Source organism: Ruegeria sp. CE12, assembly GCF_056537525.1.
The window spans coordinates 456,517-571,316 of the sequence record NZ_JBQFRS010000002.1 but is presented as its reverse complement, the minus strand read 5'-3'; the positions used below and the strand labels follow the sequence as shown (position 1 = coordinate 571,316).

The window sequence follows — 114,800 nt, the reverse complement described above, 5'->3', positions numbered from 1 at the left end:
CGTCAATCGTCGAATCATACGCAGGCGACGTTTCGGCGAAGGCGCGCGTGGCTCCATTTTTCGGGAAAGATCCGCATCCAGTGTCGTCAGTGAGATTCCAACTCGCGCCAACCCCTGACTTGCCATTGGGGCCAGAATATCCAGATCCCGCTCGATCAGCGCTCCCTTAGTGACAATAGCGATCGGGTGTTGAAAATCCTGCAATACGCTCAGGCAGTCCCTTGTGATTCCGCGCATCTTCTCAATTGGTTGGTACGGATCTGTATTTGTACCCAAGGCAATAGGAGCGACTTTGTACGAACGCGCAGAAAGCTCGCGACGCAGAACACCAGCCGCGTTCGGTCGTGCAATCAATCTTGTTTCGAAATCCAATCCGGCAGACAGGCCAAGATAGGCGTGTGTAGGTCGTGCAAAGCAATATACGCACCCGTGTTCGCAGCCCCGGTAGGGATTGATCGATCGATCGAATGGAAGATCAGGAGAGCGATTGTAGGTGATAAAAGTTCTGGCCATCTCATCACGTACTTCGGTGCACAGCGGGGGCAACTCCTCCTCAATTTCCCAGCCGTCATCTGTAGCTTCGCTGGCATATTGCTCGAACCTACCTGCAGAATTGGACACGGCCCCCCTACCCACAACATTTGTCTGATTGAGCATATGTTCCACCTTTGTTCTCATCAACAGGTGTAAACCCATTAAGGTCCTTCAGCAATAGGAACAGCCATCTGTAGAATGGGGATGTGAGACGCCCGTTCACATTGGCACCGAGAGCGAACGTGAAGCGAATGCAGAATGATCTTGCAAATAATTCTGTCGAGATGCGACAGATTTTGCCTTAAAGGTCGGTCCCAGAACGACCTTGGTCGCAATCGTCACAGTCTAGATGCGGCGAAATGGCCAAAACGGAAAAAATTGCCACCTACGGGCCAAGGGCCCATTTAGCTCAGGGAAATGACCCATGTCCGATGAAGAAGACATCGTCCTGTCCGAACTGAACGACGATGAACTCGTCGAACAGATGTTTGACGACCTTTACGACGGTCTGAAAGAAGAGATCGAAGAAGGCGTGAACATCCTGCTCGAACGTGGTTGGGCGCCGTATGACATCCTGACCAAGGCATTGGTTGGCGGCATGACCATCGTTGGACACGATTTCCGCGACGGCATCCTGTTTGTTCCCGAGGTTCTTCTGGCGGCGAACGCCATGAAGGGCGGTATGACGATCCTCAAGCCCCTGCTGGCTGAAACTGGCGCACCGCGCGTCGGCAAGATGGTCATCGGTACCGTGAAAGGTGACATCCACGACATCGGCAAAAACCTTGTTTCGATGATGATGGAAGGCGCAGGTTTCGAAGTTGTCGACATCGGCATCAACAACCCGGTCGAAAACTATCTCGAAGCTTTGGAAACCGAAGAACCCGACATCCTGGGCATGTCCGCTCTGCTGACCACCACTATGCCTTACATGAAAGTCGTCATCGATACACTGGTCGAGCAAGGCGTTCGTGACGACTATATCGTTCTGGTTGGCGGCGCACCTCTGAACGAGGAATTCGGCAAAGCCATCGGTGCCGACGCATATTGCCGTGATGCGGCAGTCGCCGTTGAAACCGCCAAGGACTTTGTATCGCGCAAGCACAATCAGCTGGCAGGCTGATTAAGCAACAGCGAAAATTCCAAAGGCCGCCCGTTCAGGGCGGCCTTTTCAATTTCCCGAGAGTAAAGATTTCCCCTTAAAAAACATCTTTACAAAATTTCAGGAGATTATTTAGTACAAGACGTTACTTTAGTTTCGAGGTTACCGTGCCCACTACATTTACAGCTATCTCGCTTGGTGTTCTTGCAGATATTGATACCGTTGAAGGCAATAATATTGCCGAAAACGCGTCAGCCTTGGTCGGTCAGACATTTGGTGGACCTGGCAATGCCCTTCTGAATAATGCTGTGACATGGAGCCCAGTCAGCCTCTCTGGGACCGTCTATGAAATGGATAACTCTCCACCGGAGCAGTTTTCGATCGACGGCGGGCCGGCCCAGACCTTTGATGGCACATCGATCTACAATGCAACGATCACCTACATCGATGGGACTACGGCAAACATAACTGCTGTTGTGGCTCAAGATATCAATGGCAATACGTATCTGATGCCTGAATTCTCGGACAATGCCGATCAGGCAACGCTCGAAGCTGGCGGGATCAGATCAATTACCTTCAATAGCCTGAATGGAAACAACTTTTCGGGTCTGACTGGCAGCCGTGAAAGCTGGGACCTGGTGACCTGTTTCACGCTGGGAACCCTGATCGAAACCAATCAGGGGGAAATTCCGGTTCAGAAGTTGCAGGTTGGAGACATGGTCCAGACGCTCGATCATGGCATGCAACCCATACGTTGGATCGGCCGTCGTACCGTACGTGCCAAAGGATCATTCTCTCCTGTTTTGATCAAGAAAGGAACGATGGGTAACCGACGCGATTTGCTGGTATCGCAACAACACCGAATGCTCATCAGCGATTGGCGTGTGGAACTGAACACCGGTTATTCCGAAGCTTTGGCGCCTGCAAAACAGCTGATTGATGGAGAGTCCATCATCCTCAAATCGGGTGGCTTGGTCACTTACTATCACCTCATGTTTGACCAGCATGAAATTGTTTGGGCAGAAGGCTGCCCAAGCGAGAGCTTCCATCCGGGTGTTATGAGTTGGAACAGTCTGGAAAATGACGCTCGACAAGAGATATTGTCTCTATTTCCTGAACTTTCGACACGTGGGCTTGCCTCTTATGGTCCGTCGGCTCGACCATCCCTGAGCGCGTTTGAAACGCGCGCGTCGGTGGCCTGACGCGAGATGTCGGAACGGGGCTTGCCCTAAATCGCCAAAGATCGTCTTCTGGTATAGCCTCGACCGGGAAACGGACCATGCAATCGACCGACCTGCCAGATGATGAGAGCCTGACGACACAAGGCTATGTCAGCGAAGATACGCAGCAGCGTATTTTGCTGATCGCCTGCGGTGCGCTTGCGCGCGAGATTCTTGATCTAAAAGAACGCAATGGTTGGGAACATATAGCGCTGACCTGTTTACCTGCCATTCTGCACGTTTACCCAGAGCGCATTACCCAAGCCGTCGAAGATGCGGTCGCCAAGCACCGGGATGACTATGACAAGATTTTTGTCGTCTATGCGGACTGTGGCACCGGCGGTCTACTGCAGCAGGCTTGCGAACGGCTTGGTGTCGAGATGGTTCAGGGACCTCATTGCTATTCCTTCTTCGAGGGAAATCAGGCGTTTGCGGAGCGTGGCGATGATGAAACCACGGCGTTCTACCTAACTGACTTTCTGGCCCGACAATTCGATGCCTTCGTTTGGAAACCTCTGGGTCTGGATCGGCACCCGGAACTACGCGAAATGTATTTTGGCAATTACACCAAGCTGATCTACCAAGCTCAGGTGGATGACCCGGTGTTAACGCAACGAGCTCAGAAATGTGCTGAACGCATGGGGCTTGAGTTCGAGCATCGCTTTACCGGTTATGGGGATCTGGAAACAACGCTTACAGGCTGGGCCAAGGGCACACGTCCCTCAAGCTGACCCAAAGCGCCCTACGCTCATGGTAGTCAGGCGTTTTCGCGTGCCACGTCCCGGATACGATCAACCATCGCACGCACCCCATTTGATCGTTGCGCAGACAGGTGTTCGTTCAAACCCAGCCGAGCAAGCTCCGCACCTGCATCGACTTTCGGCACGTCTGCCACGGGAAGATCATTATAAAGAGCACGAAGAACCGCTATCAGGCCACGCACGATCAAGGCGTCACTATCGCCATCGAAACGAAATATACCCGCATTAATCATCGGATGCAGCCAGACCTGACTGGCACACCCGTTGACCTTGGTCGCAGGAACTTTCAGCGCATCGTCCAGAGGCTCCATGGCTTTACCCTGCTCGATGACATGGCGGTACCGGTCTTCCCAGTCCTCCAAAAATTCGAAATCATCGACGATTTCTTCAAAGGCAGGCGTTGCCATACTGCGGCACTCCTTAGGTTTTGATCACAGTTCGTGACCTATGTCGCTGATACGCTGCTGTCCAGCCCCAAGCGTGGCTTTTCAAGCCATCGATTTTGCGCTAACCCAATGCACGTAATATTGCTCAAAGCTCTGGGGCCATGCAAAAAACTCTTTCCGTTCTTCTGGTTGCCACGTTAACCCTGTCCGCCTGCAACAGCTGGCGCAACTCGAGGGTAAACCCCACTAACTGGTTTGGCAGCAGCACACCTGCCCCCGTCAACACATCACCTGATGCAGCGGACGCCCTTGTGCCAAAGCAAAGCAGTGGTACTGGACTCTTTGCGAAGAAAGAGGATGAAGATACCAGCATTCTCATCGCAACCATCGATGAACTGCGGATTGATCCGACGCCAACCGGTGCGATCATCTACTCTACTGGAACCGCTGTTCGACAGGGCGCTTATAATGCGCATCTTCGTCTGGTGGATTCTGAAGAGAACCGTAAGAACGGAATTCTCGAATTTATGTTCCGCGTGAATTACCCAAAATACTCGACCCAACAAGGTACGGTGCAATCCCGCATGGTCTCGGATGCAGCCACCGTAAGCCTTCAGGATCTCGAAGGGATTCGCCTCGTCCGTGTTGTCGGCCAGCAGAACGCCTTGGAATCACGACGCCGCTAATTGCGGCGTCACAGCGCCACGACGCGCACGACCTGACCTTTGGCCGCCAGCGCGATTTTGCCTTCGCAAAGTTTCAGGGCGTCTTCACCAAATACCTCAAAGCGCCAACCCGACATCGCCGGGACGTCTCGCTCACCAGCTGCGATCTGATCGAGGTCAGAGCTTGTTGCAATCAGTTTTGCAGCCACGCCTGAGCTTTCGGTTTTGGATTTCAGCAATACGCGCAGCAAATCGGCAAGTGCCGGATTAACCTTCAACTTGTCCCGACTGTTATCCAGCTTAGGCAATTGATCGGCCGGGCACTGGACGCCCTGCTTTACGGCCTTCAGAATACCCTCAGCAATCGCGCCCTTGCGCGCTTCTCGCAGAAGCAATCGGGAACCACCTAAATCAGAAGGCGACTTGGGTTTGGTTGATGCCAGTTCAATCAGAGCATCGTCTTTAAAAACCCTGCTGCGTGGGACATTGTTTTGCTGGGCATAGGCCTCACGAAACTCAGCAAGCTCTTTAACGACAGCCAGAAATTTCGCAGAGTTTGTGCGTGTCTTGACCCGACGCCAGGCTTCCTCGGGGCGCACATCGTAAGTGGCCGAATCCGTCAGAATACAAAGTTCTTCAGCCACCCAATGGTTACGATTGGTTTTTTGCAACTCGGCGGCCAGAAATTCATAGATCCGGCGCAGATGTGTCACGTCTGCCAGCGCATAGGTTTTTTGAGCATCGCTCAGAGGACGGCGCGACCAATCGGTAAAGCGGGAGGTTTTATCCAACCCCTGCTTGCAGATTTTCCGGACCAGTGTCTCGTAACCAACCTGTTCACCAAAGCCGCACACCATTGCGGCAACCTGTGTGTCAAACAGCGGTTTGGGAAACACCCGGGCTTCGACCCAGAATATCTCAAGGTCCTGACGCGCAGCGTGAAAAACCTTTACGACGTTTTCATTTCTGAACAACTTATATAGCGGTTCCAGCGACATATCCTCGGCCAGAGGGTCGACCAGAACTGCGCTATCTTCGTCTTCAGATGGAACCGCAAGCTGAACCAGGCAGAGCTTTGAATAATAGGTGCGTTCGCGCAGGAACTCAGTATCTACTGTGATATAGGGATATTCAGCAGCGGACTTGCAGAATTCAGCCAGCTCTGTCGTCGTCGTCAGGGTTTTCATGCGCCGTACTATTCTTGCTCTTGTTCTTGTATATGCCCGTTAAAATATACTCGTCCCGAGCGATACGGGCGACAATAGGCCGAATAACGGGCGAGTGTAAATCACCCAGAACTTCTTAAGGCAGCAGAACAGGTGTCTTGTCGCCACACACAAAGCGCCGCAAGACAGCAGGATAGAGTTGATGCTCGTAGCCCAGCACTCGGCCAGCCAGGGTTTCAGGTGTATCGCCAACCTCAATTGGCACTCGCGCCTGCCCCAATATCGGGCCATCATCCAGTGCAGCCGTCACCTCATGCACGGTGCATCCGTGTTCGGCATCGCCCGCTTCAATTGCACGCGCGTGGGTGTTCAAACCCTTGTATTTAGGCAACAGCGACGGGTGGATGTTCAGCATCCGCCCCTGAAACTGTGAAACGAAATCGCCGGTAAGAACACGCATGAAACCCGCAAGGCAGACTACATCCGGTTGTACATCAAGGATAGGTTTCAGCAATTCAGCTTCGAATGCGGCGCGGTCTCCTTTGAACGGGCGATGATCCACGATGGCGGTCTGGACACCTCGATCCGCTGCCTTCTGCAATCCGCCCGCGGCCGCATCATTTGCCAGAACCAAACAAGGACGCGCCGGGTGATCACCGATCATGCTGTCGACCAGCGACACCATGTTGGAACCACCCCCTGAAATCAGGATTGCAACGCGCTTGTGGCTCACAACAGCTGGCCCGAATACGCAACGCCTGCTGTTTCTGTTACCGTACCAATTCGGGAAACCGCTTCACCAGCGTCAGACAGCAATGCTGCCAGATCATCGGCCTTATCTGCAGCGCAGACGACGATCATGCCGATGCCGCAGTTGAAGGTCTTGAGCATTTCCGCTTCGACGATTCCGCCAGTTTCGGCCATCCATTTGAAGACCGGCGGCAAATCCCATGCGTTCAGATCAATCTCTGCACCCAGCCCCTCGGGCAGGACACGAGGCAGGTTTTCCGTCAAACCGCCCCCGGTGATATGGGCCAGCGCGTGCACGCCCCCTGCCCGGAACGCTGCAAGCGCAGGTTTGACGTAAAGACGCGTTGGGGTCAGCAGAGCTTCGCCGAGTGATCCGCCACTGAACGGCGAATCTGCGTCCCAGCCAAGACCCGACAGTTCGACCAGTTTGCGGACAAGAGAATACCCGTTCGAATGCACTCCGTTTGAGGCTAGTCCCAGTAGAACATCGCCCGGCTCGACGCCATCTGGGAGAACCGCCCCACGCTCCATCGCGCCAACAGAGAATCCGGCCAGATCGAAGTCACCATCAGGATACATACCGGGCATTTCGGCGGTTTCGCCACCGATCAGAGCACAGCCAGATTGCGCACAGCCTTCGGCGATACCTTCGATGATCCGTGCCGCGGTATCTGTGTCGAGTTTGCCTGTCGCAAAATAGTCCAGAAAGAACAGAGGCTCGGCACCCTGACAAATCAGGTCGTTGACGCACATTGCGACCAGATCAATTCCAACGCCGTCGACGACACCTGTATCGATGGCAATTCGCAGCTTGGTGCCGACGCCATCCGTAGCGCCAACCAGAATCGGATCTTCATATCCTGCAGCTTTGAGATCGAACAGCGCTCCGAAACCGCCCAGCCCGCTCATCACGCCAGGACGGTTCGTCCTCTTTGCCGCAGGCTTGATCCGGTCGACCAAAGCGTTTCCTGCATCGATATCGACGCCCGCATCGGCATATGTGATGCCGTTCTTGCCCGCTGTCATGGCATTTCCCTCATGAGTGCTTTTGCGCGGGTTAGTCGATTGTGCGCTCTGTTGCAACGGTCAGGCTTGACGCGGGCATTCATCGTGGTACCCAAGGCGCTCAGGCGGGCCTGTAGCTCAATTGGTTAGAGCAGAGCGCTCATAACGCTTTGGTTGGGGGTTCGAGTCCCTCCGGGCCTACCAAATCACCGCCCAATGATGATATCTGCACACAATCCGCCCATACGCTCGCTTTTTGCCAAGCGGAGCGTTCCGCCATGTGCACGGGCAATATCTGCAACGATTGCCAGCCCGAGCCCAACGCCGGTTCCCTGATTCTGATTCCGGGCCGGATCAAGGCGTGAAAACGGTTTAACCGCCTCTGTACGCTGCTCAGGCGGGATACCGGGCCCATCGTCTTCCACACGGATTCGCAATGACTTTGGCGTCAGGGACAGGCTAACCTCTGCCCGGTTGCCGTAGCGCACCGCGTTTCCGATCAGATTCTCAAGAGCGCGACGAATCGAAACCGGGCGCAACATTGAAAGCCCCTGCCCTTCGGTCGACACCAGTTCGACATCATAGCCCGCGCGGTTGGCATCACGCACGATCTGAGACACAAGCACTTCGGCATCGACTTCTTCGGGCTCACTCTCAGACGCCCCGCGTGAAAAATCCAGAAATGCATCCAGCAACGACTGCATCTCATTCACGTCTCGCAGCAACGGCGCAGCTTCCTCTTCGGGCATCATCGCCAGTCCCAGCTTTAGCCGCGTCAGTGGCGTTCGCAGATCGTGACTGACCCCGGAAAGCATCCGGGTACGCTGTTCGATCTGTCGTTCAATTCGCGCCCGCATATCCAGAAACGCGCTTCCGGCTGCTCTGACCTCGACTGCTCCGCTAGGTGAATAGGGAACGATCCGCCCACGCCCGAATGCTTGCGCCGCTTTGGCCAGCCGCGTGATCGGCCGAAGCTGGTTTCGCATATAGAGAAATGAGATCGAGGTCATCAGGATCGCAAAAAACAACATCGTAACGATCAACTGATGCGGTGCTGCAGGAGACAGCCTGCGTCGATCAAATGTCAGCTCTAGAACTCCGAGATGAGTCGCAATGAAAAGTTTGGCATCCTGACTGTTGGGCAGAGCTACAGCTTGAATGCCCGGAACCAGTTCATCCAACTCCTTTTCGATCTGAGGTGCGATGAAATCGTACCAGCGGCCATAGCCACTAATCGGCTGCTCATTTGGGCCAAGAAATTGAGCCCTCATTTGCAGGGCCGACAAATCGGGGCGCGCCGCGGCGATTGCTTGCTGCTGACTTTCGGTTCCCCGCATCACATCAAGAATCAAATTCACTTCACGAGAGGCGGTTCGCACCATCTGCCCGGTCACGTCCTCCAGATGTTTTTGCAGAAAGGCAATCGCGACGACCAGTAGGACGACGATCACTGGCAGAGCCAGAATCAGCGCGGCCCGGGCATACAGGCTGCGCGGCATATAGGGTTTGAGCCATCGTGCGGACATGCGCTAAACCTAGCGGGCTGCTCCGGCAAGAGGAAGAGTACAGAATGCAATTGCCCAATGATTTCAATCCGCCTCATGGCCTTGCAGTCGAGTTGCAACCGGGTCTCAGACGTATTGTCGCCCCCAACCCGTCGCCCATGACATTTCGCGGTACCAATACCTACTTGTTGGGTGAACAGGACATCGCGGTCATTGATCCCGGCCCACTGGACGACACGCACATGGACGCGATTCTCAACGCGTTGCAGCCAGGGCAGAAGATAAGCCATATCCTTGTGACCCACAGCCATCTGGACCATTCACCACTTGCAGCTCCTCTGGCTGCTCGTACCGGCGCACCGGTTCTGGCTTTCGGCGGGCCACAAGCAGGTCGTAGCGAAGTCATGACGATACTGGCCGAACAAGGTCTCGCCGGAGGTGGCGAAGGCATTGATACGGACTTTCGGCCTGATATTGAGCTTGCTGACGGAGAAACCGTTGAAGACAACGGTTGGAGACTGGAGGTGATTCACACACCGGGCCATCTGGGCAACCACATCGCGTTAGCTTGGGGTGACACCTGCTTTACCGCCGATCACGTCATGGGGTGGGCAAGTTCTCTGGTTTCACCTCCCGATGGAGATCTGACAGATTTCATGAATGCCTGTCACAGGCTGCGTGCACGCAAATGGTCGGTTTTCCACGCCGGCCACGGAGCTCCCATCTCCGACCCTTCCGGTCGGTTGGATTGGTTGATTCAACACCGGCTTGGTCGTGAAGCACAAATTCTGGAAGCCTTGGGCCAAGCTCAGGGAACTGCACGACAACTGGCCGAGCGGATATATACCGATACGCCTGCTGCACTGCTTCCTGCCGCCGAACGAAATGTATTTGCCCATCTCGTTGATTTGACAGGCAGATCCTTGGTGAGTCCAATTGGAACACTGGCCTCTGACGCGGTTTTCAAACGACTGGCGTGAAGTGGACAAAAAATTTTCAAATCTGCGCGCTTCTCCTCTGGACGCCGAAAATTCGGGTTGTTATATGCCCCCTCAGTTCCGGCGTAGCTCAGCGGTAGAGCAGTTGACTGTTAATCAATTGGTCGTAGGTTCGATCCCTACCGCCGGAGCCAATCTCTGCATATGAAAACACCTTAGTGTTAGCAGCGGCATATCCTGCAAACCGGATGCCTCTAAATTGGGGAACCGTGCTCTGTTTTAGGGCTCAACTTATGTCGAGGCACCGCCTACGAGTACATACGTTGCGTGCCCGCACATCAAGATCAGATCGCGCGTAACATAACGTAGCGTTGGTAGGGATCTTTCAGAGAGCGATCGACCGAAACCACCTCCCACCCAGACACATTGTTGGCTAGCCATTCCATCGAAATCGAAGTGTCGCCATAATTCGGACTCGCCACCTGGTCAGTACAATAATAGGCAAAGCCATTTTCGCGATGATCTTTGATGCACCGCTTCATTTTCTTCGGATCAGAGGTGAGATGGGTATGTCCTGCGATCGCAATGTCCCAGAATTCGATCGGTCGCAGAGTAAGCATGAACAAGGCGTCATCTGCAGCAACGGCCCGTAGCGCCTTCAAACACGCGTGAGTGCTCGATTCGCTGAGATGGGTAAATACCGAAAATGCGAAAATGAACTCAAACGGTCCATCGAACGGAAGGTCATCGGGGACTGCCTCCGAAAGCTTAACCCTGTCGCCAAAGCCCGCAGCCTGGCATTGCTCGATAGACTTATCCCACGGATCCACACCATAGACTTCGTCTGAGAAGTAGGAAAACAACCTGAGAAATCGACCGTATCCGCAGCCAAAATCCAGAATCTTCTGGCCCGCTAAGCCTCGGTTCTGCGCGCTCGCATAGCTTGCGGCACAGGCTCGCACGAAACTCAGACTTTGCTCCAGCAAACGAAAGCCGGATGCACCGGTCCATAAGTTCTGAACATCTTCGGTCGCCATCGTCGGCAGGGCCTCAGAGAGTTTTGGAAATTTCTGATCCGGCATGGCCCAGAGAATTGCCCCAAAATCCTCAAGTCCAAGAGGTCTGATAGCGTCGAAAGCAGCAGGAAGTGAACTCAGATCCCCCGAGTTCTCAACGTTTTGCATATGAGTAGACAAATGTTCAAATGACGAATGTATCTGCATATCTTCTTTCATTCTTGCTAATTTGGGCTTGATAAATGAAGGTTTAATGGACCGCAGTTTCCGGACCTGCTTTTGGAAATGATATCGTGATCGAAAGTATGATGACCGGGAAACCTTATGCCGAGATACTGCGGACACTCCTTTGTTTAGTGCCGAGAGGTTCGATTCTCCGCCAATTGCATCCCGAACGTATCGCAGTCTATTCGCAGCACCAAACATGCGCGAAATTTTCACTCAAAAAACTCGATCCCCCTCTGGACGTGTCAGAACCAGATTGCTATACGGCGCGAACCGTTCCGGCGTAGCTCAGCGGTAGAGCAGTTGACTGTTAATCAATTGGTCGTAGGTTCGATCCCTACCGCCGGAGCCATTCTTCCATATCTCACAGATCAGGATGTCAGAGCATCCGCAAAATCTGCCCGTAGGGTGCGTTTCAGCACCTTCCCCGTTGCGTTCAAAGGTAAGGCATCCACGAAAACCACCTTGTCCGGAACCTGCCATTTGGCAATCTTTCCATCAAAGAATTCAAGCAGTTCCTCTGGCGTTGGATCTTCCCCATCGGCTTTGACTGCAACCAGCAAAGGCCGCTCATCCCATTTTGGATGCGGCACCCCGATGACTGCAGCGGTGGCAAGTTTGGGATGCGCCACGGCAATGTTCTCAAGCTCTACCGAGCTGATCCATTCGCCCCCGGATTTGATGATGTCCTTTGAACGATCCCTGATCGTCATGTAGCCATCCGAATCCAGCGTCGCGACATCCCCGGTGGCAAACCAACCGTCCTGCAGCAGACTCTGATCTTGCAAATGGAAATAGCTGTCCAGCACCCAATGCCCGCGCACCATCAGGTCGCCCTGCGTGACACCGTCATTGGGCAGGTCATTCCCATCATCGTCCACAATCTTCAATTCAACACCAAACGGGGGACGTCCCTGATTCTCACGCAGCCGATGCTGTTCTTCCAACGGAAGATCCCGATGCTTGGCCAAGGGATAGTTTGTTGTACCCAGAGGGCTCATCTCACTCATGCCCCAGGCATGAACGGTATCAACGCCATAAGTCTCGCGGAATGTTTCAATCATCGAAGGTGGGCAAGCCGCGCCACCAATCACCGTACGCTCCAGACTGGCCAGCTTCGTTCCGGATGTGGCGGCATGAGCCAGCAGGCCCTGCCAGATCGTCGGAACGCCCATCGCGAGCGTCACACCATAAGTGTCGATCAGATTGACCAATGCCTCACCGTGCAATCCGGGACCGGGAAGAACCATTCGCGAGCCAGACATGGCGCAGCCATAAGGTGACCCCCATGCGTTGACATGGAACATCGGAACCACCGGCATAACGACATCCATCGCCGAATACCCAATCACGTCTCGTGTATTCGAGGCAAAGCTGTGCAGAACCGTGGACCGATGCGAATACAAAACACCCTTTGGATGCCCTGTGGTGCCCGAAGTGTAACAAAGGCTGGACGCAGTATTTTCATCAAAGCTGGGCCAAACGAAATCAACCTCTCCCGTCTCGATCAGCTCATCATAGAACTGAAGTCCGGGAATTTGCGCAAGCGCCGCTTCGTTGCGCGGCCCCATCAGAACGAAGTGGCGAACCTCGGTAAGTTGATCCGCAATTCCTGCTACCAGCGGAATGAACGTCTCATCAAAGAACAAAACCCGGTCTTCGGCGTGGTTGATGATGTAAACCAATTGCTCAGGGAACAGGCGCGGGTTGATCGTATGACAAACAAAACCGGCGCCTGAAGTGGCAAAGTAAATCTCCAGATGCCGGCGATTGTTCCATGCTAACGTTCCCACCCTGTCCTGAGGCTCCAGGCCCAGCTTGCCGAGCGCTGACGCCATCCGGCGCGCATTTACAGCGATGGTTGCCCAGTTGGTTTGCGTGATGGCCCCATCTGTTTCGACCGAGATAATTTCAGTCTGGCCGTGATATCGTTCGGCATGATCCACCAATGACGAAATCAACATGGGTTGCGTCATCATCTGTCCCAGCATGGGCATCCTCCCTTTGTCAGCACAGCCCCAGACAGGCAGCACCAGTTTATGCCCTAGACCCGCCGCCAAAGGGCGCAGTCTTAACAGGCGTCTCCCACGGACAAGCCTGCCAAGCATTTAATTGTCTGACAATAAGAGAATGCAGCTTGCCGCAAAGGCAAGTTGCAACATTTTGTGGAATTCAACCCCGATGACGCAATGCGTAATCGATCAGGGCAGCCGTCGAACCATCCTTGTCTGCTGCGCTTTCTTCGCCATCTACAATCGGCCCCAGAGACGTCGCCAACTCTTTGCCCAGTTCGACACCCCATTGATCGAATGAGTTGATGCCCAGCAAGACACCTTCGACAAACACCCGATGTTCATAGAGTGCAATAATCTGTCCCAGAACAAACGGTGCGAGTTTTGGATAGATCAACGTGGTTGAAGGTCGGTTGCCCGGAAATACGCGGTGCCGTGCCTGCCGCTCCAACTCGTCACCTTGCAGGCCCTTCTCAGCCATCCGAGCACGCGCTTCATCCAGCGATCGACCACACATCAGGGCCTCGGATTGTGCCAGGCAGTTGGCCAGCAGAAGACGATGGTGGTGGGCCAGTTCGGGTTCGTGCCCTTCGGCTGCCACCATGAATTCGCACGGCACGATATCTGTTCCCTGATGGATCAGCTGATAAAACGCATGCTGCCCGTTTGTACCTGGCTCACCCCATACCACCGGACCCGAAGGCACTGTCAGGTCAGAACCATCCATCGCCACAGACTTGCCGTTCGATTCCATTTCCAATTGCTGGAAATAAGCAGGTAAGCGCAGCAATCGTTGGTCATAAGGCAATACTGCGCGGCTTGCGTGCCCCTGAACCTGACGATGCCATATTCCAGCCAGCGCCAGCATAACCGGCATGTTTTCAATCCAGTCGGCCGAACGGAAGTGCAGATCCATCGCCTGAGCGCCACGCAGGAACGCATCAAAGGCGTTCGATCCAACTGCAATCATCACAGGCAAGCCAACCGGTCCCCAGACCGAGTATCTACCCCCAACCCAGTCGGCGAAGCCAAACACACGGTCTTCCGGAATGCCAAAGGCATGAGTTTTGTCCAGCGCGCTTGATACCGCTGCAAACTGCTTTGCAGGATCGCCGCCACCATCCTGCATCCAGGCGCGTGCCGTGCGGGCATTGGTCATGGTCTCGATGGTTGTGAATGTCTTGGACGCGACGATGATCAACGTCCGCTTTGGATCAAGCTGGCGCAGCGTGTCGGCGATATGCGCGCCGTCTACGTTCGATACATAATGCAGCCGCGGACCATCGTGATAGGGTGCAAGCGCATGGGTCGCCATGACCGGCCCCAAATCAGATCCGCCGATCCCGATATTGACCACGTCAGTGAAGCTGCCCCCTTCCCCTTTGATTGCACCTCCACGTACCTCTTCGGCGAAGACGCGCATTCGTTGCAACGTATTCAACACGCCCGGCATGACGTCCTGACCATCAACTTCGATCGGACCGCCATCAAGATTGCGTAGAGCAGTGTGCAGTACAGCGCGGTTTTCGGTCTCGTTAATTTTGACCCCGGTAAACATCGCCTCGCGGCGCGCTGCTAATCCAGCCGCATCGCAAAGATTGATCAAAGCAGACCGCACTTCCTGATCAATCTGTGTCTTTGAGTAATCGAACAGCAAATCCCCTGTGGACGCGGAAAATTTCTGAGCCCGGTCCGGGTCAGCCGCAAACAGCTCAAGAATGCGTTGATCAGTGGCCGCAAGAGATTTGAGTTTGTCTAGCTGCACGCGCCTTACTCCGCCCAATGTACGGTCATGCCGCTCAGGACGGCTGCTATGGGTGCTTCTTCGGGCGGCAACGACATGGCACGATCGAGCGCATCACGTTTCGCTGCGCCATATATGATCAGATGCTTAGAAAGCGCGCCATCCAGAACCGGAGCCGTAAGCGTAATGCGCGCTTCGGGCTGTGTTTCGGTCCGCGCCACAGCAAGCGTCGGGGCATGGCTGTCCAGCGCCGCGGCCAACCCATCCATTCCAGGGAACAGTGAGGCCGTGTGCATGTCTTCACCCATCCCCAGAACAAGAACCGACAGCGGCAGTACCGGCGCAATCAGTGACTCGATCTGAGGCATTGCCTCTTCGGGGTCCTTCCCAGCCACATAAAGCGGCACATACTCCGCAACCGAGGCACGGCTGGTCAACAAACGCTCGCGGATCAGACGCTCATTCGATCGTTCGTGATTGCCCGGCACGCACCGTTCGTCGGTTGGCAGAACACGTACCCGATCCCATTCGAGATCAGCCGCACACAGACTGTCAAACACCGGACCGGGTGTAGTGCCACCGGGAACCGCAAAGGCTACCTTGTCGTGATGCAGCAACGCTGACTCCAGATCTCCTGCCAGTTCGTTCGCCACGTCGATGGCCAGCATGTCCCGGTCAGCATATTCCTGAATATTCATGGCTTGATCCCTTGCCAGTGGCGACCGTCGCGTTTCATCAGCAGCTCGGCGTCGCCGGGTCCGGTGCTACCGCTTTCATATGGTTTCGGCACATCGCCGCGCGCCTGCCATCCCGCGATGATCGGGTCAGTCCACGCCCACGCAGCCTCAACTTCATCACCCCGCATAAAGAGGGTCTGATTACCTCGGATTACATCCATCACCAGCCGTTCATAGGCGTCCGGCGGATTGTGGTTCTCTGGCCCCAGGGCTTCGGCGAAACTCATGTCCAGCGGGACATCTACCAGTCGCATGCCACCCTGTCCCGGCTCTTTGATCGTCACTTTCAGGGTGATACCTTCGTTAGGCTGCAGGCGGATGGATAACGTATTGGCGTGCCGCCCAGCCTCTTCCCCGAAGATAGAATGCGGTGCGTCCTTGAACATGACATTGATCACCGAAGACCGTGCAACAAGCCGCTTTCCGGTTCGCAAATAGAACGGCGTACCAGCCCACCGCCAGTTGCTGACATGCGCTCGCAGGGCAATATAGCTTTCGGTGGTTGAGCGCGGGTTGCCTACCACATCCCGATATCCCGGCCCATCTGGCCCTGCTGTGAACTGTCCCCTGACAATGTGGTGCGGTTTGACCGGATCGAGGGCGCGAATAACTTTCAGTTTCTCATCACGCACCGCGTCCGGATCAAATTTCGCCGGTGGCTCCATGGCGATCAGGCACAACAGCTGCATCAGGTGGTTCTGCACCATGTCGCGCATGGCACCTGCCCGCTCATAGTATTCTTCGCGGCCATCGATCCCGACGGTTTCTGCCACGGTGATCTGAATATGGTCGACATACTGGCTGTTCCAGAGCGGCTCAAACAGCATGTTGCCGAACCGAACGGCCATTAGGTTCTGAACCGTCTCTTTTCCAAGATAATGGTCAATCCGATAGATTTGACCTTCCCTAAAGTGCGCAGCCAGAGTCTCGTTCAACTCGCGTGCACTTCCCAGATCGTGACCGAATGGCTTCTCGACCACGATGCGCGTGCGAGCCGATGCCATACCATTAGATTTGATGCGTTCGGCCAACGGACCGAACAAACGTGGCCCCACCGAGAAATAGAATGCCCGAATGCGGTCCTCACCCAGCTTTCCGGCAAGTTGCGCCCAACCCTCATCTGACAACGCATCCAAAGGCACATAGTCAACGCGTCTTAAGAATCCATTCAGTTGTTCCGGATTCTCTGCCTGTCGCGACGCATGAGCCTTTAGCGAATCGGAAACCATTGATCGGAATTCAGACTGATCATGCTGTCCGCGCGCTGCCCCAATGATCTGCACCTCTTCGGGCCATTGGCCAGCACAATACCTGCGAAACAGCGCCGGCAGGATCTTGCGTTGCGCCAGATCGCCGGTCCCGCCGAATATGACCAGATCAAAGGGGTCAACCGGTATGACGCGAGAAACCATGTGTTGTCCTTACCTTGCAACCAGAAGCATGTCCAATGTTAGCGCCACCATTCAAAAGGTTTTCCTTCATCAAAACTCTGTCAGATCACTTTCATCCGCCTTAACTATCCCCAGACAACAAGCTACATCAGGCAGATACAGCCAACGAACCGGAAGCGGAATGAAAGACAACGCCCCACAGATCGCCAATATCGGCAAGTTTCAGAACAAATTGGTGACAGCGGACGGCCAGACACGCGCTTCGGTCGAATTCAGCAATCCTGAAACGCTATGGTTCAATACCGGCACCTTGTGCAACATCGAATGTGTGAACTGCTACATCGCAAGCAGCCCAACCAACGATGCGCTGGTCTACATTACTGCGGCTGAAGTGTCAGACTATCTGGATCAGATAGAAGAGCGTGAATGGCCCATTCGCGAAATCGGTTTTACCGGTGGCGAGCCATTCATGAATCCGGAAATGATCGAAATGACCCGCGCAGCATTAAATCGCGGCTATGAAGTGCTGATCCTTACCAATGCTATGCAACCCATGATGCGCCGCAAGATGCGTGAAGGGTTGCTGGAACTGCAAAAAGAGTTTGGTGACAAACTCACCCTGCGCATCTCAGTCGATCATTATAAACCCGAGCTTCATGACGAAGAACGCGGCAAAGGCAGTTTTGCAAAGACCGTTGCGGGTATGGAGTGGCTGCGTGACAACGGGTTCAAAATGGCGATCGCCGGGCGCACGGTCTGGGGTGAAAGCGACGCTGAAAGCCGCGCTGGATATGGGGCATTTTTCGACCAAAACAGATTTGATATCGACGCACAGAACCCAGGGATGACGGTTCTTTTCCCCGAGATGGACGAAAGCGTTGAAGTACCCGAAATTACGACCGCCTGCTGGGGAATTCTGGATAAATCCCCGAATGCCGTTATGTGTGCCAGCGCCAGAATGATCGTGAAACGCAAAGGCGCCGAGAAGCCAGCCGTTCTGGCGTGTACCCTGCTACCCTATTCACCTGAGTTTGAAATGGGACATACGCTTGCCGAGGCAGAGGCTGACGTTCATCTGAACCATCCACATTGCGCCAAATTCTGTGTACTTGGCGGTGCCAGCTGTTCGGGCTGAGGATCAGTTCACCCTGAACTCACCCACCATGTTACGCCATTCTCCCGGCGCGATCATCTTGCGATGCGTAAACCGGACCGAGTGTAACGGCCCATCGATTTCTCTTTGCCAGAAATCAATGAAATCGAACAGTTTCGGATGATCGGGCGCCAGGTCGTATTCCTGCCAGATGAACGTGTTCAGAACGTGTATGTAGTCGGGCATGTGATAGTAGAATTCTGCCGTCGTCAGCCCGTACCCCTTAAGCATTAACTCTGTTTCGCTTTGCTCCATGCAGACCTCCAATTTCATGCAAGGTCTCTTCATGGTAGCACGAAAACCCCCTAACCCTTAGTTAACAATATGTTACTCAGGCGTTACGGTTGTTTTTCGCATGCAAAATCGTTGCTTGCTTGCACCTTATGTGCTGGGTCTGATAAGGTACATCCACAAGATATAGACCCTGCACAAAGAACGGGCAGTTTACGTGAGCGATACGCCAGAAATTCCTGAAAACATGGATGAAACCCCACCGGAGCGCCCTGTTTACGACGGTCCGACGGTCTCAATCGAATCCGAGATGCGCACTTCGTATCTCGATTACGCGATGTCGGTCATCGTGTCCCGCGCGATCCCTGATCTGCGCGACGGGCTGAAACCTGTACACCGCCGCATCCTCTATGCGATGCACGAAACGGGAAATACGCACGACAAGGCCTATCGCAAATCGGCCCGTCCGGTTGGCGATGTGATGGGTAAATATCACCCGCACGGCGACAGCGCGATCTATGATGCGCTGGTCCGGATGGCGCAGGACTTCTCGATGTCGCTGCCGCTGCTGGACGGTCAGGGCAACTTTGGCTCGATGGACGGCGATAACCCGGCGGCCATGCGTTATACCGAAGTTCGCATGGACAAACCCGCTGCGTCTCTGCTGGCCGATATTGAAAAAGAAACGGTCGATTTTCAGGACAACTACGACGGCAAGGACAAAGAGCCGACGGTCCTGCCCGCCCGTTTCCCGAACATGCTGGTCAATGGCGCCGGTGGTATCGCCGTGGGTATGGCGACGAACATCCCGCCGCACAATCTGGGCGAAGTGGTCGACGCGACCTTGGCACTTATCGACGACCCGGATCTGACATCCGAGCAGTTGATCGAATACGTCCCCGGCCCCGACTTCCCGACCGGCGGTGTCATGCTGGGTCGCTCTGGCGCGCGCAAAGCCTATCTGGAAGGCCGTGGCAGTGTCATCATTCGCGCCAAGACCCGCGTGGAAGAGCTGCGCAAAGATCGCTATGCCATCGTCGTGGATGAGATCCCCTATCAGGTGAACAAAGCTTCGATGATCGAAAAGATCGCAGAAGCTGTGCGTGAGAAGCGTATCGAAGGCGTCAGCCATGTGCAGGACGAATCCGACCGCAATGGCGTACGAGTTGTTGTGGAACTGAAGCGTGACGCGACACCCGAAGTGGTTCTGAACCAGCTTTATCGTTTCTCGCCGATGCAAACCTCGTTTGGCTGCAACATGCTGGCTCTGAACGGTGGTCGACCTGAACAACTGACTCTGCGTCGGTTCCTGACCAGCTTCATTGATTTCCGTGAAGATGTTGTCGCCCGCCGCACTGCCTATGACCTGCGCAAGGCGCGGGAACGCAGCCATATCCTGTGTGGTCTGGCTGTGGCTGTATCCAACGTTGATGAAGTCGTCGCGACGATCCGCTCGTCTGCCGACGCCGCCGAAGCGCGCGAAAAGCTGATGACTCGTCGTTGGCCTGCAGCAGAGATCGAAAGCTATCTGCGTCTGATCGACGATCCTCTGTCCAAGATGAACGACGACGGCACCTATAACCTGACAGAGGTTCAGGCCCGTGCAATCCTGGATCTTCGCCTGCAACGACTGACCCAACTGGGCGTCAAAGAGGTCACGGACGAGCTGGAAGAACTGGCCGCCAAGATCAAGGAATACCTTGATATTCTGTCCTCGCGCGAGCGGATCATGTCGATCATCGGCGATGAGCTGCGCAGTGTACGCGATCAATTCGCAGTGCCGCGTCGCACCCAAATCGTCGACTGGTCCGGCGACATGGAAGACGAAGACCTGATCGAACGCGAAGATATGGTCGTGACAGTCACCTCGGGCGGTTACATCAAGCGTACACCGCTGGCTGACTTCCGCGCCCAGAAACGCGGCGGCAAGGGCTTGTCCGGAATGCAGACCAAGGAAGAGGACGTGGTTACCACCCTCTTCGTGGCGAACACTCATACGCAGCTTTTGTTCTTCACCACCGACGGAATGGTCTACAAGCTCAAGACCTGGCGCCTGCCGCAATCGGGACGCACCGGTAAAGGCAAGGCGATCGTCAATATCCTGCCCATCCCGACAGGCGTTTCCATCGCGGCGATCATGCCGGTGGATGTTCCTGATGAAGAATGGGAGAACCTGCAGATCGTCTTCGCAACCAGCGCAGGCGACGTACGTCGCAATGCGCTGAGCGACTTCACCAACGTCAAACGTAACGGCAAGATCGCTATGGACCTGCCGGAAGACGTGGAACTGGTAAACGCGCGTATCTGTTCGGAAGACGATGACGTGATGCTGGTCACCAACTCAGGCCGCGCAATCCGTTTCCAGACGACGGATGTCCGCGTCTTCAAGGGCCGTAAATCCACCGGGGTACGTGGTATCAAGCTGTCTAACGGCGACAGGGTCGTATCGATGTCGGTGATCCGCCATTTTGACGCAACCTCTGACGAACGCGCTGCATATCTGAAGATGCGCCGCGCGGTCGCCGGCCTGACTGACGACGCCGAAGCTTCGGACGAAGAGGTCAACGATATGGCCACGATCAGTCAGGAACGCTATGCGGAAATGTCTGCGGCCGAAAACCTGATCCTGACCATCACCGCTGGCGGTTCCGGCAAGCTCAGCTCGTCTCATGACTACCCGGTTCGTGGCCGCGGTGGCATGGGGGTCGCTGCCATGGACAAAGCCATGCGAGGTGGTGAGCTTGTGGCGTCGTTCCCTGTTGAAATCGACGATCAGATCATGCTGGCCACGTCCAAGGGACAGTCGATCCGAGTGCCGGTCGAAGGCATTTCCTTCCGGTCGCGGTCGGCAGGTGGTGTTAAGGTGTTCAATACCGGCAAGGGCGAAGAGGTCGTCAGCGTTGCCTGGATCGCCGATCAAGGCGAGGAAGGCGGCGAGGAATAGGCTCGCCAGCAGCTAAGCAAAAGGGACCAATGTGACTGCTCACATTGGTCTTTTCTTTTCCATCTAAGGCTTGCTCGGCCTTAGACTGTCAAACCATGCCATCACCTCGACGGGCCACCATTTGGGCACCCGATGGCCCCCTTGGAATCCTAGGACCGAGATCGAGCTATCGCCCGGGCAACCGGCCCACGCCCGCTGATCGAAATCCTCTTTCCGTAAAACATCCGCTGTCTCGCAACCAACCAGTGCCGCCAGACTGTCGACAACTTCCACCGCCCCCATATACCCGGACCACCCCGGCTTGGGGGTGGAACCCCCGAACGGAATGACGGAATCGTCATAGCCGTGCGTGTGCAGCATATCAAAGTCGAAACCTGAATGAGCGCACGGACCTAGCTGATCACGCAGGGGTGTGCCGTTAATCGGGGCAAATGCGCGAAAACGCGGATCGCGTTCAGCGCAGGCCAGATACCACGCGAACGATCCCCCTCGTGAGTGACCGGCAACCACTATTCGATCAGGATCAAGAGGAAACCGCTCCACCGCATCCGTGATCACATCCGAGCTAAAGCCGAAATCGTCCCGCTCATCCGGACCCAAGGCCCAGACCCAGCCGGTACCCGGCCCGTTATAATAGGAAATCTCAAGCGCTGTCGGCGCGATGAAAGCATAGCCGTGCTCGAGAAAGGGCTGAACCAGATCGATGTCCTGAATCGAACCCTGGCCGGTGCCTCCGGAGCCGTGAAAGTAAAGTACTGCGGGAAATGGCCCCTCGCCCCGGGGAAACAGCGCGCTGTATTGACGTTCCCCAACTTTACAAGGCGCGCCAGTGCCGCCGCATTCATACGACTGATACAGGAGCCGAAAGCGGATCTCAGGATAGTAATCGCCCACAGTTATCGAAACGGCTAGCACCGCAACGAGAGCTGCAACTAATCGTAGGATGACGACTCTTTTTCCTAACCTCACAATTTGTATAGGCCCGAAAACTTCTCCTCAAGATAGCTCAGCAGCGGTTCAGGTCCGGGTTCAACACCACTAGCACGGCGAATGATGTCCCGCGGCGCATAAAGGCCACCGTATTGCTGCACATTCTCGCGCAGCCATCCTGTTGCACCAGAAGTGTCGCCCTTGGCCAGTTGCGCATCCAGATCCGGTACAGCGGCGCGCAGCGGCTGATACAGGCATCCGGCATAAACATTGCCCAGAGAGTAAGTCGGGAAGTATCCGAACAATCCTACTGACCAGTGAACATCCTGCAGGCATCCGTTTGACGGCTTGTCCACCGCATAGCCGAAATCGGCGTTGAAACGATCATTCCATGCTGCCTCGAGATCACCGACAGACAGATCGCCCGACATCAATGCCCGCTCAAGATCGAAACGGAGCATGATGTGTAGGTTGTACTGCACCTCATCCGCCTCGGTCCGGATGTAGCCATTATGAACCCGGTTGACCGTTGCGTAGAACGCATCTGCATCTGCTATTCCAAAATCACCGAATACTTCGGTCATTTGCCCGAACAACCAGCCGGTAAATGCGCGTGAGCGGCCCAGCTGGTTCTCGTAAATCCGGCTTTGGCTTTCGTGCACACCCATCGAAACACCACGACCCAGCGGTGTCAGAGCGTAGTCCGGGTTGATCCCCTGCTCATAGGCTGCATGGCCAACCTCGTGAATGGTGGAGTAAAAACAGTTGAACGGATCGGTCGCGCTGGTCCGCGTTGTGATCCGCACATCCGACCCGCTGCCAGAACTGAACGGGTGCACGGCTTTATCAACGCGGCCCTTGTTCAGGTCATACCCGAACGCCACAGCCAGTTTCTGAGACAGACGCATCTGGTCCAGCTCATCGAATGTACCAGACAAAGCCTGAGGTTCGGGTTGGTCCAGGACAGCAGCACGCAGCTCGACCAACCGAGGACGCATTTGGTCAAAGATCGCGGCGATCTGATCGCCCGTTGTATAAGGCTCGTAATCTTCAACCATGGCGTCATAGATATTTCCGCCTTGCGCCAGCGCGGCACCTTCCTCGCGCTTCAATGCGACAACCTCTTCCAGAACTGGTAAAAAGGCTGCAACATCTTCGTCGGCTCGCGCTTGTGCCCACTTTCCCTGCGCGGCGGAAGTCACGCGCGCAATAGCCTTCGCCAGATCAGCAGGAACTTTGATTGTACGCTCGTAAGAGCGCCGGATTTCCCGCAACTGGGCTTGTCCCGCTTCGCAACTGGTTTCTGCCTTGTCCAGCCAATCGGCGACGCGCGGGTCGGACCGACGCGCATGCAACACAGCCTCGATCGCCGCCATTTCTTCGGCACGTTGCGGGGCAGCTCCGCGTGGCATCACCGTCTCCTGGTCCCAGCCAAGCCGACCGGCAATCTGTCCAAGGGCCGAGGTTTCACGCTGATAAGCCATCAGATCGTCAAATGCAGTCATTTAAGTCATGCTCCACGAAGCGAGGTTGCAATAGGATAAGCGGTCAGGAAACGCGCCCGCAGGATCAGTGTCCAGACCACTACCGCAAGGAACTGGTGGAAAATGGCGATCTGCCACGGCGCGCCGTAAACGACCGTCAGAATGCCAATCACCACCTGTAGCGCTAGGGCCGCAAATGCGGCGTTGAACGCAAATCGGGTCTGAGGATGAGCACTGGTGCTGCCGCGACGCCAGACGACAATAGCAAAGGCAAACAACAGGTAACCCGCGCAGCGGTGAATGAACTGCACCAGCCCGGGGCTCTCGAAGAAATTGCGCCACATCGGCTCCAACATCGCCGCATCTGGCGGCAGCAACTGCCCCCCGATCAACGGCCAGTCAGTGTATGAGCGACCGGCATCGATACCGGCGACCAAGGCCCCGATGAGTATCTGCAAAAAGGCAAAGTGCATCAGGCCGGTCGACAGGGAGAACAGTTTTTCCTCTTTCGCACGCCGGGCCTGCATCAGATCGCGTTCCTCGCGACCCAACATAAAGATGTACCAGGCAAGATACCCAAGGATCACAAAGGCCAGTCCCAGATGGATCGCCAGCCGATAGCTGGCAACAGCGATCATGCCTTCGCCTTGGGTCACGCCCGAGGCCACCATCCACCAACCGACAGCACCCTGAACACCGCCCAGAATACCAGGGACCAGCAATCGTCCGGTCCACCCGGCCGGAATCTTGCGCGCCACTAGGAAACCAAAGAACCCGATGGCCCAGATAAGGCCAATCACACGCCCCAGCTGACGGTGACCCCATTCCCACCAGTAGATGAATTTGAAATCACTCAGCTCCATCCACTGGTTCTGAATGCGCCACTGGTCGATCTGTTTGTACTTGTCGAACTCGGCCTGCCAGTCGGCCTCATTCATCGGAGGGATCGCACCGGTGATCGGGCGCCATTCAGTGATCGAAAGGCCACTATCGGTCAAACGGGTCAGGCCACCCACCGCGATCATTACGACAACCAGCGCAAACAGGATCATTAACCAGATCCGAATTGCCATGCGGGCACCACCGCGTCCGCGGTCGATCATACCCGGTTGTACAGATTGTTGTTTTTCGTTGTCTGAGACTTCTTCGAAGATGCTGCGCTTACCGCTCATGCTGTCCTCATGTCCTGGATTTCATCGCAAGCTAGGGCCAAGGGGTGGCAAGGTCCAGCCTCAGCCCTTGTCCTTCCAGCGGACCATCTGACGCATGATCCCGTGCAGCATCTGCACATCCGCCCGCGTCATGCGCATCCGTGACCACAGATTGCGCAAATTGGTCTTCATACCCTCGGCCTTTTCAGGAGGATAAAAGAACCCCGCCTCTTCCAGCCGGTCTTCATAATGTTCAACCAGCTTCTCGACTTCGATCCCGGTGGCCCAGTCACCTTTGCCCAGATCAGTGGCCTCATGCACCACATCGCCGGTCTGCCGCATCCACTCATAGGCAGTCAGCAATACACATTGCCCAAGATTAAGCGATGCATACTCCGGGTTCACCGGGACCGAGATAATCGCGTTCGCTTTAGCGATATCCTCATTCTCAAGCCCTGCCCGTTCCGGCCCGAAAAGAACCGAGACCTTCTCGCCCGCTGCGACCTTTTCAGCAGCGACCTGCATCGCACGTTCCGGACTGTATACCGGCTTCGTCAGTCCGCGCTGACGTGCTGTTGTTGCGAAGACAAAGGTGCTGTCAGCCAATGCTCCGGCAAGATCGTCAAATAGCTGTGCTTCATCCAGCAGTCGCCCCGCGCCACTGGACATCGCAACCGCCTTGGGGTTCGGCCATCCGTCGCGGGGCGCCACGATCCGCATCCGGTCCAGCCCGAAATTCCACATCGCGCGCGCGGCTGCGCCGATGTTCTCACCCATCTGGGGGCGCACGAGCACAAATGAAGGCTGAGATCTGTCGCTTGGCATGGCTTTCTCCGAAAACTCCGCCTGCTCTAATCCTCGTACCGACGCAGGGCAAGGCTCTGCGACAAGCATTTAACCCTGCCAGAGGTATAAAAGTTTGCTTCCCCGTCGCAATCCGCTAAACCCCGCCAAAGACCAAAGCGAAGGATGCGCCAATGGACACCCCCGAGCAGCCACAGATTTACCTGATTACCCCTCCGTCGATCGAGCTGAGCCGTTTTCCCGATCGGCTGGCCCGGGTTCTGGATGGGGCCGAGATTGCCTGCATCCGTATGGCGCTTGCCGGAAGCGACGAAGACGCCATTGCACGCGCAGCCGATGCCTGCCGCGAAGTGGCCCACGCGCGGGATGTGGCGCTGGTCATTTCCAACCATGTTCTGTTGGCACAGCGCTTGGGTTTGGATGGGGTGCATCTGGACGACGCGGCCCGATCGGTACGTGCAGCGCGCAAGGAACTGGGCGCTGATGCAATTGTTGGTAGTTTTTGCGGCAACTCCAGCCATGATGGCATGACCGCTGGGGAAGCGGGTGCAGATTACGTCGCCTTCGGACCTGTTGGCAGCACATCACTGGGCGATGGGACCCTTGCTGAACGTGATCTGTTCCAGTGGTGGTCTGAAATGATCGAAGTGCCGGTTGTGGCCGAAGGTGGTCTGACCCCAGAGATCGTGCGCAGCCTGACACCCTGCACCGATTTCTTTGGCATCGGAGAAGAGATCTGGTCCGAAGACGATCCTCTCGCCGCGCTGAACACTCTGATCACAGCGATGGCTTAGATCGGCAGATACGGCCCCAGGCTCAAATATACCCCGATCAACGCGATCATCATCGAGGCCAGGATGGATATCCGGCCTCGGTAGCGATGTGATCCACGCGAAAGTAAAAGCGTCACGAAATATGCGCTGATCATAATGGCCAGCATCGCAAGCAAGGCCCCAGACAAGTAACCCAGCAGCGCTGGTGGGACTCTGTCAGGTGGAATTCCAACTTTGGACAAGGAATCCGACAGCGCGATCCCATGTGGTAACGCTGCGAGAAAAACGAGAAATACGCGCAGAAAGCCCAGACGCCTTGCAAACAGGTTCCACACCGCGACGACGACGATCGTAATCGGCAGGAGTTGCGAAGACGCCGCCTCGGAAACCCCAATCATCTGATAGGTCCCCAAGGTCGCTGTTGTCGTCATCCCCAAGACCATAATCAAATATTGGATCAAAGCTGGCCGCGCTCTGACGGACAGAAACAGCATTGCCAGAACAAATATAATCTGTTCGGGCCCATGTGGCAGAACACGGCTGATCCCTTTTGGAAAATATGTCTCAAGTGTCTGTCTGGCATCCAGTCCGGCTCCACCTTGGAGTGGTATCAGCGGACTGGTCTCTCCCCCATCCAGATAACCGGTGTACGGAGCGTCAACACCCTGTTGTTTGAGCACCATTGGTCCGCTGTCAGCGGGCCAGGTCAGACGCAGAGCACTTGCGCCTGTTGGCAGTTCCCCGGTCAACAAAACCCGGGAAATTCGAACTAAATCCGGATTACCCACGACAGGGATCCGCGAACCCTCATAGGATAAATCAATCGGCCCGTTAGCATCGACTTGCAGAGTTTCTTTCCACGAGTTGATGAACTCGTGAAGTTCAGATTCCAGTTCCGTCGATACCAAACGCCGAAGTTCTCTGTAGCGCGCAGACTGCAAAGCCTCGGAAGGATCACCACCGACCAATGCGGCTTCGGCATTCAAACTGATATCCAGAAACAATCTATCCCCATCAATGCGAAAATCGACAACCGTTGGGGAAGCAGGTTGCGCTGTGACTTGCTGTGACCAAGTAAGCAAAGCTGTAAAAAACAGTATGATAATCAGGCAGAAACGAAGAATAATTGTCAGATCGACAATGCTTCTCATGCGCAATGAACCATCAAAGAAACGAACTCAACTCTCATTACAGATGATTGTTGAACCGATTGCATTTGATGGCAAGCCCAAACGTGAATTCCTGTTGGCGGTAACGATCTGACTTGCACGTCCATCAGGCCTGCGGCATGACAGCGACATGACACAGACCAGTGAAATCCTTTGCATCGGTTCCGTCCTTTGGGATGTTATCGGCAGATCAGCCAGTCACATGCGGCAGGGATCGGACGTGCCCGGTCGCATAACGCGCCTTCCAGGCGGTGTTGCCATGAATATCGCGATGACACTGGTTCGATTTGGCATGACCCCTACTCTCCTCACCGCAATCGGGCGCGATCCCGAAGGGGATGAGCTGGTGCATGCCTGCTCCCGCCTGGGAATGATCACAGACCACATCTACCGTTCTCAGGATTTGCCTACCGATCGCTATATGGCTGTCGAAGGTGCAAATGGTTTGATCGCAGCCATTGCGGATGCTCATTCATTGGAAGCAGCTGGCGCCAAGATCCTGCGTCCCTTGATGCATGGGCCACTGGGGTATGAAAACACTCCATTTGAGGGGCCAATTGCCTTGGATGGCAACCTGACGCTGGACCTGTTGGAAGAGATCGCCCAAAGCCCGGCATTCGCCAAAGCTGACCTGCGCGTGGCACCTGCCTCTCCCGGCAAAGCAGAACGCCTTCTGCCGTTTTTGAAACATGCCCGTGCAACACTCTACGTGAACCTCGAAGAAGCCGGACTGCTGTGCCAACGCGAGTTTTCCGATTCTGAAAGTGCCGCCAATGGATTGCTGGAACGCGGCGCTCTGCGGGTTCTGGTGACTGATGGCGGCAATTCAGCGACTGTCGGCACAGCATCGGGCGTCCTTACCCAAACACCCCCATCCGTTCTTGTTACGCGCGTAACAGGTGCGGGCGATACATTCATGGCAGCTCATATAGCTGCCGAAGCCAATGGCGCTGCCAGCGACGAGGCCCTGACCCGCGCTCTGCACGCTGCCGCAACTTACGTTTCCGGAGAAACCCCACTGTGATCGACATTCAATATTCTGCCGAGGTTCGCGCTGCAAAAGATGCGGGCAAACCAATCGTTGCGCTGGAAAGCACCATCATAACACACGGCATGCCCTACCCTCAGAACATCGAGGTTGCTGCGCAAGTCGAACAGGATATCCGCGACGCTGGTGCGGTTCCCGCCACCATGGCCGTGATCAAAGGCAAACTGCATGTTGGGCTGGAAGCGGACCAGCTGCAGGATCTGGGAAAGGCTCAGGGCGTTGCCAAAATTTCGCGCGCCGACATGGCCGCCTGCATCTCCTCTGGTGGAACCGGCGCCACCACGGTTGCCGCGACCATGATCGCTGCGCACTATGCCGGTATCGAGGTCTTTGCGACAGGTGGCATTGGTGGCGTTCATCAGGGCGCCGAAACTTCGTTCGACATATCGGCTGACCTGCATGAGCTTGCACAGACACCAGTCACCGTGGTGGCCGCGGGTGCCAAGGCAATCCTCGATCTGGCTAAGACTCTGGAAGTACTGGAAACACTGGGCGTTCCCGTCATCGCCCACGGTCAGAACGAATTCCCCGCCTTCTGGTCCTCAAAATCACCCTATGCAGCCCCATTGCGCATGGACAGCGCTGAGGAGATTGCCCGAGCGCATGCCACGCGCCGAGCGCTAGGCCTGCCAGGTGGACAGCTTATCGCCAACCCGATTCCGGCGGCAGATCAGATCCCGACCGAAGAGCTTGCCCCTATCATTGCCTCCGCACAGGCCGACGCCGACACACACCGGATTACGGGCAAGGCAGTTACGCCCTACCTGCTGCAGCGGATTTTTGAACAGACCGAGGGCCGCTCGCTGGTCGCGAACATCGCGTTGGTGCGGAACAATGCGCGTCTGGCGGCAGGTATCGCCCGAGCTTTGGCAGAACAGACCGAGTAGCTAACCGGGATTTAAGCTATTGTACCAACGCCCCGGACTACTTAACTAATTCCGCAAACCGCTCGGATCCGTAATGAACACACCGTTTGACGAAGAACCTCAACGCCGCCCCGGCCTGTTTTCCCGGCTTCGCGGGTCCTTTCTGACGGGTATCGTCGTCATTGCTCCGGTTTGGCTGACGGTCTGGTTGATCTGGTCGGTGGTCGGATGGATCGATAGCGCAGTGCTGCCGCTGGTTCCACAGCGTTTCCAGCCCGAGGAATATGTCGGGATCAACCTGCGTGGCGTTGGCGTCGTCATCTTCCTGATCTTCACCATCATCGTCGGATGGATCGCCAAAGGCATACTTGGCCGCTCGCTGATCCATTTTGCCGAAAGCCTGGTCGACCGTATGCCTGTCATTCGTTCGGTCTATTCGGGGATCAAACAGATTTCCGAAACGGTATTTGCGCAGACTGAACGGTCTTTCGAAAAGGCCTGCCTCATCCAATATCCGCGTCGCGGTATCTGGGCGATCGGATTTGTCTCGACCACGGCGAAGGGCGAAGTCAGCGATCGCGCCGAGACCGGAGGCGAACTGCTGAGTGTGTTTGTACCAACAACGCCAAACCCGACATCAGGATTTCTGCTATTTTTCCCAGCCGAGGACGTCATCCTTTTGGATATGTCTATCGAAGAGGCAGCAAAACTGGTGATTTCGGCCGGCCTTGTCTATCCGAATGACAAGGACCCAACACAGCCACCCGAGTAGTCAGCCGAACATTGCGGGCAGATCCACCGTACTGCGTTCGCCCAAATCTTCCTTATGCTCACTCAGAAAACGATCCGCAGCCTCGCGACCCGCTTTCTTGAGTTTGTGAAGGATGACCGGGTTTGGAACGGTTTTGGTGGCGACAGACAGGCTGTTCATCAACTCGTTATCCGCGATCATATGAACCAGTACCCGGCTCATCTCGCCTGCTTTAAGCTTGCCGTCCTTCAGCAGCCGTTGAACGAAGTTGATTGCTCGCAGTTCGCGGAACAATGAAGAGTTAAAGCTAATCTCGTTGATCCGGTTCTGGATTTGCTGCGGGGTCTTGGGCACTTCATCCCGCTCCAGCGGATTGATGTTCACAACGACGACATCATCGGGCAAATCGTCATTGAACAACGGATAAAGCGCCGGATTACCGGTATAGCCGCCGTCCCAATATGCTTCGGTGCGTTCTGTCTCGGGATCGAAGATCTCAACCGCCTGAAACAGGTTCGGCAGACAGGCAGACGCCAGGATCGCATCGGTCGAAACTTCATGGCCCGTGAAAACCCGTATCTTGCCACTACGCACACAAGTGGCGCAAACGAACAATTGCGGGCCTTCGTCGGCGCAAATCTCATCAAAGTTGAAACGGTCAACCACCGAAGTCAGTGGATTCTGATAAAACGGCCCATAAGCATAGGGTGAAACCATTCGTGACCAGGTGTCTGCCACAGAAAACGGTAGCGAGTATTCCATGGCTTGAGCGATCTGCGCAGGCTCCATCCCGCTAATCCAGTTCGCGATGCGCATATCGCCAACTGCACCCATACGCTTCCACAGACCATTCAAACACTCCCGCGCTCCGTCGCGGCCCGCATGGACCATCCCGGATTTGAAGGCCGCCCCGTTTAGCGCCCCGGCTGAGGTGCCCGTGATGGCCGCAACCTCAAGGTCTTCCTCGTCCAGCAGACGATCCAGCACACCCCAGGTAAACGCGCCATGTGCACCCCCGCCCTGCAATGCCAGATTGATCTGTTTCACCTTGCACCTCCCTCACTCGTTCTTGGTAGCAACTTCTAGTGCTTGGTCAAATTCGTCTCTCGAGATTTCAATGGTGTACCCACCATCCCATTCCTCTTCAAATTCATCCAGAGGCTCAAACGCGATAGATAAATTTCCATAAAGGCATGAAGCGTTGACTTCTTGAATCTTCGGGAGCCTGTCCGACGCTTCAGAGACAGGGGAGTAGTAGCTAATGCAGTTCAACATTCGCCCGTCATCCGAAAACCGAAAGTACTGTAAGCACGGAGTATCTTGCGCTTTTGGTTCGACAAGTTTGAAGTAGCGATAAACGGTCTTCTCCATCTGCTTGCAAACCCTCTTTGTGATCAGACGGCAAGCGTCACAACGCCGTCCAGCCACCATCCACAGAAATCGTCGTGCCGGTGATCTGTGCAGCGGCGTCCGAGCACAGGAAAACTGTAGTTCCGCCCAGCTGCTCGACGGTGGCAAACTCTTTCGATGGCTGCCGTTCCAACATGACGTTCTTGATCACGTCTTCGCGGCTCATGTCGTATTCTTTCATCGTGTCGGGGATCTGCGCCTCGACCAAAGGAGTCAGCACATAACCCGGACAGATGGCATTGCAGGTGATCGGCTCCTGCGCGGTTTCAAGCGCAACGGTTTTGGTCATGCCGACCACGCCGTGCTTGGCGGCCACATATGCGGCCTTGTAAGGCGAAGCCGTCAGACCATGCGCTGACGCGATATTAACGACACGCCCCCAGCCAGCTTTTCGCATCATCGGCAGGGCCGCTGCCATGGTGTGGAAAGTCGAGTTCATGTTGATCGCGATAATCGCATCCCATTTCTCGACCGGAAACTGATCGATTGGTGAGACGTGTTGGATACCTGCGTTGTTGACCAGAATATCGCAGGCGCCTGCCTGTTCGATCAGCGCTCGGCACTCCTCACCTTTGGACATATCGGCCTTGATGTATCGGGCGTTGGTTCCGGTTTCCTGGCCAATCTCAGCAGCCAGCGCATGATCTTCGTCGCGATCCGTGAATGAGTTCAGGACGACATCCGCTCCGGCCTTGGCCAGTTCCCGCGCGACACCCAAACCAATGCCAGAGTTTGATCCGGTGATGATTGCTGTTTTTCCCGACAGGCTCATGAGGGCTCTCCAAATGACTCAGATTTGCCGACACAGTGCCATGCTGCACTTGCAAAGAAAACGGGGAAACATCACTCTTTCCGGATCACATCATCGCGCATTGCCATCATGCAAATCAGGAAAACCCGACCATAAAAAAACGCCCGCACGAAGCGGGCGTTAAGTTATTGAGGCAGGTTTCATACAGGCAAGAAACCTATCGAGCAGTGCATCCTTTATAAGCAATTCCTTGCATTCATCCAAGCTAAAAGTTTGATAATATGAAAAATCATCGGTACGGTGAATCCCAACAAAATAAGGCCAGAGCAGGATTGTTTCCAAAATGAGCCAGGATTTTCTACACCCGTTTCGCTCTCTGATCACGGGAATCGCCACCATTTTCGCCGCATCGATGGCACATGCAGAATCGGCGCATGGCATAGCTATGTATGGGGACCCTGCTCTACCACCGGATTTTGTGTCTCTGCCCTATGCCAACCCTGACGCACCCAAAGGCGGCAAGGTCGTGTTTGGAAATACCGGTGGCTATGACAGCCTCAACCCGTTCGTACAAAAAGGCACCTCTCCGTGGCAGCTTCGGTTCTGGACACACGAAGGTCTGATGGGCCGCTCCTGGGACGAACCTTTCACCCTTTACGGGCTGTTAGCCGAATCGGTTGAGACAGCCCCGGACCGTTCATGGGTCGAGTTTACACTGCGAGAAAACGCGCGATTCTCGGACGACAGTCCCGTCACGGTGGATGATGTCATCTGGTCCTACCAGACATTGGGAACCGAGGGACATCTGCGCTATCGCGGCTTGTGGTCCAAAATCGATAGTATCGAGCAGACGGGCCCAAGATCTGTTCGGATCACGTTCAATGAACCTGACCGCGAACTTGCGATGCTCGCCGGTTTGCGCCCGATCCTGAAGAAAGACCAATGGGAAGGTAAGGATTTCGCCAGCGCCCAGTTGCACGACGTCCCGATTGGAACCGGCCCCTATGTGATCGATGACTATGAGGCCGGGCGCTATGTCAATCTGCGCCGAAATCCAAATTATTGGGGCGAAGATATTCCATTTCGTCGCGGTACCATGAACCTCGATGATATCCGGATTGAGTTTTACGGCGACCAGACCGTTCTGCTCGAGGCATTCAAGGCCGGAGAATTGTCAGCCGTTCGCGAATTCAACGCCGACAAATGGAATACGCAGTACAACTTTCCTGCCGTCCAACGTGGGGACGTGATCAAAACCGAAATCCCACACGGCAAACCATCAGGAATGACCGGCTTCGTGATAAACACGCGTAAGCCCCCCTTTGATGACTGGCGCGTGCGTGAGGCCCTCTTGCTGGCCTTCAACTTTGAATTCATCAACGACACCATCACCGGCAGCGCACAACCCCGGATCACTTCCTACTTCTCGGGTTCCGACCTGGCGATGCAGCCCGGGCCTGCAACCGGACGCGTGGCTGAATTGTTGGAGCCTTATGCAGATGACCTTCTGCCCGGTACGATCGAAGGGTATGAACTGCCTCAGGGTGATGGATCTGCACGCAATCGTTCAAACATCCGTAAAGCGGCCAAACTACTGGAGGAAGCTGGCTGGACCATTCAGGACGGTGTCTTGCGAAATCAGAATGGCGACACCTTTTCGATGACAGTCCTGCTGCAGCAGGGCGATAGCGACATGCAGACCGCTGTAGACATCTACTCACGCGCGCTTGAACGCCTGGGCATTCAGGTTCAGACCGAGACCGTCGACAACGCTCAATACACTGGTCGTGTCGCAGAACTTGATTTCGACATTACCCCATTCCGTCGTGCGCTCTCACTTTCGCCCGGCAACGAGCAACGTCTCTATTGGGGCAGCGAAGGTGCGGAAACGCCCGGAACCCGAAATCTGATGGGCGTAGCTTCACCTGCCGTAGACGGCATGATCGACGCCATGCTCGCCTCAGAAAGCCACGAGGACTTTGTTGCCGCGACGCGTGCGCTCGACCGTGTGCTGACCGCCGGTCGCTATGTTATTCCGATCTGGAGCTTTGATGTCGGCCGGATAGCTCATGCTAAAGAGCTGAAACAGCCAGAGAAGCTTCCGATTTACGGCGACGGTCCTGAATATATGCCACAGGTCTGGTGGTACGAGGATTGACGACCATGCTCTATTTCCATATTTCATGAAATATGGAAATAGAGATTCACGATAAGCTGGGCGCATTGGCGCATCCGAAACGACTGGACCTGTTTCGGCTGTTAATGCGCAGATACCCGGATTCTGTTCCAGCCGGTCAAATTGCTGAGGCGCTGGACCTTAAGCCCAATACCACGTCTACCTATCTCAACGCCCTCAAGGCGGCTGACCTGATCGAACAGAGCCGTCATGGCACCTCGCTGCAGTATACAGCCAAGCTTCCGGCTGTTCGCGAGCTGTTTGGCGGTCTGTTGGGCGAGTGCTGCCAGAACCGACCCGATTTGTGCATCACCAGATCCGGAGATCCCCTCATGACCAGCCCTGACCGCGTTCTGAACGCCCTGTTCATCTGTACCGGGAACTCGGCCCGCTCAATCATGGCAGAGGCCATTCTGAACCAAGAAAGTAACGGCACCATTAGGGCTTTCTCAGCTGGAACGGCACCTTCGGGATCGCCGAATGCAAATGTTTTGGAACTGCTTCGACAAAAAGGATACGACACCGCTGATCTACGTTCGAAATCCGTGGAAGAGTTTGCGGCAAAGGGTGCGCCGCAGATGGATTTTGTCTTCACAGTCTGCGACCACGCCGCAAACGAGGCCTGCCCCGCTTGGCCCGGCCAACCGATGAGTGCGCATTGGGGACTTGCCGACCCGGTCAAAGCCCAGGGAACGGACGCGCAGAAGAACCTCGCGTTTCAACAGGCGTACGGCCTGCTGAGAAACCGCATTACAGCATTTACCAGCCTACCCTTCGAAACGCTCGACCGCATTTCGCTTCAACACAAGGTGGATGACATCGGCCGCATCACCGAGTGATCCACAAATCCACATACAGCCCAAGGATACCCCTTCATGAACATACTGGTTCTGTGTACCGGGAACTCTGCCCGGTCGATTTTGCTGGAATCGATCTTTAATCATACCGGCGATGGGCGGGTAAGAGCCTTTTCCGCTGGCTCGAACCCCACCGGCAGAGTGCATCCGCAATCTCTGACCCTACTGAGCGCGCAGGGACATGACATCTCGGATGCTCGCTCCAAAAGTTGGGACGAATTTGCAATCGAAGGCGCTCCGGAAATGGACATGGTCATCACGGTCTGCGGGTCCGCAGCCGTAGAAACCTGTCCGGTCTGGCCCGGCGCGCCGGTACGCGCGCATTGGGGCGTGGAAGATCCCGCCGCCGCTGATGAGCTTGATTGGGATCAGGCATTTCGTACTGCCTATGACATCCTGGGCCGACGGGCCGCAGCTTTGCTTGAATTGCCGGTAGAAACGATGGAGAGCGGCGAACTTTCTGCTCAGCTCAAGCGTATCGGAGGCATTCAATGAACGCGCGCAAGTACTTTGCTGAATTCCTCGGCACAGCTTTCCTGCTGATCGGTGTGGTTGGTTCGGGGATCATGGCACAGACACTTTCGGACGGAAACATCGCTCTGGCGTTGCTGGCAAACGCGATCGCCACGGGATGCATGCTTTATGCCATCATCACGACCCTGGGGCCGGTGTCTGGTGCGCATTTCAATCCTGCCGTGACCTTGGCCTTTGCCCTGCGCGGCGAACACCCCTGGAGCGCGGTTGCCCCCTACATGGTGGTTCAGATCGCGGGCGGGATCGTCGGCGTCTGGGCCTCACACTACATGTTTGATCTGCCGATTCTTCAGACCTCTGAAACTCTGCACCGCACCGGTTCTCACCAGTGGTTTTCCGAAATCATCGCAACGCTGGGCCTGCTGTTCGTGATTTTCGGCGGAATTCGGCACAAACCGGACACTGTACCAGCGCTTGTGGGCCTCTATATCACCGGCGCCTACTGGTACACATCATCCACAAGTTTTGCGAACCCGGCGGTCACAATAGCAAGGGGGTTTACGGATACCTTTGCGGGCATATACCCTGCGCACATACCGATGTTCATCGTGATGCAAATTATTGCTGTGTTTATCGGGCACATAGTTCTGAATTGGCTGTTTCAGCCCGAAGAATAACGGACCGGCCGCCACTCACTTTCAAGCAGGTCCGAACGCCCGTTGCGGGATGTCCGCAGCGGGCAATTTTTTGCCACTTTGTTACGTTGCGTCAAGGTGCGACATTTTGTCATGTCATCTGCAACACCACCCCGTCCTTACCCTGTCTGGGGGAGAGCAGTCCTGAAACACGTACAAAGGAAAGCTCGCAGATGCTGAACTGGACTGATCTGACGCAAGACTGGAGTGCATCTTACGCGCGTGCCAAACGCCGTTTTCCGAACTTGCGCGACCGCGATATGGCGCGTGTCAAGAAGGACCGAAAACGGTTCGAAGCTTATTTGGCGGAGCGCCACCATCTGACTGTGAACGAAGCCCACGAAGAGGTAGAGGACTTTCTGTTCACGGAAGGACTGAACCGCGAACTGGCCAGCCGTTAGGCCAGAGATGTCACCCAAAGGATCGTAGCATCCTCGTCACTGACAGAAATCACATTGTGTCCCATGCTGCCGTCGTAATAGGCGCTGTCGCCTCGGCGCATCTCAACGGGTTCGTAGAACTCGGTGTAAAGGCGCACAACGCCCGTCAGGACATACAGGAATTCTTCGCCGTCATGGCGCACCCACCCATCGAACTCTTCCATTGAACGGGCGCGAACGCGGGCGCGATATGGCAACATCTGCTTTTTCGTCAGCGCTTCAGCAAGCAATTCATGCTCGTAAGTTGCGGTCGCGTGTGCCGTCCCCGCCCCCATTTTGGTCACTGCCATACGACCGATAACCTGATCACGCTCGGGCGGGGTGAAAAGCTGAGGCACCGAAATCTCAAGACCCGTCGCAAGCTTTTTCAGCGCGTCGTATGTCGGAGACATCTGACCATTTTCGATCTTGCTGAGCGTCGAGCGTGCAAGACCCGCCTGACTGGCTGCCTGCTCCAGCGTCCATTTGCGCGCCTTTCGCAGCTCGCGCACGCGGGCGCCAAGGTCTACGGGCTCAGGCTCGGTGCGGATACCGTTGTCACGTGCAATACGGACGATGGATTTGTGATCGCGGCTGGTCATGTCCACGTCTATAGGGCCAGCGACCAGCGCTTGCAACGCGCGTTGCACAGCGATAGCCAGATCGCATGTTGTCGATATTCGATCATGGCGCACCGCCGCCCTGCCCTGCACCATTCAATCTGGCCGCGCATGTTCTGCGCCATGCAGATGCAACCCCGGATAAGATAGCTTTGTCCGTATTGCGCGCAGACGGGGTCCAGAACTGGACCTACCGGGCATTGCAACGCGCTGTTCTGGCGACAGGCACCGGTCTGCTACAGGCAGACCTGAACCCCGGCGAAATTGTCCTGATGCGTTTGGGGAATACGGTGGATTTCCCGATCGCCTATCTCGGCGCAATCTCAGTTGGTCTTGTTCCAGTCCCAACCTCATCCCAACTGACCGAACCGGAAACTGCCAAGATTATAGAAGAGCTGGCCCCGGCTGCCGTTCTACGCGATCCCGGCGTTGCCTGTGCAGCTCATGAGCGCGAGATCAGCCTGCAAGAGCTAGTCCAGATGCGCGAGCTGTCTGCTGCATCTTACCAAATGGGTGATCCTGAAAGGTTAGCTTACGTTGTCTACACCTCTGGAACATCAGGTAAACCGCGTGCCGTAGCCCATGCCCATCGGGCTATCTGGGCGCGACAGGTGATGGTGGATGGCTGGTATGGCTTGCGCCCCACCGACCGGCTGTGTCACGCGGGCGCTTTCAATTGGACCTACACGCTCGGTACCGGATTGATGGACCCCTGGACTATCGGAGCGACTGCCCTGATCCCCGAACCCGGTACCGATACATCAGCACTGTCTGATATGCTGCGAAAGCACAAGGCAACAATCTTTGCCGCCGCACCGGGCGTTTTCCGTAAAATGCTACAAAGCCACGAGAAAATGTCTCTACCCAATCTGCGGCATGGTTTATGTGCGGGGGAAAAACTGTCCCGCCATCTACATGAAAAATGGACCCATATCACGGGAACCGAGCTGTACGAGGCATATGGCATGTCCGAATGCTCGACCTTTATTTCCGCCAGCCCGACACATCCCGCCCGGGGTGACAGCCTTGGCCAACCCCAGCCGGGCCGCCGCGTGGCGATCATGGGGCCGGACGGGCCGGTACAGTTGGGTGAGGAAGGGACCATTGCGGTTCACCAATCAGACCCCGGATTGATGCTGACCTACCTCAACGCCCCTGACGAGGCGCGCGCCAGAATGCAGGGCGAGTGGTTCCTGACCGGGGATCAGGGATCCATGGATGGCGATGGGCAGATCACCTATCTTGGTCGCGACGACGACATGATGAACGCAGGCGGCTATCGCGTTTCCCCGGTTGAGGTCGAAGCAGTGCTGTCCCGCTATCCCGGCATATCGCAGGTCGGAGCTGCGGCTGTGGAGGTCAAACAGGACACATTCGTGATAGCAGCTTTCTATACCGGCCCAGAAAAGCTGGACGAGACGGCCTTGCGATCCTATGTCGAGGCAAATCTGGCGCGGTACAAGCAACCCCGTGCTTTTGTATATCTCCCGGCCCTGCCCAGCGGTGGCAACGGTAAACTCTTGCGCCGCGCATTGCCGGCCCATTTCAAGGCGTCTTCCGAATGACCCAGACTGTCAAACTCGACATCCTGTCCGATCCGATCTGCCCGTGGTGTTATATCGGTAAGACGCATCTGGACAAGGCGCTGGCCGAAATGCCGAACCACCCCTTCGTGATTGAATGGCACCCCTTTCAATTGAACCCTGACATGCCCGACATGGGTATGGATCGCCGCGAATATCTTGAACGCAAGTTCGGCGGCAAGGAAGGTGCGGTACGCGCCTACGCTCCGGTTGTTGAACACGCGGAAAACGCCGGGCTGAAGATCGATTTTGAGGGTATGCAACGCACCCCCAATACACTGGATGCCCACCGATTGATCCACTGGGCCGGGATCGAAGGCAAACAGAACGAAATCGTCGACGCCTTGTTTGATGCCTACTTCGTGCAGGCCCGCGACATCGGGGATCACGAAGTTCTGGCCGACATCGCAGATAGTGTCGGGATGGATGCCGCGGTGGTACTGAAACTGCTGCAATCAGATGCTGATCGCGAGGATATCCGCAAGCGTGACAGCCATTCACGCGAAATGGGTGTCAGTTCGGTCCCCACATACATCGTCGCCAATCAACACGCGGTTCCAGGTGCGCAACCACCTGAAATGTGGGGAAAAGTGATCGGCGAGATAATGTCTCAAATTGAGGCTTCCTCTGCAGAATAGCACATAGATCTGTGCATTTTCCCACCTAGTCCCACCCGTTCAGCCATGATAGCGCGAACGGGTAAGGAGTCTTTTATGGCCGACCGCATGTCCAAGGCGGAATTCATTGCGCTTATCGCAATGATGTTCGCCACCATCGCATTTTCGATTGATTCAATGCTGCCCGCCCTTCCCGAGATCGGCGCGCAGCTAAGCCCAGATGACGTCAACCGGGCGCAGTTGATCCTGACCTCATTCGTGCTGGGAATGGGGATCGGCACATTCTTCACAGGCCCGATTTCGGATGCGGTCGGACGCAAGCCCGTGATCTATGCTGGTGCCGTCCTTTACATTATCGCGTCCGCCGTAGCCTGGGCCAGTTCGTCGTTGGAAATGGTACTGGCTGCACGTGTGGTTCAGGGATTGGGCGCAGCTGGTCCGCGCGTTGTTGCTATGGCTGTCATCCGTGATCTTTACTCGGGTCGCGAAATGGCGCGGATCATCTCGATTGCGATGATGATCTTTACACTGATTCCTGCTGCTGCCCCGATGCTGGGGGCTGGTGTCATTGCTATCGCAGGATGGCGCAGCATCTTTGTCTCCTTCATCCTGTTTGCTCTGATCGTCATACTCTGGATGGGCATTCGCCTGCCCGAGTCGCTGGCGCGCGAAAACCGCCGCCCGTTTCGTCTGCCGCTGATGGTATCCGCCGTGAAAGAGATGTTCGCGCATCCCACAGTGCGCCTGTCCATTCTGGTTCAGACCCTGTGTATGGGGGTACTGTTCACCATGCTGACCATGGTGCAGCCGGTTTATGACATCATCCACGACCGGGCCGATAGCTTTCCGTTTTGGTTCGGCTTTATCGCGCTTGTCTCTGGGTCTGCCAGCCTGCTGAACGCTGCCTTGGTCGTGCGTGTTGGTATGCGGCGGATGGTGACCTGGGCCTTGGGAGGCCAGATATTGATCACATCGGCCGTCATCTCTGTAAGCATGATGAACCTGTCACCCGAAGCTGATTTTGCCCTGTTTGTCTTCTGGCAGACCACCGTGTTCTTCATGGCCGGTGTGACGATGGGCAACCTTAATGCCATTGCAATGGAACCCATGGGCCATATCGCAGGAATGGCAGCTTCGGTAATCGGATCGATTGCAACGGTTCTGGCTGCAGTCATCGCTGCGCCAGTGGGCCTGTTGTTCGACGGATCGTTGACACCACTGACCACCGGAATTCTAACCATGTGCGTGATCGGTTTTGGCCTGATGGTCCATATGGGCCGGATTGAAAACAGACTGCCCGCCTGATCTGTGCAGCGGCTGTGAAACGCGCTAACCTTCCTTTAATTGGTGGGGAGTTTTTGATGAGCGACTACTACGATCTGGGCACACATACCTGCCCGGTCACGACATCTTCGTCAGAAGCACAAACATGGTTCGATCGCGGTCTGGTCTGGACATACGGATTTAACCATGACGAGGCGGTTGCCTGCTTTCAACGCGCGCTGGAACATGACCCCGAATGCGCAATGGCCCACTGGGGCATCGCTTACGCGGCTGGTCCCAACTACAATCTGCCCTGGGATCTGCGCGACGAGCGTGGACAGATCAAAGCCCTGAACTGCGCATATGATGCCACCCAAAAGGCACTGGCATTGATGGATGGCTGTACTGCGGCTGAAAAGGCCCTGATCCGCGCCCTGCCCGCACGATATCCGCAGCGTGACCCGGTCGAAGACATGCACATCTGGGATCACAACTTCGCTGATGCGATGCGGGTGGCCTTTACCGAGCAACCTGATCATTTAGATCTGCGCTCGGTTTACGTTGAGGCGCTGATGAACCTGACGCCATGGCAGATGTGGGACCTGAAAACCGGGCAGCCTGCTGAAGGGGCCGCAACACTCGAGGCGCAGGAAGCACTGGAATGGGCGATGGCGAACAATCCGGCCACGATGACCCATCCCGGATTGCTGCACCTCTATGTCCATCTGATGGAAATGTCGCCCACGCCCGAAAAGGCCCTGAAAGCTGGTGATATTCTACGGACTCTCGTGCCCGATGCTGGCCATCTGGTTCATATGCCAACGCATATTGACGTACTTTGCGGACACTACCACAACGTCGTGTATTGGAATGAAAAAGCCTCCGAAGCCGATCTGAAGTATTACGAGCGTGAAGGTGCCTTCAACATCTACACGGGATACCGCCAGCACGATTATCACTTTGCCATCTACGGAGCTTTGTTCCTTGGTCAGATGGAACCCGCTTTGCGCGCCAACAAGGGTTTGTGGGCTACAACACCCGAAGAGATGCTGCGCATCGAGAGCCCCCCTATGGCGGACTATTTTGAGAGCTACATGTCCATGGGTCCTCATATCCTGATCCGGTTTGGGCGCTGGGATGAGGCAAAGGCGTTGGAACTGCCTTCCGATCCTGATCTGTATCTTACTCTGGCCGCAACAACACACTACGCTCGTGCAATTGCACATGCGGCGACCAATCAGGTCGCTGAGGCCGAAGCGGAAGAGCAAAAGTTTCTCGCAGCCAAAGATCGCGTTCCGGAAACCCGCCTGATGCACAATAACCGTGTCGTTGATCTGCTTGAAATTGCAAGGGAAATGCTGCGTGGTGAGATTGAATATCGCAAAGGCAATTATGAAGCGGCCTATGCCCATCTGCGTCGCTCGGTCGTGTTGGACGATACCCTGCCATATGACGAACCTTGGGGTTGGATGCAGCCGACCCGACACGCGCTGGGGGCGCTGCTGTTCGAACAAGGGCATGTGGATGAGGCCGAAGCGGTATATCGTGAAGATCTTGGCCTTGGTGGTTCACTCAGCCGTGCGTCAATCCACCCCGACAATGTCTGGAGCCTCAAGGGCCTGCATGATTGCCTGAAGGCTCGCGGAGAAACTCTTGAAATCAAACAGATCAGGCAGCGACTTGACCTTGCTCTGGCTCGTGCCGACCGAGCAGTTGGCGCCTCCTGTTTCTGTGCACAAGCTGCGATGAAGGCCGCCGAATGAAACTTACACCATTGTTAATCGCCGCTCTGCTTGCAACTCCGGCACTGGCAAACCGACAGACCTTTCCCCCTGTCGACGAGGCCGAGCAAGATCCCTCCCTTCAGGCTTTCAGAACCGAGCTATTGGCCAATGTCGCGGCCCGGGATATCAACCGTGTCGTCGGGTCTAGCTGCCCAGATATCTACCTCAGTCACGGCGGTTCAGGTGGTCCTGAAGAATTTCAAGCAAACCTGACACTGGATCCTGAAACGCTGGACGAAAGCCTGCGCGATCATGCGGATGAAATCCGAGACGCCTATTGGGCTGCCCTCGAAGACACCCTGTCTCAGCCAGGGTATTTTGATGATCAGGGCGAGTTCTGGATGCCGTATCAGTGGAAACTGACACTCCCCGCCTCACTCGATCCTTTCGTCGCCTATTACGTCACAGGTGAGAACGTCACATTGCGTCAGGGCCCATCCCGTTCGGACAGCGTGCTTGGCCAGATCAGCCACGAGGTCGTCATCATCTCGGACTATCAGGAGGGCGCGGACTATCAGCTGGTGCGCCTGACAGATGGCACACCCGGGTACATGCACAGCGATTTTCTCTGGTCCATGGTCGGCTACCGAGCCGCATTGGTGAAAGCCGAAAACGGAGACTGGCAGCTTTGCACCTTTGTGACGGGTGACTAGGCGCTGGCCTTCTTCTTTTCGGCCACCACCTTCTCCGCCAGATCACGAGCGATAGCAAAGGCGCCCTTGATCTTGTCGCTGTCCTTTTTCCAGTCACGGCGCACAACGATCTTGTTGTCCTTGACCTTGGCCAAACCGCGTTGGTTCTGGATGAACTCGACCAGCCCCTGAGGCGAGGCAAATTTGTCGTTGTGGAACTGAATTGTCGCGCCCTTCGGCCCACCGTCCAGCTTCGCGATCCCGGCCCGTTTGCACATGGCCTTGATGCGGACGACCAGCATCAGCGTATTCACCTCTTTCGGCAGAGTACCAAAACGGTCGATCAATTCGGCTGCAAACCCTTCCAGTTCCACCTTGGTCGAAAGCGATGACAGGCGTCGATAGAGGCCCAGACGGACATCCAGATCGGGCACATAATCCTCGGGGATCAGGACAGGCACACCCAGATTGATCTGCGGGGCCCATTGATCGTCAGCATCCGATAACCCTTCCATCTCGCCCGCTTTGATTTTGGCAATCGCCTCTTCCAGCATCGACTGATAGAGTTCATAGCCGACGTCGCGCATCTGGCCGGATTGCTCTTCGCCCAGCAGGTTGCCCGCGCCACGAATATCGAGATCCTGCGAGGCTAGCGTGAACCCGGCGCCCAGCGTATCCAGTGAGCCCAGAACACGCAGGCGTTTTTCGGCCGTTGCCGTGAGTTTCTGACGCGGTTTAGTGGTCAAATAGGCGTATGCGCGTGTTTTCGAACGCCCTACTCGGCCACGAATTTGATAAAGCTGCGCAAGCCCGAACATATCAGCCCGGTGCACGACCATCGTGTTCGCCGTCGGAATGTCCAGCCCGCTTTCCACAATCGTGGTGGCCAGCAGCACATCGTATTTTCCGTCATAGAAGGCGTTCATCCTGTCATCAAGCTCGCCCGCAGCCATCTGGCCATGCGCCACGACGTAGGTGAGTTCAGGCAGTTGTTCTTTCAGAAATTCCTCGATCTCAGGCAGGTCCGAGATGCGCGGCACCACATAGAAACTCTGCCCGCCGCGATAATGTTCGCGTAACAGTGCCTCGCGGATCGTGACCGCGTCGAATTCACTGACATAGGTGCGGATCGCCAGCCGATCGATGGGTGGGGTTCCAATGATCGACAGATCACGCACTCCGGTCAGACTGAGTTGCAGGGTGCGCGGAATGGGTGTCGCTGTCAGCGTCAGCACGTGAATATCGGAACGCAGTTGTTTCAGGCGCTCCTTATGCGCCACGCCAAAATGCTGTTCTTCGTCAATGATCAGCAGACCGAGGTTGTTGAAGCGTATCCCCTTCGCCAGCAAAGCGTGCGTACCAACAACAATATCAACAGTTCCACGCGCGAGCCCATCGCGCGTTTGCTGCGCTTCTTTTCCAGATACAAAGCGGGAAAGCTGCCGAACCTCCAGCGGGAAACCCCGGAAGCGTTCCTTGAAACTGGCTGCATGTTGTCGGGCCAGCAGTGTTGTCGGCGCGACGACCGCCACCTGGACACCGGACATCGCTGCTACAAAGGCTGCCCGCATTGCAACCTCGGTTTTGCCAAAGCCTACGTCACCGCAGATCAGGCGATCCATCGGCGCGCCTGAATGTATGTCCTCCATCACCTCGGCGATCGCACGCAGCTGATCGTCGGTTTCCTGATAAGGGAACCGGGCGCTGAACTCCTCCCACGCATGCGGCGGCGGATCCATCACGGGCGCCTTGCGCAATGCACGTTCGGCAGCGATACGGATCAGCTTGTCCGCCATCTCGCGAATGCGCTCTTTCAGTTTCGCTTTCTTGGCCTGCCATGCACCGCCGCCAAGTCTGTCCAACAATCCTTCTTCGTGACCGTATTTCGACAGCAGCTCGATATTCTCGACAGGCAGGTACAGTTTGGACTGCTCGGCATATTCCAACAGCAAGCATTCATGTGCCGCGCCCGCTGCAGTCACGACCTCCATGCCCATGTAACGACCAATACCGTGATCGACATGCACCACCAGATCACCGGGACTGAGCGATTGGGTCTCGGTCAGGAAATTCTCGGCCTTCCGGCGTTTCTTGGGCTGCCGGATCAGGCGATCGCCCAGAACATCTTGCTCGGCGATGACCGTAAGATCAGGTGTCTCGAACCCATGCTCCAGTGCCCAGACCGCCAGATGTAACCCACGCTTGCCAATCCGCTCGCCGCCTGCGACGGGGATCGCTTCGGCCAGTCCCTCATCCTCGATTAGACCGGTTAAACGCTCGCGTGCACCCTCGGAGTAGGAGGCGATCAGAACCGGCCCCTTGTCCAGCTTGTCTTTTATATGTCCGGCCAGCGCACCAAACAGGCTGATGCTCTCTTGCTGACGTTCGGGGGCAAAGTTGCGCCCGATCCGCCCGCCAGCATCGATCACACCGGGACCGCTGACTTGGGGCAGCGGGCTGAACTGCATGACACGACGCTCTCCGACTGCCGTCTCCCATGCGGCGTCATCAAGATACAGCAAACCCGGAGGAGTTGGTTTGTAAACCGTATCCATCCGCGACCGGCTCTCGAGCGCAAGACGCCGCGTTTGGTATTGGTCCTCAATGCTCTCCCAACGTGCCAGCCGCGCCGGGGTGACCTGATCATCCAGAGAAATCGTGGCACCGGGCAGATAGTCGAACAGTGTTTCGAGCTTTTCGTGAAAGAAGGGCAGCCAGTGTTCCATGCCTTGATGCTTGCGACCGGCACTTACCGCCTCGTACAGCGGGTCATCTGTCCCCGCTGCACCGAACTCAATTCGATAGTTCTGACGGAACCTTGTAATCGCAGCATCGTCCAGAATGACCTCGGATACCGGGGCAAGCTCTACGATCTCGAGTTTTTCGGTCGTGCGCTGAGACACCGGATCAAATCGGCGGGCCCCATCCAGAACGTCGCCAAACAGATCCAACCGCACCGGACCGGTTTCGCCGGGCGGGAATATGTCGATGATCCCACCCCGTACGGCATAATCGCCGGGCTCCATCACCGTCGGGCTTTGTGTGAACCCCATCCGTACCAGGAACTTCCGCAGCGCATCTTCATCTACGCGTTGGTTTACGCGAGCGGTAAATGCCGCCTCGCGCAGAACATCGCGTGCTGGGATTCGCTGGGTTGCAGCGTTGAGTGTTGTCAGCAGAACGAACTGCTGCGGCATCTGGTGCACCAGCGCGGCCAGAGTCGCCACACGCGCCGCCGCAATATCCGGATTCGGTGAGACCCGGTCGTATGGCAGGCAATCCCACCCCGGGAACACGAACACAGGCATATCCGGCGCAAAGAAGGTCAATGCAGCCCGCATTGCTTCCATCCGCTTGTCATCGCGTGCGACATGACAGACCGGGCCACCGGAACGAGAGACCTCGTTCAGGACAAGCTGTGCGTCATACCCTTCAGGCGCGCCGCCAACTGCTACGTGGTTCGGAGCCTTCATCGCCTCGCCTTTCCGGTTTTACCAACCCAGAACACCTATGGAAAAGTTCTGATACATGCCCCAGAGCGAAGTGACCAGTATGGCAAACATGCCAATGATCTGTGTGTACAGTCTGCTGCGCGTCAGCGCCTTGGAAACGATCTCCAGCGTCATCTCCTGTTGCTGCAGGCGACGCGCCATGGAAACGTTGATCAATGCCACGATCGTCATCGGAAACAACAACAGAAAAACGGCCTGTGCAAACTCCACGTGATAGTAAAACCCCATCACGGCAAGGCCTGAGAAAACAAAGCTGGTCAAAGCAAAGATAACCGCGCCCGAGATATCCACGATATAGAGTATTCGATTGGCATTGATCCGGACGATGTCCAATAGGTCGATTTCGGCTTGCCCGCCGATCCGGCGCGCGCGCACAAGCAGATCATAAGGCACCCCCATAACCCAGTGGCTGGCCGAAGACCAAACGACAGCAAGTACAATCCAGAACCACAGATTCGAGAAACTGCGCATGTCGATGATCTCGAAAATCGTAGCGTACCAGTCCAAACCAAGTCCTTTATTCAAAATCCTCAGTGGGTTCTATCGGACTGGCGCGTCCATTGGTACCCTTGAGACCACGGCAAATTCATGCCACCCAATGCGCGATTGTTCAAGGAGAACGCGCCATGAAACCGACTAACGCCCCCTATCCTTTTGCCCGTTTTCGTCGCGCACGTAAGTCCGAGGCGATCCGGGGCCTGGTTCGTGAAAACACGCTGACAGTGGATGATCTGATCTGGCCGGTGTTTGTGCGTGATGGCGAGGATGTGGAAGAGCCCGTCCCATCAATGCCCGGAGTGATGCGCCGCTCGGTTGACCTGATCGCAAAGGCCGCTGTCGAGGCTCAGGCGCTGGGCATTCCCGCAATCTGCATTTTTCCTTACACCGACGCGTCGCTGAAAACCGAAGATTGCGCGGAGGCATGGAATCCCGAAAACCTGTCGAACCGCGCCATCCGCGCCATCAAAGAAGCGGCCCCCGACATCGCTGTTATGACAGATGTTGCGCTCGATCCGTACAACATCAACGGTCATGATGGATATGTTGTTGATGGAGAGATCGTTAACGATCAGACGGTCGAAGCGCTGGTGAAGATGACACTGGCGCAAGCCGAGGCCGGAGCCGATATTATTGGCCCTTCGGACATGATGGATGGCCGTATCGGCGAAATGCGTCGGGCGCTTGAGGCTGCAGGCCACCAGAATGTGATGATCCTCAGCTATGCAGCCAAATATGCCAGCGCCTTTTATGGACCTTTCCGTGATGCTGTGGGGGCTTCGGGCGCGCTGACCGGGGATAAGAAGACCTACCAGATGGACCCGGCCAACTCGAACGAAGCACTCCGCCTGATCGAACGCGATCTCACCGAAGGTGCCGATATGGTCATGATTAAACCCGGCATGCCGTATCTGGACATCTGCCGGCGAGTCAAAGACACGTTCGGTGCCCCGACATATGCCTATCAGGTTTCCGGTGAATTCGCGATGATCCGGGCTGCGGCACAGAACGGCTGGATCGACGGAGAAAAGGTCATGTTGGAAAGCCTGCTTGCATTCAAACGCGCTGGCTGTGACGGCATCCTAACCTATTTCGCCCCCGAGGTTGCCAAGATCCTTCAGAGGTAAAACCCCAAACTATCGCAATTTTTCGCCGATTGCCCCAGCTTGCCGGGCAGCTTTCCCGTGACATGGAAAGGCAATCGGCGTATTCTTGCACACAAGATCGGGATCACCCGACAAATCAGGCACTCTACAGAGACAGGAAACATGAGCAGTTCCCAATCCCCACGACTGAGCCGTCGCGGCTTTGCTTTTGGCATGGCCGGTCTAACCGTAACCGCAGCTTGCGGAAATGGCGTCGGAAACTCGAACGCAGCCACGATTGACGCTCGCGTCGATGCCACGCTGAATGAAATGTACAGCAAGTACCCCAACACGGTCGAAATCGCCAACAAGGCGAACGGCATGCTGGTCATGCCGCTGATCACCGAGGCTGGTTTTATTTTTGGTGGCGGCTTCGGCCAAGGCGCACTGCGTATTCAGGGCGCAACGGTCGACTATTATTCGGCGGTGAAAGGCACAGCCGGCCTGCAGATCGGCGCGCAGCAATACGCGCATGTTCTGTTCTTCATGACCGAAGATGCGCTTAACGAATTCCGCCGCTCCAGTGGTTGGACCGCGGGCGCTGATATTGGTTATGTCGTTGATGCAACGGGCAGCACACTCTCGACCACCACCACCACGCTGCGTACGCCGGTTGTGGCGGCCATATTTGGTCAGGCCGGATTGCTGTTCGGCGCCACCGTCGAAGGCACCAAATACACACGCATCATCCCCTAAACACGAAACGAGCACCCCCGTGCAGACCTCGTCACACGCAGTTCGGCAGTGGCGAGGTCTTTTTGTTTTCTACCAAGATTCTCGGGCTGTTCCTCTTTCGGTCATGCGCGCCATGATTTAACCTCAGCGCGATCTGAAATGAACGATTTGGTAAGGTGCCGATGGGTCTCGTCTTTCGCTGGCTGATGCGTATTGCCTCGGGTCTTATCCTGTTGTCTCTGGCCGCTATCGGGCTGGCCTATTTTTTGGCCAATCAATCCCTGCCGGATTACAATCAAACTCTTGAGGTTAAAGGGCTTAACGCACCGATTGAAATCGTGCGCGACACCGCCAATGTCCCACATATCCTGGGTGAGAGTGATCCCGATGTGTTCTTTGGCCTCGGCTATGCCCATGCGCAGGATCGCCTTTGGCAAATGACAGTTTTGCGCCGCACGGCGCAGGGCCGCCTGTCAGAGGTTTTTGGTCAGCGAACAGTCCATATCGACAAGCTGTTGCGACGTCTGGACTTGTATGGCCTGGCCCACAGATCAGTCGAGGTTCAGGACGACTACACCAAAGCCGCGCTTCGGGCTTATTCGGCAGGGGTCAACGCACGTCTTGACGAAATAAACGAGATGGCGCTGGGCCGAGGCGCGCCCGAGATGTTCCTTTTCAACGCTCCGGTTTCGCCCTGGCAGCCCGGTGACAGCATTGCCGTGATCAAATTGATGGGGCTGCAATTATCGGGCCATCTTGAGGACGAAGTGCTGCGCGCCAGAACTTCGTTGATGCTGAATGATCCGGCTCGACTGGCAGATATCCTTCCAAATGTTCCCGGCCCCGGAATTGCAGCACTACCCGAATATGCTTCGTTGTTTCCGGGCTTGCCGCAATACGCGGCTGGAACCTCCATGCCCGACACGCCGCTGTCGCCCTTTCCCAAACGCGGTTTGGCGGGCGCTTCCAACGCGTGGACGGCGGCACCCTCCAGATCGGCCAGCGGCGGAACACTTCTGGCCAACGACCCGCATCTGGGCTTTACAGCACCCGGCGTCTGGTATCTTGCAAGGCTCGAGCTGGCCAAAGGCGGTGTAATCGGTGCGACGATCCCCGGCATACCCGCCGTTATGACTGGTCGCAGCGACCGTCTGGGATGGGGGCTGACATCGTCCTATCTGGATGACCAGGACGTTCACATCGAAAAGCTGAACCCTGAGAATCCGGAAGAATACCTCACACCGGAAGGGTTCAAGAAATTCAGAACACGTCCTTCGATCATCGATATCAAAGGTACCGCCCCGATCACGTTGACCTTGCGGTGGACCGAGAATGGCCCGGTTCTGCCCGGCAGCCACTATAACCTTGAAACGATTACACCTCCGGGTCATGTGGCCTCTTTGTCCTGGACTGCACTCAGCCCGCGCGACACTTCGATGACCGCATCCATGGCTTTGATGAATGCCGATAATGTCCGTCAGGCAATCTCTGTGGCTGAGGATTTCATCGCACCTTCGCAGAACCTGTCTCTGGTCGATACGGACACCATTGCGATGAAACTGATCGGCGCGATGCCTAAGCGCGATCTCAACAATCAAAGTCGCGGCCGCATTCCAACACCCGGTTGGCTGGCCGAAAATCGTTGGCAGGGCCGCCTGCCTTATGCAGACAACCCGGAATTTGTCGCACCGACCGGCGGTGTTCTGGGAAACACCAACAACAAGATCATCGACCGCCCCTTCCCTGATCATGTGTCCTATGAATGGGGCGATACACAACGTGTGCATCGTTGGGAGCGTCTGATGCAATCCCGCGAAGTTCACACGCGCGACAGCTTTATCGAAGCGCAGCTTGATACCGTCAGCTTCACTGCTCGCTCTTTGTTGCCGCTCATCGGTGCAGACCTTTGGTTCACCGGTGCTTCCGCGCCCGAAGGCACGATCGAACGGCAACGTCAGGTCGCATTGGGGCTTCTGGCGGAATGGAACGGCGAGATGAATGAACATCTGCCGGAACCTTTGATCTATGCTGCGTGGTTGCGAGCCCTGCAAATACGATTGATCTCGGACGAGCTCGGTCCGCTGGCCAACGAATACAAACATGTTGAACCTTTGTTCATCGAGCGTGTTTATCGGGATATCGACGGGGCCTCGGTCTGGTGTGACGTTCGACAAAGCGCGCCAGTGGAAACCTGCACCGATATGGCGCGACTGGCGCTGGACGATGCCCTGATCTGGATTTCCGAACGCTACGGTGGTTCGCTTGAATCTCTGCGCTGGGGCGATGCTCATCAGGCGACGCATGATCATCCGGTACTTGGTTCTGTTCCTGTCCTTCGGTACTTCGTGAACATCCGCCAATCGACCAGCGGAGGTGACAACACCCTGTTGCGCGGCCGGACATCCGGTACCGGACCGGACCCGTTCCAGAACGTACACGGCGCAGGATATCGCGGCGTTTACGATTTTGCAGACCCGGACAGTTCGGTATTCATCACGGCAACCGGGCAATCCGGCCACTTCCTGTCCCGTTACTACGACGATCAGGCTCAGCTTTGGCGACGTGGTGAGTACATTCCGATGTCGCTCGATCTTGATCTTGCGCGCGCTGCCGCAGTGGGTGTCACCGTCCTCAATCCGCGATAATCCGCGACATGTCGGCAATTCCCCGCCCCCAATCCTGGGCGGCGTGGACGAGTACCCGCGTTTTCGAATAGCATCGACAGCGCTGACGCACCGACATCAAGGGGGAAATTCGTGGGCAGCGTTCGTGATACCCTGAACAATCTGGCACGTGACTATGCTATTGCATGGAGTTCCGGTGACCCTGACGCCGTAGCCGCGTTCTTTGCACCCGATGGCGAGATCACCATCAATCGGGGTGAACCGCTGCAGGGACGCGCGGCAATCGCCGAGATGGCGCGGGGCTTTCATTCAGATTTCCCTGATCTTGAAGTGCGGTGTGACATGCTGCGTTGGGCTGGCAGTCATGCCATCTTTGTCTGGACCCTTGAGGGGCACCATGCCGAAACCGGAAATCGCGTTGTGACTCGTGGCTGGGAGGAATGGGAGCTTGGCCCGGACCATAAAATCCTGTCATCGCTGGGATGGTTCGATGCCGAGGACTATCAACGCCAAATTGACGGGCAGTGACTAACTTGAAAACCTTATTCAGCTATCAGTATCTCCGCTCGTGATCGAGTATTCCCGAGGGATACCTTCTGTAACCTTAAACCAATCAGACGCTTTGGTACGGTTCTGATGTTCCTCGAAAGCCTCCTGGCTTTCAAAGATCTCTGACACGTTGAAGCGACCAGTGTGTGCCGCATCCTCGACAACCTCAAATGAGATGCAGCCCCTCTCAGCACGGGTTAAAGAGACATGCTCCGGCAGCGCAGCCCGCACCTGCTCCAACCTGTCGCGCGGCACATCCAGAAACCCGGTCAGAAATACCTTGGCAGTTTCATCACCCGTCACCGTTCATACCTCCACGCGTCGTCGCAGTCGTTGTTCCGTTACAAACCGGTCAAAGCCCGCGGAACTGAGCCGCCTGTTTGTCGGTCCATAAAACGGTGATCTCGAATCCGTTTTCCGTTTGCTCTTCCGACCGCACAACATCCTGACGGAACAGCCAGGCACGTTTGTCGCCCTGAGAGAAGTCCAGTGTCAGCTTCTCTTCATGCCGCACGCCCTGCAGCTTGGTCGCAATCTCTGCCAGTAAAGGCTCGACACCTTCGCCGGTCACGGCGGATATCGAGAAAATTTCCGGATCACGGTCAGAACGGGCCAGCGCGCCGGCGCGATCCTCATCCGAGAGCAAATCGATCTTGTTCCAGACCTCCAACCGCGCACGCGTGTCATCCACGCCGAGAGAGGTCAGGATGGTTTCAACATCCCTCGCCTGCTCTTCGGTTTCCTCATGACTGATATCACGCACATGTATGATCAGGTCAGCGCCAAGCACCTCTTCCAAGGTAGCCCGGAAAGCCGCCACCAGCTCGGTCGGCAAGTTAGAAATGAAACCCACCGTATCGGACAGGATAACCTCGGGACCATCGGGCAACTCAACCCTGCGCATGGTCGGATCGAGCGTGGCAAACAACATGTCCTTGGCCATGACTTCGGCACCGGTCAGGCGGTTGAACAAGGTGGATTTTCCGGCGTTCGTGTATCCGACAAGCGCCACGATTGGATAAGGTACCTTTGCCCGCGCAGCGCGATGCAATGTCCGCGTTTTGACCACCTTCTGCAGCTGGCGCCGGAGGCGGACCAGTTGTTCATCGATTGCGCGGCGGTCGGCTTCGATCTGCGTTTCACCCGGACCACCCACAAATCCTAGTCCGCCCCGCTGTCGTTCCAAGTGGGTCCAGGCGCGCACCAGTCGCGTTCTCTGGTAGCTCAAGGCTGCCATCTCGACCTGCAGCACACCTTCACGTGTACGCGCGCGATCCGAGAAAATCTCCAAGATCAATCCAGTCCGGTCGAGAATTTTGACCTTCCAGGCCTTTTCCAGATTGCGCTGCTGAACTGGTGTTACGGGGCCATCAATCAGAACCAGTTCAATCTCATTCTCATGAAACCGTTCACCCAGTTCCTCGATCTTGCCGCTGCCGAACAAAAGACCCGGTTGCGCGCGTTGCAGGCGCACGATCTCTGACCCGATCACATCCAGATCGGGCAACGCGGCAGCCAGCGCCACCGCTTCTTCCAGCGCCGGTTCAGGGACACGGCGCTGTTCATCTGATTTGATTTCGGGATGCAGCACCCAAGCCCGGGTGCGCGCCCTATCGTGTTCCATCAAGAGGCGTCTTCGCCCTCATACAGGCTGATCGGCTGCGATGGCATGATTGTCGAAATCGCGTGCTTGTAGACCAACTGCGACTGTCCGTCGCGGCGCAACAATACGCAGAAATTGTCGAACCAGGTGATCACACCCTGCAATTTGACGCCATTGATCAGGAAAATGGTGACCGGGACCTTTGCTTTCCGTACATTATTCAGGAACGCATCCTGAAGATTCTGTCTGTCCGAAGCCATATTTTATTATCTCGCCGTTGTTCTTGCTACGCGCTGCGGACCAACGCGCTCCCTCTGCGTGAGTATGGAGTGGTGCGCAAAGATATTCCAGATGAAAAATCAGGCACTAGGATAAGCCGGTGCAAGCAGATCACCCTCGCCAAAGTGCCGGTGTAATCAACGCGATGATCGCCAATGTTTCTAAACGCCCAATAACCATCGCCGCGCACAGCGTGAGTTTGGCCCCCGCAGACAGATCAATTAGGCGGATCGGTACATCAGTCGCCAACTCGATCAGGGGTCCGGTTGTACTGAGTGCTGCCACGCTCAAGACCATCGCCTGTTCGAATCCCACGCCCATTGCTGCCAGCAGAACATCAAACAGACCCAGCGTGATCGCGAACATCATCAGGAAGATCCATGCGATGAAGGCACCATCGCTCTGAATCCGACGATTGCCACCCCCTGCACCGCTAACGGATGAGGGATAGATCAGACGGTCAATCTCACGCGCGCCATTCAGATACAACGCATAGACACGCAACAACTTGACCCCGCCAGCAGTGGTCGCCACCCCGCCACCGATCAGCGCAAGGCCCATCAGCACCAAGCCGGGCGTTCCCAGCCCCGAAAGTTGCTGGGCATCATTCCAGTTTGCACTTTCAAAGCCAGCAGTGGTGAGGAACGACATGACGGTAAACACCATCCCCCAGATCACAAACAGGGCCTGCCCGGCATCCATCTGGCCACCAATCTCGCTCACCCCGGCCAGAACCCGGAAAAACAAAAGCAGCGCGACAGCGATAACAATCATCAGACCAATTCGAAACTCGGGGTCTTTATCAAGTCTTGAATAGCCCGATGCAGCGGTGTCGGTGGAAAACGTCAGGCGCGACAAGGCGAAGAACAGGAACAGAAACAGGATTGCCTCACCAGTGAACCCGGCAGTCGATCCCTCAAGCCCGCCGACCGGAGAAATTCCCGATGTCGCCATGACCGACATCGCATGACAAATTGCTGTAAGCCCCTGCTCTCCTGCGACCAGCAGCAGGATCCAGATCACCGACGTCAGGCCTGCGTAGACAGGTGTTAATGTGCGGGTCACACGGATCAGGCGACCGCGCGGATCAACCTTTTCGCTCTGAGCCACGCCCGAGACCGGTCGCCCCGGCTGACCCCGCGCGGTAATCTCGAATCCACCCAATGAAAGCGGCGCAAGTATAGCTGCAGCGGATATCCACATCAGCAATCCGCCCAGCCAACCAACCAGTGCTCGCCATAAATGCAGGGGCGCAGTTAGTCGCGTCGGATCAGGGAACATGTCAGCGCCAGTCGTGGTCAGCGCACTGACCATGTCAAAATAGGCATTCAGATATTTCGTGTTGCCCAATGCATCATGCAGCGGCACTGCCAAAAACAGAGGCAGAACCGTAAAAGATGCAAACAGCACGGCCAACTGTCCCAGCGTACCGCGCCTTGGTTCTCGGTTTGACATCGCCAATCCGATGACCGTGACAAAGAACAGTCCGACAATCCCGGAATAGAAGAACGAGCGTGAGGTGGGATGATCATCCAGGGCCAGCGCGTAAATCGCAGGAATCCACATCGCCAGAGACGCAAATCCCCAGATCAACAGAAACAACGGCAATCGCCGCATCAATCCGAGCTGCTGTTTGCGCACGGTCACCATCAGAAGAAATCAATCGAAACCTGCATAAGCCGCTCGACCTCAGGCACGTCCTTGGCCATGGCAAAGATTGCGACGACATCCTTTTCATCAATGCGCAAACTACCTGTCGGCCTCAGAACTTCGTCGCCTTTACGCACAGCGCCCACCAGAACACCTTCGGGGAAGTCAATGTCGCGTAGTTTCTGCCCAGCCATAGGTGATGTCGAAAGTACTTCTGCCTCGATCACTTCGGCTTCGGCATCCCCGATGGAATAGACCTGACGCACGCGTCCATGACGGATGTGACGCAGAATCGAACTGACAGTAGTAGCACGTGGATTGATATAAGCATCGATTCCAAGCGGTCCCATCAACGCCACCATGCTGGGATCGTTGATCAGTGCAATCGCCAGAGCGCATCCTTCCGCCTTGGCGCGAACAGCTGCCAGCATATTGGTCCGGTCGTCATCCGTGACAGCCAACATCGCATCGGCCCGTTCTATACCCGCTTCGCTCAGCAGCGCAGCGTCCAACCCGTCACCATTCAGAACAATCGTTCGTTCCAACGCCTCAGCGGCCACTTCAGCACATTTACGGTCGCGTTCGACCACTTTGGCCCGGACCCGGCTTTCGCGTTCTTCCAAAGTGCGGGCAACTTCGAGCCCCACATTACCGCCGCCGACGATTACAACGCGGTCCTGTTTCTTTTGCGCCTTACCAAAGACCTCCATCGTTCGGTCGACATCTTTGACGTTGGTGAAGACATAACATTCATCGCCAACGAACAGCTGATCTTCGGATTCAGGGGCAAACAATGACCCTTCACGACGCACACCCACCACAATCGAACTGAGTGTCGAGAACAGATCTGTCAGCTGCCTCAGCGGTGTATTCACAATCGGGCAGTCTTCGTCCACGCGAATGCCTAGCAACTGCGCTTTGCCGTCCATGAAAATTTCGGTATCGAACGCTGATGGCGCGGACAGGCGACGCATCGCGGCAGCCGCAACCTCGCGCTCAGGGCTGATCACCACATCAATCGGCAGATGATCCCGGCGATAAAGATCCGAGTGAATCGCTTCGAGGTAAGATTTGGACCGCAAACGCGCAATCTTACGCTGGATGGAAAACACCGAATGCGCCATCTGGCAGGTGACCATATTCACCTCGTCCGAATGGGTTGCGGCGATGATCATGTCCGCATCGCGCGCACCTGCCTTGTCCAGCACGTCCGGATAGCTGGCGAAGCCTGCGATTCCCTGCACATCCAGCGTTTCCGTCGCGCGACGCACCAGATCGGGATTGTTGTCCACAACCGTTACGTCATTCAACTCGCCCGAAAGGTGCCGTGCAATCTGCCAGCCAACCTGACCAGCACCGCAAATGATGACCTTCATGTTTTTGGCCCTTCTGCCTGAATTCTTTGAATGACAGATGCCCCCAAAACGGTCAATTGAATTGTCATGGACAGACAGGTGAGGCAAGATAAGCATATGAAAACAGTGCTTCGTTTGCTTATCCCCCTGATGGTTCTCGCCTCGTGCGGCCCGCTTTCGCTGTATTATCGCGAAGGTGAATCCGTATCTCGTATGCAAACGGAAACCACGCAATGTCAGGTGCAGGCACTCAAGGACGCGCCGGTTGCAAACCAGATCAGGCAGAATCCACCGGTCTATTGGCCCGGCAGAACCTATTGCGATGGAAGAGGCTATTGCTATCGAACACCGGGTTGGTGGCAACCCGGCAATGTTTACACAGTCGACGTCAATCAGGATTTGCGAAACACGGTCGAAGCGCAATGTATGGCACAGAAAGGCTATCGCCCTGTCAGCCTGCCGCCCTGTAAATCTGGGGTGAAATCCAAGGTTGCGCCGGTTCGCACTACCAAGCTACCGCCACTCAGCAGCGCCTCATGTTTCGTGAAATTCGACGACGGCTCTTTCCAGATCATCACGCCCGGACAAGCCGGATAGGTTTCCCGGAGTGGTCACTTAGCCCAAAGCGGCCAATGCACGCTTGCGTCGCTGCGCCAGTATGATGTGCAAAATGACTGCAGCTGCATAGAACCCAGCGACCGCAATAAACATTCCCGCCGCATCCACGCGCCAAAGCACCGCCAATAGGACCGGAGTGCCAAGCAGATTGCCCGCATTTCCCATCTGGGCCATCGCGCCATAGCTCAACGCCTGATCCTCGGCGGCTTCATTCAGCTCGGGAACGGCTGCAAAACTGCCGCCCTGCACCAGCCCAAGTACTGCGAACAACGCGATACAGACCAGTGCCAGCGGTGCCCCCATAAACAAGGAAAGGATGGCCACTATGCCCAGTCCAAAACCCAAATTGACCACGGTTACGCAAGAGAAAACTGTCAACAGGATCGGCACCAGCAACCATGACAAAACGATCCCGGCCAGCGGCATCAAGGTAGCGACTGACGCCCCCTGCTCTTCTGGCAATCGCCCGGGCAGGATCGCCAGGAGTGATACGAAGGTCAGCGTGTAGAAAAACCATCCAAGTGCCGGGGCTGAGATAAATGGAGAGCGATAGGTCCGCAGATGAGCATCGACAAACGCTGATAGCCCCCAACTCACGCCTTCCGACGATCCAATGCTTACCTTGAGGCGACATAGGCCAATCAATCCGGCCATCACCAACATGAGAGCGCCGTGTAGAGCAAAGTAAGCGGGTAAACCGAACTGATCTACAAATGGCAGCCCGAACCATGCATTCATCGCAAACGCCACGCCAAAGAATGTGCTCCATAACACCATGGCTACGTTTCGTGCTTTGCCTTGCGTGATCTGGGCGATCAGAGTTGGTGCGGCAACGACAATGGCCAGATGAGACAATCCCTCGACAACTCGGCTAGCCAACATCAACTGAAAACCGGGAAGCGTGGCCTGAACCAATGAGATCGCACCACCGAGCACGAGACCGGCAATCAACAGACGCACGGGCCCGACCCAACCGGTGATAGCCCCCGAAGTTGCACCCAGCACAGCACCCATCAGGCTGATTATCGACAACAGCCAGCCAATTGCATCTGCATGTGCGGGATAAAGCAGGCCGACATCAGCAAATGGCACCGCGATCTTGGCGAACTGGGTAGCAGCACCCAGTCCCGCGCACCAAAGCAGAATGACCTGCAGGAATATTCGTAGCGATGGATTCATGTGGCAGGTCTACAGCGTCCATCCGGCTGCAGGAACGCATAAATTATGCGCCGCTGATCCGAGCCCCGCTGACCAGCCGAACGGGCGTGCCATCCGATAGGTAAAGGCGCTCCCAAATGATCTGCCCGGCGCTGATCCTGATTTCATCATGCAGCGCTTCGGACGTCAGAAACGCCTTTGGCGCTGGCGTTTGCAGATCCCACCAACCCTCATCTTTCAACTCCGCCTCAGCTTGCTGAATTTCGTCTGTAGCGAACTGCCAAAGAGATACCCCTAGCAACGCACGCTGGCTGGTTTTCCAATCATTGGCGCGACTAGCCGAATATGCGAGGCAGATGTGGCTGGCTTCCTCCACCAGATGGATACAGTCCGAGGAATTCATGACCAGTCGCTTGAGGGCAGCATCTTCCGATCTTGTCGGCCCCAGTGCCGTGAAAACCGCCTGCTGAACATGAGGGGTCGGCGTCTGTTGACCATTTTCCCATCTCGAAATCGTGGTCTGGTCGACCTCAAGCAAGTCGGCAAGCGCCGATTGTTTCAGCCCGATTGATCGGCGAAGCCGTTTGATACGGCTTCCAAATGCGGGGTAACCCACCGTTTTGGCCATCCCGGTCTCTGCCATATTTGCAATCATTGGTACCAAGCCTTTCGAAACGATGCAGGTGGGTGCAGCCATCAATCGGGTTGCACCAGACCTGATCGCGTAAAAGCCCGCCCAGTTACTCAGCCGGTTCGGGCTCATCCATATGCGCGACCCGCGCACCGGATTTGTTCGACGTGACAACACCCAGCGACTTTAGTTTGCGGTGCAGCGCACTGCGCTCCATGCCGACAAAGCTTGCGGTGCGGCTGATATTACCACCAAACCGGTTGATCTGGGTCAGCAGATACTCACGTTCAAATGCCTCGCGGGCCTCACGCAATGGCAACGTGGCCAATGCACCGGACAGGACAACGCGACCCGAGTCTTCGGCTTTTTCCTCTTCATTCGGCAATTCGCGTGCCTCAATCGGGCCAGTACCGTCACCGAGGATCAGAACACGCTCGATCAGGTTTTTCAGCTGCCGCACGTTTCCAGGCCACGTCATTGTCTGCAACAGGGCCACTGCCTCGTCGGACAACTCACGGATGGGCAAGCCTTGGGTTTCATTGCACATTTCGATGAAATGCTGCGCCAGAACCGGAATATCCTCGCGCCGTTCTTCCAGCGAAGGCACGGCTACCGGTACCACATTCAGACGATGGTACAGTTCTTCCCGGAACCGTTCGGCTGCAATCTCGTCATCAAGATCCCGGTTTGTTGACGAGATGACCCGCAGGTCTACCCGCACCTTGTCGGTTCCACCTACCCGCTGGAACTGCTGATCCACCAATACCCGTAGAATCTTCGATTGCGTTCCCAGCGGCATATCGGCCACTTCGTCAAAGTAGACGACACCGCCATGCGCCTCTTCCAGCAACCCGGATTCTACCCCGCGCTCGGAGGATTCGCGTCCAAACAGAACTTCTTCCATCCGTTCTGGCTCAACACCCGCACAATTCACAGTGACGAACGGAGCATTTGCCCGATTGGAATGCGCATGGATGTATCGCGCAGCAATTTCCTTGCCCGAACCGGCTGGACCGCTCAGCATCACGCGACCATTGGACTTCGTGACTTTGTCCAGCTGGCCCTGCATTGCACGGAACGAGGCCGATTTGCCGATCATGTCCGAGCTGCTGACCTCTTTCCGCTTGAGCGACGCGTTTTCACGACGCAGGCGCGAGGTTTCCATCGCGCGGCGGATGACCACCATGAGCTGGTCGATATTAAAAGGCTTTTCGATGAAATCGTAAGCGCCCTGCTTGATTGCAGCGACGGCAATTTCAATGTTGCCATGCCCCGATATGATCACCACCGGCACATCCGGGTTGTCGCGCTTAACTGCCTTGAGAATATCGATCCCGTCCATACGGCTGTCCTTCAGCCAGATATCAAGGATCAGGAGCCCTGGTGGCTCGGAGTTGATGGCGGCCATGCACTCGTCCGAGTTGCCAGCCAGCCGGGTGGAATAGCCTTCGTCCTCCAGAATGTCGGACACCAGTTCGCGAATATCGCGTTCGTCATCTACGATCAGAATGTCGCTCATCTTTGGCCTGCTTTCAGCTTGTTTATATGAATTGCCTGCTTCTGTGGCGCGACGGCGGGGGAAATACTGGCCCCCGGCAAACGGATCACGGCCATCGCGCCAAAATGGTCCTGTCCGTCAAATACGGGCGCATCTTCCAACGTCAGCGCACCGCCATGTTCTTCGATAATTTTCTTCACGATGGGCAGGCCCAAACCGGTCCCCTCATCGCGTGTTGTCACATAGGGTTCGAACAACCGAGCCCTGTCTTCAGGTAAACCTATTCCGTTGTCTGCTATGGTGATTATGGTTCCAGCCTCATCGCTGGATACGACGACCTTGATTTGCGGCGCCAGATTATCGGGCGCTCCTTTTTCTTTCAGTGTTCCAATGGCTTCACCGGCATTCTTGATCAGATTCGTCAGCGCCTGATTCAGCATCGTCGCATCGACATCGGCAAGAATGGGCTCTTCAGGCAGATCCGCATCAATCTGAACATCCGGCTGCCCTGCCTGCTGCAATAGAACGGCCTCACGAACCAGATCAACCACATTCGCCTCGTGCCGGTCCGGCTCGGGCATCCGTGCGAATTTCGAGAATTCGTCCACGATCCGGCGCAGATCATTGGTCTGTCGAACGATGACATCGGTCATCGACTCGAGACTTTCGCAATCCTCCTCATCAAGCTTGCGAGAGAACTTGCGCTTGATCCTTTCTGCACTCAACTGGATCGGTGTCAGCGGGTTCTTGATCTCATGCGCGATGCGACGGGCAACATCCCCCCACGCAGCCATCCGCTGGGCGCTGACCAGATCGGTCACATCATCAAAGGCCACAACATAGCCTTCCAATCCCCCGTCTTCTCCACGACGTGTTGCCATACGGACCAGTAGATTTTCCAGCTGACCTTTGCGGGTTACTTTCACCTCGCCCTGAACAGCTTCCTGTCCGCCTTCAAGCAGAGATTCAAACAGCGGCAAAAATTCCGGGACGGCAATCCCGATCGCGAGATGCTGCTCACCCCCTGACCAATCCAGCAAACGTTCAGCCGAACGGTTCACAAACGTAACACAGCCGTCGGGATCGACCCCTACAACACCAGATGTCACCGAGCTGAGCACCGAGTCAAACAGGCGCCTACGGCGTTCAATCTGTCGCGTATTTTCAAGCAGTGTATCCCGCTGGCCCTTCAACTGGCGGGTCATCTGGTTGAAGTAGCGGCCAAGCATGGCGATCTCGTCGTCATTGGCCTCTTCGATCACCTGAACACTCAGATCGCCTGCCCCCACGCGCTGAGCCGCTGTGGTCAGACGTCCAACGGGGCGCGACAGACGTTCGGCAAACCACATGCCCAGCGACATGGCCGCAAGGATCAGGATCAACGCAAACCCAAGATACAAAAGACCGAATTCGAACAGCACCCTGCCCCGTTCACTCTCAAGTTGCTGGTAGAACTGTGCAGTTTCTTTGGTGTCGTCCAGCAAGGTCAGCAGCTGGCCGTCCACATCGCGGCTAACATAAAGGTACCGGTCGAGGTAAGCTTTCAAAGGAACCAGTGCGCGAAATTCGTTGTTCGACCAGTCCGCGATAATTAGCAGGCCTTTGTCGTCTGCCTCTACTATCTGTTCAGGCGTCGGGGGTTCGAAATTGAACAGATAGGAACGGTCCCCACGAGACCGAATCTCGCCACTACCGTCGATGACATAAGCCTCACGCAAACCACGCTGGATTTGCGCCTGCCCCTGCGCCAGCACCTCGCGCAGTTCTGCATCTGAAATATAGAAGTCCAGCGTTCGTGCATTGTCGAGGAATCGAGCGAGCACCGTCGCGTCCTGCGTCAAACCCTGTCGGTGCTCCAGTTCATAAGCCTCGGCAGCCGTCAGTGACGAGCCCACCACTTGCCTGACGCGGTCTGAAAACCAGCCTTCAAGGCCAATGTTCACCGTCAGCCCGGCAAATATTGCCACTGTTACCGTCGGCACCAGCGCAAGCAGCGTAAATGCACCGATAAGACGCAGGTGAAGCCTTGATCCCGCTGATTTTGCGCGCCGCGCGGCGATAAGACTGCCCAATTGCCCTAGAACCAGCGCAGCGACCACCAGCACGTAAACGAGGTCGGCAAGGAGAATCAGACGCAATGTCGGCGCAGTCGCGCCCAGATCGAACGGTCCGATTACGAGGTACGTGGCCAATGCAAGCGCAGGTCCAAGAACCACAAGGCCCAAGGTGCCGAAATTGCGCATCTTTCGGGACTTACGCCACCGATTAATCGATAGAATTGGCCGGTTCTGTGCCCGGGTTGCCACCGTCTGCCCTCATCCTGATGTGCCGCTCTCGCGGCTTACCGCCATATATCGTGGTCCTTGCCGGGTACGAACCCGGATGCCACGGTTTGTGTGGCGATATTACATCAGTTTGCGTCGGCGTGTCACCTGAATATCGAGATCTGTAATCTTTTTGCGCAGCGTATTTCTGTTGATCCCCAGCAAATCGGCACATTTCGCCTGATTTCCGCCAGTTGCCTCAAGTGCAATTTCGATCAGAGGGGCCTCAACCTCGCGCAAAATGCGTTGGTACAAGCCCGGCGGGGGAAGAATATTGCCGTGAAGGTCGAAGTAACGACGCAGATGACGCGCCACCGAGGATGACAGTTTTTCCCGCTCGCCATCTCCCAGAACCGGTTCAGCTTCGGGTTGGCTGCCCAATACCATTTCCACCTCGGCCTGCGAGATTTCGTCAGCGCGGCTGGTCAGGCTGAGCCTGCGAATGGCGTTTTCCAACTGGCGTACATTTCCAGGCCACGAATAGCGCCGCACCAATTCCACTGCCTCGGGACTGAGCCAACGTTTTGTGCCGCTTTCACGCTCTTCCCGTGACAGGAAGTGCTCAGCCAGAAGCGTGATGTCATCCACGCGCTCCCGCAGGGATGGAACATGAACCGTTGCCCCACACAGGCGATAGTACAGGTCCTGGCGCACCCGACCGCTTTCCATCGCTTCGGTCAAATCGGTCTGGCTGGTTGCCATAAAACGCGGAACATGATCGCCGGGCGTATCCATCATTCGCACGATACGCGCCTGCACTTCGTCATCGATATCAGCGATCTCATCAATCAACAGCGTCCCGCCACGAACCCGCGCCATCACGCGCGCCGGTCCTTCCAGATCCCTCAGATCAGCTGCCGTAGCAGTTACAAACGGCAATGTACGCCTGTCAGAAAAATCGTGAATAGCACGCGCAATCAGTGATTTACCCGTCCCACTTTCACCAGAAATCATGACTGACAGATCTGTATTCATCACCCGTGCGACCAGACGATACAGCGCCTGCATGACCGGCGTTCGACCTACCAATGGCAGTTCATCAGGGCTGTCTGCGCGATCATCGGCTGCTTCGGGATGGGCGCGCTGCTTCTGCTCAAGCGCACGCGCTGTTCGTTTCATCAAATCGGGCAAATCAAACGGCTTGGGCAAATAGTCATACGCATCTGCCTCAGCCGCCTGGATCGCCGTCATGATCGTGTTTTGGGCCGAGATCACGATAACCGGCAACCCGGGTCGATCCTGAGAGATTTTTGGCAACATCTCCAAACCGTTACCATCTGGCATGACAACGTCCGAGATTACGACATCCCCTTTGCCCTCACCTACCCAACGCATCAGTGTGGTCAGCGAAGATGTTGCATGCACTTTGCACCCGGCCCGCGTCAGGGCCTGTGTCAGAACGGTGCGGATCGTGCGATCATCATCTGCAACCAATACTGTACCATCCATCAGGTGCTCTCCTTTGTTTGCCGGTTACGGCTCTATTGTTCGTGACGCGGTGCCCGCCGCAGTGACAGTTTGAAAACGGTTCGGCCCGGAATGGATTCCGCTGAAATCCAACCATCGTGGTCGGAGATGATCTTGCTAACCAAAGCGAGACCCAAACCGGTGCCATTTTCTTTGCCTGAAACAAACGGGTCAAAAATATCGCTGATGATATCTTCGGACACGCCCGGTCCATCATCTATGATCTCAATCTGCAATGGCAGCGAGTGCCCCGACCCATCGCTGCGCCGCAAACGGAACGAATGTTCGAAATAGGTGCGCAGGCGGATGGTACCACCGCCGGCACCCGCGGCTTCTGAAGCGTTCTTCAGAAGGTTCAGCACAACTTGCAGAAACTGATCCGGATCACCGTAGGCCAATGGCAACGAGGGATCATAATCCTCGATGATCGTCATATCAGCGCCAAAACCCAGCAAAGCAGAACGGCGTGCGCGGTCCAGAACGTCATGAATGTTAACTGGCTTGAAGTCTGGCCGGGACAGGTTTCCAAATTGCTCAACCTGCTCCAGAAGCTTCACGATCCTGCGGCTTTCTTCGACGATAAGATCTGTAAGTTCAAGGTCTTGGGGCGCAATATTCATGCTCAACAACTGAGCCGCGCCGGTGATCCCGGCCAAGGGATTCTTGATCTCATGCGCCAGCATCTCGGCCATTCCAATCGCCGATTGCGCCGCAGATTTAACGGTGTTTCCCCGCGTCATCCGCCCGGCCAGTTCCCGAGGAGAAATGATCATGATCATCGAACCGGGATGCCCAACCATCGGTGCGATCTGCAAAGCACATTGCAAAGGCGCGCGATTGCCCGATCCCACATCCACATCATTGACGAAAAGCGGCGTGCCCTGCTCTCGTGCCCTCAGGAACGCCTCCTCCAATGGGGCATCCACTGCGATCTGATCCCAAACGGGATGCCCGACGACAGATTTGCGGGATGCGTTCAGAAAGCCCTCAGCTGACGAGTTCACATCCGCAATGCGGTCGTCGCCATCGATGATAAAAGCCGGAACCGGCAGAGAGGCCCAGATTTCCTGATCCGACGTCATGCCGCCACCTCTGCTTTGCAAGACAACGCGTCGCCGAGCAGGTGCAATACCTCGTCAGTGTCTCGTGAGGTCAATACAGATCGGCGTAACGCGGGTGGTGTTCCGGCCTCATCCATGTACCAGCCAAGATGCTTACGTGCGACGCGTAGGCCCAGATCGGTTCCGTAGAACTCCAGCATCGCCTGATAATGCGCACGGACCATCTCGATCAGATCCTCACCCGATGGAATCTCTGGCGCAGGGCGACCGTAAAGATCGTGACAGATTTGCGCCAAGAGCCATGGCTTTCCTTGTGCGCCACGGCCGACCATCACACCGTCTGCGCCAGAATGGGCCAACGCGGTGCGAGCCCCTTTGGTATCAATGATGTCTCCATTGGCAATTACCGGGATTGAAACTGCGTCTTTCACCGCTCGGATTGCCTGCCAATCTGCGCGCCCCTTGTAGAACTGACATCTGGTGCGACCATGAATCGTGACCATGCGGATGCCTGCATCCTGCGCCCGGCGCGCCACATCCGGGGCGTTCAGCAGATTGTCATCCCAACCCAGCCGTGTTTTCAGCGTGACCGGCACATCCACGGCATCAACGACTGCCTCAATCAGAGTCAACGCGTGATCCGGCGTTTTCAACAAGGCAGAGCCTGAATACCCATTGGTGACCTTCTTGGCCGGACAACCCATGTTAATGTCGATCACCCGCGCACCCCGATCAACAACCTGGCGCGCAGCCTCAGCCATCCAGTGAGCCTCTCGCCCCGCCAGTTGTACAGCCGTGTTTTCCACGTCTGCCGACAGCTCAGCCCGCTCACGCACACCGGGTTTAGCCTGTACCATTTCCTGGCTGGCGACCATTTCGCTTACGACCATCCCTGCGCCAAAGCACATAACGAGATCACGAAATGGCCGATCCGTGATTCCGGCCATCGGCGCCAGCAGGACCGGCGGGTTCAGATCTTTGTCAGCGAGTTGCAGGGTCAACGTGCTTAATCCTTGGGCAGTTGCAGATTTGATATCGAATTCTGCGCATATGAACAACAAAACGGCGACCCGCAAGCCCGCAAAATCATCATATGCCTAATATTTAGGCAGGTTTACGCAGGTGATTGCCTCTGCATTCAACGCCCCCTAAACAAAGCGCATCAAGCAGGAGAGTTTTCGCACATGACCACCGCCGCCATAATCGTCGCCGCGGGACGCGGACAGCGCGTAGGAGGCGGCACGCCCAAGCAATGGCGAGCTTTGGCCGGGAAAAGGGTGGCCGATTGGACCTTGAGCCGGTTCAAAGGATTGGTGGATCATATTGTTCTTGTTCTCTCGCCCGACGATACCGAAGCATGGGAAGAATTCCGGGACAGCAATCTATTGCTGGCCTCCGGCGGTCATGATCGTGCGGTTTCCGTACGTAATGGATTGCAGGCACTGGCGGGCAAGAGCGTCTCAAAGGTTTTGGTTCACGATGTTGCTCGCCCTTGCGTCAGCGAGGAAACCATCCGCAACGTTCTGGTGGCGCTGGATACTCACGCCGCTGCCGCACCCGGCCTTGCCGTAACGGATGCGCTTTGGACGGGTGACGAGAACATGGTGACAGGAACGCAGGATCGCTCAGGCTTGTTTGCAGCCCAGACACCGCAAGGCTTCCGATATGATGCGATCGTCGCAGCTCACTCCGCACATCCGGGCGGAGCGGCAGACGATGTGGAAGTCGCACGTGCGGCAGGTATCGAGGTGGTTATCGTGCCGGGTGACGCAGACAATCTAAAAATCACAAGGCCCGAGGATTTTGCCCGGGCAGAACGCATAATGGGAACGGATATGGATGTAAGGTTGGGCAACGGGTATGACGTGCATCGTTTTGGCGATGGTGATCACGTGGTCCTGTGCGGCGTGAAGGTCCCGCATGATCGGGGTCTGCAGGGTCATTCAGACGCCGATGTTGGTATGCATGCGGTAACGGACGCAATCTACGGCGCTTTGGCGCAGGGCGATATCGGTCAGCACTTCCCGCCATCCGATCCACAATGGAAAGGCGCCGCCAGCGAGATCTTTCTGCGTCACGCGGTCGAGCTTGCCGAGCAAATGGGATATCGTATTTCCAACGTGGATTGCACGCTGGTCTGCGAATACCCCAAGATCGGCCCCCACGCGCAAGAAATGCGTGAAGAAATGTCCAGAATCATGGCGTTACACGCCGATCAGGTGTCGGTGAAGGCAACAACATCCGAACGCCTAGGCTTTACCGGCCGCAGTGAGGGCATCGCATCCGTGGCCACTGCCTGTTTGGTGAAATCATGAACGCGGCGCGCCTGATCGGAACTGTCGGCGGCGTCGGATATCTGCGCCCGGCACCGGGAACTTGGGGGTCACTTGCCGCACTGCCTATGGTCTGGGTACTGCACACGATCGGAGGGTTTCCTCTACTGGCTCTGGCAACTATCGCCGTTATAGTCGGCGGCATCTGGGCGACCGGGGTCATGACAGCAGGACAAGAGGATCATGACCCCTCGGAAATCGTGATTGACGAGGTCGCTGGCCAGTTCATCGCGCTTTGGGCAATTTCCTACCCGTCCTGGGCACATGGGATCGACATCACCGCCCTTTGGCCCGGTTGGGTTGCCGGTTTCATCCTCTTCCGCCTGTTCGATATCACTAAACCCGGTCCGATTGGATGGGCCGACCGGCGCGGCGACCCATTGGGTGTCATGTTGGATGATGTCATCGCCGGGATCTTCGCTGCGATTGGTGTCATGATCCTTGCAGCCATCGCACATGGAGTATTGGGCCTGTGACCGTAGCGGATCTGTTGGAACGCGCCAAAGCGTTGAAAGTCATGATCTCGACAGCGGAAAGCTGCACGGGTGGCATGGTTGCCGCAGCCCTGACAGACATCCCAGGCAGTTCCGCTGTCGTTGAACGCGGCTTCGTGACCTACACCAACACCGCTAAACAAGAGATGTTGGGGGTCAGCGCCGAGACGCTCGCCGACCATGGTGCCGTGTCCGAAGAAGTCGCCAGAGAAATGGCAGATGGCGCACTGACGCACTCGCAGGCACAGCTTTCGGTTTCGATCACCGGTATTGCCGGACCGGGCGGATCAGAGTTCAAACCCGAAGGCCGCGTTTGTTTCGGACTAGCCGTTCAAGGGCGCCCAACCAGGACAGAAACCGTCGAGTATGGCGCGCTCGGCCGGGACAACGTGCGCAGGGCTGCGCGCGACCACGCACTTGATCTGATCTACAAGGGCCTTTCTGACATCGCTTAAAATTAAGGCGACCGCCACAATATTGCGCGGAAATTATCGCCACTTAAAAAAAGGACGTCAAAACAGGCGCGTTTTAAGCTGCTCGCCTCTTTTTTCCTCGTCTCCTGTTCGCTTCAACGCTTCGCACCACCACTCACTTAGCGCCGGTTCGTGAATAAACGTCATGAACCGGCGCACCTGAAGCGAAAGAGGAGAGCGGCCCATGAACGGAGCCGATACAGCCTGGATCATCGTCGCAACCGCGCTGGTCCTGTTCATGACATTGCCGGGATTGGCGCTGTTTTACGGCGGGCTCGTCCGGGCACGCAACGTGCTCAGCGTGTTCATGCACTGTTTTTCGATTGCCTGCCTGATGAGCATCTTGTGGCTGGTCGCCGGATACTCCATCGCATTTGGCGATGCCCCATCCGGAGTGTGGGGCGGCCTCGACAAGGCTTTCCTCAATGGCGTCGACGCAGACAGCCTGGCGGGAACCCTGCCCGAGGTTCTGTTCTTTGCCTTCCAGATGACGTTTGCCATCATCACCCCTGCCCTGATCGTCGGAGCGTATGTAGAACGCGTGGGCTTTGGGTTTGTCCTGACCTTCTCGGGTCTTTGGATGCTGCTGTGCTATGCCCCCGTCGTTCATTGGATCTGGGGCGGAGGCATGTTGTCTGATGGCGGCATATTGGGGGAGATCGGTGTTCGCGACTTTGCCGGCGGTATCGTCGTCCATGAAACCGCTGGTCTGGCAGCCCTGATCATAGCTGTAATTCTCGGCCCGCGTCGCAACCGCACCACCCCGCCGCACAACCCCGGCTATGTCATGATCGGCGCGGCAATGCTGTGGGTGGGCTGGTTCGGCTTCAATGGCGGCTCGCAACTGGCCGCCGATGGTGGTGCTGCCATGGCAATGACCGTTACACACCTGTCAGCCGCCACTGCATCCCTGAGCTGGGCGCTGTGGGAGCGTATCAGGTTCGGTAAGGCCTCGATGGTCGGCCTCGTCACCGGCACGATCGCTGGTTTGGCGTCGATCACTCCGGCCTCAGGTTTTGTCGGACCGGTTCAGGCACTGATCATCGGCGCAGTGGCCGGTATCCTGTGTCAGGAAGCCGTCTATGTCATGCGCAACATGCTCAAGATCGACGATACTCTGGACGTCTTTGCAGTACATGGCGTTGGCGGGATCTTCGGTACAATCATGATCGCTCTATTCGGTCTGGGAACCTGGACTGCACAGTTGGGCGGGCTGGTTATCGTGGGTGCCTTTACGGCAGTTGTCACGATTGTGTTGGTCAAGGTGGTTGCACTGATCACCCCACTTCGCGTAGACGCGGAGACCGAAACAAACGGGCTCGACCTCGCGGTACATGGGGAACGCGCCTACGATATGAGCAGCTAAGCCCACCTTGGCGTGCTCTGCTGCCCGCAAGGGCACAAGCGGGTCTCTTGGGAGGCCCGCTTTTCTTTTGCGCCGAACCCTCTCGACACCACCTGCAAGGACAGGCTATCAGCCCGCAACGCCATTCAGCCCAGAGGTCTTGCCATGATCACCAGTTCATTTCCCGATAGCACCGAAATCGCCCGCCTGACCGCGCGGATGTTGCTGGAGATCAAGGCCGTACATTTCAATTCGCGTGAACCGTTCACGCTGGCCTCGGGCCTGCCAAGCCCAACCTACATTGATTGCCGCAAACTGATCTCGTTCCCGCGCATTCGCTCAACGCTGATGGATTTTCTAACCGTCACGGTCGTGCGTGATGCTGGGTTTGAGGCTTTCGATAACGTTGCAGGCGGTGAAACCGCAGGCATTCCTTTTGGCGCGCTGGTTGCAGAACGCATGGCACTACCGATGACCTACGTGCGTAAAAAACCCAAAGGTTATGGCCGCAACGCACGGATCGAGGGCGAGATGAGCGAAGGTCAGCGTGTCCTGCTGGTCGAGGACCTGACCACCGATGGCGGCTCGAAATTGTCCTTTGTTGATGCGATCCGCGAAACCGGCGCGACCTGCGGCCATACCGCAGTGATCTTTTACTACGGCATCTTCCCGGAAACCGAAAAAACCTTGGGCGATCACGGGGTGAAATTGCACCACCTTTGCACATGGTGGGACGTACTGGCCGAGGCAAAAGCACAAGGCGCCTTCGATCAGGAAACGCTGGATGGCGTCGAGGCGTTCCTGAACGATCCGCGTGGCTGGCAGGAAGCACACAAGGGCTGACGTTGCGAAAACTGTTTACCGATCGGAAACACTGATCTTTAAAACAGACTTTAGCATACAATATGTTGACGCCCCGCCCCGTCATACTTCAATATGATGGGGCAGCGAGATATGCACAGCATATCCCCAGAAAACATACAATTTGCCCCGACTCGCGGGGCCGGGCTATGGACTCTGTCCCAAGGGGATGGTGAGAGCAGCAATGAACGAGATCAGCAGTATCGAGCAGGCGGCAGCTCAGATTCAGAATGCCGAAACCATGCCGCATTCCATTGAGGCCGAGCAGCAGCTTCTGGGTGCGATCCTTACCAATAACGATCTGTATGACCGTGTCGCGTCGATCATCGGTTCCGAGCATTTCTATGACCCGGTGCATGCGCGCATTTATGAAGTCGCAGCTAACCGGATTGCAAAAAACGCTCTCGCCTCGCCCGTGACACTCAAGTCATTCATGGCCGAGGATGAAGGCCTGAAAGAACTCGGCGGTCCGGCCTATCTGGTTAAACTGGCAGGCGCCTCAATCAGCGCCTTTGCAGTGCACGACTACGCCCAGATGATCTATGACCTTGCGATCCGGCGTGAGCTGATCCGCCTTGGTCGGGACATCTCGGACAAGGCGGCGCGGGTTGATGTATCGAGCGAGCCAAAAGAACAGATCGTCGAGGCTGAACAGCAGCTTTATCAACTGTCCGAACAAGGGCAGACCGAACAAGGTTTTCAATCCTTCCTCAAAGCGGTCACAGAAGCCGTCAACGTAACCAATGAGGCTTATCAGCGTGGGGGCGGGATGGCCGGAATCTCGACCGGTCTGGCCGATCTGGACAAGCAACTGGGTGGGTTGCATCCATCGGACCTGATCATCCTGGCCGGCCGTCCCTCTATGGGTAAAACCTCGCTTGCGACCAACGTGGCTTTTAACGTGGCCAAAGCTTACAAGCGAGGTCAAAAATCCGACGGCAGCGAAGGCGCAATCGATGGCGGTGTCGTGGGCTTCTTCTCGTTGGAGATGAGCGCGGAACAGCTTGCGGGTCGTGTTCTGGCCGAAGCCTCCGAAATCTCCTCTCACAAAATCCGTCAGGGTGACATGACCGAGGCCGAGTTCCGCCGGTTCGTGGACGCCGCTAAAGAGCTTGAGGCATGCCCTCTGTTCATCGACGACACCCCTGCACTGCCCATCTCGCAGCTTGCCGCACGAGCGCGGCGGTTGAAAAGGACGCATGGGCTGGATCTTCTGGTGATCGACTATCTGCAGCTTTGCCGCGGTATGTCCGACAACCGGGTCAACGAGATCGCCGAAATTTCGATGGGTATGAAAGCCATCGCAAAGGAGCTGAACATTCCCGTCATCGCCCTGTCTCAGCTCAGCCGTCAGGTTGAAAGCCGCGATGATAAACGCCCACAACTGTCTGACCTGCGGGAATCAGGCTCGATCGAACAGGACGCCGACGTCGTGATGTTCGTGTTCCGCGAGGAATACTACAAGGAACGCGAAAAGCCCGGCGATCACGAGTTGGAAAAGATGGAAGAGTGGAAGCAGGCCATGGAACGGCTACATGGCAAGGCCGAGGTCATCGTGGGCAAACAGCGTCATGGTCCCATCGGTACGGTTGAGCTTTCCTTCGAGGCCCAGTTCACGCGCTTTGGCAATCTGGTCAAACCCTGGCAGCAAGAAGGTCAGATCGAAGGATACTGACGAGGCAAGCTTGACCTGCCCCCAGCGTAAACGATGCGTCACAGGGGGCAGGTTTGATCCTTGAACCAACACAATCAAATGCCTGCAGATTTTCTCCGCACTCGCGGACGAATTCCCTGCTTTACTTGCCGGTTTTTCAGCAAATTCAGCCATATGTCGCTTATACCGCAGGTGATCCACGCAAGTTTCAGGTTATTCCCCCTTGACCTCGTCCTTCCCGATGTCATGAACAGTGCCATGAGTACTGCACGTTTGACGATCAATCTTCAGGCGCTTGCCAGCAACTGGCGGGCGCTCGACGCAAAAACGGATGTCGAAACCGGCGCCGTGGTCAAGGCCGATGCCTATGGTCTGGGCGCAGGCCCTGTTGCTAATGCGCTGGCCGAAGAAGGCGTTCGGAAGTTCTTTGTTGCTGCGGCCGAAGAAGGTGCCGATGTGCGCGAGGCCGTGGGCCCGGGACCGACAATCTGCGTCTTTTCCGGTCATATGGAAGGCGACACCGATCTGCTGCGTGCACATGACCTGACTCCACTGATCAATTCGCCCGAACAGTTCCAGCGACATGTCGAGGCACTGCCAGATCACGCTTTGGGCATTCAGCTCGACAGCGGTATGAACCGGTTGGGGCTCGAGCCCGCCGATTGGGCGGAACTGCGCCCAAGGGCCGAGGCGCTGAACCCCGTGGTCGTGATGTCTCATCTGGCCTGCTCCGACGAACCGGATCACCCGATGAACCATCAACAGCTCGAGACTTTCCGCGGGATGACCGAAGGTGTCACTGCACCCAGATCGCTTGCTGCCACCGGGGGAACCCTGTTGGGGTCTGAGTTCCACTTTGAATTCTGCAGACCCGGGATCGGGTTGTATGGCGGTATGCCGTTCGCCGGTGCCAAGCCGGTCGTGACCGTCGATCTTCCGGTCATTCAGGTGCGTGATGTCGAAGTGGGTGAAACCGTTGGTTACGGCAACAGCTGGACTGCCCGACGCACGTCTCGCATTGCGACCGTTTCTGCAGGCTATGCTGACGGCCTGCACCGCGCCATAGGCGGTGGCATCGATACCTTTTCGGGCGATCAGCCCTGCCCGGTCGTCGGTCGCATTTCGATGGACCTGATCACTGTCGATGTCACTGACCTGCCCCACACGCCAGAACGCCTGCGTATTTTGAACGGCCATCAGACCATCGATGATCTGGCCGAAGCAGCCGGTACGATCGGTTATGAAATCCTGACTTCGATGGGCAGCCGTTATTCCCGGGGCTACGTGGAATGAACCCTCTGAGCTTGCTTGGAGGTCTGGGACGAGCAGTGCTCAATATGCTCGCCGCCTTTGGCAGAGTGGCCCTGTTCGCACTGGATGCGATCTCACATATCTTTCGTCCCCCATTTTATCCACGCGAGTTCGGCATCGCACTGCTGAACATCGGCTGGCTGTCCCTCCCGGTCGTCGGACTGACCGCTATCTTCACCGGCGGCGCACTGGCGCTGCAGATCTATGCGGGCGGCGCTCGTTTTAACGCCGAGGCCGTTGTGCCCCAGATCGTGGCTATTGGCATGGTGCGCGAACTAGGCCCTGTGTTGGTTGGCCTCATGATTGCTGCGCGCGTGACATCTTCTATCGCGGCCGAAATCGCGACAATGAAAGTGACCGAGCAGATTGATGCGCTTGTCACGCTTTCAACCCATCCGATGAAATACCTGACCGCCCCGCGTGTTCTGGCAGCCCTGATTACTGTCCCGGCACTGGTTGCCGTAGGTGACGTGATCGGAATCGCAGGTGGCTATGTGGTTGCGACCCAAAATCTTGGCTTCAATCCTGCGACCTACCTGCAGAATACCGTGAATTTTCTAGAGACTCGCGACATTGTCTCATCACTGGTCAAAGGCGCAGCATTCGGCCTGATCGCCGCGATCATGGGCTGCTACTACGGCATGACATCAGGCCGTGGCGCACAAGGTGTTGGCCGTGCCACCAAAGGCTCGGTCGAGGCAGCCGCTGTTCTGATCCTGGCCGCCAACTTCGTTCTCACAGGGGTATTCTTCTCGCTATGATCCGGATGGAGAACGTACATAAAGCCTTTGGCGACAACCATGTCCTGCAGGGCATGAACCTTGAGATCCCCAAAGGTACCTCGATGGTTATCATCGGCGGTTCCGGCACCGGGAAATCAGTGGCTCTGAAATGTATCCTCGGGCTAATTAAGCCTGACAGTGGCATGATCTATGTCGATGGCAAAGACGCCACCAAAGGCGACCGCGACGCGTTTCTGGCCCGGTTTGGAATGCTGTTTCAAGGCGGTGCATTGTTCGATTCCCTGCCCGTCTGGCAAAACGTCGCCTTCCGGCTGCTGCGCGGACCTATGAAACAGCCCGCCGAGTACGCGCGTGAGATCGCCATCGATAAACTGCGTCGCGTCGGCCTGCGGGCCAAGGTCGCCGATCTCTACCCCTCTGAGCTGTCAGGCGGCATGCAGAAACGCGTTGGCCTCGCCCGAGCAATCGCTGCCGAGCCTGAGATCATCTTTTTTGATGAACCAACCACGGGCCTCGACCCGATCATGTCCGGTGTCATCAATGACTTGATCCGAGAGATCGTGACCGAGATGGGGGCCACGGCCATGACTATCACCCACGACATGAGCTCGGTCCGCGCAATTGCCGACAACGTCGCGATGCTACATGACGGCGTGATCCAGTGGACTGGTCCAGTCGGACAGATGGATGCGTCAGGTGATCCCTATCTGGAACAATTCATCAGTGGGAGTGCCGAAGGGCCGATTGAAGCCGTGCGGTGAAGAAGTAACAAGCACCATGCCTAGGCCGGTGCTTTTCGCGCTCATTACTGTCTTGCCATTTCTGTATTACTTGCTCCAAGTCTTCGATGGCCCCTACGCTACTTAGAATTTCGGGCTGTGAACAGGAGAAACAATCGTTTGAAGACCTTACTTCGACTCACAAAGGAGTTTTGTGTCTACAACTCTGCTCCTCTCAGATTACTAGCCTGTGCAATGCCAGTTGTGGTCTGGAAGTTTGCGTATCCCGAGAGTTACTACGAATCTCACTATTCGAAATCAGCAGATATCGCTATTTGGGTTATGTTGCCCTTTGGTGTTGTCGCGATGCTCTGGGAGTTTGCTAAACACAAACGTAAGAAACGGACTAAAAAATGCACAGGAACAGATGTCTAAGGTCTGATTTTCAATCAACGACGCTCTTATAATTGTTGTCTGAATAGATCAGCCAATTTTCCTTTCATAGACATAGTTGTAAGATAGATGTTCATCCATATTGATCAGCTTCGATGACCCTCCGCCTCGCTACACTCTCGCTCTTGGTCCTATACCCCATCGCGTGGTTCGCCCCGCTGATGCGCGCAGGGCTGCTCCCGATCTTCGGCCTCAGTGAGATCAGCGTGATCACCGGCCTGCAGTCCCTCTGGCACTCGGATGTGTTCCTCGCGCTCGTCGTGACTGCCTTCGCTCTCTTTGCGCCTTATCTCAAAACCATCGGTACAGCGCTGATCCAGTGGAACCTGTTGGACCCGCGCGTACAGCCCGCATTGCACATCCTTGGCAAACTCGCGATGGCCGATATTTTCCTTATTGCTCTGTACATTACGCTGGCCAAAGGCATCTCGTATGCGACCATCGAAACCGCGTGGGGTTTGTATCTGTTTACAGGTTGCATTCTGGCCTCGATCGCATTGGGTCACATTACCGAAGTGCAACTTAAATCACGAAATTCTCAGACCTAATTGATTGAAAACATTTATTTGAGTATCATGTTTAGTATTCGAGCAGCTAAGTTTTGTTAGTTTACGGGTCCGCAGCGGATCGTCGTTTGTGTTAGATGGTATCTCCGCCTCGGGTCCGGTCTAAGCCGGTTTCGAAAGGAGATGGACTATTATGGCCGCCCTCCACAACATCACATTGCAATTTCAAAATATTTTCTTACGCTTAACTTTTATTCTTATCTGTGCCGCCGCCCTATTCGCGGTGTTTGCAACCCTGATGTCAGCAGCGGGCGTTTGGCCCTGGTTGTCAATGCAGGCTGCCATCGGAAACAACCCTGCAATTGATGCAGGACCCTATTTCCAAGTTGGATTGACCTGCCTGATTCTCATGCTGGCCTTCTACCTGCCTTCAAGTGCGCGCATGATGGCGCTTGAGAGCACACATCGAAAGTTCTCGCTCAACATGCAGGATATCGTAGATGCCTACCGCGTTGCGCATGCCTCTGACCGCAGCGGCGTTTTTGCGCTCGCGTCCGAATTCGATGCGGTCAAGGAAAGGATGCACTTTCTGCGCGATCATCCCGATCTGCAGGCGATGGAGCCCGAAATTCTGGAGCTTGCAGCACAGATGAGCCAGGTCAGCCACGAACTGGCCGAAACCTATGGTGAGGCCAAGGTCAAACGAGCGCGTGGTTTCCTGCAGCAACGTCAGGAAGAGGTTGAGCTGTTCCAGCAGCGGATAGAAGACGCTCAGACCATCCTGCACGAACTGCGGCAATGGACACGTGACATCGAGATCGAGGAATCGATCGCCAAATCACAACTGACACGGCTGAGAGATGAGCTTTTCGAGCTTTTGCCGGAACTCTCGGCGCAACTGCAAACCCCGCCTGACGACAGCGATCCCAGCGCATCCAGCGTTATCGCGATGTCGCCACCGCGGGCAGCTGAATAACCACTCACCCCGGCGCGACAGCGCCTTTCGCAGAGGATGGCCTTAAGGGTCTGACGACGCGGCACCCCAGCGGCGGTAATGATTGCCCACAAGGGCTTGAAGAACCACTCAACCTCGGGCACCAAAGGCCGCATGGCAAAGACGACTTCTTTCTCCTGCTCGGCCTGTGGTGCTACGCATACCCGTTGGTCCGGGCGATGCGATGCCTGCGGCGAATGGAACACCATCACGCAGGACGCACCACTCTCCGCAGGACCGGCCAAGAAATCTCTGGGCGGCAAGCGCGGTCAGTCCATAGTTCTGTCCGACCTGTCGACCGAAGAAACACCCCCGCCCCGCACACTCTGCGGTGTCGAGGAACTCGATCGCGTACTTGGCGGTGGTCTTGTCCCGGCCTCAGCGCTTTTGGTTGGCGGTGATCCGGGTATCGGCAAATCCACTCTTCTGCTTCAGGCGGCAGCACGGTTCGCCCGGACCGGTTTGAAAACCATCTATGTCTCGGGTGAGGAAGCCAGCGCGCAGGTTCGTATGCGCGCCCGTCGCCTTGGCCTCGAAGACGCACCCGTCCAACTGGCGGCAGAAACAAACCTGCGCGACATCCTCACGACTTTGGAAGCCGAAAAACCGGGTCTGGCCATCATCGACTCGATTCAGACCATGTGGGCCGACAATGTCGATAGTGCGCCGGGATCGGTGTCTCAGGTCCGCGCCGCAGCACATGAGCTGACATCGTTCGCCAAACGCCATGGCGTGTCGATCATCATGGTCGGGCATGTGACAAAAGAAGGTCAGATCGCCGGCCCGCGCGTGGTTGAACACATGGTCGATACCGTCCTTTACTTCGAAGGCGAGCGTGGCCATCAGTTTCGCATCCTGCGCGCGGTCAAGAACCGTTTCGGCCCCGCCGATGAGATCGGCGTGTTCGAGATGACAGGCAAAGGTCTGGCGCAGGTCACCAACCCTTCTGCGTTGTTTCTGTCGGAAAGGGGCAAGCCCAGCCCCGGCTCAGCAGTGTTTGCCGGTATCGAAGGTACGCGCCCTGTGCTGGTCGAACTGCAGGCCCTTGTTTCTCCTTCCCCTCATTCACAACCCCGCCGCACTGTCGTCGGCTGGGACAGTGGCCGTTTGGCGATGATCCTGGCCGTGCTCGAAGCGCGCTGTGGCATCCCGTTTGCAGGCCTGGATGTCTATCTGAACGTCGCAGGCGGCTTGAAAGTCAGTGAACCTGCGGCCGATCTGGCGGTCGCCGCCGCGTTGCTGAGTGCCCGAGAAGACACAGCCCTGCCCGCAGATACCGTTGTTTTCGGAGAAATCTCGTTATCTGGGGCACTTAGACCGGCCCCTCAGACCGAAAATAGGTTGAAAGAAGCGCAAAAACTTGGTTTCACATCGGCAATTGCTCCGGCAGGTGGCAAAACCGGCACTGTGGCAGGTCTGACACTCACCCGACCCAGTGATTTGGTTGGGTTTGTTGGCGAAACCTTCGGAGCAGGTTAAGATCGCGCCTCGAGGGGCAGAAAAAAGAACAGGCGAGGGCCATGGAAGGTTTTACAATAATTGACGGGGTGGTTGCCCTGATCATCGTGCTGTCGGGCATATTGGCCTATTCGCGCGGTTTCATGCGCGAGGTTCTGGCCATCGCTGGCTGGGTTGCGGCCGCCATTCTGGCCTTTATCTTCGCGCCGCAGGCCGTTCCTTTGGTCAAAGAGGTTCCGGTTGTCGGAGAGTTCCTGCGTGACAGCTGTGAACTGTCAGTCATCACAGGATTTGCTGCGGTGTTTGCGATTGCTCTGATCATCGTCAGCATCTTTACGCCACTGTTTTCATCGCTCGTGCAACGTTCAGCACTGGGCGGTCTGGATCAGGCACTGGGCTTCTTCTTCGGTATCGCGCGCGGCATCCTGCTCGTTGCCATCGCCTTCTTCGTCTACGACACCGTTATGACCGGCCAGTCCTACACGATCGTTGATGAAAGCCGTTCGGCCAAGGTCTTTGAACAGTTCAGCGACCGGATCGAAGAGCAGAACCCCGAGGCCGCTCTGGGTTGGGTTACATCTCAGTACGAAGAGCTGGTTGCAAGCTGCACCGCAGACTCAGACAACTCGGTAGATACAAGCAACACCGAGAACACTGAAAGCACCGAAGGTACCGGCAACTGAGCTGACCAAATCTGGAATTCAGGTGAAAGCCCGGTTTCGACCGGGCTTTTTTGTTGCTGACGATCAAAAAACTTGAACTGTCAGGAAAACCCCTCGCCACCGCACACGGCACATCGCGTCGATTTTAAGCCAAAGCACCCGTCACATCGGCTATATTCCGGCTTTCCGAACACATCTCTGCTTTTGACGACCTCGCCAGCACCATTGCAGATTGGGCAAGGCGCACGGCCCATGCCACGGCACCGGTGACAACGACGTTTTGCCTGCTCTTCTTTCTTAGATCCCTGCTTATGTTGCCACATACGCTTTACCCATCCGAAACCTCGATTTCTGTTATCGCTCGGAACTTTTATCATCACAGCATATATGTCTGAACATGTCACCTGTATTGGCCTAGATGCTCAAAATCAGCCTGCGGCAAAACGCGAGTGTGATCCTTTGATGACAGCGGCGACATTAGGCATTATGTGGAAGCCAGACCGCCACGGAATCGGAGCTACCGATCTTGTTCTTTCTGTTTTCCTTCGTGATCGCCGCTGCGCTGCTTGCGCATTTGGCATCAGGAAAAGCAGTACCTGCGCGAATGAGAATCCGCGCTCATCAGAACCATTCCGCGGCACGAAATACCCTCTACTTTAAAACGTCATAGAAATTGGAGCCCGTACATGTGTGGGATTTTGGGGATCGCAAGCAGGACGCATGATGTCTTTGCGGAAATCTATGACGGGCTGCTGATGCTGCAGCACCGGGGTCAGGACGCCTCGGGCATCGTCACCTACAACGGCGAGTTCTTTCGCGAGAAAAAGGCCAATGGTCTGGTCAAGGATGTCTTCAACGCACAGGATGCCGGGACGCTGTCGGGTAAGATCGGAATTGGTCATGTGCGCTACCCCACTGCAGGATCGCTCAGCGCGGCCGAAGCCCAGCCGTTCTTCGTGAACGCGCCTTATGGAATCTACCTCGTCCACAACGGCAACATCACCAACACTGCTGAACAGCGCGAGAAGGTCACTGGCAAATACAGCCGGCACCTGCGCACAACATCAGATTCCGAGATCCTGTTGAATGTGCTGGCCGATAAGGTGGCCGATGCAATTAAGGTGAACGGCAACTCCGATCCGATCCGCAACATCTTTGCTGGTGTGAAGATGACAATGGAGCGGGTTCAGGGCGCCTATTCGGTGATCTGCCTGATTGCGGGCGTGGGTATGCTGGCCTTCCGTGACCCGTATGGCATCCGCCCCCTGTCAGTTGCCAAGCGCGTGGCCGAAGGGCAAGGCGACGATTACGCCTTTGCCTCGGAAGACGTTGCTTTCGGCATCAATGGTTTCGACAAGCTGCGCGATCTGCGCGCTGGCGAGGCGATCCTGATTGATCTGGACGGCAACATGCACGAATTTCAGGCGGTCGAAGGCAAGCTCACCCCCTGCATCTTTGAATATGTCTATCTCGCGCGCCCGGATTCACTTCTGGACGGTGTGTCGGTCTACAAAACCCAAATGCGTATGGGTCAAACACTGGCCAAGCAGATTCAGGAGTCCGGACTGGAAATTGATCGGATCATCCCGGTGCCCGACAGTGCTCGTCCTGTGGCGCTTGAGGCGGCAAAGATCACTGGCATCCCCTATCGCGAGGGTCTGGTAAAAAACCGCTATGTGGGTCGAACATTTATCATGCCAGGTCAGGCCGAGCGGCAAAAGTCTGTCCGGCGCAAGCTGAATGCGGTTCCGCTGGAGTTCGATGGGCACAATGTTCTGCTGATCGACGATTCCATTGTGCGCGGTAACACGATCAAGAAAATCGTGCAGATGTGCCGCGAGGCCGGAGCGAAAAAGGTTTATATCGCCAGCGCATCGCCGCCAGTGAAATACCCTAATGTCTACGGCATCGACATGCCCACCAAGCATGAGCTGGTCGCCAATGGCAAAGAGATCGAGGAAATCCGCGAAGAGCTGGGCGCTGACGCGCTGTTCTATCAAAATCTCGATGATCTGATCTGGGCCGCCAAGGAAGGCAATCCCGAGATCGAGCAATTCGACTGCTCCTGCTTTGATGGCAACTACATCACGGGCAGCGTCAGCGAGGATTATCTGGATAGCCTTGAAAACAGCAGTCGCGTCAGCAAAAAGCGCGAAGACATGCAGGTCGTCGGAGGGTCCTGGAACTCGGCGAAGCTCGCTTCGGGGTAAACAAGACCGGGCAGCGCAACACCGCTGCCCCGGCGAATCAGCTATTCATTAGTGGCGCTTCAGGCGCACATTGTTCGCTCTTGTGGGGCCACGCCGCCTGTTCACTGGTAAGTTTTCGCCTACAACCAGCCGGTGAACGATCTGCGATTGCAAAGGCTTCGTCAGACCGGTTTTGCACCCACGTTTTCGTGACGCAGTGGCATACTTCAATTTCAGCGATCGGTTTGGTAGCCCGCGTGCCACCAACCGCTCACAACAAAGGGGTCGGGTTTTTTCCTGACCGCGATCTATGTCAAACGCCACTGTTAAAAGTGCGGCCACTAAAAAGGGCGCGCTCAAGAAGAACTCCGTATCGGTGCTCGGCGTATTTGGACCCAAGGCCAATATGCGCGCCCTGATGCGACTGTCGTCGGGACGGGTTAAAGAGGTCAAACCGGGTAGCCGCGTCGCCTCGGGGACCGTAGTTGCCATCGATGAAGACGGCATCATGCTGCGACAAAGCGGCCAGACCAAGCGGATCGCCATCCCCGGCGGCTGATCTCGGCTTGACGACCCGTGCGCAGGGGTTCAAACCGCTCCCATGACCGATCAGACCAAAATTGCCCTCATCACAGGGGCCTCTCGCGGATTGGGTGCAGCACTGGCCGAAGCGCTGGCGCCCGAGTATCACATCGTCGCTGTCGCCCGCACCACTGGCGGGTTAGAAGAGCTTGACGACCGCATTCAGGCCAAAGGCGGCAGCGCCACTTTGGCTCCGATGGATGTTACCGATCCCGATGCCATGGCAACGCTGTGCCGCGGAATTCACGACCGTTGGGGTAAGGTGGATCTGTGGCTGCATACCGCTATCCACACTTCAGCTTTGACGCCCGCGCATTTCGTCGACCCGAAAGAGTGGACCAAGGCGGTAAACACGAACGCAAATGCGACCTCGGTTCTGATCCCCTATATCGCCCCCCTTCTTGGCGAAGCTGGCCATGCCGTGTTCTTTGATGATCCGAAGGCTGGCGAGAAATTCTATGGCATCTATGGTGCCACCAAGGCTGCTCAGATGGCTCTGGCGCGGAGCTGGGCAACCGAAACCGAGCGCACGGGCCCTCGTGTTTCCATCATAGAGCCTGCACCGATGCCAACAGCAGTTCGTGCACGTTTTCACCCCGGTGAAGACCGCGAAGCGCTGACGGCCACCGCAGATGAAGCGGCACGCATTCTAACTCTTCTTTGAATTCTCTCTATTGAGAAAGCGAAACGGCGCCCTCAAAACCCAGGCGCCGTTTTTTATGCGATGTGCACCCCTGTCCGTCCGGCCAGATCCACAAAGAACTGCCATGCTACACGGCCTGAACGCGATCCGCGTGTTGCCTGCCATTCAATAGCCTCGGCGCGCAGCGTTTCGGCATCGACCGTAACGCCATAAGCGGCACAATACCGGTCGATCATCGCCAGATACTCATCCTGATCACAGGGATGGAAGCCGAGCCACAGGCCAAAACGATCAGAGAGAGAAACCTTCTCCTCGACCGCCTCGGATGGGTTGATGGCGCTCGAGCGTTCATTTTCGATCATATCCCGCGGCATGAGGTGCCTGCGATTTGAAGTGGCATAAAACACCACATTCTCGGGGCGCCCTTCGATACCCCCATCCAGAACCGCCTTGAGCGACTTGTAGTGCTGGTCATCGTGGCTGAACGACAGGTCGTCACAAAACAGAATGAATCGGTGTGGCGCGGCGCGTAGGTGGTTTAGCAGGCGCGCGACCGAGCTCATGTCTTCACGTTGCAGCTCCACCAGCTTCAGATCAGGATGTTCGTCCTGCAATGTGCCGTGCACGGCTTTTACGAGGCTGGATTTCCCCATTCCCCGTGCGCCCCATAGCAGCGCGTTGTTGGCCTTGTAGCCAGCTGCAAACCGGCGGGTGTTATCCAGCAATGTGTCGCGAGACCGGTTGATGCCTACCAGCAAGTCCAGATTGACGCGGTTAACCTGTTCGACCGGTTCCAGTCGGTCCGGTTCAACCTGCCAGACAAAAGCCGGTGCGGCATTGAAATCAGGGGCTGCCAATGGTGCTGGCGCCATGCGCTCAAGTGCATCTGCGATACGGTTCAGGGCTTGATCGTCCATCGGCTCCTCCGGGTATTCCGCAGGTTTTCAATCATGTTCCGCCTCGCGCAACAAGAGCCGCACATGAAAAAGGCGCGCCAAACTTGGACGCGCCTTATCCCTAGTTGTATCTGCAGATTACTTGGTGTCTTCGTAATCCTGCATCATCTCTTCATCTGCCTCGGCCTCATCATCATCGTAGTAGCCGTCAGCACGCAATTGCTCTTCACGCTTCTTCTCAACACGCGCGACAAGGAAGATCGAAATCTCGTAGAGACCGTAGACCACGATGAACAGGATGATCTGAGTAATCACGTCCGGCGGCGTAACGATCGCTGCAAGAACCAAGATCCCCACAACCGCATATTTGCGTACGGCGCCCAAACCTTCGGCGCTCACCAGCCCTGCCTTGCCCATAAGGGTCAAAAGAACCGGCAATTGGAAACAAAGGCCAAATGCGACGATGAACTTGATGGTCAGGTTCAGATATTCCTGCGCCGAGCCTTGGAAAACCACGCTCAGTGGCGCTGCAGCTGCGCCATCCACGACAGCTTCACCCTCGGTTCCGAACTGCTGGAAGCCCAGGAAAAAGTCATAGGCAAGCGGAGTGACAACATAGAAGGCAAAGCTTGCACCCAGAAGGAACATGAACGGCGATGCCACCATAAATGGCAGAAACGCGTTCTTTTCTGACCGATAAAGCCCCGGCGCCACAAAGCGCCACATCTGCATCCCGATATACGGAAACGCCAGAATGAAACCGCCCAGCAACGAAACTTTGATCGCAACAAAGAAGCCTTCCTGCGGCGAGATGAAGATCAAGCCACAGTCCTGACCGCGTTCTGTCAGAACCTCACACAAGGGTTGCGTCAGAAAGTTGAAGATTGGCGTGGCCACCGAAAAGCAGATGATCATGCCGATCAGAAACGCCACGACGCAGTGAATCAGCCGCGTGCGTAGTTCTGCCAGATGTTCGATCAATGGGGCCGAGGAATCCTCGATCTCGTCGGTCTTGGTCATGTCTTGCTTTCAGTATTCAGCGCAGCTTCGGCCTCTTCAGCCTTAGCCAACGCTTCGGCAGCTTCTTTGGCTTTCCGCTCGGCAGCAGCGCGAGCGGTCGAAGCCTGAATCTTCTTGGCCTGTTCAGCCCGATCAGCAGCCAGTTTTCCTGTCTCGCTTTCAGGGTCGAACTTGGTCGGATCAATGCTCTTCGCCATGTCCTGGGCAGCGTTTTTTACACCGTCCATAGCTGTATTCATCGGGTTGGTGGCGGCTTTGATGCCCTTCTGAATCTCACTCACACCGGCTTCGTCAGCGGCTTGATTCATCGCATTGCTGAACTCGCGCGCCATTCCGCGGGCCTTGCCAATCCAACGACCGGCATTGCGAAACAGCACTGGCAGGTCCTTTGGCCCTACCACGATCAAGGCAACGATGCCGATGACCAGAAGCTCGGTCCAGCCCAGATCAAACATGGCCGATCAGACCTTGTCTTTGTCGGTCTCGGGCGTGACGTCCTTGGCCAGCTCGGACGCATCCTGTTCGATTTCTTCCGAACCTTCCTTGATGCCTTTCTTGAACGAAGTGATCCCTTTGCCAACTTCGCCCATCAGCGAACTGATCTTGCCACGACCAAACAGCACGAGAACAACAACAGCAATAAGCAGGATGCCTGGAAGACCGATATTGTTGAGCATGTCTCTTCTCCTTATGCGTCGGCGCGATGCGCGCCGGATATTCGATTTCGCATCGTGTTTACGCCTTGTGAGCTGTCCACAAAAGACAAGCAGAACGGTTTGGCGATCAAAATCACGGTAAATCTACGAATTTGAGGGGGTCGCTTTTCTCAACTGACAGGTTTATGTCAGTTGTAGGTGACTAGGACTACGACATCGAAACCTAGTCAATGGAGATCCAAATGACGCATGTCGCAGAAATCGTAACCTTCACGCTCGCCAATGGCACAACGCCAGAGGATTTCGTGAAACTCAGCCAGGCCTCTGAGAGTTTTGTCAGGTCAGCACCGGGTTTCACCCATCGTCAGCTCAGTCAGGGCGAAGACGGCCGCTGGACCGATTATGTCATCTGGAAGGATATGAAAGCAGCGCAGGACGCAGCCGCCCAATTCCCGCAACAGGATTTCGCACCGGCCCTGATCGCGGCGATCCAGCCCGAGAGTATCCAGATGCGTCATGAGCATGTGCTATGGAATATGACTGCATGACGGTTGGCGCGGCGCAACAGGGTAAAGCCGATGCGCCGCACTGATCGATTGTTCGATATCATCCAGATCCTGCGCGACGGTAGACTGCATCGCGCACAGGACATCGCGGACCGGCTCGAGGTGTCGGTCCGCACGATTTATCGTGACATGGATACACTGGTTGCCTCGGGCGTACCGGTCGAGGGTGAGCGCGGTGTCGGGTACATGGTACGTGAACAGATCACCCTGCCCCCGCTTAACCTGACCCCCGCCGAACTGGAGGCGTTGAACCTCGGAATGGCAATCGTTGCCGAGGCCGCTGACCCCGATCTCAAAGCCGCCGCCGAGTCATTGGCTGACAAGATCGATGCCGTATTGCCTACTCAGGTGGTTGCCGAGGCTGATACCTGGAAGTTTGCAGTCTACCCCTTTGCCGATGCGGCACGTGGTCTGGCGCATATGGCTCCAATCCGCGCAGCCATAAAGTCCCGGCAAAAACTTCATCTCTCGTATCGTCGGATCGATGGCGTCCTTACGAAACGGACCATCCGCCCACTGCATATGGAATATTGGGGCCGCGTCTGGACCCTGACCGCATGGTGCGAACTGCGCGCTGGTTTTCGGGTGTTCCGCATCGACCTGATCGAAACAGTCACACCCCTGCCGGAAATTTTTTCGGACGAGGTGGGAAAACGCCTAAGCGACTACGACCCAAACGCCTGACCATCCTCATCTTTTCAAAACTACTTCTGCCATAGGCACGGCCCAAATTGGGCCATCTCGATCACTTCAGATAGGGTTCCGGATCAACGGATTCGAAGCCCTTGCGTACCTCGAAATGCACATAGGCATTGTCCCCGCCGCGCAGGGCCGCGATCTTTTGACCACGACGAACCCGGTCGCCCTTTTTGACGGTAATATCCTGAACATTCGCATAGACCGTCAGCAGATCATTGTTGTGTTTGACCACAATGATCGGAACCTGGTCCGCATCTGATGTAATTGCGGCCACGGTACCCGCCTCGGCCGCGTTCACGGCTGTACCCGGAGAGGCCGCGATGTCGATACCTTCGTTCTTGCCTTTGCGATACGGGCGCACAATCTTGCCCGAGACCGGTAACGCCAGTGCCGAACTTCCTGAATTTGTCGGAGCCTCGGCAGTCACATCAGGCGCGGGGGTGACCGGCGCGACCTTCTCATCCGGCAGCGGCTGTGTCGCACTGGGCGGTGTAGGCGTTGGTGAACCCTGCCCCGGCTGGGTCACAGCCGTCGCACCGGTTGTCGATGCGGCTGCGGTATTGCGCGGCGCTGGCTGATCCTTGACGGGGATGAGCAGGAATTGACCTTCACGAACAGTGAAGTCCGGACCCAAACCATTCCATTCAGCCAACGATTCCACCGGAACCTGATACAGGCGCGAGATGGTGTAAGCTGTTTCGCCACGCTTGACCTTGTGACGGATCGGCTCGGGGCCCGCTGCCACTGGTGCTGGGGCTGGCTTTGCCGGTTCAAGTGTCGAAGTCTGAACTGAACCCGTAGCCGGAGCCTCATCAATCGCTGATCCTGCAATTGCGGCGATGTCTACATTGCTGCTAGCCCCGACCGAACGCGGCAGCGCCAGAACCTCACCCTCGCGCAGAGGGTCATTGGCATTCAAACCGTTGTAGCGGGCCAGTTCTGCAGCGGGTAAGCCCACACGCGATGCGACTTGGGTGACGGTGTCACCTTTCTGGGCAACGGCAACCTGATAGGTCGGATAAGTAATGACACCACGCGCATCCGGTGCGGGACGGTTCGCCGTCGCTGCCAGTGCTGCGTCTGCGGTGGAAAACCCGCCTACCTTGCCTCGCAGGTCATAGTCGATCGGCCCCTCGCATCCCGCAAGAACGACCAATGCGGCAAAACCCGTTGCGCAGCGGCGCATAGTAGATTTGGAAACTGCTCTCATATCTCTGTCCTCAACACCTGCCCCTGTTTACCGGGGTTCCGGTGCACAATTCGGAAACGTCCTTTACGCCTCGTCCTTCCCAAGCCCCTCCAGCAGGGGCACAAAACGGACAGGCAACAATTCGTCATAGTCCAGACCATCCTCAGTACGTCGAACCCTGATCAGGGTTTGCACCGCATCCGACTGTCCCACGGGTAAGACCATGATACCGCCGATTTTCAGCTGCGCCAAGAGCGGCCCTGGCGGGTCTTCGGCAGCCGCCGTAATGATGATGCGATCAAACGGTGCCTGCTCGGGCAAACCGTGGGATCCATCGGACAACATGGCCGTGACATTGGTCAGTCCCATATCACGGAAAAGCTGCCCGGTTTCCCGAACCAGACGCTTGTGCCGTTCAACGGTATAAACACGCCGCGCCAGCTTGGACAGGATCGCCGCCTGGTAACCCGAACCCGTCCCGACTTCGAGGACAGTATCGCGCGGATTGACCTGAAGCGCCTGCGTCATCAGACCCACGACCGAGGGCTGACTGATCGTCTGGCCGCATGCGATTGGCAGCGGCGTATCTTCATAGGCACGATCGGCAAACAGGCCTTTGACAAACAGACCCCGGTCAACCTGTTCCATCGCTGCCAGCACGCGCGCGTCCGTCACCCCGCGCGAGCGCAAGGCAAACAGGAACTGCATTATGGTTTCAGCGCTTGGTCCGGTCATTCAATCGTCTTCAAAGCCTCAAGCGCGTCATGCGCAGTCAGGTCGGCCCGCATCGGTGTAACCGATATATAGCCTTCCAGATTTACAGCCGCATCCGTCCCGGGAGCAGTCGGGTTGTGCTGGTAGCCACCCTTGATCCAAAGGAACCGACGCCCCGAAGGTGAGCTGTGTGGCTCAACCCCGAAATGGGTATCCCGACGGTATCCCTGCGGCGCGACACGAGTACCCAACACTTCATCTGCAGGCACGGGTGGGAAATTCACGTTGTAAAACAGGCGGTAATCCACATCTTCATCCGGTGTGGCATCCAGGATGCGCCGCACCAGATCGGCGCCATATCGTGCCGCAGCCTCGAATGGATCTTCCAGCCCCAGATTGCGTGGACCGAAATACTGCGACAATGCGATTGCCGGAACACCCTGCAAAGCCGCCTCCATCGCACCGCCGATGGTTCCGGAATACAGCGTGTTTTCTGCCGAATTGTTTCCGCGATTTACGCCAGAAAGCACAAGATCGGGCTGCGCATCCTTCATCACGTCATGCAACCCGGCAAGCACACAATCGGCTGGTGAGCCTTCGGCAGCAAAGCGTCGCTCGTCCAACTTTGCGACCATCATCGGATGGGTATAGCTGATGCAGTGTCCGACGCCCGACTGCTCAAACGCAGGTGCTACAACCCAGACCTCACCATCCGGACCAGCCAGATCGGCCGCAATCGCTTCGAGCGTGATCAAGCCTGGCGCGTTGATCCCGTCGTCATTTGTAAGAAGAATTCGCATGATGCCTGCACTACCCCCACGTTTCGCCCTTGATAGACGCGCCCCCGCGCTGCGGCAAGCAAAGCGCGTATGCAATCTGCGGCATTCGCGCACCACTCGGGCGGAAACTGCACCAATCAGAGATCAGGTTGGGAAAACAAAGCAACGATCCCGGCGGATCGTAAGCCACATGGCGCGACCGGGCTGCGGCACAAAGACATTCGGGACGGTCACCTTCAGGATCGATCCATCGTGATCCATCCTGAATTCTACAAGACTTTCATTGCCCAGAAACCGCGCCCGTTCCACTACGCCCCGGGCGGCGGTTCCGGCACTAGGGGTCGGCGCCGGACCTTTGCCGTTGCGATCAAAGTCCAGTTTGACGTGCTGAGGTCGAAACACGATCTCGACATCCGTACCGTCCGGAACACCCGGAGCCAGAAACTGCCCGAACGGGGTGTCCGCCAGAGCACCGTTAACAGTGGCAGGCAAGATGTTGACATCACTAAAGAAAGCAACAGCTGCCTTGTCCGCAGGTCGGGTATAGACGTTATACGGCGCGCCCTGCTGAACGATCTTACCACCACGCATCAGAGCGATTTCATCCGCCATCCGCATAGCCTCTTCCGGTTCATGCGTGACCAGAAGAACTGCCGCGTCTTCTTCTTTCAGAATGGCCAGAGTCTCATCCCGGATACCATCCCTCAACCGGTTGTCGAGACCCGAGAAAGGTTCATCCATCAACATGATCCGTGGACGTGGCGCAAGCGCACGCGCGAGCGCGACGCGCTGTTGCTCACCCCCTGACAATTGATGCGGAAAACCATCAATGAACCGCATCAGATCGACCTTGGTCAGCAGCTCTTCAACACGGGCGCGCTTTTCTTCTTTGCTGCTTCTCAGCCCGAATGACACGTTATCGGCAACACTCAGATGCGGAAACAGCGCAAAGTCCTGAAACATCAGACCGATCTCACGCCGTTCGGGCGGTACGCGAAAGATGGTGTCGCAGATCAGCTTGCCATCCACATAAATCTCGCCCGAGTCCTGCATCTCGACACCGGCAATCATCCGCAATGTCGTGGATTTACCGCAGCCAGATGGCCCCAGCAGACAGGTCACCTGCCCGGCCTGAACGCTTAGCGAGACGTCGTCAACAACAGTCCGTCCTTCGAACTGGCGGACAATATTGCGAATTTCCAGACGAGGAGGAGCTGCGTTAACTGTCACCGATAGACCCTGTTGCCTTTCCCGATCAAATTCATCGGGCTTGGGCGGGGATATCAACCCCGCCTCTCAGGCGCAAGAGATCAGCAGCAACCGGCCGACGCTGCCTCACCTTCGACGACAAACGGGCTATCCCCTCCACACCCTTCGAAAATTCCGTAGTGGGTCGAGAAATCGCCGATGAACTCAAAGTGGCGCGCGAAACGCGTATCCTGAAGCATCATCCATGTGTTGCCGCAGACGGGGAACACCTTGCCGGCTTCGATAAAGTGGTGATCATCCAGCGCAAACATATGCGGTGCATGTGGGATCGTTCCCTTGTAGATCACCGCCTGCCCATAATCTTCGCACGCGGGCTCGAGCTCGGGCAGTTTGAACAGACGGTAAGTCGCTGAAATGAAGCTCAGCGGCGCAACACGTTCCTCAAGGACCGGATTTTCAATAGTCAGCGGACGATGCGTAACCCTGCGCGGGTCACCAAATCCGGCCTCACGTGACAGCGACAGGAAATCGTTCCAATAGAGTGCGCCTGACAGGCACTCCCCATACAGAACCTCATCCTCGGCCATGGCCTTGGGCACACGTCGGTCAGAATAGACATCCGAGAAAAACATCTCTCCACCGTCTTTCAGCAACCGATGCGCACCGCGCAGAACAGCCGCCTTGTCAGTGGCCAGATTGATGACGCAGTTGGAAACGATGATGTCGAATGAGCCGGGCTCAAGATCCAGTTCGTCCAGTTTTTCAATGTAGCCGCGATGAAACTCGACATTGCTGGCCGCATAACCAAATGCATTCGCGTGATAATCCTGATGAGACCGTGCAATTTCTAGCTGCGCGGGCGTCATGTCCACGCCAACAACGCGGCCCGTTTCGCCCACCATAGCCGACAGGGCATAGACGTCCCGACCAGCACCGCATCCCAGATCAAGAATGTGCATACCTTCCAGATCCAGAGGCGCGATCAGGCCGCATCCATAATATCGGGTCAGCACATCATCATGAATTCGCGACAAAATCTGCTTGACGTGATCAGGCATGTCGTCGGGGGTGCAGCAAGCGTTCGTCTGCAAATCCGTGCTGCCCTGCAGGACCTCACCATAATAATTCTGCACAGCCTCATGCTTCATCAGAGCTTTCCTTTTCATCACGAACTGAAAAGCAGTTAGAGCAGCCCGGGTTGCCGTGCAATCCGGGACCGTCCCATCTGACGAAAGCGTGAATCGGTGTGTTTAAGATTTCTCCAGCAACTCGAAATCAACACCGCCGCGAACCTGCCCGTTCACCTGAATCTCCAGCCGATGCGCACCAGGAACCAGTTTAAACGTTGTGGCATTACCCTTGAGTTTGTGGCGCTTGGACAAGGTCAGAGACCCATCCTTCAGTTCAGCCTGTTTCAGCTTATGAACCTTAGGTGAGATCTTCCCGCCAGGCCTCTGGAAATGAATGATATAATCAACCAGAACAGGTTGTTTTTCCTGTCCAGAGATCGCAACAGAAAACTCCAGCGCGCCATCGATAATGGCTTCGCCCTCAACCTTGATCGAGACATCCAGATCTGCATCGGGATCATATCCCAGCATCTTCATTGCGCCTGCATGGCCAGACTTCACCAGCCCGCGCAACGCATGAGACGTCATCCACTGCAGTTCTTCGGCATCCTGTGCACCGCTTTCCTGCCAATACTGCAGGCGCTGCAGCACCAGTTCCGGCTCTTTCTTTGTGATGTCGTTCAGATGATTGGCCACCGACCGGGTAACATAGCGGGTGTTGTCGCGATGCAGTTGATCCAGCAAAGGCAAAGGATCAGCCAGATCCAGCCCAACCGCCTGCCCCCAAGGCAATCTCGGCCGGGTTCCTTCGCTGACCAACCTGCGCACGTGATAGCTGGAATGCCCACACCAATCCTGCATGCGCGTCACAACCTCGTCAGGCCAGCGGTTCAGGAATGGGCGTATGGCCCATTCCATCGAAAACCGCTGCGTCAGTTCCGCCAGAACATCCAGCGCCAGTTCCGGATGTTCCAATCCGACGGCAACTACCCAATCACCAAGCGGTGCAAAGATGAAGTCGCCGAAATCATCGTCTGTCTTACCCGGGTCCAGTGGCTCGGGCAGCGCACGCAGGATCACCGGTGCAACAGTCGGAAGATCGCCAGGAATGGCCTGTTGCAGGCATTCTGCGATCCAGGTCATGCGCTCTTTCAGCTCAAGTTCCGGCAGTTTGGCCATCACCGCCGCCTCAAATGCGGGCGCGTCAAATGTTGGCTGAGCATCGGCAAAAAGCCCCGCCAGATAGCGGGTCTTTTCTGCGTTGAACAACTGGTCTTTCAGCGAGAATCCCTGCGACATGATTACATAGTCAGATTGGTGCCGCCACCGTCCAGCAGAATGTTCTGCCCCACGATGAAACCGGCATGTTGAGAGCACAGGAACGCACAGGCAGCACCAAATTCCTGCCGCGTACCATAACGACGCGCAGGAATTGTCGCCGCGCGTTCGGCTCGCGCCTCGTCCATGGAAATCCCTTTTTGTGATGCGACCCCGCCATCCAGCGAGTCTGCACGATCCGTGGCATGGATACCCGGCAACAGGTTGTTGATCGTTACACCGTGCGGGGCCACTTGGCGCGAGGTTCCAGCGACATAACCAGTCAGGCCGGTCCTTGCGGCATTCGACAGCCCCAAGGCCGGGATCGGCGCGCGAACGGATTGAGAGGTGATGTTGACCACCCTTCCCCAGCCCTTGTCCATCATGCCTGGCAGTAGCGCTTTCATAAAGGCTATCGGTGTCAGCATGTTTGCATCCAGCGCCTTGATGAAATCCTCACGCTCCCAGTCCGACCACAGGCCCGGCGGCGGACCGCCGGCGTTGGTCACCAGAATATCGACCCCCTCGGCCGCCTCGATCACCTGCGCCTGCCCTTCGGGTGTCGTCACATCACATGCCACGGTCTGCACCTGCACACCATGGTCCGCGCGAATGCGTTCAGCTGCTGCTTCCAAAGCATCCGACCCGCGCGCGTTCATCACCAGATCAACACCCGCCGCAGCCAAAGCCTCGGCGCAGCCCAGACCCAAGCCCTTGCTGCTTGCGCTTACCAGCGCACGTTTTCCCTGTATTCCCAGATCCATACGATCCTCCCTGTCAGTCGTTGCCCGCTTGTCTAGCACCGGCCAGACAGAGAAGACCAGAACGGCGACGCCGCCTCAGTAAAAGAACTCTTCGCGGACGATCTTGCCATCAGCGACGTGATAGATCGCAACTTCACGCATATCGAAGCTGTCGCCGCTTTCTTTCATGGTACCCTGTACCTCGAAGATCACAGCAAACCGATCATCGCCATGCAGGAATGGATCGCTGACCGACCCGCCGGTTACTTCCGTAGAGCTTTCCCACCATTCATGTTTTCCACGGATCGCATCCAATCCACGTGCCTCGCGCCCCATGCCCTGCATATCCGCAGCTTCGACCGAAACGGCGTCTGAGGCATAGAGTTTATCCAGATTGGCCTTGGCCCTGTTTTCGCGACAACCAGTGACCAGTTCTTCTGCAATTTCTTTCAAATTCATTGGTCCACTCCATCATTTGTTCACTATATGTTCTTTTTATCGCAACCGTACGATTCGAACCACCCCCTTTGCCTTGCCTCGGCAGGATTCCCCGCCTATACGCGCGCTTATGCTTGATACCGCCTCGAACCAACCCGTATTGCCGCCCGAGATCGCCCGACGCCGGACCTTCGCCATCATCTCGCATCCGGATGCCGGCAAGACGACGCTGACCGAAAAGTTCCTTCTTTATGGGGGCGCCATTCAGATGGCCGGTCAGGTGCGCGCCAAGGGTGAGGCTCGGCGGACCCGCTCGGACTTCATGCAGATGGAAAAAGATCGGGGCATCTCGGTCTCGGCATCGGCCATGTCGTTCGACTATGACAACTTCCGGTTCAATCTGGTGGACACACCCGGCCACTCCGACTTCTCGGAAGATACATATCGCACCCTGACCGCTGTGGACGCGGCAGTGATGGTGATCGATGGCGCAAAAGGTGTGGAAAGCCAAACGCAGAAACTGTTCGAGGTATGCCGCCTGCGTGACCTGCCGATCCTGACCTTCTGTAACAAGATGGACCGCGAAAGCCGCGATACGTTCGAGATCATCGACGAAATTCAGGAAATGCTGGCCATCGACGTCACGCCCGCTGCCTGGCCCATTGGCGTGGGCCGCGATTTCATCGGCTGCTACGATATGCTGCGCGACCGGCTGGAGCTGATGGACCGCGCTGACCGCAACAAGGTGGCGGAAAGCATCGAAATCAATGGTCTGGACGACCCCAAGCTTGCCGAACACGTGCCCGAGCACTTGTTGGAAAAACTGCTGGAAGAGGTTGAGATGGCGCGCGAATTGCTGCCCAAACTCGACCCGCAAGCAGTACTTGAAGGGCACATGACCCCGATCTGGTTCGGATCGGCGATCAACTCGTTCGGTGTAAAAGAGTTGATGGAAGGCATCGGCGCCTATGGCCCACAACCGCAGATTCAATCCGCTGAACCACGTCAGATTTCACCGGATGAGAAAAAGGTCGCGGGCTTTGTCTTTAAGGTGCAGGCCAACATGGATCCCAAGCACCGTGACCGGGTGGCCTTTGTCCGCATGGCTTCGGGCCACTTCAAACGTGGCATGAAGCTGACCCACGTGCGGTCGAAAAAGCCGATGGCGATTTCCAACCCGGTTCTGTTCCTGGCCTCTGATCGCGAACTGGCCGAAGAGGCCTGGGCCGGCGATATCATCGGTATCCCTAACCACGGCCAACTGCGCATCGGTGACACCCTGACCGAGGGCGAAGCGCTGCGCGTTTCGGGTATCCCCTCCTTTGCGCCGGAACTGCTGCAAGGCGTGCGCGCGGGCGATCCGATGAAGGCCAAGCATCTGGAAAAGGCCCTGATGCAATTCGCTGAAGAAGGCGCGGCCAAGGTTTTCAAACCCTCAATCGGCTCGGGCTTCATCGTCGGCGTCGTTGGCGCGCTGCAATTCGAAGTGCTCGCCAGCCGGATCGAGATGGAATACGGCCTGCCGGTTCGCTTTGAAGCATCGCAGTTCACCTCAGCCCGCTGGGTCAGCGGTGACAAGGCCGAGGTCGACAAGTTCGCCAATGCCAACAAACAACACATTGCGCATGACCATGACGGCGACGTTGTGTACCTGACACGGCTTCAGTGGGATATCGACCGCGTCGTACGCGACTATCCCGCGATAAACCTTTCTGCAACAAAGGAAATGATGACGTGATCGATCGCGTCATATAACCTTCGCAGGATGATCTGTCAGTGTTCTTCAGAGTATCAACTGCACAATGTCAGACTCAGATGATGTGACCTGGGGCATTGTCTCGACCGTTCGGGGTGACGCCTTGGACATCCTGCGCTTTGCGGCGTATCACCTCGATCTTGGTGTGGATCGTCTCTACATCTATCTGGACGAACCGAACCCTCAGGCCTTTGAGGCATTGGACGCTCACCCAAAAGTAGATGTCTGCAATTGCGACGATGCGTATTGGGGCAAGCGAAATCGCGAAAGGCCCGAAAAGCACCAACTGCGTCAGACCGCAAACTCCTCCTTTACCTACAGACGCTGCGAACAGGACTGGCTGGCCCATATCGATCTGGATGAGTTTCTCTGGCCATCAGAGCCGATTTCCAGCCTGCTCGGGTCCGTGCCAGAAAATTACCCCTCTGCACGCGTCCGTCCGGTTGAGGCGATCGCAGAAGCCAAGGACCTATACAAGGCGTTCATCCCGATCGGACCAGATCGCGAAGCTCTCATACAAGACCTTTATCCGAACTACGGTGCCTTTGTGCTCGGCGGTTTCTTAAGCCACGTTCAGGGCAAGCTCTTTGTGCGCACGGGCATGAGGAAAATCAGCTTTCGTATTCATAACCTGTTTCAGGATAAGAAGCCTGTGCACAAAAAGTTCGAATTACCACAAATCGATCTTTGTCACAGGCACGCGCCCAACTGGGACCATTGGCTGGCACATTACCGGTTCCGCATAGAGCGCGGTTCGTATCAGCCCGGAATGTCACCCAACATCCCTCGTGAGCTTGGCGGGTTGAACAAGAACGAGCTGTTCAACTGGATCGAGGAAGAAGGCGGAGAGGCTGGTTTGCGCGCCTTTTATGATGAACTGAGCGGCGCGGACCCGGACGTATGCGCCCGTTTGCAAGAGCACGGCTTGATCAAGCACCGCCCCTTGGAGCTGGATTCAAAGCTACGGAAACACTTCCCCCAAAGCGTCTGAATTGTTGCACAAAATTGAAACCGTGGCCTTGCGGACACAAGATAAAGGGCTCTTCATTTGACCATGCCCCACGTTTTTGTTATGTCCCCGCGCAAGCCGAAATGCGCACGCTGTGCATGGCCATCCGGGCCCGGCAGAACTCAGACGCGCGGGCCAGGTCTAGTGTCCGCATGAACCGGACATACATGACAAAATTTAACGAACTGAACCTGAACCCGAAGGTCCTCAAAGCCATTGAGGAAGCCGGATACGAAACCCCCACCCCAATTCAGGAGGGCGCGATCCCTCCTGCGCTTGAGGGTCGTGATGTTCTGGGGATCGCCCAGACGGGAACCGGCAAGACCGCCAGCTTTACCCTGCCGATGATCACCTTGCTGGCCCGTGGCCGTGCACGAGCACGTATGCCGCGTTCGCTAGTGTTGTGCCCAACGCGTGAATTGGCGGCACAGGTTGCCGAGAACTTCGACACCTACACCAAACACCTGAAACTGACCAAAGCGCTGTTGATCGGCGGCGTCAGCTTCAAGGAGCAAGAAGCGCTGATCGACCGGGGCGTCGACGTGCTGATTGCTACTCCGGGTCGTCTGCTGGACCATTTTGAACGCGGCAAACTGTTGCTGACGGGCGTTCAGATCATGGTGGTGGACGAAGCCGACCGGATGCTGGACATGGGCTTCATCCCTGATATCGAACGCATCTTCTCGCTGACGCCCTTCACGCGCCAGACGCTGTTCTTCTCGGCCACCATGGCGTCCGAGATTGAGCGGATCACCGACACCTTCCTGTCGGCCCCTGCCCGGATCGAGGTTGCTCGTCAGGCCACTGCATCCGAAACCATTGAACAGGGCGTCGTCATGTTCAAAGGCGGACGTCGCGATCGCGAGGCCAGCGCTAAGCGTAAGGTTTTGCGGGCATTGATCGACTCCGAGGGCGACAAATGCACCAACGCGATCATCTTCTGCAACCGCAAGACGGACGTGGATATCTGCGCGAAATCGCTGAAGAAATACGGCTATAACGCTGCCGCCATCCATGGCGATCTGGATCAGTCACAACGCATGAAGACACTCGATGGGTTCCGGGATGGTTCCCTGCGTCTACTGGTCGCCTCGGACGTGGCTGCGCGTGGGCTGGACATCCCGTCGGTCAGCCATGTTTTTAATTTCGATGTTCCTGGCCATGCCGAAGACTACGTGCACCGCATTGGTCGAACCGGACGCGCCGGGCGCGAGGGCAAGGCGATTACCATTTGCTCGAACCGTGATGAAAAGGCTTTGGATGCAATTGAAAAGCTGATCCAAAAGCAGATCCCGCGCATCGAGAACCCGATTAAGGAAGAGCCCAAAGCCGAAGCGCCGAAGCCCGAAAAAAAGCCCAAGCCATCGGACCAAAAAAGGAACGAAGGCAAGAGGGACAAAGAACCCAAGGGACGCGGTCGTGGTCGTAAAGAGGACAACGGTCCTGCGGTCGTTGGAATGGGCGACCACCTGCCCAGCTTCATCGCGCTCAGTTTTGATGAGCGGCGTGCCGGCTAGATTGCCAGCACAAGCACCAGTATCGACAATCCCAACAATGCAATCCCGGCGATCTCTCGCCGGGTTATATTTTCGTGGAACACCAGCGTCGACGCCATCAGGCTAAAGATCAGCTCCACCTGCCCCAGTGCCTTCACATAAGCCGCGTTCTGCAATGTGAAGGCCAGAAACCAGCAAAACGATCCACCCAGACTGGTAAGGCCAACGAAAACCCCGGTGCGGCGTGTTTCCCAAACCGCACGCAACTCGGCACGGTCTCGCCAAAGCAGCCAAAGCCACATGCTGATGAACTGGAACGTGACCACGGCCGCCAGAGTGACCAGTGCCCGGAACCAGGCATTAATATCGCCCAACTGCAACGAAGCCCCGCGATAACTAACCGCTGAAAACGCAAACAGCACCCCTGATCCCAGCCCGAGCTGAGACGCGCGGTTGGTCAAATGATGCCACCATGCCCCATCCCCACCAGGTGTTTTGGACAGCAACAGGACCGCCAACAACCCCAAAAGGATAGCTGCAAAGGCGCCAAATGAGATGCTGTCGCCAAGGATCAGGAAACCGACAATTGCAGTCTGTATCACTTCGGTTTTCTTAAACGTGATACCAACAGCAAAGTTGCGCTGCTTGAACAGCGCGACCACGCACACCGTCGCCAGAATTTGCGCTGTTCCACCGATGGCAACAAACAACCAGAACTTTGCTGACAGTGGTGGAACGGACAAATCCGTGATTTGCAAAGCGACGATCAGCCCAAGAATGGCCAATGGCGCAGAATAGGCAAACCGGGCAAAAGTCGCACCGGCAGCCGACAATTTCACACTGCTCAGCGATTTCTGAAGCATGAACCGCACTGTCTGAAATGTGGCGGCAGCGATGGTGACGGGAATCCATAAACTCATGGATTCCCTTCTGTCCTTAAATCACTCGTTTGGCCAGAGCGGATGCGCAACCGGATCCTTCGCACGCCAGAAGTAGTTGCGAAAAATCTCACCATAGGATCGGTACACATAGGATTCGTTGCAGGTCAGATACCGGTCTTTACCGGCGCGATAAAGTGCAGGCAGACGATACCATGGTGCCGATGGGTTCATGTGATGAACGACGTGCAGATTGTTGTTAAGAAACAGAAAAGCCAGCAACCCGCGATCTTCAATGATTACGGTTCTGGCACGAGATTTCTCATGTGCACGATGCTCAAGGAACGTCCGGATTTTGACAAGCGCAAGCCCGATATACGCCGACAGAACAAATGCCCAGACCGGCATAGGAGACTGGGCAACCACCCACAGAACCACTGCCACTCCCGGAATGTGTAAAGCCCAGGCCAGCAGGATCGCGCGATCCCCTCTTGTCGCACCGGTCCACTCATCCCGCATGAATGCCACCTGCCCGATGGCAGGCCCCAGAATGATGCGTCCCAACAGGGTATTGTTGGCCTTGTAAAGGTGTCGCTTCCAGACGGGCAGTGAAGCCCAAATCTTCGGGTCCAGATAATTCGACTCAGGATCGTCATACGGGTCTGTCAGGTTCGCATCCTGATGGTGAGCCAGATGCAGATCTCGAAAGCGGTTGTATGGAATGAACAGGGTCAGCGGCAGAGCCAGCAGTGTTTCATTCAACCATTTTGCACGGAACGGATGTCCGTGCAGCGCCTCATGTGTCAACGAAGAATGCAGGGCTGCAACCATGCCCATCACGGGAATTGCCAGCCACAGCGACCAGCCTGCCAGCCAGAATACGACCGCGAGCCACGCAGCATAGCAGGCTGCAATCAGTCCGAACGTGCCCCATTCGGGCGATTTGGGAGGTGTGGGATCAGCCATTGCGCCCCCACGAGATACCTGCCCAAACCCGTTCGTAGATGACATACAGTGTCAGACCGATGGCGGTGTTGACCAACGCCAGCCCGCCACCCACGGCAGCCGAGCCTGTGGCGATCAGACCCACAAGGGTCATCATGACCAACCCCATCAGATTCCAAACGACTGCTTTCACGACAGATCTTCGTCGCGTCTCCATTCCGGTCCCCATATTTTGTTGTTCTCACAAAAGCGTTACCGACATGGAGGCCTGCTGAGAATTCTGAATATGATTAACAAAATTCATCAGATGTGATATTAATCATCACATGCAGGATAACATAGACAAACGGGATCGCGCTGCGCAGTTTCGCCTACGTTTGGCGCGCGCCATGGAAGAGCGCCAAATCAGCCAGAGCGCGCTGGCGCGCAGTATTGGGGTCGACCGCTCAACGGTGTCACAGCTTCTGACCGGCGCCGGTGCACGCCTGCCCAATGCGCATGTAGTAGGAAGCTGTGCTTCGGCACTTGGCGTGTCCGCGGACTGGTTGCTCAGCCTGTCGGACCGACCGGAGAGTGCCGCTGAATTGCTGGCCAGTTCGCTGACGATGGCCGAAGCCCCGCGCGCCTTGGTAGATGAGCGTATCTTCGAGTGGCACCAACAGGCTGCGGGGTACAAAATCCGCTATGTCCCGGCCACCCTGCCCGATATGCTCAAAACCCGGGCAGTGCTGGAATGGGAATATGCCCCGCATCTGGGTCGAACCGCAGATCAAGCCATCGGCGCATCGGCAGATCGTCTGACTTGGATGCGCAGCGCCCAGTCCGACTATGAAATCGCCATGCCGCTGTTCGAAATCCACAGCTTTGCCCATGGCACCGGATATTACGAGGGTCTGTCACTGGACAATCGACTGGCTCAGATCGATCACTTGCTGGACCTGTGCGAACAGCTCTATCCACGCCTGCGTATCTACCTGTTTGATGCAAAACGGCTCTATTCCGCGCCGGTAACGATCTTCGGTCCGCTTCTGTGCGTCTTCTATGCGGGCAGCCACTACATGGCCTTTCGAGATCGCGATCGAATCGAAGTTTTTACACGACATTTCGATACGTTAGTGCGCGAAGCTGACATGACAGCCCGAGACTTTCCCGAACACCTCAGACAGCTCCGTTCGGCGATTACCAGCGCAACGGAGTGACTGTTGCAAAGCCGGAATGTGCCAATCAGCTCATCCTATAGTATAGTCATCCTGCGCGAACTTTCGGGCAATCCGACCAATCACGGAGGATCAATGGGATGGACGCACTGAAAACCGCTCAATACGCACGCGCCCTGTACTCGGCGCATGGAGATCGGGCCGAAGCTGAAGCGGCCCGTAAAATGCGTGAATGTGAAGCCGCAGGGGAAACCCAGCAAGCTCAGGACTGGCAGGCGGTTCGCCAGACTATCCGCCAGTTCCGTGGCCCCAATCAGGGCTGACATAACAAAACCCAGCTTTTAGCCAGGTGATCAGACCTTCGGGTCAGGATTGACCGTATGACCATCAACCGCGATCACCTGACCCGAAACAAGCCTTGCCGCGTCAGAGGCAAGGAACACGGCCATATTGGCAATATCCCGCCCTTCAACGAAGCTGCCCATCGACGTGCCTGAGGCATAGCCCTCATAGACCTGATCCCGGGTCATGCCCTTAGCTGCCGCTTCGCGTTCAAGAACTCCTTCCATTCTTGGTCCTTCAACCGCGCCGGGGCAGATCACGTTGCAACGGACTCCATGCGGCCCAAGTTCCATCGCGAGCGTCTTGCCCAGACCCACCATGCCCCATTTCGCTGCGGCATAAGGTGCGCGGTTGGGATAGCCATATTGTCCGGCGGTGGATGAGGTGATCAGCACCACTCCACTGCGCTGACGCTTGAGCATTGGGGCTGCGTATTTGGAACACAGGAAAGCCCCTTCCAGATTGACTGAAAGGCAAGTGCGCCAATCGCTAAGCGCAACGTCTTCGATCAGGGCCGTCGGCCCAGCAATCCCTGCGTTTGCGCATAGGGCATCCAGACCACCCCATTCCTCGTCAATGCGGGCAAACATGGCCGCCACGGCGGTTTCGTCGGCCACATCCAACTGGGATTTCTTCCAATGCGTCGGGCAGGCCTCCAGCGACGCCGGATCCACATCTGCCACCCAGACCTGCGCACCCGATGCGTCGAACGCTTCGGCCATCGCACGTCCGACACCCGAGGCGCCGGCCGTGATCAGAACCCGGCTGCTCATGCAGGTTTCCGGATCGATGCACCCGCCCCTTCTGGGTACGGCAGACCGGCCTGAGCTTCTGCGATACGGGCCATGGCTGCTTCGACCTCAGCCGACGGCGCACATGGGCGACGGGATTCGAGGTCCACATGCAGCAGGAAACTCTCGCCGGTCGCCAACAGCTTGTCTCCTTCATACATGCGGTGGAACAGGTGCAGTTTCTTGCCCTGCCCCAACAGCATCTGAGTCCGCACATTGATCTTGGCACCTGCATGGGTCTCATCCAAATGCCGGATGTGGGTTTCAGCGGTAAAGTAGCTGCCGCCCGCTGCGATATAGTCGGCATCGCATCCGATTATCTCCATAAAGCGATCGGTTGAGCAGGCGAAGGCATCCAGATACCGCGACTCGGTCATGTGACCGTTATAGTCGGTCCAATCCAGCGGCACGGCACGCGACAGCGTCAGAATGGGCTGGCTCAGATCGGCCTGATCCAGATCCGGCAAGGCCCCGGATTTCAGACGTGCATCATGCTGGTTCAGAACCGCGCCCGCACCGTAATCCTGCGCTTTCAGCGCCCGCATCATCCCAACAAGGTTGTTGTCGCGGATGCGCTCCAATTCGCGGATCGAGTGCATTCCGGATTGTGCGTCCGACTGATCCGCGATCATGTCCACCAGTTCATCCGTGAACTCCGGGACATCCATCAGCTTGGTCCATGGCCATTTCAAGGCCGGGCCGAACTGCGCCATGAAATGCCGCATCCCGGCCTCACCGCCGGCGACGCGATAGGTCTCGAACAGCCCCATCTGTGCCCAGCGGATACCAAAGCCCATGCGGATCGCTTCGTCGATTTCTTCGGTGGTTGCGATACCGTCTTTGACGAGCCACAGCGCCTCACGCCAAACAGCCTCGAGGAACCGGTCGGCAATATGCGCGTCGATTTCTTTTTTGACATGCAGCGGGAAGAACCCGACCGATTTCAACAGCTCTTGCGCATGCTCCACCATTTCAGGCGGGTTCTTCTCGGTGGGCACCAGCTCGATCAGAGGCAGCAGATAGACCGGATTGAACGGGTGCGTCACTACAATCTGTTCAGGACGCGACGCGCCTTCCTGCAATTCGGATGGTTTAAACCCGCTGGTCGAAGAGCCGATGATCGCTTCAGCGTCACATGCCTCTTGCAAGCCTTTATAAACCTTCAGCTTCAGGTCCAGCCGCTCAGGTACGCTTTCCTGAATCCAAGAGGCTCCCTGTACAGCATCTGCCATCTCATCATGGAAGGTCAGCGTGCCTTCAGCCGGCAATGGCACGTCACTAAGCCCGGGCAAAGACCGCCGTGCATTGTCCAGAACCTCGCCAATCTTACGCTTGGCCTCAGGGTCCGGGTCGAACACCCGGACATCCCAGCCGTTAAGCAGAAACCGGGCGGCCCATCCGCCGCCGATCACACCACCACCGATGATAGCTGCTGTTTTTGTCATATCTTTTCCTAGTCGATACAGATCACCAGCTCGCGCCCCGTCTCATCCAGATGCGGAATGCATCCGAACTGCGGCGTGACCGCGCTGCATTGTTTGGTCTCTGACAGGCAAAAGCCCTCGCAGTCCGAACCTGTTTCACAGGTCTTGCCCGCATCCGCCAACGGCAGGATGCACACATACTGCTGCACTTTGCCCGCAACCTCGTAAATTCCGCCTTTGGCCTCGCAAGCCTGCCGTTCATTCTGTGCAGGCTCAGCCTGCGCCTTGTCATCCGTTGGAAGACAAGCCGCCAGAACTCCTGCTCCGACAAGCACCAAACACCGCGACATCACTTTCATGAGTTATTCCTTCAGTTGATGCCCCGGTGTCTTGGCTTTGCGAAAACTCTACAAGGGGAAGTTTCAGCCCTTCGGCGCCCGCTTCACCAGCCCCAGCTTCTCGCGCACTTCCTGCGCACCGATCACCCGCGCACCCATGTTGGAAACGATGGTGTTGGCGCGTTCAACCAGCTGCCAGTTTTCTGCCAGAACGCCCTTGTCGAGCCATAGGTTATCTTCCAGCCCGACGCGCACGTTGCCGCCAGCCAGCACCGAAGCCGATGCATAGGCCATCTGGTTTCGTCCCAGCGCGAACGCGCTGAACGTCCAGTCATCCGGGACATTGTTGACCATGGCCATGAAGGTGTTGAGATCATCCGGTGCGCCCCACGGCACGCCCATGCACAACTGAACCAGCGCCGGGCTGTCCAGAATACCGTCCTTAACCAGCTGCTTGGCGTACCACAGATGGCCGGTGTCAAAGGCTTCGATCTCGGGCTTCACGCCCAAATGTGTCATCATCCGACCCATCGCCTGCAGCATGCCCGGCGTGTTGGTCATGACATAGTCAGCTTCGGCAAAGTTCATGGTACCGCAGTCCAAGGTACAGATCTCGGGCAGACATTCGGCCACATGCTCGACCCGCGCGGCTGCGCCGATCATGTCGGTACCTTCCTCGTTCAACGGCAAAGGAGATTCTGTCGGGCCAAAGATCATGTCACCGCCCATACCTGCGGTCAGGTTCAGGACAACGTCTACTTCGGCCTCGCGAATGCGGTCGGTGACTTCGCGATACAGGTCCAGGCGACGGCTGGGCGCGCCGGTTTCCGGGTCCCGCACATGGCAGTGAACAATGGCCGCGCCGGCCTTGGCCGCAGCGATCGCACTTTCGGCAATCTGCTTCGGTGAACGTGGTACATGCGGGCTGCGATCCTGCGTTCCACCTGAGCCCGTGACGGCACAAGTGATGAAGACTTCGCGGTTCATTTCCAGTGGCATGGTGTTTTCCCCAACTTATACCCGGTTTTGACCCAAGTTATCCTCAGGCTTCTCCCCGGATTCCGATTTGCGTTCTTACCCGACTCTGACGCAGCCTTGTGGAAACAACTTGCCAGAATGCGAATCGAACTTGATGAAATCCGCAAAAAACATACTGCAGCCCGAACATCGCGCCCTGAAAACGGCCGTGCTGGTTCTGGATGAATGTAACACGCTCAGCTTTGCATCGGCGGTTGATCCGATGCGCGCAGCGAACCGGCTGGCGGATCGTCCTGCCTTTGACTGGGATTATGTCACCGCCACGGCTGAGCCTGCGATGCTTACCAGTGCACTGAACGTTCCCGGCATTCCGCTGGCGCGTCTGGACAGTTGCGATCTGATGATTGTGGTTGCAGGCTTCCAGCTTGCGCGCCACGCAACCCCCAGCCTGCTGGCTGGCTTGCGCCGTATCGCGGCCTCTGGTGCGACCATGGCAGGTATCGACGGCGGCCCGTGGCTGCTGGCCGAAGCCGGCTTGCTGGACGGGCACGCAGCAACCACTCATTGGGAAGATCTGGACAATTTCTCGACCCGTTTCCCCGAGGTCGACGTGCGCCCTGACCGTTTCACTGTTTCCGGCAACCGTCTGACATCTGGTGGCGCGATCCCGGCGGTCGAGATGATGCTGCATATCATTGCAGCCCGCCACGGCGCAGGATTTGCCTCACGTGTATCTGGGCTGTTCCTCTATGAGGGAGCACCAGAGCCAACCAAACCGCAAAGCCGCACCGGGGCTCCGCACCGCCACTCAGCTCTGACGTCAAAGGCAAACAGCCTGATGGAGGCGTCACTGGATGAACCTCTGCCACTCGCCTATATTGCCGACCGTTTGGGAACCAGCCCACGCACGCTGCAGCAACAGTTTCGACTGCGTCTGAACACCACGCCGCAAGACCATTACCTGCAGCTTCGCCTGGCCGAGGCGCGCCGACTTGTCACCGACACAGACATGCCACTGATGGATGTCGCGCTGGCCACAGGCTTTGCGTCGCAGTCAAGCTTTGCCCGGGCGTTCCGAACCGCACATGGTCTTTCCGCCCGTGACCTGCGGCAGGATCGCATCCAGCCCACACATCACTGACGGGGTCTACAGCAGGTGATGGGGGCATTGCCCCCTTACCTTAGTACGGCATGGGATGGGCGCGATGGGCCAGGTTGATTTCTTTCAACACATCCTGTGACAATTCCAGATCTTTCCCATCCAGAATGCGCTGCAATTGTGCCTCATCCGTGGCCCCAAAGATGGCCGAGGTCATGAACGGTCTACTGCGACACCAGGACAACGCCATATGCACGGGATCCAGCCCATGTTTGTCAGCGATCTCCAGATAGGCAGCGACGGCGTCAAAAACCCGAGCAGATTTGCGCCCGCCCATTTCAGGCACCAGTGACATACGCGACCCTTCAGGAACGGTGCCGCCTTGATATTTGCCTGTTAGGAACCCGGCAGCCAGCGGCGAAAAGGCGAGCAGTCCCACATCTTCATGCGCACTCAGCTCGGCCATATCGGTATCAAAGTGACGGCACAGCATTGAGTATTCGTTCTGCACGGACGCGACGCGTGGCGCACCGGTTTCATCTGCCAGTCGCACCCATTGGGCCGTTCCCCAGGCGCTTTCATTCGACAGACCAAAGGCGCGAATATTGCCCTTTTCGACCTGTACCTGCAGCGCCTCAAGACACTCCTGCATATTCGCAACAACCTCGTCACGATCCCCACCTGAAGGATCGTAATCCCAGTTCTGGCGGAACATGTAACTGCCCCGGTTTGGCCAGTGGAACTGATAGAGGTCGATATAGTCAGTCTGCAACCGGCGCAGGGATCCCTCGATTGCCTCGGGAATGGTCTGGCCGGAAATTGGCGCCCCCTCACGGGCGTGAGAAAATCCTGCTCCTGAATGCTTGGTCGCCAGAATATAGTCGCCCCGGCGCGCAGCATTGGCTGCATTCCAATTGCCCAGAATTTCCTCGGTCCGGCCCACGGTTTCCTTCGAGATCGGATTCACCGGATACATCTCAGCCGCGTCGACAAAGTTGATCCCGGCTGCCAGGGCCATATCCATCTGTCGGTGTCCACCGGTCTCGGAGGTCTGTGTGCCAAAGGTCATTGTTCCAAGGCACAGATCCGACACCATCACACCGGTGCGCCCCAAAGGTTTCATTTTCATCTGGAAATCCTCCTGCTCGCCCTGCACCCTAGCGCAGGGTTTGACCGGGGCAAGCCCGATCAACTCAGATAAATCAGACTGGCAACAAAGAAAAAGGCCAGAACGCCGAACACATCGTTCGACGTGGTTATGAAGATGCCGGTTGCCGCGGCCGGGTCTTGTTTCAACGCCCTGAGCAGGAACGGCACCATCGACCCGACCGACGCTGCGATAACAGTCACGATCGCCAGTGCGACGATCGAAGTCAGAACCAACAGGCCTGGCTTTTCAATTGCGATGAACAGGCTGCCAATCACAACCAGAAGGCCCACGACCATGCCAACGATCAGCCCGTTCAGCAGGGCCCCACGCAGTTCGCGATAGAATCTCGACGGCAGATCGCCACGCCACTCCGCCCCCGAAGTCAGTACCTGCACAGAAACGGTCGAGGCCTGAATTCCGGCGTTGCCGGCTGTTGCCAGAACAACGGGAATAAAGCTTGCAAGGATCGCGGATTCGGCAAGTGCGTCCTCATACGACACGATGGCAACCGCTGCGATGGTGCTACCGACCAACCCGCCCAGCAGCCACGGCAGGCGGCGGCGGGCAATCTGGCCAGGCGTGTCGAATTGCGTCGTATCGGGGGATACGCCCCCCATCTTGAGCATGTCTTCCTCAACTTCTTCCCGCGCAATCTCGGCCAGTTCCGGCGGGGCTATCCCGCCCAGAAAACGGCCATTGGCATCGACGACAGCGATAACAGAGGCCGAGCGCGCCTCGGCCAGGCGCAGCACCTCTTCCTGATCTGCAGAACTGTCGACCGTCACAGTGTCTTTTTGGACGATATCAGAAACGCAGGTGTCATCCGGGTTCAACAGTAGGTCCCGACTGCGCAGATAGCCAACCAGTCGTTTGTCCTGTTCGAGAACAAAAATCATATCCAGTCGCGCAAACTGGTCCGAGGTTTTTCGAAGATGAGATACCACCTCGCCAATCGTCCATCCAACAGGAACCGTCAAAACCCCGTGGCGCATATGCGCAGCCGCACTGTCATCATCTGCAGACAAGGACTGTCGAATGACATCTGCATCCTTCCGATCAGCAATCAGATCATCATGAGTGTCGGGCGGCAGCGTTTCCAGCAACTCGATAGCCAGATCAGACGAAACTCTGGAGACGATCTTGCGGAATTTCTTTCGCGTTGAAGCCTCAAACAGAACTGAACGCAATTCCGGATCCAGTTCGACAAGAACCGGCAGACTCACATCATCAGGTAACCATTCGAACACCCGGCGCGCACGCTTGGTCTTCATCTTCAGCAGGCATTTCACAACGTCGGCCGCATTCCAACTGCTCAGGACAGTAAGAACCGCCATCCGCTTGCCTGCGGACACCAGCCGTTCCAACGACGAGGCGACCCTCGCGTTGTTATGGCGCGCTTCCGGGCTGTTTGCGCTGTCCCAATGCAGCTTTTTTGGAGGAACCTGATCCATCCGCTCACCTCACCTCAATCCACGCAGCTGTGACATTGCCAAGTGACGGTAGCGTGAATGAAAGATTATCTGAACAGATCGGCGCAGTGAAAGGGAGATCAGGCTTCTGCCTTTTTCTCCCACCGGCCTGAATCCTCGGACCAATATTGCGCCGAACAACCTGCTGAGGTCAGCGCCTTCCATTGTACCCGTGCGGCCTGAACTGCGCTTTGATCGTTGCCATCAAACAGAATGCAGACACGCTCGGATGCTTCGACTTCGTCCGGCTCAACCGCAGCGCCATCGATCGCCATCAAACAGGATGGATCATTTGCCGCCATCGTCTCGGTCGTCAGCAAAATAGGCTGTATCGCATCGTGCGGTCCACCGGCACGACCATGTGGCAGGAACCCGTCATCAGGCCCCAGCCACAGTTTTTCATCCAGCCAGTCCAGCCGAGCGGGATCAGTGCCCCGCACGGCTATCCGCCACCCGGCCTGCCGTGCCTTGTCCAGCAGTACCGGCAAGGTCTGCTCAAGCGGTTGGCGCGTCAGATGATAGAAATAGACGGCCCCCATTCGAGTTACTCGAAATTGTCCTGAACAAACCTGCTTAGCGCGCGCACGCCCCAACCGGTTGCCCCTTTGGGCGCATAGGATGTCTCGGACGATACCGAAGCAACACCCGCGATATCCAGGTGAATCCAGGGGGTATCTTCCTTGACGAAACGTTGCAGGAATTGCGCCGCAGTGACCGATCCGGCCGGGCGACCACCCACGTTCTTCATATCCGCAATGCGGGATTTCAGCAGGTCATCATAGGCTTTGCCCAGTGGCATCCGCCATGCGCCTTCATCCTCGACTTTGGCCGCCTTCAGGAAAGCATCGCAGAACGTGTCATTGTTCGAGAAAACGCCCGCATTCTCATGCCCAAGCCCGATGATGATGGCACCTGTCAAAGTGGCCAAATCAATCATGCCGACAGGATTGAACCTCTCCTGCGCGTACCACATGACATCACACAAAACCAAGCGACCCTCGGCATCGGTATTGATGATCTCGACCGTGTCGCCTTTCATCGATTTAACGACATCGCCGGGGCGCGTAGCGCGGCCGGAAGGCATATTTTCCACCAGCCCGACCAGACCAACCACATTGGCCTTGGCCTTGCGCAACGCCAATGCACGCATGGTGCCTGCAACGACACCCGCACCGCCCATGTCCATGGTCATCTCTTCCATGCCCGCAGCGGGTTTGAGCGAGATACCACCGGTATCAAACACCACGCCCTTGCCCACCAGCGCCAGCGGAGCGTCGTCCTTGTCGCCACCATTCCAGTGCATGACCACAACCTTGGACGGGCTGTCAGACCCCTGCCCGACGCTCAGCAATGTGCGCATGCCAAGCTCGGCCAGTTTGTCCTCTTCCAGAACCTCAACTTCCAGCCCCAGCGCTTCCATTTCTTTCAGGCGATCGGCGAATTCTGTCGTGGTCAGAACATTGGCGGGTTCATTGGTCAGATCACGGGTCATGCGCACGCCATCGGCAATACCGTTCAGCGGTGCGAACGCCGCTTCGACCTCATCCGCTTTGGAATGACTGATCACAATTTCGCCCGTGGAATCGGCGTCCTTAGTCTTGTGCGCATCAAAATCATAGCTGCGCAGCACCATGCCCAAGGCCAGTTCCTCGGTCCGCACCTGATTTGCGGCCATCACCAGCACGTCCTTGCCCTTGGCCAGCTTTGCCAAAGCAGCACCCGCCTTGCGCGCCTCGTCATGATCGGGGCGACGCGGCAAAACCAGAACGTCCAGCGCTTCAGCCGCCATGCCACCGGGCCAGGCCAGAGAGATCACGTCGCCTGTCTTGGCTTTGTCAAACTTCTCGCTCTCGACCAGTCGGGCCACTGCGCCTCGTGTCAGGCGATTGGCCCTGCGCGCAGCGGGGCTCATCTTTCCTTCGGCAGGAATAATGATGACCACACGCCCTTCGGCCTGCGCCATGAGATCCAAATCAAAGTCCTGAAAACGGATTGGTATCAGACTGCTCATCTCTTGCTCCTGAAAAACTCTTCCCCAAGACCTAGCGTGGACCACCAATATTGACCAGATAGCAGTTTTCCCCGTCTGCCATTTGCATTAAGGTCGCCCGAAAATAACCGGCAGGCTCGGGGGAGAAGTATTGGCACCAAACGGCAGGCATAGGCCTTCGCGCATGATTCCATGCCGGGGCGATTCTGGCGTGGACCCCGAGCTCAGCGGTCAGCCGGAGGTGAACTCGTGATCCTCGACCGCTATTTTGCCCGAAGATTCCTGCAGAGTTTTCTCGTTATCGGCGGCATTTTTCTGACGCTCATGATTCTGATCGACCTGATCGAGCAAGTCCGCAAGTTCACTGACGTCGACCTGAGCTTTGGTCAATTGCTGCGCCTGACCCTGCTGAACACCCCGGCGGCAATCAGCGAGATGCTGCCGCTGTTGATGATTCTGGCCACGATTGCGTTGTTCATTGGTCTGGCGCGCAGTTCCGAACTGGTCGTAACACGCGCTATCGGGCGGTCCGGAATCCGCGCGCTTGCTGCACCCGTTCTGCTGGCTTTGGCGATCGGTGCACTGGCGGTGGCGCTGCTGAATCCGATCTCTGCCGCGACATCCGAAGAATACCAGCGTTTGGCAGACGGATATCGCAACAATGGCAGTTCTACCCTTTCGATCAGCAGCGAGGGCCTTTGGTTGCGCCAGGGTTCCACATCGGGTCAATCCGTGATCCATGCTGTCGGGACCGATCCCGACGAGGATTTCGGGCTCAGGGAGGTTACCATCACGACGTTTTCGCCCGATGGTATTCCGACCGAACAGATCTTTGCTGAAACGGCACGTCTAGAAGATGGAAACTGGGTTCTGTATCAGGCCAAGGTTTGGACGCTCCAGAACGGCTCGAATCCCGAAACAAATGCAATCACGTATGAACAACTTGCTCTTCCCACGACTCTCACACGCGATCGCATTCTGGATACATTAGGCCAACAGGACTCCGTTTCAGTCTACGACCTGCCACAACTCATCCACGATCTTCGCGAGGCAGGATTTTCAACAAAGCAATACGAAGTCTGGTTGCAGGTACAGCTTGCGCGGCCATTCTTTCTTGTATCGATGGTTCTGATTGGTGCTGCTTTCACCATGCGCCATGTCCGTTTCGGCGGCACAGGCATCGCTGTTCTGACAGCGGTTCTGTTGGGCTTTGCCATCTACTTCGTACGTAATTTCGCTCAAATTCTGGGGGAGAACGGCCAGTTGCCGATCTATGTCGCCGCCTGGGCACCGCCCTTTGCCGCAATCCTGTTGTCCTTAGGCCTCTTGCTGCACGCGGAGGACGGTTAATGCGGCGACTAATATCTTTGCTGCTGTCCAGCACTCTGGTTCTGGCGGCACCGTCCATCGCACTTGCGCAAAACGCATCAGGTTCCGCAGCCGCTGGACAGGATGGGGCTGCCCAAGACCAGCCGGCCCTGTTGGTGGCGGATAAGATTTTCATCACACCCGACCGGAAACTCGTCGCCGAAGGGAATGTCGAAGCCTATCAGGGCGACATCAAACTATCGGCCAAAAGTGTAATCTTCGATCGGGAAACCGGTGAGCTGACCCTCGAAGGTCCGATCCGGATCGATCAGGCGGGTCAATCCACTGTGTTGGCGGACTCCGCTCAGCTGGATGATGGCATCCAGAACGGGCTTTTGATCGGTGCCCGAATGGTGTTCGATCAGCAGGTTCAGATCGCCTCGGTTCAGGCAACCCGCGCTGGCGGCAGGTACACACAGTTCAGCAAAGTGTCGGCCACCTCATGTCATGTCTGCGCCAATGGCAAACCACCACTCTGGCAAATTCGGGCGCGCAAGGTAACGCACGATCAGTTAGAACGGCAGCTGTATTTCGAAGGTGCACAGTTCCGCATCCTTGATTTCCCGGTCTTCTACTTTCCCGTACTGCGCCTGCCCGACCCGACACTGGAGCGTGCAACAGGTTTTCTTGTCCCGTCGATCCGGACGACCTCGCAACTGGGAACCGGTGTACAGGTCCCCTATTTCTTTAAGCTGGGCGACCACAAGGATCTGACGCTGACGCCCTATGTCTCACCCAAGACAACGACATTAGGCTATCGTTACCGTCAGGCTTTCAAAAACGGCCGCATTCAGTTCGAAGGCGCATACACCCGCGATGACGTGCAACAAAACCAGGATCGCGGCTATCTTTTTGCGAATGGTTGGTTCGCTCTGAAAAATGATTACCGGCTGACGTTCAACATTCAAACAACGTCGGATGACGCGTATCTGGCTGATTATGGTCTGCCGGACTTTGACCGTCTGCGCAGCGAAATCGCACTGGAACGGATCAAACGCGATACCGCGTTCAAAACCAGTTTCATCCACTACAAAACCCTGCGCGACAGCGAGAATCAGGACGAAATCCCCTCGCGCGTTTTCGATCTGAACTTTGAAAAGCGATACTTTCCCAACGCTCTGGGCGGTGAAGTGAGGCTTGCGTTTATCGGGCATTCCCATACACGAACCAGCGATCAGAATATCGTCGGACGGGATGTGGCCCGTGCGACGATGGATGCCGAATGGCTGCGCAGCTGGACCTTTGCCTCAGGCCTGCGCGCCGATGCACAGCTGGGGGCGTCGGTCGACACATTCGATATCCGCAATGACAGTCAGTATCCCAACCAGATTACCAGATCGACGCCTCGGGCAGCCCTTACTCTGCGCTATCCGATGGTGCGGCGCGAGCAGACCGGCGCAACGCAGTTTCTCGAACCGATTGTTCAGGTAGGCTGGACGCATGTCTCGAATACCGACGTACCCAATGACGAAAGTACGTTTCAGGAGTTCGACCAGGGCAATCTG

At 56.4% G+C, this 114,800-nt stretch carries 110 protein-coding genes and 3 tRNA genes (2 of these 113 only partly in view); 55 read left to right on the top strand and 58 right to left on the bottom strand.

Annotation, left to right across the window (positions count from 1 at the left end):
- Positions 1-657 carry the 5' portion of a PA0069 family radical SAM protein gene (locus ACR0IO_RS07640; protein ID WP_480740530.1) on the bottom strand. The gene continues 411 nt to the left of window position 1, outside the view, so 657 of the gene's 1,068 nt are visible here — the first part of the coding sequence; its start codon is at positions 655-657; its stop codon lies off the left edge, out of view.
- A gap of 301 nt (positions 658-958) precedes the next feature.
- Between ACR0IO_RS07640 and ACR0IO_RS07635 the strand changes: the two genes are divergently transcribed.
- The 3 genes from ACR0IO_RS07635 to ACR0IO_RS07625 all read left to right on the top strand — a co-directional run bounded on the left by ACR0IO_RS07635 (position 959) and on the right by ACR0IO_RS07625 (position 3,587).
- Positions 959-1,657 carry a corrinoid protein gene (locus ACR0IO_RS07635; RefSeq protein ID WP_155147101.1) on the top strand — a complete coding sequence of 233 codons (699 nt, stop codon included), beginning with the start codon at positions 959-961 and terminating at the stop codon, positions 1,655-1,657.
- Between the two features lie 146 nt (positions 1,658-1,803).
- Positions 1,804-2,838 (top strand): Hint domain-containing protein, encoded by a 1,035-nt coding sequence (locus ACR0IO_RS07630; protein ID WP_480740527.1) that lies wholly within the window; start codon positions 1,804-1,806, stop codon positions 2,836-2,838.
- Positions 2,839-2,915: 77 nt separating this feature from the next.
- Positions 2,916-3,587, top strand: coding sequence for a DUF1638 domain-containing protein (locus tag ACR0IO_RS07625; protein WP_480740526.1), 672 nt, complete (start codon positions 2,916-2,918; stop codon positions 3,585-3,587).
- A gap of 26 nt (positions 3,588-3,613) precedes the next feature.
- Here ACR0IO_RS07625 and ACR0IO_RS07620 read toward each other — a convergent pair whose 3' ends face one another.
- Entirely contained in the window at positions 3,614-4,024 is a 411-nt protein-coding gene (locus ACR0IO_RS07620) for a SufE family protein (RefSeq protein WP_480740524.1), read from the bottom strand.
- A gap of 140 nt (positions 4,025-4,164) precedes the next feature.
- On the opposite strand from ACR0IO_RS07620, the gene ACR0IO_RS07615 reads away from it, so the two are divergent.
- Positions 4,165-4,689, top strand: a complete 525-nt coding sequence (locus tag ACR0IO_RS07615; protein WP_480740522.1) for a hypothetical protein — start codon at positions 4,165-4,167, stop codon at positions 4,687-4,689.
- 8 nt (positions 4,690-4,697) lie between these two features.
- On the opposite strand, the gene rnd is transcribed toward ACR0IO_RS07615, so the two are convergent.
- The 3 genes from rnd to purM all read right to left on the bottom strand — a co-directional run bounded on the left by rnd (position 4,698) and on the right by purM (position 7,610).
- Entirely contained in the window at positions 4,698-5,855 is a 1,158-nt protein-coding gene (rnd, locus tag ACR0IO_RS07610; protein ID WP_480740521.1) for a ribonuclease D, read from the bottom strand.
- A 115-nt stretch (positions 5,856-5,970) separates the two neighbouring features.
- Positions 5,971-6,567: a phosphoribosylglycinamide formyltransferase gene (purN, locus tag ACR0IO_RS07605; RefSeq protein WP_480740519.1), complete on the bottom strand. Its 597-nt coding sequence runs from the start codon at positions 6,565-6,567 to the stop codon at positions 5,971-5,973.
- Complete coding sequence (purM, locus tag ACR0IO_RS07600) at positions 6,564-7,610, bottom strand: phosphoribosylformylglycinamidine cyclo-ligase (RefSeq protein WP_480740517.1); 1,047 nt, start codon at positions 7,608-7,610, stop codon at positions 6,564-6,566. Before purM ends, purN begins: the two co-directional genes overlap by 4 nt.
- A 106-nt stretch (positions 7,611-7,716) precedes the next feature.
- On the opposite strand from purM, the gene ACR0IO_RS07595 reads away from it, so the two are divergent.
- Positions 7,717-7,793: transfer RNA gene (locus ACR0IO_RS07595), tRNA-Ile, on the top strand.
- A 2-nt stretch (positions 7,794-7,795) separates the two neighbouring features.
- Here ACR0IO_RS07595 and ACR0IO_RS07590 read toward each other — a convergent pair.
- A complete protein-coding gene (locus tag ACR0IO_RS07590) occupies positions 7,796-9,115 on the bottom strand; it encodes an ATP-binding protein (RefSeq protein WP_480740516.1) in 1,320 nt (439 codons plus the stop codon).
- A 44-nt stretch (positions 9,116-9,159) separates the two neighbouring features.
- On the opposite strand from ACR0IO_RS07590, the gene ACR0IO_RS07585 reads away from it, so the two are divergent.
- Positions 9,160-10,074: an MBL fold metallo-hydrolase gene (locus ACR0IO_RS07585; RefSeq protein WP_480740515.1), complete on the top strand. Its 915-nt coding sequence runs from the start codon at positions 9,160-9,162 to the stop codon at positions 10,072-10,074.
- A 77-nt stretch (positions 10,075-10,151) separates the two neighbouring features.
- Positions 10,152-10,226 (top strand) — tRNA-Asn (locus tag ACR0IO_RS07580).
- A 150-nt stretch (positions 10,227-10,376) separates the two neighbouring features.
- On the opposite strand, the gene ACR0IO_RS07575 is transcribed toward ACR0IO_RS07580, so the two are convergent.
- Positions 10,377-11,216, bottom strand: a complete 840-nt coding sequence (locus ACR0IO_RS07575) for a class I SAM-dependent methyltransferase (protein WP_480740513.1) — start codon at positions 11,214-11,216, stop codon at positions 10,377-10,379.
- Positions 11,217-11,550: 334 nt separating this feature from the next.
- Here ACR0IO_RS07575 and ACR0IO_RS07570 point away from each other — a divergent pair.
- A tRNA-Asn gene (locus ACR0IO_RS07570) sits at positions 11,551-11,625 on the top strand.
- Between the two features lie 19 nt (positions 11,626-11,644).
- On the opposite strand, the gene ACR0IO_RS07565 is transcribed toward ACR0IO_RS07570, so the two are convergent.
- The 4 genes from ACR0IO_RS07565 to zwf form a co-directional block, all read right to left on the bottom strand.
- Positions 11,645-13,264, bottom strand: coding sequence for a long-chain-fatty-acid--CoA ligase (locus ACR0IO_RS07565; protein WP_480740511.1), 1,620 nt, complete (start codon positions 13,262-13,264; stop codon positions 11,645-11,647).
- 181 nt (positions 13,265-13,445) lie between these two features.
- A complete protein-coding gene (gene pgi, locus ACR0IO_RS07560; RefSeq protein WP_480740509.1) occupies positions 13,446-15,050 on the bottom strand; it encodes a glucose-6-phosphate isomerase in 1,605 nt (534 codons plus the stop codon).
- Positions 15,051-15,055: 5 nt separating this feature from the next.
- Positions 15,056-15,727, bottom strand: coding sequence for a 6-phosphogluconolactonase (pgl, locus tag ACR0IO_RS07555; RefSeq protein WP_155147143.1), 672 nt, complete (start codon positions 15,725-15,727; stop codon positions 15,056-15,058).
- Positions 15,724-17,178 (bottom strand): glucose-6-phosphate dehydrogenase, encoded by a 1,455-nt coding sequence (gene zwf / locus ACR0IO_RS07550; protein WP_480740506.1) that lies wholly within the window; start codon positions 17,176-17,178, stop codon positions 15,724-15,726. The genes pgl and zwf overlap by 4 nt, the downstream gene beginning before the upstream one ends.
- A gap of 160 nt (positions 17,179-17,338) precedes the next feature.
- Here zwf and ACR0IO_RS07545 point away from each other — a divergent pair, with 160 nt between their 5' ends.
- The gene (locus ACR0IO_RS07545) at positions 17,339-18,292 is read left to right on the top strand and encodes a radical SAM protein (RefSeq protein ID WP_170330627.1); all 954 of its coding nucleotides are present in this window, start codon (positions 17,339-17,341) and stop codon (positions 18,290-18,292) included.
- 3 nt (positions 18,293-18,295) lie between these two features.
- Here ACR0IO_RS07545 and ACR0IO_RS07540 read toward each other — a convergent pair whose 3' ends face one another.
- Positions 18,296-18,565, bottom strand: coding sequence for an usg protein (locus ACR0IO_RS07540; protein WP_155147246.1), 270 nt, complete (start codon positions 18,563-18,565; stop codon positions 18,296-18,298).
- A 193-nt stretch (positions 18,566-18,758) separates the two neighbouring features.
- On the opposite strand from ACR0IO_RS07540, the gene gyrA reads away from it, so the two are divergent.
- A complete protein-coding gene (gene gyrA, locus ACR0IO_RS07535; RefSeq protein WP_480740503.1) occupies positions 18,759-21,485 on the top strand; it encodes a DNA gyrase subunit A in 2,727 nt (908 codons plus the stop codon).
- 63 nt (positions 21,486-21,548) lie between these two features.
- Here the strand turns inward: gyrA and ACR0IO_RS07530 are convergent, their stop codons facing one another.
- The 4 genes from ACR0IO_RS07530 to ACR0IO_RS07515 all read right to left on the bottom strand — a co-directional run bounded on the left by ACR0IO_RS07530 (position 21,549) and on the right by ACR0IO_RS07515 (position 25,875).
- Positions 21,549-22,379 carry a CE1 family esterase gene (locus ACR0IO_RS07530; protein WP_155147146.1) on the bottom strand — a complete coding sequence of 277 codons (831 nt, stop codon included), beginning with the start codon at positions 22,377-22,379 and terminating at the stop codon, positions 21,549-21,551.
- Between the two features lie 71 nt (positions 22,380-22,450).
- Positions 22,451-23,920, bottom strand: a complete 1,470-nt coding sequence (locus tag ACR0IO_RS07525) for a carboxypeptidase M32 (protein WP_480740501.1) — start codon at positions 23,918-23,920, stop codon at positions 22,451-22,453.
- Between the two features lie 5 nt (positions 23,921-23,925).
- Positions 23,926-25,071: a heme A synthase gene (gene ctaA, locus ACR0IO_RS07520; protein WP_480740499.1), complete on the bottom strand. Its 1,146-nt coding sequence runs from the start codon at positions 25,069-25,071 to the stop codon at positions 23,926-23,928.
- A gap of 60 nt (positions 25,072-25,131) precedes the next feature.
- Positions 25,132-25,875 carry an RNA methyltransferase gene (locus tag ACR0IO_RS07515; protein ID WP_480740497.1) on the bottom strand — a complete coding sequence of 248 codons (744 nt, stop codon included), beginning with the start codon at positions 25,873-25,875 and terminating at the stop codon, positions 25,132-25,134.
- A gap of 152 nt (positions 25,876-26,027) precedes the next feature.
- On the opposite strand from ACR0IO_RS07515, the gene ACR0IO_RS07510 reads away from it, so the two are divergent.
- Positions 26,028-26,648, top strand: a complete 621-nt coding sequence (locus ACR0IO_RS07510; protein WP_155147153.1) for a thiamine phosphate synthase — start codon at positions 26,028-26,030, stop codon at positions 26,646-26,648.
- On the opposite strand, the gene ACR0IO_RS07505 is transcribed toward ACR0IO_RS07510, so the two are convergent.
- Positions 26,645-27,778 (bottom strand): HupE/UreJ family protein, encoded by a 1,134-nt coding sequence (locus tag ACR0IO_RS07505; RefSeq protein ID WP_480740494.1) that lies wholly within the window; start codon positions 27,776-27,778, stop codon positions 26,645-26,647. The genes ACR0IO_RS07510 and ACR0IO_RS07505 overlap by 4 nt on opposite strands.
- Before the next feature lie 148 nt (positions 27,779-27,926).
- Here ACR0IO_RS07505 and ACR0IO_RS07500 point away from each other — a divergent pair, with 148 nt between their 5' ends.
- The 3 genes from ACR0IO_RS07500 (at position 27,927) to ACR0IO_RS07490 (ending at position 30,482) form a co-directional block, all read left to right on the top strand.
- Entirely contained in the window at positions 27,927-28,820 is an 894-nt protein-coding gene (locus ACR0IO_RS07500; RefSeq protein WP_155147157.1) for a PfkB family carbohydrate kinase, read from the top strand.
- Positions 28,817-29,731, top strand: coding sequence for a pseudouridine-5'-phosphate glycosidase (locus ACR0IO_RS07495; RefSeq protein ID WP_480740489.1), 915 nt, complete (start codon positions 28,817-28,819; stop codon positions 29,729-29,731). The genes ACR0IO_RS07500 and ACR0IO_RS07495 overlap by 4 nt, the downstream gene beginning before the upstream one ends.
- A 73-nt stretch (positions 29,732-29,804) precedes the next feature.
- Positions 29,805-30,482 (top strand): DUF502 domain-containing protein, encoded by a 678-nt coding sequence (locus tag ACR0IO_RS07490; RefSeq protein WP_170330638.1) that lies wholly within the window; start codon positions 29,805-29,807, stop codon positions 30,480-30,482.
- Here the strand turns inward: ACR0IO_RS07490 and ACR0IO_RS07485 are convergent, their stop codons facing one another.
- Genes ACR0IO_RS07485 through ACR0IO_RS07475 form a run of 3 tightly spaced genes read right to left on the bottom strand, consistent with a single transcriptional unit; the run spans position 30,483 to position 32,643 of the window.
- Positions 30,483-31,508, bottom strand: coding sequence for a patatin-like phospholipase family protein (locus tag ACR0IO_RS07485; RefSeq protein WP_480740488.1), 1,026 nt, complete (start codon positions 31,506-31,508; stop codon positions 30,483-30,485).
- Positions 31,509-31,520: 12 nt separating this feature from the next.
- Entirely contained in the window at positions 31,521-31,832 is a 312-nt protein-coding gene (locus tag ACR0IO_RS07480) for a hypothetical protein (RefSeq protein ID WP_480740486.1), read from the bottom strand.
- A 37-nt stretch (positions 31,833-31,869) separates the two neighbouring features.
- Positions 31,870-32,643 carry a 3-hydroxybutyrate dehydrogenase gene (locus tag ACR0IO_RS07475; RefSeq protein WP_480740484.1) on the bottom strand — a complete coding sequence of 258 codons (774 nt, stop codon included), beginning with the start codon at positions 32,641-32,643 and terminating at the stop codon, positions 31,870-31,872.
- 322 nt (positions 32,644-32,965) lie between these two features.
- Here ACR0IO_RS07475 and ACR0IO_RS07470 point away from each other — a divergent pair, with 322 nt between their 5' ends.
- From ACR0IO_RS07470 to ACR0IO_RS07450, 5 genes are all read left to right on the top strand, one after another.
- Positions 32,966-34,780 carry an extracellular solute-binding protein gene (locus tag ACR0IO_RS07470; protein ID WP_480740482.1) on the top strand — a complete coding sequence of 605 codons (1,815 nt, stop codon included), beginning with the start codon at positions 32,966-32,968 and terminating at the stop codon, positions 34,778-34,780.
- 32 nt (positions 34,781-34,812) lie between these two features.
- Entirely contained in the window at positions 34,813-35,637 is an 825-nt protein-coding gene (locus ACR0IO_RS07465; RefSeq protein WP_480740480.1) for an arsenate reductase/protein-tyrosine-phosphatase family protein, read from the top strand.
- A 36-nt stretch (positions 35,638-35,673) separates the two neighbouring features.
- Complete coding sequence (locus ACR0IO_RS07460) at positions 35,674-36,150, top strand: arsenate reductase ArsC (protein WP_480740479.1); 477 nt, start codon at positions 35,674-35,676, stop codon at positions 36,148-36,150.
- Positions 36,147-36,806, top strand: coding sequence for an aquaporin (locus tag ACR0IO_RS07455; RefSeq protein WP_480740478.1), 660 nt, complete (start codon positions 36,147-36,149; stop codon positions 36,804-36,806). The genes ACR0IO_RS07460 and ACR0IO_RS07455 overlap by 4 nt, the downstream gene beginning before the upstream one ends.
- Before the next feature lie 191 nt (positions 36,807-36,997).
- Entirely contained in the window at positions 36,998-37,225 is a 228-nt protein-coding gene (locus ACR0IO_RS07450; RefSeq protein WP_155147174.1) for a hypothetical protein, read from the top strand.
- Here the strand turns inward: ACR0IO_RS07450 and ACR0IO_RS07445 are convergent.
- Positions 37,222-37,845: a helix-turn-helix domain-containing protein gene (locus tag ACR0IO_RS07445; RefSeq protein ID WP_155147176.1), complete on the bottom strand. Its 624-nt coding sequence runs from the start codon at positions 37,843-37,845 to the stop codon at positions 37,222-37,224. The two genes, ACR0IO_RS07450 and ACR0IO_RS07445, sit on opposite strands and share 4 nt — an antisense overlap.
- Before the next feature lie 65 nt (positions 37,846-37,910).
- Here ACR0IO_RS07445 and ACR0IO_RS07440 point away from each other — a divergent pair, with 65 nt between their 5' ends.
- From ACR0IO_RS07440 to ACR0IO_RS07420, 5 genes are all read left to right on the top strand, one after another.
- Positions 37,911-39,428 carry a class I adenylate-forming enzyme family protein gene (locus ACR0IO_RS07440; protein ID WP_480740476.1) on the top strand — a complete coding sequence of 506 codons (1,518 nt, stop codon included), beginning with the start codon at positions 37,911-37,913 and terminating at the stop codon, positions 39,426-39,428.
- Positions 39,425-40,084 carry a DsbA family oxidoreductase gene (locus ACR0IO_RS07435; RefSeq protein ID WP_480740475.1) on the top strand — a complete coding sequence of 220 codons (660 nt, stop codon included), beginning with the start codon at positions 39,425-39,427 and terminating at the stop codon, positions 40,082-40,084. The genes ACR0IO_RS07440 and ACR0IO_RS07435 overlap by 4 nt, the downstream gene beginning before the upstream one ends.
- 75 nt (positions 40,085-40,159) lie before the next feature.
- Positions 40,160-41,368 carry a multidrug effflux MFS transporter gene (locus ACR0IO_RS07430; RefSeq protein WP_170330657.1) on the top strand — a complete coding sequence of 403 codons (1,209 nt, stop codon included), beginning with the start codon at positions 40,160-40,162 and terminating at the stop codon, positions 41,366-41,368.
- A gap of 56 nt (positions 41,369-41,424) precedes the next feature.
- Positions 41,425-43,089, top strand: coding sequence for a tetratricopeptide repeat protein (locus ACR0IO_RS07425; protein WP_480740473.1), 1,665 nt, complete (start codon positions 41,425-41,427; stop codon positions 43,087-43,089).
- Positions 43,086-43,763, top strand: a complete 678-nt coding sequence (locus tag ACR0IO_RS07420) for an SH3 domain-containing protein (protein ID WP_480740471.1) — start codon at positions 43,086-43,088, stop codon at positions 43,761-43,763. The genes ACR0IO_RS07425 and ACR0IO_RS07420 overlap by 4 nt, the downstream gene beginning before the upstream one ends.
- On the opposite strand, the gene mfd is transcribed toward ACR0IO_RS07420, so the two are convergent.
- Both mfd and ACR0IO_RS07410 read right to left on the bottom strand, forming a co-directional pair.
- Positions 43,760-47,215: a transcription-repair coupling factor gene (gene mfd / locus ACR0IO_RS07415; protein WP_480740470.1), complete on the bottom strand. Its 3,456-nt coding sequence runs from the start codon at positions 47,213-47,215 to the stop codon at positions 43,760-43,762. The genes ACR0IO_RS07420 and mfd overlap by 4 nt on opposite strands.
- Positions 47,216-47,233: 18 nt before the next feature.
- Complete coding sequence (locus ACR0IO_RS07410; RefSeq protein WP_170331078.1) at positions 47,234-47,761, bottom strand: component of SufBCD complex; 528 nt, start codon at positions 47,759-47,761, stop codon at positions 47,234-47,236.
- A 119-nt stretch (positions 47,762-47,880) separates the two neighbouring features.
- Here ACR0IO_RS07410 and hemB point away from each other — a divergent pair, with 119 nt between their 5' ends.
- From hemB to ACR0IO_RS07390, 4 genes are all read left to right on the top strand, one after another.
- The gene (gene hemB, locus ACR0IO_RS07405) at positions 47,881-48,879 is read left to right on the top strand and encodes a porphobilinogen synthase (protein WP_480740467.1); all 999 of its coding nucleotides are present in this window, start codon (positions 47,881-47,883) and stop codon (positions 48,877-48,879) included.
- A 141-nt stretch (positions 48,880-49,020) separates the two neighbouring features.
- On the top strand, positions 49,021-49,593 hold the full coding sequence (locus tag ACR0IO_RS07400; protein ID WP_155147193.1) for a lipid-binding SYLF domain-containing protein: 573 nt from the start codon (positions 49,021-49,023) through the stop codon (positions 49,591-49,593).
- A gap of 161 nt (positions 49,594-49,754) precedes the next feature.
- The gene (locus ACR0IO_RS07395) at positions 49,755-52,217 is read left to right on the top strand and encodes a penicillin acylase family protein (RefSeq protein WP_480740465.1); all 2,463 of its coding nucleotides are present in this window, start codon (positions 49,755-49,757) and stop codon (positions 52,215-52,217) included.
- A gap of 111 nt (positions 52,218-52,328) precedes the next feature.
- Positions 52,329-52,724: an SgcJ/EcaC family oxidoreductase gene (locus tag ACR0IO_RS07390; RefSeq protein WP_170330669.1), complete on the top strand. Its 396-nt coding sequence runs from the start codon at positions 52,329-52,331 to the stop codon at positions 52,722-52,724.
- Between the two features lie 18 nt (positions 52,725-52,742).
- On the opposite strand, the gene ACR0IO_RS07385 is transcribed toward ACR0IO_RS07390, so the two are convergent.
- From ACR0IO_RS07385 to trkA, 5 genes are all read right to left on the bottom strand, one after another.
- The gene (locus ACR0IO_RS07385) at positions 52,743-53,048 is read right to left on the bottom strand and encodes a putative quinol monooxygenase (protein ID WP_480740463.1); all 306 of its coding nucleotides are present in this window, start codon (positions 53,046-53,048) and stop codon (positions 52,743-52,745) included.
- 49 nt (positions 53,049-53,097) lie between these two features.
- Positions 53,098-54,369: a GTPase HflX gene (gene hflX, locus ACR0IO_RS07380; protein ID WP_170330673.1), complete on the bottom strand. Its 1,272-nt coding sequence runs from the start codon at positions 54,367-54,369 to the stop codon at positions 53,098-53,100.
- Positions 54,369-54,608 (bottom strand): RNA chaperone Hfq, encoded by a 240-nt coding sequence (gene hfq, locus ACR0IO_RS07375; protein WP_010440340.1) that lies wholly within the window; start codon positions 54,606-54,608, stop codon positions 54,369-54,371. The genes hflX and hfq overlap by 1 nt, the downstream gene beginning before the upstream one ends.
- A 130-nt stretch (positions 54,609-54,738) precedes the next feature.
- Complete coding sequence (locus ACR0IO_RS07370) at positions 54,739-56,277, bottom strand: TrkH family potassium uptake protein (protein ID WP_480740462.1); 1,539 nt, start codon at positions 56,275-56,277, stop codon at positions 54,739-54,741.
- A complete protein-coding gene (gene trkA, locus ACR0IO_RS07365; protein WP_155147203.1) occupies positions 56,277-57,653 on the bottom strand; it encodes a Trk system potassium transporter TrkA in 1,377 nt (458 codons plus the stop codon). Before trkA ends, ACR0IO_RS07370 begins: the two co-directional genes overlap by 1 nt.
- A 96-nt stretch (positions 57,654-57,749) precedes the next feature.
- Between trkA and ACR0IO_RS07360 the strand changes: the two genes are divergently transcribed.
- The gene (locus ACR0IO_RS07360; protein ID WP_170330677.1) at positions 57,750-58,229 is read left to right on the top strand and encodes a hypothetical protein; all 480 of its coding nucleotides are present in this window, start codon (positions 57,750-57,752) and stop codon (positions 58,227-58,229) included.
- An 18-nt stretch (positions 58,230-58,247) separates the two neighbouring features.
- Here ACR0IO_RS07360 and ACR0IO_RS07355 read toward each other — a convergent pair whose 3' ends face one another.
- The 7 genes from ACR0IO_RS07355 to dusB form a co-directional block, all read right to left on the bottom strand.
- Positions 58,248-59,429, bottom strand: coding sequence for an MFS transporter (locus ACR0IO_RS07355; protein WP_480740459.1), 1,182 nt, complete (start codon positions 59,427-59,429; stop codon positions 58,248-58,250).
- 43 nt (positions 59,430-59,472) lie between these two features.
- The gene (locus ACR0IO_RS07350) at positions 59,473-60,105 is read right to left on the bottom strand and encodes a helix-turn-helix domain-containing protein (protein ID WP_480740458.1); all 633 of its coding nucleotides are present in this window, start codon (positions 60,103-60,105) and stop codon (positions 59,473-59,475) included.
- Between the two features lie 43 nt (positions 60,106-60,148).
- A complete protein-coding gene (ntrX, locus tag ACR0IO_RS07345; protein WP_155147211.1) occupies positions 60,149-61,558 on the bottom strand; it encodes a nitrogen assimilation response regulator NtrX in 1,410 nt (469 codons plus the stop codon).
- Complete coding sequence (locus ACR0IO_RS07340) at positions 61,555-63,780, bottom strand: sensor histidine kinase NtrY-like (protein WP_480740859.1); 2,226 nt, start codon at positions 63,778-63,780, stop codon at positions 61,555-61,557. The genes ntrX and ACR0IO_RS07340 overlap by 4 nt, the downstream gene beginning before the upstream one ends.
- 162 nt (positions 63,781-63,942) lie before the next feature.
- Complete coding sequence (locus ACR0IO_RS07335) at positions 63,943-65,310, bottom strand: response regulator (protein ID WP_480740456.1); 1,368 nt, start codon at positions 65,308-65,310, stop codon at positions 63,943-63,945.
- A 32-nt stretch (positions 65,311-65,342) separates the two neighbouring features.
- Positions 65,343-66,410 (bottom strand): two-component system sensor histidine kinase NtrB, encoded by a 1,068-nt coding sequence (locus tag ACR0IO_RS07330; RefSeq protein WP_480740455.1) that lies wholly within the window; start codon positions 66,408-66,410, stop codon positions 65,343-65,345.
- The gene (gene dusB, locus ACR0IO_RS07325) at positions 66,407-67,390 is read right to left on the bottom strand and encodes a tRNA dihydrouridine synthase DusB (RefSeq protein WP_480740454.1); all 984 of its coding nucleotides are present in this window, start codon (positions 67,388-67,390) and stop codon (positions 66,407-66,409) included. The genes ACR0IO_RS07330 and dusB overlap by 4 nt, the downstream gene beginning before the upstream one ends.
- Before the next feature lie 183 nt (positions 67,391-67,573).
- Between dusB and ACR0IO_RS07320 the strand changes: the two genes are divergently transcribed.
- From ACR0IO_RS07320 to ACR0IO_RS07245, 16 genes are all read left to right on the top strand, one after another.
- A complete protein-coding gene (locus tag ACR0IO_RS07320; RefSeq protein WP_480740451.1) occupies positions 67,574-68,704 on the top strand; it encodes a bifunctional 2-C-methyl-D-erythritol 4-phosphate cytidylyltransferase/2-C-methyl-D-erythritol 2,4-cyclodiphosphate synthase in 1,131 nt (376 codons plus the stop codon).
- The gene (locus ACR0IO_RS07315; protein ID WP_170330688.1) at positions 68,701-69,198 is read left to right on the top strand and encodes a phosphatidylglycerophosphatase A family protein; all 498 of its coding nucleotides are present in this window, start codon (positions 68,701-68,703) and stop codon (positions 69,196-69,198) included. The genes ACR0IO_RS07320 and ACR0IO_RS07315 overlap by 4 nt, the downstream gene beginning before the upstream one ends.
- Complete coding sequence (locus ACR0IO_RS07310) at positions 69,195-69,671, top strand: CinA family protein (protein ID WP_480740449.1); 477 nt, start codon at positions 69,195-69,197, stop codon at positions 69,669-69,671. Before ACR0IO_RS07315 ends, ACR0IO_RS07310 begins: the two co-directional genes overlap by 4 nt.
- A gap of 202 nt (positions 69,672-69,873) precedes the next feature.
- Positions 69,874-71,055 (top strand): ammonium transporter, encoded by a 1,182-nt coding sequence (locus ACR0IO_RS07305; protein ID WP_480740447.1) that lies wholly within the window; start codon positions 69,874-69,876, stop codon positions 71,053-71,055.
- A gap of 144 nt (positions 71,056-71,199) precedes the next feature.
- Positions 71,200-71,877, top strand: coding sequence for an orotate phosphoribosyltransferase (locus ACR0IO_RS07300; protein WP_480740445.1), 678 nt, complete (start codon positions 71,200-71,202; stop codon positions 71,875-71,877).
- 202 nt (positions 71,878-72,079) lie between these two features.
- Positions 72,080-73,570 (top strand): replicative DNA helicase, encoded by a 1,491-nt coding sequence (locus ACR0IO_RS07295; RefSeq protein ID WP_480740443.1) that lies wholly within the window; start codon positions 72,080-72,082, stop codon positions 73,568-73,570.
- Between the two features lie 237 nt (positions 73,571-73,807).
- Entirely contained in the window at positions 73,808-74,842 is a 1,035-nt protein-coding gene (gene alr / locus ACR0IO_RS07290) for an alanine racemase (RefSeq protein ID WP_480740441.1), read from the top strand.
- Positions 74,839-75,621 (top strand): MlaE family ABC transporter permease, encoded by a 783-nt coding sequence (locus ACR0IO_RS07285; protein ID WP_480740439.1) that lies wholly within the window; start codon positions 74,839-74,841, stop codon positions 75,619-75,621. Before alr ends, ACR0IO_RS07285 begins: the two co-directional genes overlap by 4 nt.
- Positions 75,618-76,364 carry an ABC transporter ATP-binding protein gene (locus tag ACR0IO_RS07280; RefSeq protein WP_480740437.1) on the top strand — a complete coding sequence of 249 codons (747 nt, stop codon included), beginning with the start codon at positions 75,618-75,620 and terminating at the stop codon, positions 76,362-76,364. The genes ACR0IO_RS07285 and ACR0IO_RS07280 overlap by 4 nt, the downstream gene beginning before the upstream one ends.
- Positions 76,365-76,870: 506 nt before the next feature.
- The gene (locus ACR0IO_RS07275) at positions 76,871-77,323 is read left to right on the top strand and encodes a paraquat-inducible protein A (RefSeq protein WP_480740435.1); all 453 of its coding nucleotides are present in this window, start codon (positions 76,871-76,873) and stop codon (positions 77,321-77,323) included.
- A gap of 289 nt (positions 77,324-77,612) precedes the next feature.
- Positions 77,613-78,257: a kinetochore Spc7 family protein gene (locus ACR0IO_RS07270; RefSeq protein ID WP_480740432.1), complete on the top strand. Its 645-nt coding sequence runs from the start codon at positions 77,613-77,615 to the stop codon at positions 78,255-78,257.
- A 132-nt stretch (positions 78,258-78,389) separates the two neighbouring features.
- On the top strand, positions 78,390-79,754 hold the full coding sequence (radA, locus tag ACR0IO_RS07265) for a DNA repair protein RadA (RefSeq protein WP_155150634.1): 1,365 nt from the start codon (positions 78,390-78,392) through the stop codon (positions 79,752-79,754).
- Between the two features lie 41 nt (positions 79,755-79,795).
- Complete coding sequence (locus tag ACR0IO_RS07260; protein ID WP_480740431.1) at positions 79,796-80,416, top strand: CvpA family protein; 621 nt, start codon at positions 79,796-79,798, stop codon at positions 80,414-80,416.
- Between the two features lie 665 nt (positions 80,417-81,081).
- Positions 81,082-82,605 (top strand): amidophosphoribosyltransferase, encoded by a 1,524-nt coding sequence (gene purF, locus ACR0IO_RS07255; protein ID WP_480740429.1) that lies wholly within the window; start codon positions 81,082-81,084, stop codon positions 82,603-82,605.
- A gap of 289 nt (positions 82,606-82,894) precedes the next feature.
- Positions 82,895-83,143, top strand: a complete 249-nt coding sequence (locus ACR0IO_RS07250) for a hypothetical protein (protein ID WP_480740427.1) — start codon at positions 82,895-82,897, stop codon at positions 83,141-83,143.
- A 42-nt stretch (positions 83,144-83,185) separates the two neighbouring features.
- Positions 83,186-83,830 (top strand): SDR family NAD(P)-dependent oxidoreductase, encoded by a 645-nt coding sequence (locus ACR0IO_RS07245; RefSeq protein WP_480740426.1) that lies wholly within the window; start codon positions 83,186-83,188, stop codon positions 83,828-83,830.
- 53 nt (positions 83,831-83,883) lie between these two features.
- On the opposite strand, the gene ACR0IO_RS07240 is transcribed toward ACR0IO_RS07245, so the two are convergent.
- The 4 genes from ACR0IO_RS07240 to ACR0IO_RS07225 all read right to left on the bottom strand — a co-directional run bounded on the left by ACR0IO_RS07240 (position 83,884) and on the right by ACR0IO_RS07225 (position 86,402).
- On the bottom strand, positions 83,884-84,726 hold the full coding sequence (locus ACR0IO_RS07240) for an ATP-binding protein (RefSeq protein WP_480740424.1): 843 nt from the start codon (positions 84,724-84,726) through the stop codon (positions 83,884-83,886).
- A 117-nt stretch (positions 84,727-84,843) separates the two neighbouring features.
- Complete coding sequence (gene tatC / locus ACR0IO_RS07235; protein WP_480740422.1) at positions 84,844-85,725, bottom strand: twin-arginine translocase subunit TatC; 882 nt, start codon at positions 85,723-85,725, stop codon at positions 84,844-84,846.
- On the bottom strand, positions 85,722-86,180 hold the full coding sequence (gene tatB / locus ACR0IO_RS07230) for a Sec-independent protein translocase protein TatB (protein ID WP_155150650.1): 459 nt from the start codon (positions 86,178-86,180) through the stop codon (positions 85,722-85,724). Before tatB ends, tatC begins: the two co-directional genes overlap by 4 nt.
- 6 nt (positions 86,181-86,186) lie before the next feature.
- Positions 86,187-86,402 carry a twin-arginine translocase TatA/TatE family subunit gene (locus ACR0IO_RS07225; RefSeq protein WP_155150653.1) on the bottom strand — a complete coding sequence of 72 codons (216 nt, stop codon included), beginning with the start codon at positions 86,400-86,402 and terminating at the stop codon, positions 86,187-86,189.
- A 221-nt stretch (positions 86,403-86,623) separates the two neighbouring features.
- On the opposite strand from ACR0IO_RS07225, the gene ACR0IO_RS07220 reads away from it, so the two are divergent.
- Both ACR0IO_RS07220 and ACR0IO_RS07215 read left to right on the top strand, forming a co-directional pair.
- Positions 86,624-86,929 (top strand): hypothetical protein, encoded by a 306-nt coding sequence (locus ACR0IO_RS07220; protein ID WP_480740420.1) that lies wholly within the window; start codon positions 86,624-86,626, stop codon positions 86,927-86,929.
- Between the two features lie 30 nt (positions 86,930-86,959).
- Complete coding sequence (locus ACR0IO_RS07215) at positions 86,960-87,631, top strand: helix-turn-helix transcriptional regulator (RefSeq protein ID WP_480740418.1); 672 nt, start codon at positions 86,960-86,962, stop codon at positions 87,629-87,631.
- Positions 87,632-87,692: 61 nt separating this feature from the next.
- On the opposite strand, the gene ACR0IO_RS07210 is transcribed toward ACR0IO_RS07215, so the two are convergent.
- The 8 genes from ACR0IO_RS07210 to ACR0IO_RS07175 all read right to left on the bottom strand — a co-directional run bounded on the left by ACR0IO_RS07210 (position 87,693) and on the right by ACR0IO_RS07175 (position 95,126).
- Positions 87,693-88,856, bottom strand: a complete 1,164-nt coding sequence (locus tag ACR0IO_RS07210) for a LysM peptidoglycan-binding domain-containing protein (RefSeq protein ID WP_480740416.1) — start codon at positions 88,854-88,856, stop codon at positions 87,693-87,695.
- 63 nt (positions 88,857-88,919) lie between these two features.
- The gene (locus tag ACR0IO_RS07205; protein WP_480740414.1) at positions 88,920-89,570 is read right to left on the bottom strand and encodes a protein-L-isoaspartate(D-aspartate) O-methyltransferase; all 651 of its coding nucleotides are present in this window, start codon (positions 89,568-89,570) and stop codon (positions 88,920-88,922) included.
- Positions 89,567-90,349 carry a 5'/3'-nucleotidase SurE gene (gene surE / locus ACR0IO_RS07200; protein WP_155150666.1) on the bottom strand — a complete coding sequence of 261 codons (783 nt, stop codon included), beginning with the start codon at positions 90,347-90,349 and terminating at the stop codon, positions 89,567-89,569. Before surE ends, ACR0IO_RS07205 begins: the two co-directional genes overlap by 4 nt.
- Positions 90,350-90,472: 123 nt before the next feature.
- Positions 90,473-91,558, bottom strand: a complete 1,086-nt coding sequence (locus ACR0IO_RS07195; RefSeq protein WP_367646920.1) for an ABC transporter ATP-binding protein — start codon at positions 91,556-91,558, stop codon at positions 90,473-90,475.
- 80 nt (positions 91,559-91,638) lie between these two features.
- A complete protein-coding gene (locus ACR0IO_RS07190; protein WP_480740411.1) occupies positions 91,639-92,685 on the bottom strand; it encodes a methyltransferase domain-containing protein in 1,047 nt (348 codons plus the stop codon).
- 102 nt (positions 92,686-92,787) lie between these two features.
- Positions 92,788-93,906, bottom strand: a complete 1,119-nt coding sequence (locus ACR0IO_RS07185) for a hypothetical protein (protein ID WP_480740410.1) — start codon at positions 93,904-93,906, stop codon at positions 92,788-92,790.
- A gap of 2 nt (positions 93,907-93,908) precedes the next feature.
- A complete protein-coding gene (locus ACR0IO_RS07180; RefSeq protein WP_480740409.1) occupies positions 93,909-94,688 on the bottom strand; it encodes an SDR family oxidoreductase in 780 nt (259 codons plus the stop codon).
- Positions 94,689-94,763: 75 nt separating this feature from the next.
- Positions 94,764-95,126, bottom strand: coding sequence for a nuclear transport factor 2 family protein (locus ACR0IO_RS07175; RefSeq protein ID WP_155150677.1), 363 nt, complete (start codon positions 95,124-95,126; stop codon positions 94,764-94,766).
- A gap of 109 nt (positions 95,127-95,235) precedes the next feature.
- On the opposite strand from ACR0IO_RS07175, the gene ACR0IO_RS07170 reads away from it, so the two are divergent.
- The 3 genes from ACR0IO_RS07170 to ACR0IO_RS07160 all read left to right on the top strand — a co-directional run bounded on the left by ACR0IO_RS07170 (position 95,236) and on the right by ACR0IO_RS07160 (position 99,387).
- Positions 95,236-96,843: a peptide chain release factor 3 gene (locus ACR0IO_RS07170; RefSeq protein ID WP_480740407.1), complete on the top strand. Its 1,608-nt coding sequence runs from the start codon at positions 95,236-95,238 to the stop codon at positions 96,841-96,843.
- 64 nt (positions 96,844-96,907) lie between these two features.
- Positions 96,908-97,852: a glycosyltransferase family 2 protein gene (locus ACR0IO_RS07165; RefSeq protein ID WP_480740405.1), complete on the top strand. Its 945-nt coding sequence runs from the start codon at positions 96,908-96,910 to the stop codon at positions 97,850-97,852.
- A 185-nt stretch (positions 97,853-98,037) separates the two neighbouring features.
- Complete coding sequence (locus tag ACR0IO_RS07160; protein ID WP_480740404.1) at positions 98,038-99,387, top strand: DEAD/DEAH box helicase; 1,350 nt, start codon at positions 98,038-98,040, stop codon at positions 99,385-99,387.
- Here ACR0IO_RS07160 and ACR0IO_RS07155 read toward each other — a convergent pair.
- From ACR0IO_RS07155 to ACR0IO_RS07145, 3 genes are read right to left on the bottom strand one after another with little or no spacing between them, the layout of a single operon-like run.
- Positions 99,384-100,286, bottom strand: a complete 903-nt coding sequence (locus ACR0IO_RS07155) for an EamA family transporter (RefSeq protein WP_480740403.1) — start codon at positions 100,284-100,286, stop codon at positions 99,384-99,386. The genes ACR0IO_RS07160 and ACR0IO_RS07155 overlap by 4 nt on opposite strands.
- Positions 100,287-100,307: 21 nt before the next feature.
- A complete protein-coding gene (locus ACR0IO_RS07150; protein WP_155150692.1) occupies positions 100,308-101,210 on the bottom strand; it encodes a fatty acid desaturase in 903 nt (300 codons plus the stop codon).
- Entirely contained in the window at positions 101,203-101,406 is a 204-nt protein-coding gene (locus ACR0IO_RS07145; protein WP_155150693.1) for a DUF2061 domain-containing protein, read from the bottom strand. The genes ACR0IO_RS07150 and ACR0IO_RS07145 overlap by 8 nt, the downstream gene beginning before the upstream one ends.
- A gap of 109 nt (positions 101,407-101,515) precedes the next feature.
- Between ACR0IO_RS07145 and ACR0IO_RS07140 the strand changes: the two genes are divergently transcribed.
- A complete protein-coding gene (locus ACR0IO_RS07140; RefSeq protein WP_170330740.1) occupies positions 101,516-102,388 on the top strand; it encodes a helix-turn-helix domain-containing protein in 873 nt (290 codons plus the stop codon).
- A gap of 98 nt (positions 102,389-102,486) precedes the next feature.
- Positions 102,487-102,669 carry a hypothetical protein gene (locus ACR0IO_RS07135; RefSeq protein ID WP_155150699.1) on the top strand — a complete coding sequence of 61 codons (183 nt, stop codon included), beginning with the start codon at positions 102,487-102,489 and terminating at the stop codon, positions 102,667-102,669.
- 30 nt (positions 102,670-102,699) lie between these two features.
- Here the strand turns inward: ACR0IO_RS07135 and ACR0IO_RS07130 are convergent, their stop codons facing one another.
- The 4 genes from ACR0IO_RS07130 to bcoG form a co-directional block, all read right to left on the bottom strand.
- Positions 102,700-103,461, bottom strand: coding sequence for an SDR family oxidoreductase (locus ACR0IO_RS07130; RefSeq protein WP_480740400.1), 762 nt, complete (start codon positions 103,459-103,461; stop codon positions 102,700-102,702).
- On the bottom strand, positions 103,458-104,924 hold the full coding sequence (locus ACR0IO_RS07125) for a carnitine 3-dehydrogenase (protein ID WP_480740398.1): 1,467 nt from the start codon (positions 104,922-104,924) through the stop codon (positions 103,458-103,460). Before ACR0IO_RS07125 ends, ACR0IO_RS07130 begins: the two co-directional genes overlap by 4 nt.
- A gap of 8 nt (positions 104,925-104,932) precedes the next feature.
- Positions 104,933-105,262 (bottom strand): hypothetical protein, encoded by a 330-nt coding sequence (locus tag ACR0IO_RS07120; protein ID WP_480740397.1) that lies wholly within the window; start codon positions 105,260-105,262, stop codon positions 104,933-104,935.
- A 63-nt stretch (positions 105,263-105,325) separates the two neighbouring features.
- The gene (gene bcoG / locus ACR0IO_RS07115) at positions 105,326-106,240 is read right to left on the bottom strand and encodes a 3-dehydrocarnitine:acetyl-CoA trimethylamine transferase BcoG (protein ID WP_155150709.1); all 915 of its coding nucleotides are present in this window, start codon (positions 106,238-106,240) and stop codon (positions 105,326-105,328) included.
- Between the two features lie 133 nt (positions 106,241-106,373).
- Between bcoG and ACR0IO_RS07110 the strand changes: the two genes are divergently transcribed.
- The gene (locus ACR0IO_RS07110) at positions 106,374-107,360 is read left to right on the top strand and encodes a GlxA family transcriptional regulator (RefSeq protein WP_480740395.1); all 987 of its coding nucleotides are present in this window, start codon (positions 106,374-106,376) and stop codon (positions 107,358-107,360) included.
- A gap of 40 nt (positions 107,361-107,400) precedes the next feature.
- Here ACR0IO_RS07110 and ACR0IO_RS07105 read toward each other — a convergent pair whose 3' ends face one another.
- From ACR0IO_RS07105 to ACR0IO_RS07090, 4 genes are all read right to left on the bottom strand, one after another.
- Complete coding sequence (locus ACR0IO_RS07105) at positions 107,401-108,447, bottom strand: aldo/keto reductase (protein ID WP_480740392.1); 1,047 nt, start codon at positions 108,445-108,447, stop codon at positions 107,401-107,403.
- A 59-nt stretch (positions 108,448-108,506) separates the two neighbouring features.
- Positions 108,507-109,919 carry a magnesium transporter gene (gene mgtE / locus ACR0IO_RS07100; RefSeq protein ID WP_480740391.1) on the bottom strand — a complete coding sequence of 471 codons (1,413 nt, stop codon included), beginning with the start codon at positions 109,917-109,919 and terminating at the stop codon, positions 108,507-108,509.
- A 98-nt stretch (positions 109,920-110,017) separates the two neighbouring features.
- A complete protein-coding gene (locus ACR0IO_RS07095; RefSeq protein ID WP_480740388.1) occupies positions 110,018-110,476 on the bottom strand; it encodes a DNA polymerase III subunit chi in 459 nt (152 codons plus the stop codon).
- 5 nt (positions 110,477-110,481) lie between these two features.
- The gene (locus ACR0IO_RS07090; protein WP_480740386.1) at positions 110,482-111,948 is read right to left on the bottom strand and encodes a leucyl aminopeptidase; all 1,467 of its coding nucleotides are present in this window, start codon (positions 111,946-111,948) and stop codon (positions 110,482-110,484) included.
- A 228-nt stretch (positions 111,949-112,176) separates the two neighbouring features.
- Between ACR0IO_RS07090 and lptG the strand changes: the two genes are divergently transcribed.
- The gene (gene lptG / locus ACR0IO_RS07085; protein WP_480740384.1) at positions 112,177-113,277 is read left to right on the top strand and encodes an LPS export ABC transporter permease LptG; all 1,101 of its coding nucleotides are present in this window, start codon (positions 112,177-112,179) and stop codon (positions 113,275-113,277) included.
- A protein-coding gene (locus tag ACR0IO_RS07080; RefSeq protein WP_480740383.1) for an LPS-assembly protein LptD crosses the window boundary here: on the top strand, positions 113,277-114,800 show its 5' portion. The gene runs 639 nt beyond the window's last position; the window shows 1,524 of its 2,163 coding nt (coding positions 1-1,524); it begins with the start codon at positions 113,277-113,279; the stop codon falls past the right edge of the window. Before lptG ends, ACR0IO_RS07080 begins: the two co-directional genes overlap by 1 nt.

Excerpts from the sequence above, each read along its gene's own strand:
- ACR0IO_RS07450 (WP_155147174.1), top strand. The coding sequence starts at position 36,998 with ATGCTGAACTGGACTGATCTGACGCAAGACTGGAGTGCATCTTACGCG.
- ACR0IO_RS07335 (WP_480740456.1), bottom strand. The coding sequence starts at position 65,310 with ATGGATGGTACAGTATTGGTTGCAGATGATGATCGCACGATCCGCACC.
- hemB (WP_480740467.1), top strand. The coding sequence starts at position 47,881 with ATGAAACCGACTAACGCCCCCTATCCTTTTGCCCGTTTTCGTCGCGCA.
- ACR0IO_RS07515 (WP_480740497.1), bottom strand. The coding sequence starts at position 25,875 with ATGCCAAGCGACAGATCTCAGCCTTCATTTGTGCTCGTGCGCCCCCAG.
- ACR0IO_RS07150 (WP_155150692.1), bottom strand. The coding sequence starts at position 101,210 with ATGGCTGATCCCACACCTCCCAAATCGCCCGAATGGGGCACGTTCGGA.
- ACR0IO_RS07280 (WP_480740437.1), top strand. The coding sequence starts at position 75,618 with ATGATCCGGATGGAGAACGTACATAAAGCCTTTGGCGACAACCATGTC.
- mfd (WP_480740470.1), bottom strand. The coding sequence starts at position 47,215 with ATGAAGGCTCCGAACCACGTAGCAGTTGGCGGCGCGCCTGAAGGGTAT.
- ACR0IO_RS07245 (WP_480740426.1), top strand. The coding sequence starts at position 83,186 with ATGACCGATCAGACCAAAATTGCCCTCATCACAGGGGCCTCTCGCGGA.
- ctaA (WP_480740499.1), bottom strand. The coding sequence starts at position 25,071 with ATGAGCGGTAAGCGCAGCATCTTCGAAGAAGTCTCAGACAACGAAAAA.
- ACR0IO_RS07505 (WP_480740494.1), bottom strand. The coding sequence starts at position 27,778 with ATGAGAAGCATTGTCGATCTGACAATTATTCTTCGTTTCTGCCTGATT.
- ACR0IO_RS07350 (WP_480740458.1), bottom strand. The coding sequence starts at position 60,105 with ATGGCTGCACCCACCTGCATCGTTTCGAAAGGCTTGGTACCAATGATT.
- ACR0IO_RS07225 (WP_155150653.1), bottom strand. The coding sequence starts at position 86,402 with ATGCTCAACAATATCGGTCTTCCAGGCATCCTGCTTATTGCTGTTGTT.
- ACR0IO_RS07575 (WP_480740513.1), bottom strand. The coding sequence starts at position 11,216 with ATGCAAAACGTTGAGAACTCGGGGGATCTGAGTTCACTTCCTGCTGCT.
- ACR0IO_RS07395 (WP_480740465.1), top strand. The coding sequence starts at position 49,755 with ATGGGTCTCGTCTTTCGCTGGCTGATGCGTATTGCCTCGGGTCTTATC.
- mgtE (WP_480740391.1), bottom strand. The coding sequence starts at position 109,919 with ATGGATCAGGTTCCTCCAAAAAAGCTGCATTGGGACAGCGCAAACAGC.
- ACR0IO_RS07635 (WP_155147101.1), top strand. The coding sequence starts at position 959 with ATGTCCGATGAAGAAGACATCGTCCTGTCCGAACTGAACGACGATGAA.
- tatC (WP_480740422.1), bottom strand. The coding sequence starts at position 85,725 with ATGACCAAGACCGACGAGATCGAGGATTCCTCGGCCCCATTGATCGAA.
- ACR0IO_RS07220 (WP_480740420.1), top strand. The coding sequence starts at position 86,624 with ATGACGCATGTCGCAGAAATCGTAACCTTCACGCTCGCCAATGGCACA.
- ACR0IO_RS07400 (WP_155147193.1), top strand. The coding sequence starts at position 49,021 with ATGAGCAGTTCCCAATCCCCACGACTGAGCCGTCGCGGCTTTGCTTTT.
- ACR0IO_RS07510 (WP_155147153.1), top strand. The coding sequence starts at position 26,028 with ATGGACACCCCCGAGCAGCCACAGATTTACCTGATTACCCCTCCGTCG.
- ACR0IO_RS07465 (WP_480740480.1), top strand. The coding sequence starts at position 34,813 with ATGGAAATAGAGATTCACGATAAGCTGGGCGCATTGGCGCATCCGAAA.
- ACR0IO_RS07260 (WP_480740431.1), top strand. The coding sequence starts at position 79,796 with ATGGAAGGTTTTACAATAATTGACGGGGTGGTTGCCCTGATCATCGTG.
- ACR0IO_RS07190 (WP_480740411.1), bottom strand. The coding sequence starts at position 92,685 with ATGAAGCATGAGGCTGTGCAGAATTATTATGGTGAGGTCCTGCAGGGC.
- ACR0IO_RS07145 (WP_155150693.1), bottom strand. The coding sequence starts at position 101,406 with ATGGAGACGCGACGAAGATCTGTCGTGAAAGCAGTCGTTTGGAATCTG.
- ACR0IO_RS07175 (WP_155150677.1), bottom strand. The coding sequence starts at position 95,126 with ATGAATTTGAAAGAAATTGCAGAAGAACTGGTCACTGGTTGTCGCGAA.
- ACR0IO_RS07490 (WP_170330638.1), top strand. The coding sequence starts at position 29,805 with ATGAACACACCGTTTGACGAAGAACCTCAACGCCGCCCCGGCCTGTTT.
- ACR0IO_RS07430 (WP_170330657.1), top strand. The coding sequence starts at position 40,160 with ATGGCCGACCGCATGTCCAAGGCGGAATTCATTGCGCTTATCGCAATG.
- ACR0IO_RS07590 (WP_480740516.1), bottom strand. The coding sequence starts at position 9,115 with ATGTCCGCACGATGGCTCAAACCCTATATGCCGCGCAGCCTGTATGCC.
- ACR0IO_RS07130 (WP_480740400.1), bottom strand. The coding sequence starts at position 103,461 with ATGAGCAGCCGGGTTCTGATCACGGCCGGCGCCTCGGGTGTCGGACGT.
- ACR0IO_RS07355 (WP_480740459.1), bottom strand. The coding sequence starts at position 59,429 with ATGAATCCATCGCTACGAATATTCCTGCAGGTCATTCTGCTTTGGTGC.
- ACR0IO_RS07180 (WP_480740409.1), bottom strand. The coding sequence starts at position 94,688 with ATGGATCTGGGAATACAGGGAAAACGTGCGCTGGTAAGCGCAAGCAGC.
- ACR0IO_RS07320 (WP_480740451.1), top strand. The coding sequence starts at position 67,574 with ATGACCACCGCCGCCATAATCGTCGCCGCGGGACGCGGACAGCGCGTA.
- ACR0IO_RS07135 (WP_155150699.1), top strand. The coding sequence starts at position 102,487 with ATGGACGCACTGAAAACCGCTCAATACGCACGCGCCCTGTACTCGGCG.
- ACR0IO_RS07170 (WP_480740407.1), top strand. The coding sequence starts at position 95,236 with ATGCTTGATACCGCCTCGAACCAACCCGTATTGCCGCCCGAGATCGCC.
- surE (WP_155150666.1), bottom strand. The coding sequence starts at position 90,349 with ATGCGAATTCTTCTTACAAATGACGACGGGATCAACGCGCCAGGCTTG.
- ACR0IO_RS07475 (WP_480740484.1), bottom strand. The coding sequence starts at position 32,643 with ATGAGCCTGTCGGGAAAAACAGCAATCATCACCGGATCAAACTCTGGC.
- ACR0IO_RS07165 (WP_480740405.1), top strand. The coding sequence starts at position 96,908 with ATGTCAGACTCAGATGATGTGACCTGGGGCATTGTCTCGACCGTTCGG.
- ACR0IO_RS07480 (WP_480740486.1), bottom strand. The coding sequence starts at position 31,832 with ATGGAGAAGACCGTTTATCGCTACTTCAAACTTGTCGAACCAAAAGCG.
- ACR0IO_RS07250 (WP_480740427.1), top strand. The coding sequence starts at position 82,895 with ATGTCAAACGCCACTGTTAAAAGTGCGGCCACTAAAAAGGGCGCGCTC.
- purF (WP_480740429.1), top strand. The coding sequence starts at position 81,082 with ATGTGTGGGATTTTGGGGATCGCAAGCAGGACGCATGATGTCTTTGCG.
- hfq (WP_010440340.1), bottom strand. The coding sequence starts at position 54,608 with ATGGCTTCGGACAGACAGAATCTTCAGGATGCGTTCCTGAATAATGTA.
- ACR0IO_RS07435 (WP_480740475.1), top strand. The coding sequence starts at position 39,425 with ATGACCCAGACTGTCAAACTCGACATCCTGTCCGATCCGATCTGCCCG.
- trkA (WP_155147203.1), bottom strand. The coding sequence starts at position 57,653 with ATGAAGGTCATCATTTGCGGTGCTGGTCAGGTTGGCTGGCAGATTGCA.
- ACR0IO_RS07585 (WP_480740515.1), top strand. The coding sequence starts at position 9,160 with ATGCAATTGCCCAATGATTTCAATCCGCCTCATGGCCTTGCAGTCGAG.
- ACR0IO_RS07270 (WP_480740432.1), top strand. The coding sequence starts at position 77,613 with ATGCAGGCTGCCATCGGAAACAACCCTGCAATTGATGCAGGACCCTAT.
- ACR0IO_RS07370 (WP_480740462.1), bottom strand. The coding sequence starts at position 56,277 with ATGGTGACCGTGCGCAAACAGCAGCTCGGATTGATGCGGCGATTGCCG.
- ACR0IO_RS07125 (WP_480740398.1), bottom strand. The coding sequence starts at position 104,924 with ATGACAAAAACAGCAGCTATCATCGGTGGTGGTGTGATCGGCGGCGGA.
- ACR0IO_RS07540 (WP_155147246.1), bottom strand. The coding sequence starts at position 18,565 with ATGGAGCAAAGCGAAACAGAGTTAATGCTTAAGGGGTACGGGCTGACG.
- radA (WP_155150634.1), top strand. The coding sequence starts at position 78,390 with ATGGCAAAGACGACTTCTTTCTCCTGCTCGGCCTGTGGTGCTACGCAT.
- rnd (WP_480740521.1), bottom strand. The coding sequence starts at position 5,855 with ATGAAAACCCTGACGACGACGACAGAGCTGGCTGAATTCTGCAAGTCC.
- ACR0IO_RS07105 (WP_480740392.1), bottom strand. The coding sequence starts at position 108,447 with ATGAAAATGAAACCTTTGGGGCGCACCGGTGTGATGGTGTCGGATCTG.
- ACR0IO_RS07565 (WP_480740511.1), bottom strand. The coding sequence starts at position 13,264 with ATGCTGGGACAGATGATGACGCAACCCATGTTGATTTCGTCATTGGTG.
- ACR0IO_RS07110 (WP_480740395.1), top strand. The coding sequence starts at position 106,374 with ATGAAATCCGCAAAAAACATACTGCAGCCCGAACATCGCGCCCTGAAA.
- ACR0IO_RS07090 (WP_480740386.1), bottom strand. The coding sequence starts at position 111,948 with ATGAGCAGTCTGATACCAATCCGTTTTCAGGACTTTGATTTGGATCTC.
- ACR0IO_RS07420 (WP_480740471.1), top strand. The coding sequence starts at position 43,086 with ATGAAACTTACACCATTGTTAATCGCCGCTCTGCTTGCAACTCCGGCA.
- alr (WP_480740441.1), top strand. The coding sequence starts at position 73,808 with ATGAGTACTGCACGTTTGACGATCAATCTTCAGGCGCTTGCCAGCAAC.
- ACR0IO_RS07340 (WP_480740859.1), bottom strand. The coding sequence starts at position 63,780 with ATGCGCAATTTCGGCACCTTGGGCCTTGTGGTTCTTGGACCTGCGCTT.
- ACR0IO_RS07275 (WP_480740435.1), top strand. The coding sequence starts at position 76,871 with ATGACCCTCCGCCTCGCTACACTCTCGCTCTTGGTCCTATACCCCATC.
- ACR0IO_RS07215 (WP_480740418.1), top strand. The coding sequence starts at position 86,960 with ATGCGCCGCACTGATCGATTGTTCGATATCATCCAGATCCTGCGCGAC.
- ACR0IO_RS07300 (WP_480740445.1), top strand. The coding sequence starts at position 71,200 with ATGATCACCAGTTCATTTCCCGATAGCACCGAAATCGCCCGCCTGACC.
- ACR0IO_RS07445 (WP_155147176.1), bottom strand. The coding sequence starts at position 37,845 with ATGACCAGCCGCGATCACAAATCCATCGTCCGTATTGCACGTGACAAC.
- tatB (WP_155150650.1), bottom strand. The coding sequence starts at position 86,180 with ATGTTTGATCTGGGCTGGACCGAGCTTCTGGTCATCGGCATCGTTGCC.
- ACR0IO_RS07615 (WP_480740522.1), top strand. The coding sequence starts at position 4,165 with ATGCAAAAAACTCTTTCCGTTCTTCTGGTTGCCACGTTAACCCTGTCC.
- ACR0IO_RS07315 (WP_170330688.1), top strand. The coding sequence starts at position 68,701 with ATGAACGCGGCGCGCCTGATCGGAACTGTCGGCGGCGTCGGATATCTG.
- ACR0IO_RS07155 (WP_480740403.1), bottom strand. The coding sequence starts at position 100,286 with ATGAGTTTATGGATTCCCGTCACCATCGCTGCCGCCACATTTCAGACA.
- ACR0IO_RS07140 (WP_170330740.1), top strand. The coding sequence starts at position 101,516 with ATGCAGGATAACATAGACAAACGGGATCGCGCTGCGCAGTTTCGCCTA.
- ACR0IO_RS07525 (WP_480740501.1), bottom strand. The coding sequence starts at position 23,920 with ATGACTGCATTTGACGATCTGATGGCTTATCAGCGTGAAACCTCGGCC.
- ACR0IO_RS07095 (WP_480740388.1), bottom strand. The coding sequence starts at position 110,476 with ATGGGGGCCGTCTATTTCTATCATCTGACGCGCCAACCGCTTGAGCAG.
- ACR0IO_RS07625 (WP_480740526.1), top strand. The coding sequence starts at position 2,916 with ATGCAATCGACCGACCTGCCAGATGATGAGAGCCTGACGACACAAGGC.
- ACR0IO_RS07240 (WP_480740424.1), bottom strand. The coding sequence starts at position 84,726 with ATGGACGATCAAGCCCTGAACCGTATCGCAGATGCACTTGAGCGCATG.
- ACR0IO_RS07210 (WP_480740416.1), bottom strand. The coding sequence starts at position 88,856 with ATGAGAGCAGTTTCCAAATCTACTATGCGCCGCTGCGCAACGGGTTTT.
- ACR0IO_RS07160 (WP_480740404.1), top strand. The coding sequence starts at position 98,038 with ATGACAAAATTTAACGAACTGAACCTGAACCCGAAGGTCCTCAAAGCC.
- ACR0IO_RS07295 (WP_480740443.1), top strand. The coding sequence starts at position 72,080 with ATGAACGAGATCAGCAGTATCGAGCAGGCGGCAGCTCAGATTCAGAAT.
- ACR0IO_RS07620 (WP_480740524.1), bottom strand. The coding sequence starts at position 4,024 with ATGGCAACGCCTGCCTTTGAAGAAATCGTCGATGATTTCGAATTTTTG.
- ACR0IO_RS07330 (WP_480740455.1), bottom strand. The coding sequence starts at position 66,410 with ATGACGTCGGATCAGGAAATCTGGGCCTCTCTGCCGGTTCCGGCTTTT.
- ntrX (WP_155147211.1), bottom strand. The coding sequence starts at position 61,558 with ATGAGCGACATTCTGATCGTAGATGACGAACGCGATATTCGCGAACTG.
- ACR0IO_RS07305 (WP_480740447.1), top strand. The coding sequence starts at position 69,874 with ATGAACGGAGCCGATACAGCCTGGATCATCGTCGCAACCGCGCTGGTC.
- ACR0IO_RS07470 (WP_480740482.1), top strand. The coding sequence starts at position 32,966 with ATGAGCCAGGATTTTCTACACCCGTTTCGCTCTCTGATCACGGGAATC.
- ACR0IO_RS07425 (WP_480740473.1), top strand. The coding sequence starts at position 41,425 with ATGAGCGACTACTACGATCTGGGCACACATACCTGCCCGGTCACGACA.
- ACR0IO_RS07440 (WP_480740476.1), top strand. The coding sequence starts at position 37,911 with ATGTTGTCGATATTCGATCATGGCGCACCGCCGCCCTGCCCTGCACCA.
- ACR0IO_RS07205 (WP_480740414.1), bottom strand. The coding sequence starts at position 89,570 with ATGACCGGACCAAGCGCTGAAACCATAATGCAGTTCCTGTTTGCCTTG.
- hflX (WP_170330673.1), bottom strand. The coding sequence starts at position 54,369 with ATGGAACACGATAGGGCGCGCACCCGGGCTTGGGTGCTGCATCCCGAA.
- pgl (WP_155147143.1), bottom strand. The coding sequence starts at position 15,727 with ATGAATATTCAGGAATATGCTGACCGGGACATGCTGGCCATCGACGTG.
- zwf (WP_480740506.1), bottom strand. The coding sequence starts at position 17,178 with ATGGTTTCTCGCGTCATACCGGTTGACCCCTTTGATCTGGTCATATTC.
- ACR0IO_RS07360 (WP_170330677.1), top strand. The coding sequence starts at position 57,750 with ATGAAAACAGTGCTTCGTTTGCTTATCCCCCTGATGGTTCTCGCCTCG.
- bcoG (WP_155150709.1), bottom strand. The coding sequence starts at position 106,240 with ATGCCACTGGAAATGAACCGCGAAGTCTTCATCACTTGTGCCGTCACG.
- ACR0IO_RS07455 (WP_480740478.1), top strand. The coding sequence starts at position 36,147 with ATGAACGCGCGCAAGTACTTTGCTGAATTCCTCGGCACAGCTTTCCTG.
- ACR0IO_RS07460 (WP_480740479.1), top strand. The coding sequence starts at position 35,674 with ATGAACATACTGGTTCTGTGTACCGGGAACTCTGCCCGGTCGATTTTG.
- ACR0IO_RS07500 (WP_155147157.1), top strand. The coding sequence starts at position 27,927 with ATGACACAGACCAGTGAAATCCTTTGCATCGGTTCCGTCCTTTGGGAT.
- ACR0IO_RS07545 (WP_170330627.1), top strand. The coding sequence starts at position 17,339 with ATGAAAGACAACGCCCCACAGATCGCCAATATCGGCAAGTTTCAGAAC.
- ACR0IO_RS07120 (WP_480740397.1), bottom strand. The coding sequence starts at position 105,262 with ATGAAAGTGATGTCGCGGTGTTTGGTGCTTGTCGGAGCAGGAGTTCTG.
- ACR0IO_RS07285 (WP_480740439.1), top strand. The coding sequence starts at position 74,839 with ATGAACCCTCTGAGCTTGCTTGGAGGTCTGGGACGAGCAGTGCTCAAT.
- purM (WP_480740517.1), bottom strand. The coding sequence starts at position 7,610 with ATGACAGCGGGCAAGAACGGCATCACATATGCCGATGCGGGCGTCGAT.
- ACR0IO_RS07185 (WP_480740410.1), bottom strand. The coding sequence starts at position 93,906 with ATGTCGCAGGGATTCTCGCTGAAAGACCAGTTGTTCAACGCAGAAAAG.